We start from the raw sequence: 111,727 nt of genomic DNA, 5'->3' as shown, positions 1-111,727 counted from the left end.
CATCACGCTCATCGATCCGGCGACATCGGGCGAACTGTTCATCGACGGCAACAAGGTCGACATCGCCAGGGGCGGATTGACCAGGGAGATGCGCCGCAAGGTGCAGATCGTCTTCCAGAACCCCTACGGATCGCTCAACCCGCGCCAGAAGATCGGCGACGTGCTGGGCGAGCCGCTGCTGATCAACACCGACAAGACGGCCGCCGAGCGGCGCGACCTCGCCATGAAGATGCTGAAGAAGGTCGGCCTCGGTCACGAGCACTACAACCGCTATCCCCACATGTTCTCGGGCGGCCAGCGCCAGCGCATCGCCATCGCCCGTGCGCTGATGCTGAACCCGAGCCTTCTGGTGCTGGACGAGCCGGTCTCGGCGCTCGATCTTTCGGTGCAGGCACAGGTGCTCAACCTGCTCGCCGACCTGCAGGACGAATTCCAGCTGACCTATGTCTTCATCAGCCACGATCTCTCCGTGGTGCGCTACATCGCCGACGACGTGATGGTGATGTATTTCGGCGAGGCGGTCGAATACGGCTCGCGCGACGAGGTCTTTTCAGACCCCAAGCACAGCTACACCAGGACGCTGTTCGCCGCCACGCCGCGCGCCGATGTCGCCAGCATCAAGGCGAGGCTGGCGAAGAAGAAAGCGGCGTGACTCCAATTCGTCATCCTAGGGCGGAGCGCCGCAACGCGGTGCGGAGATCCTAGGATCCATGCCGTTATCTCAGCCGAAAAGCGCTGCGGAGCAGGTTGTGCACCGTGGTAACGCTCGCATATCACGGCATGAATCCTCGGGTCTGCGCCGCGTCGCTCCGCTCCTTGCTCCGCCCGTGGATGACGAAACGGAGGCAGTCACGCCTCCGGTTTCTCTCGCGAAAAGGGTCGAGCGCTACGACAGCTTCGCGATGACAGCCCGCAGCGCTTCACCGAAACGCCTGACTTCCTCGACCGTATTGTAGTGCACCAGCGAGGCGCGGATGGCGCCGCTGTCCATCGACAGGTTGAGGCGCTTCATCAGGCGCGGGGCGTACATGTGGCCGTCGCGAATGCCGATCTGCATCTCGGCCATTTCCTCGACGATCCGCTGCGGCGACAATTTGCCGATGTTGAAACAGAAGGTCGGCACGCGTTCGTTGATCCGGGCCTCCTCGGAAACGCCGTAGATTGTTGCCCCGCAGCTCTTCAGCACAGCCAGCATCTCGCGCGCCAGCACCAGCTCGTAGTCGCGGATGGCGCCCATGCCGGCGACGATGTTTTCGCGCCGCGAGCGGTTGTTGGACGGAGCAAGATTGCGGCCGATGAGCTCGAGATACTGCACGGCCGCATCCATGCCCGACACGTTCTCGTAAATGAAGGTGCCGGCCTCGACCTTGTAGGGCGGCTCGTCGGGGATGAAGTCCTCGCGGAAGGTCGGCAGTCGCTTCAGCGTTTCGAAGCGGCCCCACAGGAAACCCATATGCGGCGAGAAATTCTTGTAGCCGGAACAGACGAGATAGTCGCAATCCCATGCCTGGACGTCGATCAGCCCATGCGGCCCGTAATGCACGCAGTCGAGGAACACTTCGGCGCCGGCGGCGTGCGCGATCCCTGCCACCGAAGCGACGTCGACGATCGAGCCGATGGAATGCGCCGTCACCGTGCAGGCGACAAGCCGGGTACGATCGGAAACAAGCGGGCGCAGATCGTCGATATGCAGGTTGCCGTCCTCGCGCATGCGCCACCACTTGAACTTGGCGCCGGCGGATTCGAGTGCCAGCCATGTCGCGATGTTGGCGTCATGGTCCATGTCGGTGACGACGATCTCGTCGCGCTCTCCAAGCATCTGGCCGATGCCGAGGCTGACTAGGCGGATGAACGAGGTGGCGTTCATGCCGAAGCAGATCTCGGATGGGCTGTAGGCATTGATCAGCAGTGCCACGCTTGTCCGCGCATCGGCGACCGATTGGTCAACGGTGACGCTGCGCCCATAACGGCCGCCGCGCTGCACATTGTGCGAAACCAGATGGTTGGTCACCGCATCGAGCACGCTCTGCGGAATCTGCGCGCCGGCGGCGTTGTCCAGGAAGATGAAGTCGCCTGCCCGCTGCAAGGCCGGAAACATCGCCCGGATTCTTTCAACAGGGAACGCGCCGGAAGTGCCGGTCGCATTGGCGGCTTGATGCTTGTTCATGGTCGTCTCCTGCGAAGTGCTCGGTAGAGGGGAAATTGTAGGCGCGGTCAGCGCGTCTTCTCGGTCTTGAAACGGTCTTCAAGCAGGCTGACGAGGCGAACCATCGGCCACAGGAAGATGAGATAGACCAGGGCTGCGCCGATCAGCGGCGAGGGGTTGGCGTAGAGCGACTGCGCATTGGTCGCTTCCTTCAGGAGTTCCGGCAGCGCCACGGTGGAGGCGAGCGAGGTGTCCTTGAACATCGAGACGCAGTTGCTGGTCATCGGCGGGATGACGACGCGCACCGCCTGCGGCAGCACCACCTTGCGCAAGGTCAAAAGGAACGGCAGGCCGAGCGCCTGCGACGCCTCGAACTGGCCGCGCGGAATGCTTTCGATGCCGGAGCGGAACACTTCCGCCGAATAGGCCGACATGATGATGGCGAAGGCCGTCACGGCGGAAGCCCAGGACGACAGGCGGATGCCGAGGAAGGGCAGCGCATAATAGATCAGGATCAGCACCACCAGCACCGGCAGCGCGCGGAAGATATCGGTGTAGCCGACCGCCAGCCACCGGAGCGGCTTCGGCGCATAAAGCCGCAACAGGCTGATCACCAGGCCGATGGGGATGCCGATGCCGATGCTGAGCAGGCCGAGCAGCAGCGTGTTGAGAAAGCCGCGCAGCAGCGCCGGCAGACTGGACGCGATGACGTCGGCGTTGAAGAAGGTATCGAGCAGCGACATGGGAGGCTTTCCCGAACCGTTTGGCGTCCCTTGACGCCGGAGCAGAGGTCCGGAACAGCGAAAGCGGTTTTGCCGCGCCGCTAGTTCCGGGAGGGTTATGTATCAAACGGAACGTGCCGGCCTTTCGAGCCGGCACGTTCTCCTTGGCGGCCGCCGCTCAGGCCTTCGGCACCGGCATTTCCTTGGCGGTCGAGGAATCGGCGGGCGCGTCGCTGCCGAACCACTTCTTGTGGATCGCGGCCAGCGTGCCGTCCTTCTTCATTGCCGTCAGCGCGTCGTTGAGCTTGCCGAGCAGCGGGTGGTCCTTGGTCATCATCAGCCCGTACTGTTCGCCGGTCTTGATGCGTTCCTTGACGGTGAGATCCTTCATCTTGGTGAAGGAGTACTGCATGCCCGGAATGTCGCTGACAGCCGCGTCGATGCGCCCGGCGCTGAGGTCGAGCAAAAGGTTCTGCTGTGTGTCATAGCCCTTAACATCGCTGAGGCCATCGGCCTCCTGATGCGCCTTGACCCAGGTCTCGCCGGTCGAGCCGGACAGCACGCCGACGATCTTGCCCTTGAGGTCGGCCTCGGCCTTGATCGGGCTGTCGGTCTTGGTGGCGATGCCCATGTCGGAATCATAGTAAGGCTGCGTGAACGACTGCGACTTCAGCCGCTCCGGCGTGATGGTGATCGACGAGATGGCGACATCGATGCGCTTCGAGGTGGTGGCGGCGAACAGCGCCTGGAAGCCGAGATCGGCGATGTCGGTGGTCATGCCGACGCGCTTTGCCGCTTCGTTGACGATGTCGACTTCAAAGCCCTCGAAAGTGCCGCTCTCGTTCTTGTACTCGAACGGAGGGTTGGTCGGGTAGGCGCCGACATTGAGCACATCGGCGGCATAGGCGGTTGCCGGTCCGGCGGCGATGCCGATGGCGGCCGCGAGAAGGATGAGATTGCGACGGGTCAGGCTCATTGTTGGTCCCTCTGGGGTGTTCCCTCTGGTTGTTGATCGGGCGGGCTGATGCCCGCACGGTTTCTTGCCGCCCCACCTCCCAGCGGGGCGTCAATTCATGCTCGCCGCCATACGGTCGGGCGCTGTCCGGTCGCGGCAGACGCACATGGGCGGGAAGGCAAGGTTGGCGATGCTCTCGGTATGCGGATCGCGGATCTGGCGCGCGCACGCCATCTCACGCATGGCGCGTGTCGGAGGATGACTGGGGGCAGCATGAACGACAAGGACTGAAACCCTTTGATCCCACCCGATGCACCACGATGGATATCCGGCAAGCCCGTCCGGAACGGCAGTCGCCATCGATCGAGGAATGCTTATCCAAACCGCGGCAGTTTTCAAGGCAAAAGTTTTAAGCTTAAAAAGTTGGCGGCGGCGGCGCCTGGCATACCTTTCGATAGCGCTAGCTGCGGCCGCTCCTGCCCAGTTCGGCATCCGCGCCGGCTTTGCCGGCAGCAGCGCCAGCCCCCAGAAGCATCGTGTCGCTGGCCAGGATGAAGAAACTGGCGCCGAGTGCTGCCCATCGGGCGACATCCTGCGGCTTCGCGCAGAAGATCCCGGATGTCCTGCCATGCGCGATTGTCGCATCGATGATCCTGCGGATCGCTTGCGCGAGCTTGTCGGCGCCTTTGGGGCCGATCGCATCGATCGATACGGAGAGATCGCCGGGCCCGACGAAAATCACGTCGACGCCCTCGACGGCGGCGATCGCCTCGATATTGGCCAGCCCTTCCGATGTCTCGACCTGAACCGCCACGACGATGCTGTCATTGGCCTGAGCGAGATATTCGGAGATGCGGTAGCCATAGCCGGCGGCCCGCCCGGGCCCGACGCCGCGCTCGCCGGTCGGCGGATAACGCGAGGCCTTCACCGCCGCCTGCGCCTGGGCGGCGGTCGAGACGCGCGGGACGAGCACGCCTTGCGCGCCGCTGTCCAATGCCGCGGCGATCGCTTCCGGTGCATGGCCGGGCACGCGCACCATGGCCGGCACGCGATGGATGTCGGCCGCGCGCACCATCGCCTCGATCATGTCGCGCGAAATCTGGGCATGTTCCCAATCGATGCAGAGAAAATCGAGACCGGACTGCGCCATCACCTCAACCGCAACGGGATGCGGAATGGCGGCAAAGGAACCGACGAGGCTTTCCCTGCCGATGCATTTGTGGCGAAACCCGCTCATCGTTCCATCCCCTTGTTGTCGTGCCGGAATTCATATCCGCAAACAGCGGCGAGGCGAAGCTATTTCAGGCTTGAAATATTTTCGCGCGAGCCTAGCGTGTCGATCTCCCGCCGCGAGTTCCGGACATGATCAAAGCGCATCCCCTGCACGGCCCAAACAGACTGAAGCTCGGCGTCTTCTCGACCAATGCCGATGGCGGCCTTGCCATATCGGATGTGCCTGAACGCTGGACGGCAAGCTGGCAGGATAATCTGACGGCGGCGCAGATCGCCGACCGGGCGGGGCTGGAATTCCTGCTGCCGATCGCGCGCTGGCGCGGCTTTGGCGGCCGCAACAGGGTGCGCGAATGGTCGTTCGAGACCTTCACCTGGGCGGCGGCGCTCAGTGTGGCCACCGAGCAGATCGGGCTGTTCATGACCGTGCATGTGCCGCTCGTGCATCCGCTCTACGCCGCCAAGGCGCTGGCGACGGTCGATCATATCAGCCAGGGCCGTGCCGGCCTCAACATCGTCTGCGGCTGGAACCCGAAGGAATTCGGCATGTTCGGCACGCCGCTGGTCGAGAAGGGGTATGATCAGGCCGCCGAATGGATCGAAATTTTGGAAAGGCTTTATGCGTCGGCTGAACCTCTCGACTATGAGGGCACTTATTATCGTCTCAAGGAAGCCGTGAGCCGGCCGGCCAGCCTGCAAGTTCCGCGACCGGTGACGATGAACGCGGCTTTCGGCGGTCCGGGCCGCGATTTCGCTGCCGCCAGATGTGACTATCTGTTCACGACCTTTTCCGAGATGGCCGATGCCGGCAAACATGTCGCCGATATCAGTGAGCGGGCCGACAAGGCTGGCCGCGAGGTCGGCGTCTACACCGTGGCGCATGTCGTCTGCCGGCCGACGATGGAGGAGGCGCAGGCCTATTACACACGCTATGCCGTCGATCTGGCCGACCGTGAGGCGGTCGATGCCCATATGGCCGGCAAAAAGGAATTCTCGCGGTCGCACGACCCGTATGCCTATGACCGCTATCGCCAGCGTTTCGCCGGCGGCGCCGGCACCTATCCCTTGGTCGGAACGCCCGAAACGATCGCCGCCGATATGGTCGCCATTGCCGGGCATGGCTACCAGGGCATTGCGCTGTCCTTCGTCAACTACACGCAGGAACTCCCCTATTTCTGCGATCACGTGCTGCCGCTGCTGGAGCAGGCCGGCCTTCGCGGAAAATAGTCTGGCCGACGCCTTCCTGATTTCTCATCCTGGGGTCTGCGCCGTATCGCTACGCTCCTTGCTGCACCCAGGATGACGAAGCGACGGCCGATTATTCCGGAATAACCGCGGTGGCCTGGATCTCCACCTTGGCTCGGTCCTCGACCAGTGCCATCACCTGCATCGCGGCCATCGCCGGGAAATGCCGGCCGATCACCTTGCGATAGGCCTCGCCTATACCCCTGAGATTGGCCAGATATTCGCTCTTATCGGTGAAATACCACGTCATTGACGTGATGTGCCGCGGCTCAGCTCCGGCCTCCGCCAGCACCGCGACGATATTTTGAAGCGTCTGCCGCACCTGGCTGACGAAATCGTCGGTCTCGAACTGGCACTGCCCATTCCAGCCGACCTGTCCGCCGACGAAGACAAGCCGCCCGCGAGCCGCTACGCCATTGGAGTAACCGACCGGCTTGGCCCAGCCATCCGGCTGCAGAATCTCGTGCATTTCAAACTCTCCGCAATATCCGCGTTCGAAACCGTCCAAACCTTGACGTGACCGGAGTCAGGCCGCCCCCATCACCTGTCGCGCGATCACCACCTTCTGCACGTCGGAAGCACCCTCATAGATGCGCAGCGCGCGGATCTCGCGATACAGGCTTTCGACGATGTGACCCTTGCGGACGCCGTCGCCGCCATGCAGTTGCACCGCTTTGTCGATCACCTCCTGCGCCTTGTCGGTGGCGAACAGTTTGGCCATCGCCGCCTCGCGCGTTACCCGCGCCGCGCCCATGTCCTTGGTCCAGGCGGCACGGTAGACCAAAAGCGCCGCGGCATCGACGTCGAGCGCCATGTCGGCGATATGGCCCTGCACCATCTGCAGCTCGGTCATCGGCGCGCCGAACAGCTTGCGTTCGGCCACCCGCTTGATGCTTTCATCGAGCGCGCGGCGCGCAAAGCCGAGTGCCGCCGCGCCGACGGTCGAGCGGAACACGTCGAGCACCGACATGGCGATGCGAAAGCCGTCGCCCGGTTTGCCGATCAGCGCCGAGGCGGGCAGGCGGACCTGATCGAAAGACAGTCGTGCCAGCGGATGCGGCGCTATGACTTCCAGGCGCTCCGCGATGCCGAGGCCCTTGCTGTCCCCGGGCACGATGAAGGCTGATAGCCCCTTGGCGGCGGGTGCCTCGCCTGTGCGGGCAAAGACGACATAGAGATCGGCGATGCCGCCATTGGAGATCCAGGTCTTTTCGCCCGACAGGACATAGCCGTAACCATCGCGGGTCGCTGTCATCTCCATATTGGCGACATCCGATCCCGAGCGCGGCTCCGACAGCGCAAAGGCGGAAATGACCTTGCCGGCGCGCGTCTTCAAAAGCCATTGCTGCTGTTGCGGCGTGCCGAACAGGCTGAGCGCTCCGGTGCCAAGCCCCTGCATAGCGAAGGCGAAATCGGCGAGCCCGTCATGCCGCGCCAGCGTCTCGCGCGTGATGCACAAGGTCCGCACGTCAAGCGGCCCGGGATTGCCGGTGTCGAGCGCCGTCGGCTTCAGCCAGCCGTCCCGGCCGAGTTTTTGCACCAGCTCGCGGCAGGCGGCGTCGACGTCATGGTGATCGACGGGTAGGTTCTTCGCGCACCATGCCTCGAGGTGCTCGGCCAGTTCGCGATGACGGTCTTCGAAGAAGGGCCAGTCGAGGAAGGAGCGGTCAGGCATTTCTGCCTCCGCTATTCTCCAGAGTCCGTGCTCTACGGCGCCCCCCTCTGTCCTGCCGGACATCTCCCCCTCTAAGGGGGAGATCGATCCTCACCTCGGCTTTCGCGAATCGCCTGCGCCGCAGGATGGCTGCCGCCGCCGAAGCTGCCAATCTCCCCCCTAGAGGGGGAGATGGCCGGCAGGCCAGAGGGGGGCGCTGTCCCGCCAACGTCTCCATCCACCCGCTCATCCTCAATTCCCCTCGAACACCGGCTTTTCCTTGGCAACGAACGCCTTGTACGCCCGCTCGAAATCGCGCGTCTGCATGCAGATCGCTTGCGCCTGAGCTTCCGCCTCGATCGCCTGGTCAAGGCCCATCGACCATTCCTGGTTCAACTGCGTCTTGGTAATGCCGTGGGCGAAGGTCGGGCCGGAGACGATGCGCGCCGCCATGTCGAGCGCGTCGGCCTCGAGCGATGCCGCCTCTACAAGCCTGTTGTAAAACCCCCAGCGCTCGCCTTCGGCAGCCGTCATGGTGCGGCCGGTGTAGAGCAGTTCGGCGGCGCGGCCCTGGCCGATGATGCGCGGCAGGATCGCGCAGGCTCCCATGTCGCAGCCGGCAAGACCGACGCGGGTGAACAGGAATGCCGTCTTGGCGTCCGGCGTGGCGATGCGGATGTCGGAGCTCATGGCGATGATGGCGCCGGCGCCGACCGCCACGCCGTCGACCGCCGCGATGATCGGCTTGCCGCAACTCAGCATCGCCTTCACGAAATCGCCGGTCATGCGGGTGAAGGCCAGGAGTTGCTTCATGTCCATCTTGACCAGCGGGCCGATAATGTCGTGGACATCGCCGCCGGAGCAGAAATTGCCGCCATTGGACAGGAACACCACGGCATCGACATCGTCGGCATAGACGAGGTCGCGGAATGTATCGCGCAGTTCCGCATAGCTGTCGAAGGTCAGCGGGTTCTTGCGCTCCGGCCGGTCGAGCCGGACCTTGGCGATCCGGCCTTCGACCTGCCAGAGGAAATGCTTCGGCTTGAAGCCGGCCATCTTGCTCATTCGCGTCCCTCCCAGTTGCTGCGGAACGAGGTCAGCATGCCGGTCAGCCGGCGTGCGTCGTCCTCGCTCACCTTGCCCAGCAATTCGCCGACCCAGCCCTCGTGAGCGGCAGCGATGACGGCGAAGGATTTGGAGCCTTCATCCGTCAGCCGCACCATCGAGGTGCGGCGGTCGCCATTGCGGCGGGCGCGGGCGACCAGCCCCTCGGATACGAGCCGATCGACGATGCCCGTGACATTGCCGTTGGACACCAGCAGGAAGCGCGACAGATCGCTCATCAGCATGCCTTCGGGCGCACGGTAGAGCGCGGCCATCACGTCGAAGCGCGGCAACGTCGTGTTGAATTCCTTCTTCAGGCGCTCGCGCAGTTCGGCCTCGATCGTGCGCGAGGCGCGCAGCAGCCTGATCCACAGCCGCAAGCGGTCCTTGCCGGGTCCCGACGGCGCGGGCAGGGGGCCGGCTACCATGTTTCGCCTCCTGAGATCGAAATTGCCTGTCCGGTGATCGACGCTGCCGCATCGCCGCACAGCCACAGCACGGCCGCGGCAATTTCCTGCGGCTGGATAAAGCGGCCTTGCGGATTGGTCGCGGCAAGGCTCGCCCGCGCCTGTTCAGTCGAGCGGCCGGTTTTTTCCACGATCCGCTCGATGGACTCGTCCAACATGTCCGTCTCGACAAACCCCGGGCACACCGCATTGACGGTCACGCCGGATTTCGCCGTCTCGGCAGCCAGCGCCCGCATCAGGCCGACGACGCCATGCTTGGCCGCCACGTAAGGCGCGACATAGGCGTAGCCTTTCAGTCCGGCGGTAGACGCGATGAAGACGATGCGGCCCGCCTTGCGCGCGGCCATGCCGGCGAGCGCCGGCTTCACCGTCAGGAAAGCGCCGGTCAGGTTGACGTCCAGCGTCCGCTGCCAGTCGGCCAGCGTGGTCTTGTGCGCCGGCGTGCTGCCCGCCATGCCGGCATTGGCGACGACGATGTCGAACGGCCCGCGCGCGGCCTCCGCCGTCTCGTAAAGCGATGCCATCGCCGCCTCATTGGTGACATCGGCAGTGATGGCGAAAACGCCTTTGCTTTCGCCAGCCACCTTGGCCAGCTCCGCCTCGCGGCGGCCGCATATGGTGACGTCGATGCCGGCACCAGCCAGCGCCAGAGCGATCGCTCGGCCGACACCAGACCCGCCGCCGGTGACAAGGGCATGGCTGCCGGCGATCATCGCGGCGGCCGTCATACTTTCAGCCCCGCTGCGGCGTCGCGTTCGGCCAGTCGGTAGATCTGGTCGCGCCCCGGCAGATAAGGATCCGGCCATTTCACGCCACGGTCGCCGAGCGCCACCGCCGCATGCAGCGTCCAGTAGGGATCGGCAAGATGCGGCCGTGCCAGCGCCACCAGGTCGGCGCGGCCGGCCATCAGGATCGAATTGACATGGTCCGGCTCATAGATGTTGCCGACCGCCATCGTCGCCATGCCGACCTCGTTGCGGATGCGGTCGGAAAACGGCGTCTGGAACATGCGGCCATAGACCGGCTTTGCCAGCACCGAAGTTTGTCCTGCCGAGACGTCGCAAATGTCGACGCCGGCCTCATGCAACAGCCGCGCGATCTCGACGGCGTCGGCGGGTGTTACGCCTTCGATGCCGACCCAGTCATTGGCCGAAATGCGCATTGAGATCGGCTTCTGCGCCGGCCAGGCGGCGCGTACGGCGCGAAAGATTTCAAGGGGATATCGCATGCGGTTTTCCAGCGAACCGCCATACGCATCCGTGCGCCGGTTGGTGACCGGCGTGATGAAGGACGACAGGAGATAGCCGTGCGCGGCGTGGATCTCGAGCATGTCGAAGCCGCAGCGGTCGGCCATCTCAGCCGAAGCCACGAACCCGTCGCGCACTCTGTCCATGTCGGCGCGGTCCATCGCCTTCGGCACCTGATTCTCAGGTGACCACGCCACCGCCGATGCCGCCATGACGGGCCAGTTGCCCGCCGCCAGCGGCACGTCGGTGCCTTCCCAACCAACCCGTGTCGAGCCCTTGGCGCCGGAATGGCCGATCTGCGCGCAGATCTTCGCTTCGGTCTCGGCATGGACGAAGCCGACCAGCCGTTTCCACGCCATCTCATGTTCGGGCGCATAGAAGCCCGGGCAGCCGGGCGTGATCCGCCCTTCCGGACTGACGCAGGTCATCTCGATATAGATGAGCCCGGCGCCGCCCTTGGCACGCTCGGCATAGTGCGTGAAATGCCAGTCCGTCGGGCAGCCGTCGACAGCCTTGTATTGTGCCATCGGCGACACGACCACGCGGTTGTTGAGCCGCATGTCGCGCAGCTGGAAGGGCGCGAACATCGGGGCGCGACGGAGTCTGTTGGCGCCGGCGCCCGCCTGGCGCTGGAACCACTCCTCCGCGCTTTCAAGCCACTCCGCGTCGCGCAGCCGCAGGTTTTCGTGGCTGATGCGCTGCGAGCGGGTCAGCAGCGAATAGTTGAACTGCACCGGATCGAGGCCGAGATAACGCTCGACCTCCTCGAACCATTCGAGCGAGTTGCGCGCCGCCGACTGCAGCTTCAGCACCTCGGTGCGGCGCGCGTCCTCATATTTGCGGAAGGCGGCCTTTAGGTCCGGTTCGGTTTCGACATACTCGGCCAGCGCGACAGCGCTTTCCAGCGCCAGCTTGGTGCCGGAGCCGATCGAGAAATGGGCTGAGGCCGCCGCGTCGCCCATCAGCGCCAGATTCTCAAACGACCAGCGCTCGCACAGCACGCGCGGGAAATTGATCCAGGCCGAACCCCTGATGTGGTTGGCATTGGTCATCAGCTTGTGGCCGCCAAGATGCTTTTCGAAGATGCGCTCGCAGACGGCGATGGATTCCTGCTGCGTCATGGCGCCGAAGCCGAAGGCGGCCCAGGTCTGTTCGCTGCACTCGACGATGAAGGTCGCGGTGTCGCTGTCGAACTGGTAGGCGTGCGCCCACACCCAGCCATGCTCGGTCTTTTCGAAGATGAAGGTGAAGGCGTCGTCGAATTTCTGGTGGGTGCCGAGCCACACGAACTTGCATTTGCGCGTGTCGATGTCGGGCTTGAAGATGTCGACGAAGCTGTTGCGCGCCCTGGAATTCAGCCCGTCTGCGGCGACGACCAGGTCATGCGTCTCCATATAGGGCCGGGGATCGGCGATGTCGGTCTCGAACACCAGCTTGACACCGAGCTCGCGTGCGCGCCGCTGCAACAGGATCAAGAGCCGCTTGCGGCCGATGCCGCAGAAGCCGTGGCCTGAGGATACAGTGCGCACGCCGTCATGGACCACGGCGATGTCGTCCCAATACGCAAAATGCTTCTTGATCCAGACGGCGCTGACCGGATCGTTCCTGGCCAGATTCTCAAGCGTTTCGGCTGACAGAACGACGCCCCAGCCGAACGTGTCGTCGGCGCGATTACGCTCGAAAACCGTCACATCGTGCGCGGCGTCCCTCAGCTTCATCGAAATGGCGAAGTAAAGGCCGGCTGGTCCGCCGCCGAGAACCGCAACCTTCATCTGTGCGATCTCCTCTTCGCTTGCTTGATTTCAGTATCGCGCCGGGGCCAAGATATTTCAAGCTTAAAGTTTTATGCCGAAACGATTATGCGAAATAGCGGACCGCGCGCTCGCGCATCGCCGCACGCGCGGTCCGTGGGGTCACTTTTCCGGGTTCTTCGGGCTCCACAGCACCGTCTCGGCACTCTTCTCGTAAGCCATGCCGTCGGGATAGCTGATCGCTTCCAGTTGCAAGCCCCAAGGCGCCTGGAAGTAAAGGATGGTCTGGCCGGCGGCGGGTCCTTCCTTGACCGGCAGCGGCCCCAACCTGGTCTTTACGCCCTTGGCCTCGAGATAGGCTTTCGCCGCCGCGACGTCGTCGACATAGAAGGCGATGTGAAAACCGCCAATGTCGTTGTTCTTCGGTGTCAGGTCCTTCTGGTCCGGCGCGGTGTATTTGAACAGCTCTATATTCGACCCCGTGCCGCAGCGAACCATGGTGACCTGCTCGATGACAGCCTTCGGATCGACGCCGAGAAGATCCTGCATGAAGGTGCCCTTGTCGTCGGCGAACGGGCCGAACGACATCGCCTTCTTGCAGCCGACCACGTCGGTGAAGAAATCGACCGCCTGCTTCATGTCGGGAACCGTGATGCCGGTGTGGTCGTGCCCGCGCATACCGGGGATCGAGCTTGCTGCCGCCATACCGGTGCTGCCGAGGATGGCGGCAGCGAGTGCTGCATTTCGAATTGTTGTCTTCATGTCAGTTTCTCCTCCATTTGGCGGGGCTTTGTCATTGGCCGGTCGCACATCCGAGCCCGCTTTTCGGCGTGCGTATGCATTCATGTCGGAGCCTTGGCAGCGGAAGGAATATCCAGCCAGCCGTCGTCGATTTCGGGCAGTGGGATGGCCGCGATCAGGTCGCGCGTGTAGGTCTGTCGGGGATTTTCGAAGAGAGCGTCCGTCGCGCTCGCTTCGACGATCCTGCCTTCGCGCATGACGATGACCTGCCGGCACAGCCGCCGGATGACCGACAGATCGTGGCTGATGAAGGCGACCGTCAGCCCCATCTCCTCCGCCAGTTTCTCCAGAAGGGTGAGGATCTGCGCCTGCGTCGAGACGTCGAGGCCGGAGACGATCTCGTCGGCCAGCACGAATTTCGGCGCCAGCGCCAGCGCGCGCGCTATGCCGACGCGCTGGCGCTGGCCGCCCGACAGTTCGTGGCGGTAGCGGCCGGCGAAGCTCTGCGGCAGGCCGACGCGCTGCAAGGCCTCGGCCACGCGGTCCCTGAGATTGTCGCCAAGCCCGTTCTGCTTCAGCGGCGCGGCAATGATGCTGGCAATGGTGCGGCGCGGGTTGAGCGACGACATAGGATCCTGGAAGATCATCTGCAGATCGCGGCGCAGCGGCCGCAACTCCGCCTCCGGCAGATGCGTGATGTCGAGGCGCTCGAAGCTGATGCTGCCGGCGCTGGGCTCCAGCAGTCGTACCAGGGCACGGCCGAGCGTCGACTTGCCGGATCCGGACTCGCCGACGATGCCGGTCACCGATCCCTTGGGCAGGTCAAAGTCCAGGCCTTTTAGGATTTCCGCCAGCGGCGCGCGGCCGATCAGCGGCTTGCGGGTCATGTCGGGCAGCGCGACTTTCAGGCCGCGCACGGAAAACAGCGGCTCAGCCATGCGGTCGCCTCCACGCCTGGTCCGCGGCCGCAATCTCCGCGGCAAGCCCGGCCAGCACTGCCTCGTCGACCGGCTTTAGCGAGGCGAGGGGATCGGTGTAGCGCGGCGTTGCCGCCATCAGTGCCCGTGTGTAGGGGTGCTGCGGTGCCGCGAAGAGGGCAGCTGTTGCGGCCTCTTCCACGACCTTGCCGGCATAGAGCACCGAGACCTTCTGGCTGATCTTGGAGACGACGCCGAGGTCGTGGGTGACGAACAGGATCGCCGTGCCGTGCTCGCGCTGCAACGCAGCGATGAGCCGCAGGATCTGCTTCTGCACGGTGACGTCGAGCGCCGTGGTCGGCTCGTCGGCGACGATCAGCCGGGGCTCGGCGGCGAAGGCTGCGGCGATCAGCACGCGCTGGCGCATGCCGCCGGAAAGCTCGTGCGGGTAGCTTTTCAGTACCCGGTCGGGGTCACGGATCTGCACCTCGTCCAGCAATTGCCGGATGCGGGTTTCGGCCCTCTCGCCGCTCCAGCCGAGGATGCGCACCAGCCGGTCGATCGTTTGCGGGCCGATGCGGCGCGACGGGTTGAGCGCGGTCAGCGGATCCTGCGGGATCAGTGCGGTGCGCGCGCCGATCAGCGTGCGCCGTGCCTTCGGGTTGAGCTTGCCGAGGTCTTCGCCCTCGAGCCGCATATCGCCCTCGACGATGCGCACGCTCGACGGCAAGACGCCAAGTACCGCCTTGCCGATCATCGTCTTGCCGGCGCCGCTTTCACCGACCAGTGCTCGCACTTCGCCGGGCTGCACGGCAAGCGACACCGAGCGCAGCACGCGCTGGCCGTTCGGCAGCACGGCGCTCAACTCCTTGATATCAAGACAGGCGCTCATCGCAGCACCGGATCGAAACGTGTCTTCAGCGCCTCGCCGAACTGGCTGAACGACAGCACGGTCAGGATCAGCGTGATCAGCGGGAATACCAGCACCCACCAGGCCTGGTGGATCGACAGCCGGCCCTCGGCGATGATGCCGCCCCAGGTCGGGTCGTCGGTCGAGATCGACAGGTTGACGAAGGACAGGATCGCCTCGACGATGACGGCGATGCCCATTTCCAGCGACAGCAGCGCCACGATCGATGGCACCACATTGGGCAGCACTTCGCGCAGCATGATGCCGATGCGGCCATAGCCGGCGATGCGGGCGTTCTCGACATAGTCCATGCGCGACTGGCCCATCGCCTCGGCGCGGATGACCCGGCAGAAACGCGTCCAGTCGATGATCGCGATCGCCAGGATGACAGAGCTCAAACCCGTGCCGAGCACGGCAACCAAAAGGATGGCGAACAGCACCGGCGGGAATGCCATCCAGACATCGACGATGCGCGAGATGATGCGGTCGGCCCAGCCGCCGAAATAGCCAGCGATCAAGCCCAGGGTCGAGCCGACAAGGCAGGCGGCGCTGGCGGCGGCGAACGCAACGATGAAGGCGATGCGCCCGCCGAAGATCAGGCGTGACAAGAGATCCCGGCCGAGGCTGTCGGTGCCCAGCCAATAGCCGGGCTCCGCGCCATCGAGCCAGAACGGCGGCAAACGCTCGAGCATAAGATCCTGCGCGAGCGGGTCCCGCGGCGCGACCAGCGGCGCCAGGATCGCCGCCAGCAGCACCAGCAGCAGCCAGCCGCCGGCCAGCCAAAGCCTGGCGCTTGAGCCGTGTCTCGAGATGCGGCTCTCATCCATGGCGCAGCCTCGGATTGAGCAGGGCGTACATCATATCCACCGCGAGATTGATCAGCACGAACAACAGCGCGAAGACCAGCACGATGCCCTGGATCAGCGGCAGGTCGCGGTTGATGACCGCGTCGATCGCCATGTTGCCGAGACCCTCATAGGAAAACAGCCGCTCGACGATGACCGTGCCCCCGATCAGGAAGGTGAACTGCACGCCGACCAGCGTCAGCGTGGGCAGGGCGGCATTCTTCAGCGCCTCGCGCAGGATGACCTGCGTTTCCGAAAAACCCTTCACCCGCGCCAGCACGACATAGTCGAGGTCGAGCACTTCCTTCAGCGATTGTTTCAGTAGCTGCGAGATGATCGCCGCCAGCGGCAATGCCAACGCCACTGCCGGCATAAGCATGTGCTTCAGGAGATCCCATGTGAGATCGAGGCGGAGCCGAAGCAAGCTTTCGAACAGATAGAACTGGCTGACGAAGGGCAGGTCGAGTTGCGGCGAGACCCGGCCGGAAATGTCGAAGATCGGCACCAGCACCCCGAACAGCAGGATCAGCACCAGGCCCCAGAGGAAGTCGGGAATGGAAAGTGCCGCCCCGCTGGCGATGTCGATGCCGGCTTCCACCGCCGTGCCTCGTTCGCGGGCGCCGAGGATGGCCGTCGTCCCCCCGATCGCCACCGCCATGATAAGCGCGACGATGGCGAGTTCCAGCGTTGCCGGCAGCCGGTTGAAGACAAGCCCGAGCACGTCTTGCCGCAGCGAGATCGAGGTGCCGAAATCGCCTTTGACGACGCCGGACAGCCAGATGAAGAACTGCTCGACAATCGTCTTGTCGAGGCCGTAGAGCGCCCGCAGCCGGGCGATGTCGACATCGGTCGCGCCGGGCGGCAGCATCATGGCGATCGGATCGCCGGGAGCGATGCGGATCACGACGAAGACGACGACGGCCACGCCGAACAGCGTGATCAGCATCGTCAAAAGACGGATCAGGAATCGTTGCAGGAGCATGTAAATCTTTGCTGGAGCCCGGAGGCTCGTATGCCGAAAGAAGATGCGCGCCGTCGCTATGGACGGCGCGCGGCAAACCCGGGCCGATATTAGGCCGGGGTCATCAGGGCCGGTAGCAGCGCGCCGGACACATGCTGGACGACGTTGACACCCTTGGCATGAACGATTGGCTGCGCGTACTGCATCAGCGGCAGCACATAGGCCTGCTCGGCGATATATTTGTCCACCGCCTTCCAGCCGGCGATGCGCTTGGCCTCGTCCTTCTCACCCCACAGCGGGTTGATCATGTCGATCAGATCCTGGCTGTCCCACACCGAGTGCGGGCTCGGACCATACATGGCAAAACCGGTCGAGGTGGTCGGGTCGCCGATGGCATTGCCCCAGTTGTAGAAGGCCGCCGGCGCCAGCTTGTCGGCGGCGCGCAGTTCGTAGTGCTTGGCGATCTCGTAGACCTCGATCGTCGCCTCGATGCCGACCTTGCGCCACATGCCGACGATCGCCTGGATCATCTCGTAGTCCTTGGGCTTGAAGCCCTTGGTCGTCTGGATGGTGAACTTGACCGGCTTTTCCGGCGAATAGCCGGAAGCGGCCAGCAATTGCTTGGCCTTTTCCGGATTGTGCTCGACCTTGATCGACGCGTCGTAGGCCGCGTATTCCGGCGTTTCCAGCGTGGCGAGCGGCTGGCCGTAGCCGCGCAGCAGCCGCTTGACCAGAAGCTCCTTGTCGACCGCCATGACGGCTGCCTGGCGCACGTTCTTGTCCAGCATCGCCTCGACGTCGTTGAAGAAGATCATGCCGATGTCGGAAACATTCTTGATCGAGCCGGCAAGACCGTCCTTGGCGATCAGGCGGTCATACTCCTCATAGGGAATCTCGAGCGTCACCTGCGAGGAGCCGGACTCGATTTCGGCGACACGGCTCGCCGCGTCTGTGACGAATTTGATCGTCACGTTCTCGAATGCCGGCTTGCCGCCCCAGTACTTCGGATTGGCCTTCAGCCGCAGGAAGGCGTTGCGTTCGAACTTCTCGACCATGTACGGGCCGGTGCCGATCGGAGCCTTTTCGAAACCTTCGGCGCCCACCTTCTCGTAATAGGCCTTCGGCATGATGTAGCCCGTGAGGAACGACATCCACTTGAAGTAGACCGGGTCGAACTGCACGACATCGCCCGTGATCTTGTTGCCCTCGATCTTGAAGTTGTTGACGTTCTTCCACACGAACTGGATCGGGTTGCCGGTCTTTTCATCGCCGGCCCGCTGCAACGACCAGACCACGTCCTCGGGCGTGAACGGCGAGCCGTCATGCCAGGTTACGCCCTCGCGCACCGTCATCATGATCTTGGTGCGGTCGTCATTCCAGCCCCACTCGGTGAGCAGCCCCGGCGCGAAGGACAGGTCCGGCTTCTGCGGGATGAACTGATCGAACACCGACTGGTAGAGGCCCTGGATGGTCGGGTTGACCGCCGAAGGTCCGGTGGTCGGATCCCAGGACGGCAGGTTGACATTGTAGGCGATGGTCAGTTCGCCGGCCGCCGCCCCGGCGATCTTCGGCAGGCCGATGGCCGTCGCCCCGAGTGCGGCGGCACCGTATCCGAGCAATTTGCGTCTGTTGATTGTCATGGTCGTTCCCCTTGTTGGTTTTTCTGTTTTCCGTGCACGGCTTCGTTGTTTGATCAGTGGGTTCCCTGGGCAACCGTACCTTGCCTTGCTCCACCCCAATGCCTTTCGGCTGCTACCTCCCGCCAAGCTGTTGCGCCAGCATGAAGCCCGAGGCGGCACCCGTGCCGGCGCCCGGCCATGTGGCGGCACCGGTGAGATGCAGATTGGCCACAGGCGTGTTCCAACCGGCGTAGCCGCGTGCCGGGCGAAACAGGAAATTCTGTGCCAGGTGGTGGCTACCACAAACCTGGTCGCCGCCGACGAGGTTCGGGTTCTCGCGCTCGAGGTCGATGGGCGAGAATACGGCCTGGCCAAGGATCTTGGCTCGCAGGCCGGGCGCGTAGGTTTCGACGATGTCGAGCACGCGCTCGGCATAGCGATCCTTGACCTGATCCCAATGCGCGGGCGTGATCTTGCCGGCGGCGTCGCCAAGGATTTCTGCCGGCAGCATGCGCACCTGCACCCACAGCACATGCTTGCCTTGAGGCGCGCGCGACGGATCGACCGCGGTTGGTTGGCCGAGGACCAGCACCGGCTCGTCCGGCAGCACGCCCGCCATCGCCTGCTGATAGGTGCGCGACATGGCGTCGAGCGACGGTGACAGATGCACATAGGCGAACTGCCGCAACTCGGCGCCGGCGCGCCAGTCCGGCAGATCGTCCAGCGCCAGATGGATCATCATGGTGCCCGGCGCGTGGCGGAATTTTTGCATCGCCGTGTCGAAGCCGGCGTCGCCGGAACCGTTGGGCAAAAGCGTGCCGGCCAACGCCTTGGGTGCAACGCCGGCAATGACCGCCCTGGTGGCCGTGTGCGTCTCACCGGACTTGAGCCGCACACCCGTCGCCTTGCCGGCCGAAACCGTGATTTCGGCCACCTCGGCGTTGGTGAAGATCTTGCCGCCGGCGCCCGTGACCATCCCCGATAAGGCACGAATGATGGTGTGGGCGCCGCCCTTGCCCAGCACCATGCCGAAACTCTGGTTGGCCATGGATTCCAGATAAGGGAACACGGCACCGCCTGCGATGTCGGGCGCAAAGTCGAGATGCATGCCCCAGGTGGCGAGCGTCGCCCGCACATGGGGCGACTCGAAAGTCTCCTCCAGCCACGCGCGGGGCGAGGAAAGCAGCAGGCGCCCGGTATCGAGCGCGCCGGTAAGGCCCTTCTTGCGCCAAAGGTTCCACACCGTGCCGGCAAGGGCGCGGGCGCTCATCGGTGACCCCAAGAGGCGAAACAGATGCTCTGCTTCCGCCGGGAAGGCGGCGACCAGCTTGCGCCACGTGGCGGCATCGGCGGCGGAGAAGGCAGCCATGCGCGCGGCCGTCTTTTCCAGATCGTTGCTGACGCCGAACCAGCGTCCGTCCGGGAAGGCGCTGGCGAAACAGTCGGCGACCGGCGCGAATTCCAGCCCGTGGGCGTTCAATTCATTTGCATATTTCCGGTGGAAGGCCGAGCCGGCGAACAGGCTCAGATTCATCGCACCGAAATCGTGCCGAAAACCCGGCAGCGTGAACTCGCGGGTCTGGACGGCGCCGCCGATCGTTGCACTGCGCTCAAAAACCCCGGTTTTCCAGCCTTTGAGTGCCAGATGCGCGGCGCAAGCCAGACTGTTGTGGCCCGCCCCGACAAAGATGGCGTCGAACTCGCTCACGCCCCGCACCCATTTCCTTTATGCTTAAAGATAATTGCAGATGCATATGTTTTCGTCTAGTAGGATATTAAGGGCCGAAACGAGCCTTCAGCACATCAGACAAGAGGGAACAGAGACCATGGACACGCAACAACTCCTCGGCGAATTCGCCGGCCAGCTTCTTTCAGGCGCCATCAAGGTGGTCGACCTGTCGGCGCCGCTCGGTCCTGACACGCCGCTGATCAAGCTGCCGCCGGAACTTGCCGTCGACACGCCGAAGGTCGAGATCCATAACATCTCCCGTTACGACAAGAATGGTCCCTGGTGGGCCTGGAACTGGCTGAAGCTCGGCGAACACTCGGGCACGCATTTCGACGCGCCGCAGCACTGGATCAGCGGCAAGGATTATCCGGATGGCGCCACCGACACCATTCCGGCGCAGAACTTTATTGGTCCGGTCAATGTCATCGACTGCTCCAAGGAAGCCGCCGCAGACCATGATTTCCTGCTCACCGTCGATCACATCAAGGCGTGGGAAGCCAAGCATGGCGCCATCAAATCAGGCGAATGGGTGGTGATGCGCACCGACTGGTACAAGCGCAACGGCTCGGAAGCCGAATTCCTCAACGCCAACGAGACCGGCCCACACACGCCCGGCCCGACGGCGGAAGCAATCCAGTTCCTGATCAGCAAGGACATCAAGGGCTGGGGCTCGGAGACGATCGGCACCGATGCCGGCAAGGCCGGCGGCATGGAGCCGCCATTCCCGGCCCACACGCTGATGCACAAGGCCAACCGCTACGGCCTGGCCAGCCTGTGCAACCTCGACCAGTTGCCGCCGAAGGGGGCCATCCTGATCGCCGCGCCGCTCAAGATCGAGCACGGCACCGGCAGCCCGATCCGCGCCCTGGCGCTGGTGCCGGGCAAATAGGGCGAAGTGGATCTTCGGGAGAAGATCATGCGCGCGGGCGATGCGATAGGGAGGCAGGTTGGCGGCACTCGCGCCCTACGGCGCCCCCCTCTGTCCTGCCGGGCATCTCCCCCACTTGGGGGGAGATTGGCGGCTCGGGCGCCGCATACCATCCTGCGACGTTGGAAATTGGCGAAAGCCGAGATGACGGCCAATCTCCCCCCTTGTGGGGGAGATGCCCGGCAGGGCAGAGGGGGGCGCCGTAGAGCGCTGTCCCACGCAATTGAATCCCACCCGCCGACGAAAAGCCACCGCCAATGAACGCCCCCGACCACATCATCGTCGGCAGCGGCATCAACGCGCTGGTCTGCGCGGCGATGCTGGGCGGCAAGGGCGCAAAGGTACTCGTGCTGGAGCGCAACGACCGCATTGGCGGCTGCATGCGCACCGAGGAAATCACCGCGCCCGGTTTCATCCATGATGTGATGGCGACGACATTCGTGCTGTTCATTACCTCGCCGGCTTACGCGGCGCTGGGCAAGGACTTGGCCCGGCATGGCCTGGAGTTCTGTCACGCGGCCACCCCGACGGGGGTGCTGCGGCCCGACGGCAGCCATGCCGTGCTCAGCACCGACCGCGCCGCCAACATCGCCGCCTTCAATGCGATCGCCGCAGGCGACGGCGACCGGCACGCCGAGGATGTCGGCGGCATCGAGCGCAATGCCGGGCTGCTGTTCGGCCTGCTCGGCGGCAGCCTTTGGTCTTATCCGACAATGAAGCTGCTCGCCGGTGATGCCTGGCGGCGGAGCCCGCGCGGGCTGGCCGCCTTTCTCGGCGATGCGCTGGTGCCGGCGCGCGGATGGCTGGAAAGCACCTATCGGTCCGAAACCATACGCGCGCTGTGGGCACCGTGGGTGCTGCATGCCGGACTTGGGCCGGAAGATGCTTTCTCCGGCCAGATCGCCAAGGTCATCGCCTTCGCGCTGGAGGCTGCGGGCGCGCCGATCGTCAAGGGCGGGGCGAAGAACCTGCTGTCGGCGTTCGAGGCGCTTGTCAAAGAGCGCGGCGGGGTCATCTCCACCGAGGCCGACGTTGCCTCGATCATCCTGACCGAAGGTCGCGCCACCGGAGTGCGATTGGCCTCGGGCGAGACCGTCAATGCGAAGAAGAGCGTCATCTGCTCGGTCACGCCAACGCAGCTTTACGGTCGGCTGCTCGGCAGCGACAGCCCCAGGAATGACATCGAGGCGACGCAAAAATACCGCTACGGCAAAGGCAATTTCCAGATCCACTATGCCCTCGACAAGCCGCCTTCATGGCGGGGCCAGGGGTTGGACAAGGTGGCGCTGCTGCATCTGACGCCTGGGTTGGACGGTGTGTCGAAGGCCTGCAACGAGGCGACGCGCGGCATGCTGCCCGAAGTGCCGACCATCTGCGTCGGCCAGCCGCACGCGCTCGATCCCTCGCGCTGCCCGCAAGGCAAGGCGATCCTGTGGCTGCAACTGCCCGAGGCTCCCCGTCACATCAAGGGTGATGCCGCCGGCAAGCTGCAGGCGCCGGCGGACGGGCAATGGACCGACGCGCTGCGCGAGGCCTATGCCGATCGCGCCGAAGCGATCCTTGCCAGTCATATCGATGGCTTCAAGGACAGCGTCATCGCGCGCCGCGCCTATTCGCCTGCCGATCTCCAAGCGATGAACATCAATCTGGTCGGCGGCGACCCCTATGGCGGGTCCTCGACCGTCGACCAGTCCTTCCTGTGGCGACCGTTCAAGACCAGCCGCAATCACCAGACCGGCATCAAGAACCTCTACCATATCGGCGCCTCGACCCATCCGGGCGCGGGCCTCGGCGGCGGCTCCGGCTTTCTCCTGGCGGGGAGACTATGATGGAGCAGAAAATCGCGGAAAAGCGCCAGCGCATATCGACCTTGGGTCAGATCGGCCTGCAGCAATTCGCGCCCTATCTGATGAACCGCATCATGGGCCGCTACAACGCCACCTTGCGCGACGATTTCCGCAAGCAGGGCCTGACCATTTCGCAGGTGCGGGCGCTTGCGGTGCTGTCGGTCACCGACGGCGTCACCGTCAACGACCTCTCGGTCTATACGGTGATCGAGCAGTCGACCTTGAGCCGCACGCTCGACACGCTTGAGGGGCAGGGGCTTGTGCGGCGCGAGCAGGGGGTTAGCGACAGCCGCATCCGCCATGTGTTCCTGACCGACGAGGGCCGCACCGAGTTCACCCGTGCCTGGCCGGCCATGCATGACGCTTTCGAGGCCATGTTCGACGATGTCGACGATGCCGAATATGCAGCGCTGATCGCGACATTGCAGAAGATGCTGAAGAACATTCGCAAGCACGACATCTAGAGCTACGCGCCGCCGAAGCCGGGCGGCAACGGAAGGAGGCCAAAAATGGCCGAACGGTCTTTTGCCAAGGAAGTCGAAAAGCTGAGGCTCGGCGCGGGCGAGGAATTTGCCGGCGAAGGCATCCTCGCCATCACCAAGGCGCTGCTGCAATGCGGTGTCGGCTATGTCGGCGGCTACCAGGGTGCGCCGATCAGCCATCTCATGGACGTGCTGGCCGACGCACAGGACATTCTGGGCGAACTCGGCGTGCATTTCGAGGCGAGCGCCTCGGAAGCCACCGCCACCGCCATGCTGGCGGCCTCGGTGCATTATCCGATCCGCGGCGCGGCGACCTTCAAGTCGACGGTCGGCACCAACGTCGCCTCCGACGCGCTCGCCAACCTCGCCTCCGGCGGCGTCACCGGCGGTGCGTTGATCATCGTCGGCGAGGACTATGGCGAGGGCTCCTCGATCATGCAGGAGCGCAGCCATGCCTTCGCCATGAAGAGCCAGGTCTGGCTGCTCGACCCGCGCCCGAACCTGCCCTCGATCGTCAAGGCCGTGGAAGACGGCTTCGAGTTGTCCGAGGCCTCCAACACGCCTGTCATGCTGCAGGTGCGCATCCGCTGCTGCCATGTCCATGGCCATTTCACCGCCAAAGACAACAAGCGGCCGCCGATGACGGTGGCCGATGCGCTGGAGGCGCCGCGCCGCGACACCGGCCGCATCGTGCTGCCGCCCGCTTCCTTCCTGCACGAGAAGGAGAAGGTCGCGAAGCGCTGGCCGGCGGCGGTGGATTTCATCAAGAGCCGCAAGATCAACGAGATCTTCGGTTCCGATCACGGCTCCGTCGGCATCGTCATGCAGGGCGGCATGTACAATTCCGTCATCCGCGCTTTGCAGCGGCTCGGCCTTGCCGACACCTATGGCGAGACCGACGTGCCGCTCTACGTGCTCAATGCCGTGTATCCGTTGATCGACGACGAGTTTCTGTCCTTCTGCGAAGGCAAGCAGGCGGTGCTGGTCGTCGAGGAAGGCCAGCCCAACTACATCGAACAGGCCTTTGCCGCCATGCTGCACAAGGCCGGGCGTGGCACCCGCCTGGTCGGCAAGGAGCACCTGCCGATGGCCGGCGAATATACCGGCCAGGTCATGCTCGACGGCATCGGCGCCTTCCTGCGCACCGAGGCGCCGCATCTTCTGCCCGGCGAAGTGCGGGCTCCCAACAAGGTCGGCGACGGCGTCGACACGGCGGACCTGATCAATGTCGTTCCAGGTCGACCGCCCGGTTTCTGCATCGGCTGCCCGGAGCGGCCGATCTTTGCCGCGACAAAACTGGTCGAACAGGAACTCGGCAAGCACCACATCGCGTCCGACATCGGCTGCCACCTGTTCTCGATCATGCCGCCCTTCGAACTCGGCGCCACCACAATGGGCTACGGGCTCGGCCCGGCCTCGGCCTCGGCCTTCAATTCGCCCGACGCCAAGCGCCGCTCGATCTCCTTCGTCGGCGATGGCGGCTTCTGGCACAATGGCCTGACCTCCTCGATCGGCAATGCGGTGTTCAACAAGAACGACGGCGTCATCGTCATCGTCGACAATTTCTACTCGGCCGCGACGGGGGGACAGGATATCCTGTCGTCTCGCGCCGGCAACAAGACCAAGTCGACGAAGCATCCCATCACCGAGGCCGTGAAAGGCATGGGCGTCAAGTGGCTGCGCCATGTCGACCGCACCTATGACGTCGGCAAGATGCAGGACACGCTGCGCGAGGCGCTGACCACGGACGAGAAAGGCCCGAAAGTCATCGTCGCCTCGTCGGAATGTATGCTCAACCGCCAGCGCCGCGAAAAGCCCCTGGTCGACAAGGCGATCAAGGGTGGGACGCGCATCGTTAAGCCGAAGTTCGGTGTCGACGAGGATATCTGCACCGGCGACCACGCCTGCATGCGGCTGTCCGGCTGCCCGTCGCTGTCGGTGAAGTCGCTCGACGATCCGCTGCGCGACGATCCTGTCGCAAGCATCGACCAGAACTGCGTCGGCTGCGGCAATTGCGGCGAGGTCGCCGATGCGGCGGTGCTGTGCCCGTCCTTCTATCGCGCCGATGTCGTGCACAATCCGAGCCGCTGGGACCGTTTCCTCGAGAGCGCCCGGCGCGCCGTCATCGGTCTTTTGCAGCGTCGCCGCGAAGGCCGCCGTCTGGTGTTCGCCGATGCTTGATCACAACGCCTCATTACGCCCGAAGACAGGCGCCGCCGACGACGAACGCGTTATCAAGCTTGCGGTGCTTGCCGTCGGCGGCCAGGGCGGCGGCGTGCTTGCCGACTGGATCACCGACGTCGCCGAGCGCAACGGGTACGTGGCGCAATCGACCTCGGTGGCCGGCGTCGCCCAGCGCACCGGCGCCACCATCTACTATGTCGAGATGGCCCGTGACACCGGCCGCCTGCCGGTCTTCGCGCTGTCGCCCTCGCAAGGCGACGTCGACATATTGATTGCCGCCGAGCTGATGGAAGCCGGCCGCGCCATTATCCGCGGCTTTGTCACTCCCGACCGCACGACGCTGATCACTTCCTCGCACCGCATCGCCGCCGTATCGGAAAAGATCGAGCCCGGCGACGGCAGGGCGTCGTCGTCGAAGGTGCACGCGACGGCTGAAGCCGCATCGAAGCGCTTCATCGCTTTCGATATGGAAAAGATCGCCGCCGACAGTGGCTCGATGATCTCGGCCAGTCTGCTTGGCGCGCTGGCCGGCTCCGACGCTCTGCCGTTCACGCGCGAAAGCTACCAGGAGGCGATCGGCGCCGGTGGCCGCGGCGTCAAGGCCAGCCTCGCCGCCTTCGCCGCCGCCTATGATCGCGCGCGCGGCACGGCATCATCCGCTGCGCCAAAACCGGCGGAAGCAGCTGTCGTCGGCTCCGCCCTGGCCGCTGGACAGGTGAGTGGCCCGCAAGACCTCCTGCGAGGCTGGCAGGCCCTGGCCGCCCGCATCGACGTGATGCCCGTGGCGGTGCGCGACATGGCGCTGCGCGGTCTGCGAAAGGTCGTGGACTATCAGGACATTGCCTACGGACGCGAATATCTCGACCGCCTGGACAAAGCCGTCGTGCTGGACGGGCCTGATCGAGCCTATGCCCTCTCGATCGCCGCCGCCAAGCATTTGGCGAACGCCCTATGCTACGACGACATGATCCGCGTCGCCGACCTGAAGACGCGCTCGACCCGCGACAGGCGCGTGCGCAAGGAGGTCGGCGTCAGGGATGGCTCGGTCCTGCAGGTGACCGAGTATTTCCATCCGCGCATCGAGGAGTTCTGCGGCACGCTGCCGGCGGGGCTGGGCAGCTACATCGAGAACCGGCCGAAGCTCGCCGCCTTCCTTGACCGTCGCATCAATCGCGGCCGGCGCATCCGTACCGATAGTTTTGCCGGTTTCACCGCTCTGTGGTTCATCGGCGGCCTGCGCCGCTGGCGCCGCCGCCTGCTGCGCCACAAGGTAGAAGCCGCGCATCTGGAGAGCTGGTACGCGCTGGCGCTGGGCCATGCGCGTGAGGACTATGCGTTGGCCGTCGAGATCCTGAACTGCCGCCGGCTGATCAAGGGCTACAGCGACACCCATGTCCGTGCCCAGTCGAAGTTCGACCGCGTGCTGTCGGCGCTCGACCTGCTCAAGGGGCGCGCCGACGCCGCTGACTGGATCAGGCGGTTGCGCGAGGCGGCGCTGAAGGACGAGAAGGGCGACATGCTCGACGGCGCCCTCAAGACGGTGGCGACGCTGGGAGCCGGGCCGACACACTGAGGCCGCGTCGCGCCGTCACCGTGTTTCGACTTGTGAATGAAGCGGCGCAGCTTGCGGGAAAAGATGCAGCAGTCCTGAATCGGCGCGGCGGCGCAGATGTGCATCCACCTCGGCCCGGTCAGCACAGCCATGGAACCTGCCGCCGCAATGGTCACGCAACCGCACCAGATCGGACATGACGGGTGACATCGGCAGGCCGGCGGCATCGAGCAGGCTTGCGCTGAGAAAGGCAATATCGAGCGACGCCATATCGGGCATCGGGTGACGCAGTGGATGATGGAACGTCGTGAGGGTGTAGAAGGTGCGATAGGCGAGCGAGTCAAGCTTGGCCAGCGCGTCACTGCCTGCGGTCGCATCGACAAACGGTTTGGTTGCCGAGGACTGGTGGTCGCCGAATTCGAGCACCACGGCGCCGCGCGTGCCGGCCTCCGCTTCCCGTTGCTTAAGAAAATCCTGAAGGTCGCCGCGCGCGATCGCCATGCGGCGCAGATATTCGCCGACCTGGAAATCGTCCGCGAAAGGCTCGCCTTCCATCTTCAATCCCGGCTCCATCCGCCCCTCATAGGGCGAGTGCGGAAACATGGTCTGGATTTCGAGGAACAGTGGCCGGCCGTCTTCCCGGCGGTGCCTGGCGATGAATGCCTCCGCCGCGTGATAATAGAAACGGTCGCGCAGGTGGTAGAAGGGCGCGGCGATATCCTTGATGTCGAGGACGTTCTCGAACCCGATCGACTTCAAGAAAGGCCCCTCGTTGACGAAGGTAAAGTCCATCGGCGTCATGACGGCCGTTCGATAGCCGCAGCGCGCCAGCAACTCCGGCAACGCGCCGGCGACCTTATCCTGTAGCGTGATCGTCAGATAGGGACTTCGCCAGCCGAAATCGGTGGCCGAAACCCCGGTCATCAAGGACAAATTGCTGATCCAGGTGCCGCCGCCGAACGTCTCGACCTGCATCGGGCGGGGCTCGCCGGCGGCAGGTGCAAATCGCTGCAGGAATCCCGCGCCGCTGGCGATCTGCGGAAAATAGCTTGGATCGGACTGGCTTTCGCTCAACACGAAGAAAATATCGGGAAGCGCTGCCCGGTCGCCGCAGTCGACCGTGTCGGCGAAGGGTGGCTGTGGCGCGACGGCCTGCAGCCGCTGCTCGAACGCCGGCTCGACGACCAGGTTGCGCAGATCCATCAGTGAGATGAAGAAGGCCGACATGTGCCGGCCCTGCATATAGTAGAAGTACCGGTCCTTCGAAGCCTCGGCGGGAAAGGTCAGCGGCACCAGCGTGACGAGGACGGCCAGAAGCAGGGCGCGCGCCCATGCGGGCCAGCCAAGCTTCCGGTCGGCGCGAAAGATCAGGATCGCTGCGGCGATGCCAACCACCAACGCCGCGGCGACAGGCAGGATGAGGTGGAGATAGGAGCCGAGCAGGAAGCGATACACTCCCGGATCCGAGGACACGAAGATCGTGTCGTAGAAGTGCAGCGAGAACCCCTTCATCCGGAACTTGACCGCCGAGATCAGCGTCACCAGGGCAACGGCCATCCAGGCGAGATAGACGGAAAAGGCGAGGCGCCCCGATGTCAGGAACACCGCTCCCGCGAGCGCCGCCACCAATGTCAGCGAGAACGGCACCGACAGCCATTCATGCTCGGCCCGGCCGGCACCAAAAACGCCCGCGAGGCTGATCAGCACCAACGCCAGCGGATGGCAGAGGGCCCGCAAAGGCCCTTGAAGTCGAGATATGGCTTTCCCCACGAACATGTCTGTGCGTTCCTTTGGGGGAGCTTTGTGTCATTTGCAGCTTTCGAACAATTCCATAGTAAATTTAACCTTAATCGCCATGTGCGATGGGAATTCAGACGACCAGATCGCGCATCGGCTTCACCGTCGCGGACTCCGGGAACACCTTGTCGACGAGCACCGCCGCCGAAAGCCCGAACTGGTCGGCGAGCAGGCCTTTCAGCACCGCCCTGACATCGCTGGTCGGCGCCAGGTCGCGCTGCTCGTAGAGCTGGGCCGGCTTCAGGCCCGGCCAGTCGGCTATGACGCGGCCGCCCTTGATCGCGCCGCCGGCGAGCAGCACCACCGACCAGGGCGGCGTCCGGCGGCATGGAGCCTTTGGCCGGGATAGCCACGTCAGCTCCTTGTTCAGGCCCAGCGCGGCGCATGAACCCGTTTTCGGCGCGATGCGCTCAGGTCGGATCGGTTGCTGCGGTCGAGGGGGCCAGGCCGGTGAAGCGGCTGGCCGCCGCGCACGCTTACCAATGACGCCAGCGGTGCCAGACCCGATGTGGGTGCCAGACAGGATGGGGGTGCCAGACGTGGAAGACCGGGCCGGGCCGGTAATAACGCGGATACACAACCCCCCGATTGGGCACGCAGCGCCCCCAGTGGTTGGGATGCCAGCCGGGGCCGCAACCCCATGCCACATGCTCGATCAGCGCCGGGGCGCTTGGCTGGGCCAGCATCGGCGTGGCGGATGCCGCCGCAACGGTCGCGGCCGTTCCGGTCAAGGCAAGCGCGGCGGCCGCCGCGTATTGTGTCAGACGGTTCATGACGATACTCCAAATGGTCTCGAAGTTGAAAACCTGTTCGCACCAGGCGGTCCGGCAGGTGTGCCCTTCTTGCCTTAAACGGCGGCTTCGGCGCATTCCGTCGGTGCTTATGGCGATTTTTTTGGCGCCGGCGGCAGCCCGGCGCGTCTTGTCAGCCCCTCAGCCAGAACGCCGCGATCCTCTGCCGAACTTGCCGCGGCAAACTCGACGATGCGCTGCTCCAGCCGCATGCGCATGGTGACGTCGGCGTTGCGGGCCCGCTCGAGCGCGGCTGTCAGGGCTGCAGTGTCGAGGGTGGGCTGCCGCAGCAGGTCGGCGGCCTCGCGCCTGGCCTGCTGGCCGTCGAGAATGACCTGGCGGGATTCGCGCCGGACCTCACGCAACGCCTTGCGGAAGATCCTGCGTTCCTGGTCCGGAAGCCGGCCTCCGGCCGCTTCCAGCGAATAGCCCTGGCCCGCCTTGCCACTTCTCAGCCAGACGGCCCCGCCGGCAAGGGCGCCGGCCAGGAAGACGTTCAGCGCCACGGACGCGATGAGGAGCTTGCGGCCCGTGCTCATAGGTTTTCCTCGATCGTGTCATCGGGACCGGCATCGCCGAACGCCGTCGCATTGGCGTCCAGCACATACTGATCGGGCTGAACCTCAGGCGTGGCGACGATCACCAAAGCCGATCCGGCAACCGCGCCGGCCAGGCCGATGCCGGCAAGTCCCAGTCCCAGCCACCACAAACGCTGGCGCGAGCGTTGGGCAAGATGCCGGTCGGCAGCCCTCACTATGCCGCCGTGCAGCGCCTTGCCGGGCGCCTCGACGCGATAGCTGTCGAGCAGGGCGTCGAGCTTGCCGGCATTCCTCAGAATAGCCGCGCCCGCGTCGCTTGCGGCAAGGATGCTGCCCGCCGCGCGTTCGGCCTGTGGCCATCGCCGCAAGTCGCCGCCATAGGCTGCCGCCAGCACGGCAAAGCGTTCGGCATCCATCGTCGGTGCGTCCCTGGATCGGTCAGACATCGGTCTTTCCCTTGCCTGTTGGCCCCTTGCCCGCTGGCATCGCATGCCCGCACGGCGCGGCGATCATCGGAGCCGGCCGCCAGGCGGTGTCGGCAAGGCGCGAACGCTGCGCCTTCATGGCGGCGCGGTTTTCATTCATGGACACCGTCCCTGGCCAGGATCGCCTGCAACGCCCTGCGGCCGCGCGAAAGCAGGCTCTCCAGGGCATCGACGCTGATCTCCAGGGTCGTGGCCGCCTCGATGTTCGACATGTCCTGATAGTAGACCAGGATGATGGCTTCGCGCTGGCGCGGGGCGATGGCTTGCAGGGCCTGTTCGACGCGCTGCGCGTCTTCCCGCGGCTGGGCATCCGGAAGCGGCGCCGGGTCCATCACCTCCGGCAGATCGTCTGTCACCCATTCGCGGCGGCGGCGCAGCCGGTCGTAGCAGAGGTTCAGCGTCACCCGGTGGATCCAGGTGTCGAAGCGTGCATTGCCGCGCCGCCAGCCCGAGGCATGGCGCCAGATTCGGACGAAGGTCTCCTGCGCGACATCCTCGGCTTCTGCCGTGTCGCCCAGCATGCGCACGGCAAGCGCCAGGATACGCGGCAGTTTGCGCGCGACGAGCGTTTGCACGGCCGCCGGATCGCCGGCGCCGACACGGCGAACCAGCTCCTCGTCCGGATCCGCGCTCATCGGCTGGCGCACCCCTGATGGTCATCGCGTGCCATTACCCCCGTTCATTGCTCCGCCTTGGGAGCGGTTTTATGGCCCGGCATTTCGTCGATGCTCAGAACGCCGTCGCCATTCTTGTCCAGCCTGGCGAAGCGCTGGGCGAAGAACGCATCGAGCTCGGCGCGGTCGATGAAGCCGTCATGGTTCGAGTCCGCGCGCGCGAAGGACTGTGTCGGGTCGCCCTTGGTGCCGCGCTTTGCCTGGAGGGCCTCCCATTCCAGCAGGCTGATCTTGCCGTCGCCATCCGTGTCGGCGGCCATGATCGCCTTCTCACGCCGCTTCTGGAACTTGGCCAGCGTGATGTCGGGCCTGGTCTTCGACGTGGCTGGCGCGGCAGCGGGGGGCGGTGCAGAAGGGGACGTCGCGGCCGGAGGCTGTGTCGCCGTCTGGGCGAACGCCGTGGCGGTCAGCAGGCTCAAGGCAGCGGCAAGGATCGAACGGCGTATCATGCTGGCGTCTCCGGTTGGCGCGCTGCCATGGCATTGTGCCGTGGCGACGCTTCTCCCGTTAAACGCAGCGGCGGTAGAAATCCGTCGGTGACTTTTGGGCCGGCAGGCGCATGCCGCAACAACGCGCCCGATCGGGCGCTGCTTGCGCCCTGTTCGAACCCTTCAGCTGAAGGGCAGGAACTTGAGCAATTCCAAGAAAAATGTGTACGGTTTTCCCGGGAAAAGCGCGTAGCGCTTTTCGTTGGGAATTGCGCAAAAACAAAGAGATAGAGCGTTTCGCCGTTTCCGCGAAACGGTGAACCGCTCTATGTCGATTGGTCCGCCACCACCAACTGGTCCGGCTTGAAGCCGGCATGCTGCGGGGTCCATACATCGCCCTCGCGGTTGAACCAATGACACATATATGTGCCGGAGGCGGCACCGTCGCTTATCGTCATCTTCGGGCCTCCGGACTTCAGCTTGACGACGTCTCCGGTCTTGAAACTGGTGGGCATTTTGACCTCCCATGCTGACGCCGGGAGTTTCACATCAAACCTCGGTCTCGACAATGGCGGATGCATTCGGCCAGCATCGCGATCCACAGTGCCAGGCGGCGTTTTGAGGTCGGGTCTCGGTCCCAGTTGTAGATTCGGTCGCAGTTGCAGCAATGTGTCTTGCCGTTTGTTGTCGAAATTGGATGTTGAAATTCCTGTTCGGCTGGTGGAGATTGATCCTCTGCTGAGTATTGAGCGCGGCTATCGCTTCGGCGATGCTGCCGATCTGGCACCATGAGTTTCGGACGGAGTTCTATCGAACCGTGATCAGAAGCAACAAACAACAGCAACCCGCATGCAGTCTCGTGCCGAATACAGTAGAGTTGCGACATTGAGCGAGAGAGGCTTGAAGCGCTTGGGGAAAAGCGAAGGGTTCCCATCAGAGCGCCGGAGGAAATGATTCGTCACGTTATGGTTGCTGCCTGCCCCAACGATCAAGCCGCTGATCAACGCCGGCTGGCAGGGGGGAGTACATGCCCGGGAAAGCATTGAGAGGAGGCCGGTTTGGCGAAGGCCAAGGGGATCGCTCTGGAGATTGCAGAGCATAGCGCAGCGAATCCCGATGCACAGAAGCCGCTGCGCAAGCGCTTGTTCGATCACCCGCTTCTCGTGGTTAAGCGGAAACTGTTATATCGCCTGCTGCACCCCCAGGCGCCACGGCACCCTGTGCCGCTTACAAAGCCGGTCCTCGTCGTGGGCTCCGCGCCGGTCTCGAACCCGCCGGTGGGTTTTCAGCGCGATGCTTTCACACTCTTTACCGTGAATGGCTCGCAGACCGTGACTGCCCGCTGGGGGATGGGTACTCCTGACGCGACATTTCTTTACGTCAACCAACTTGACGCGACCAAGCCCAACGCTGTGGCCGTGCGCGCCGTCTTGACCGGCCAGGAGACCGATCTGCTCTGGATTGTGCGTGCACACCGCACGATGGAGGAATTGCGCTGCAACATCGCGGCCTTCAACTACCGCTGTCGCGACCTGCGCACGATGACCCGTCACCAGCGCATGGCGCTCTACGAAGCAGTGATGGGTGTGCCCAATTTCGAGATGCATCTGGAGGAGAAGTTCTCGACCGGGATCACGGCGGTCCTTTACGCCTTGCATAACGGCGCGCCGGCCGTGATCATCACGGGTATTGACCCAGGTTCGCACGGCCATGTGTACAACAAACTGAACATCGACCGGATGCACGTCGGTTCCGATCGTGCCACCCTGCTGGCGCTGTTGGCGCTCGGTTTCCCCCTTTATACGAGCGATCCGCACGTGGCGGACTCGCTCGGTCTGCCACTCTGGACGGGCCAGGCCAGGAGATGTGAGGTCCAATAACAACGGTCGATGTGGCTCGCTGGTGAGCTGTCTCAAATGTGAGCGCGACGATCCGCTCGACAGCTCCGTCGTGAAGAGGTGCGATGCCGGTTGCTTGGCACTTGTCGCGCAAAAACACCATCGACACCTTCAGAGATGAAACGCTCGTGGCAACCCGGACACACGGCATTGCGAATGTGCTTCTGGTCTTCCGCGTGCAGTGCTGCCATGCTAGATTCGTCTAAATTCACATCAGATTATAGAACTGCCACATGATACCAATCTACATTGGCTATGATCCGCGCGAATCCCGAGTTCTGGACGTGGCGCGATGGAGCGCCTATCGGCGGACAAGCACCCCGTTGCAGATACAGCCGCTCGTGCTCAAGGACCTTGTAGCCCAAGGAATCATGACGCGACCGATGGAAGTACGTGACGGTAAGCTCTGGTGCCCGATTTCCGAGGCGCCGATGGCGACCGAGTTTGCCATATCGCGCTTTGCCGTTCCGTTCATGGGGCAAAGCGGCTGGGCCATGTTCTGCGATTGCGACGTCCTGTTTCTGAAGGATCCGGTCAAACTGCTCGATCTGCTCGATCCTTCCTACGCGATCATGGCGGTCAAGCACCAGCAACGCGAATCCGAAGCGGTCAAGATGGACGGACAAACGCAGACGTTCTATCGCCGCAAGAACTGGTCGTCGGTCGTTTTATGGAATCTGGATCATCCCGCCAACAAGCGGCTGACCAATGAGATGCTCAATACGTGGCCCGGACGTGACCTCCACGCCTTCAAATGGCTTGAGGACCATGAGATCGGCGAATTGCCCCTGGCGTGGAACTACCTCGTCGGGGCTTCGGCTTCCGAACTCGATCCCGCCGATGTCTCGCTGGCGCATTATACGCTCGGCGGCCCTTGGTTTGCGGGTTGGTCCGGCACCACGCAATGGGACGAATTGTGGAGCCGGGAAGAGAGCATCCTGCGCGCGTTTGAGGAACAGGCGGTTCAGATTCCCGGATGAAAACTCCGCTTTCGGATCTCTTGCCAATCTTCCAAAAACCAATTCTTCGCCTGCCCAGGGCCACAGGTCCCGCCTTGGTGATGGGGTCGGCGCCGAATTTTCGCCTCCCGCAGGGATATGATGCCGATTGGGCACTTGTGACCGTCAATGCTTCCCAGCTTTTGGCGGAAACCGTCGGCCTCCCCGTTCCTGATATCGCCGTTATCCGCCGCGGCATTTTTGTCGACGCCAGCGAACAGGATTTCTACAAGCGTGATCTGTTAAATGGACGGCAGGCAAAGCACCTGATCATCCCGGTTTGGCCCGATGTCGAGGACAAGCTGAAAGCCGGTTGTCGCACCTTCAATTATCGTTATGAAACCTTGCAGGCGCTTACCAAATGGCAGCTTGCCAACGTCGTCTGGCAGCTTAGCGGCAAATATCATATGTTCCGCGGCTGGCACCGGAAGATCTCCACCGGAGCCTTCGCGATCATACTGGCGCGTTTCGCCGGCTTTGCCCCTGTCGTCGTCAGCGGGTTTTCCCTGTCCCAGGCCGGGCACGGATACGACACCCGAAACGCCTTTCGATATCACGCCAACGAAGATGCGGCCCTGCTTGGGCGGGTGGTGAGAAGAGGCGAACCGATCTACGCGGAGGACAAAGACTTCGCGGCCGAAAGTGGATTACCCTTGTGGCAGGGACAGATGCCATGACGGCGACGTCAGCAGGGGCTGGGGAAGTGGTGCCGCTTGCGTGACTCGAACACGCGACCCCATCATTACGAATGATGTGCTCTACCAACTGAGCTAAAGCGGCCCGGGAAGCGTTAGGCCTCCAAGATGGGCTGGGTGATAGACTCAACCGACGGCGAATTCAAGATGGGCGATCGCGAATTCAGGATGCGGCCCGGCAATTCGTGTTGCGCGTCGTTCCGCCCCGACGCATCGCCGACAAAGCCGGCTGCCACGCCCTTACCGATCGGCTGGGACATTGCGCCTGGCCCCGTGCCTCCCTGCCGGCAAAGATCAATGAAGCATGTTGATTTCGTTGCCGGAATACCGCCAAGATGGACTTTGGACACTCCAACGAGGCAGAATGCGGACGCTCGCCCGTTGATTGATTGGTCGGCTGCGGCTAACGATCATGGCGAGGTTTGGGCAACGCACAGAGGGATCTCGCTTGGACGCAATCGAAAAAGCGATCCGGAACGCCCTCGAAAGAGGCAATGCCGAGGACCGCGCATACCGCGAGAAGGTCTATCGCTCGGCTTTCGCCGCGCTCGACCGCGCGCTCCAGGCCAATCCCGGCGTGACGGTGGAAGTCGCCATCAAGCGCCGCAAGGCGATACAGGCCAAGATCACCGAAATCGAATCCGAATTCCTGCCGGCGGTGCCGGATGTCGCTTCCCAGGCTGAGTCCGATGCACCGGCGGTCGAGCTTCCGGCGAGCCCGGCTGCACCCGCCGCAACCGGCGAGAGCGCGGCGCCGCCCGCAGTTTCCGTCGACGAGCCTGCGCAGCCGGCTGCCGATGCCCCGCGCTCGCGCGTCTTGCCGGTCGTTCCAGACATCATGCCCGACGCGACCCTTTCCGGCGTGCCGTCCATCGACATGTCGGCTCCCGCTTCGTCCGAAGCCACGGCTGAAGTGGCGCCCGATCGCGACGAGAGGCGCATCAGGGGCCGGCGCCTGCCGCTGACCGCCATCTTCCTCACCGTGACGCTGCTCGCCGCGGTCGGCATCGGCCTGTTTTTCGCCATGCAGACCGGCGTCTTCAAGACCCAGGCTCAGCTCGACACCGCTCCGCCCGAAGCGCCGCCGACCGTCGAGGACGACGATTTCACACCGGCCGATGGTGAGACCGGGCCGGAAAAGCCCGGCGCTGCCGATCAGGCGCGCAACTGGATCAACGTGTTTTCGCCCACCGACCCGGCGCATGTCAGCGCTCCGTCGGACGCCAAGGCGGAAACGATGAAGGACGATTCCGGGCCATTCCTGCGCATCCAGTCCGGCGCTTCCGGTTCGGCGATCAGCTTCGATGTCGGGCAAGGCGTGCTGGAGAAGCTCGCCGGCAAGCACGCCGTGTTCGATATTGTCGCCCGCGCCGAGGACGGCAAGGACACGCAGATCTCGGTCGACTGCAATTTCGGCGAGCTTGGTGATTGCGGCCGCAAACGCTATGCGGTCGGCCAGCAGCGCAACGAATATCTCTTCGACGTGAAATTCCCCGACAAGCGGCCCGGCTCGGCCGGAACGATCGCCATCAACTCCGATTTCGACAAGCAGGGCAAGGCGGTCAACATTTACGAGATACGCGTCTCCGTCGAGCCTTGAGCGCCGGCACCGGAGAGGGTGCGATCAACGATCGAGCAGCGCCTGCAGCGTCTCGATGCGGTCGGCCTCGTTGGCGGGCTTGTCCCAGCGCAGCCGCGAGATGCGGGGAAAGCGCATGGCAACGCCGGATTTGTGACGCGTCGAACGGTTGAGCCCTTCGAAGGCGACTTCCAGCACCAGCCCGTTGTCACGGTCGGCGCGCACCGAGCGCACAGGCCCGAAACGCTCGATCGTGTTGTCGCGGACATATTTGTCGATCTGCCTCAATTCCTCGTCGGTGAAGCCGAAATAGGCCTTGCCGACCGGCACCAGTTCCTCCTCGCCTTCCGCTCCGGACCAGACGCCGAACGTGTAATCGGAGTAGAAGCTCGAGCGCTTGCCGTGGCCGCGCTGGGCGTACATGAGCACGGCGTCCACCGTGTGCGGGTCACGTTTCCATTTGAACCAGGGCCCCTTCGGCCGGCCGGCGACATAGGGCGAATCCCAGCGCTTCAGCATCACGCCTTCGATGATCGGGTGCGGCGGCGCCCGGCGCAGTTCCTCCAGCGCCTGCCAGTCCGAGAACGCGACGAATGGCGAAAGATCGAAGCGGCTCGGGTCGAGCGTTTTCACGAAGTTTTCGAGGCGGACGCGCCGCTCCCGGAAGGGCAATCCCCGCAAATCCTCCGCGCCGACCTGCAAAAGGTCGTAGCAACGCATGAAAGCCGGATATTGCTGCTGCATCTTCAGTGACACCGTCTTGCGGTTCAACCGCTGCTGGAGATCCGAGAATGTCCCTGTCGCTTCCCGGGGATCGCCGACCAGCAATTCCCCGTCGAGCGTGGCCGAGAAAATCATCGCCTCGGCGAGGTCGGGAAAGGCGCCGGAGACATCGTCGCCGGTGCGCGAATAGAGCCGGCGGCCGCCTTCCGACACCGCCTGGACGCGGATGCCGTCCCACTTCCACTCGGCCGCGTAATCGGCGGGGTCGAGCCTCTCGAGATCGCCGTCGCCGACCGGGTTGGACAGCATCACCGGCCGGAACAGTGCCCGCGCGGCCCTCTCGGGCTTTGCGGCCTTGCCTTCCAGCCATGCGAACAAGGCTGTGTACGGCGGCGACAGCCCGTGCCAGAGTTCCTCGATCTCGGCGACGTCGACCTTGCCGAAATCCGCCAGTGCCTGCTTGGCCAGCCGCGCCGACACGCCGATGCGCAACCCGCCGGTGACCAGCTTGATGATGGCGAAGCGGGCCGAGATGCCGGCACTGTCGAGCAGGTTTGACAGCACTTTCGGGCCGTCGGAGCGGCTCGCCGCCTGCAGCTTCGCGACCACCTCACCGAGCGTCGGCTCACGGTTCGGTATGGTTCCGGGCGTCTGCGGCCAGACCAGCGACACGGTCTCGGCGAGATCGCCGACATAGTCGTAGGAATAGCCGAACAGCACCGGGTCCATGCGTTCGGTCACCAGCATGCGCAGCATCGCCGGCTTGATCGCGGCGATGTTGAGATCGCCGGTGATGGCAGCCAGCGCCAGCCCGCGATCGGGATCCTCGACGCTGCGGAAATAATCGGTCAGCAGCGTCAGCTTGCCGTTGCGCGACGGCGTCAGCACAAGGCGGTCGAGCAGTTCGGCGAAGCGATTCATGCCATCAATCGCCCTCGTCCTCATACCCCACCAGATGCAGTGGCCGCGCCGCGATGCCTTCGAGTTCGCACCAGCGCACCAGCGCCTCCTCGCGGCCGTGTGTCACCCAGATTTCCTCTGCGCCGGTCTCCTTGATCGTGGCGGTCAGTTCGTCCCAGTCGGCATGATCCGAAATGATCAGCGGCAGCTCGACGCCGCCCTGCTTGGCGCGCTGGCGGATGCGCATCCAGCCCGAGGCGAAGCAGGAGATCGGATCGGGAAAGCGCCTCGCCCAGCGATCGGCGAAGGCGGCCGGCGGACCGACGACGATGGCGCCGGTGAAATCATCCTTGCTGGCGCTCTCCACTGTCGCCGGCTCCAGCGTACCGAGATCGATGCCCTGGCTCTGGTAGTAGTCGCTGAGCTTGGCCAGCGCGCCGTGGATATAGATCGGCCTGTCGTAGCCGGCGTCGCGCAACAGACGCATCACCCGTTGCGCCTTGCCCAGCGCGTAGGCTCCGATGAGATGCGAGCGTTCGGGGAACTGCGCCGCCGATTTCAGGAGCCGCGCGATCTCCTCCTCGTCCGGCGGGTGGCGAAACACCGGCAGGCCGAAGGTTGCCTCGGTGATGAACACATCGCACGCGATTGGCTCGAACGGCAGGCATGTCGCGTCCTGCTGCCGCTTGTAGTCGCCGGAGGCGACGATGCGCATGCCTTGATGCACGACCGCGATCTGCGCCGAGCCCAGCACATGGCCGGCCGGATGAAAGCTGATGTCGACGCCGTTGAGGGCAATTCGCTCGCCCAGTCCTGCCGTCTGTGTCGTGCCTGCAAAACCCTCGCCATAGCGAAGCTCCATGATGTCCAGCGTCTGCTGCGTCGCCAGCACCGACCCGTGGCCGGAGCGTGCGTGGTCGGAATGGCCGTGCGTGATCAGCGCCCGGTTGACCGGCCGCACCGGGTCGATGAAGAAGTCGCCCGGCGGGCAGTAAAGGCCCTCGGGCCGGGGATGGAGCAGGTCGCTGGCGCGCATTGTTCCAAGATAGTGGCTAATTCGGGCGCGGGAAGCCTGTTGCAAGAGACTGCTGACTCGGCCTACAGCCAAGCGCCGGGCAGCAGTCAGGCGACGCGGTCTGAGGCCTGTGGGGTGCCTCTGCTGCGAAAAAGCCCCAATCGCATGCCGGATTATGTCGGGGCAGTGTCGTACGGAGGGATTTTCCATGCGCTGGAACATGATGGCCTTGGCCTCTTGCCTCGTTATGGCGGGCTGTGTCGGCAACTCCATGTCCGAGCGCCAGGACGAAAACGTCCAGTCTTCACTGCAGTATGACAGCGTGCCTTGCGGCCAGTTGCTGGCGCAACGCAACGCCCTGGCTCGGCAATACAATCTGTCCCAGCAGGCCAAGCCGACATTCTCCAACCCGGCGATGGGCTTCGGCCCGTTCATTCCGGATATCCGCTCCAAGACCAAGCGCGATGCCGACAAGGCAAGCGGCGAGATCGACGCCATGAACCGGTCTATCGAGCGCCGCGATTGCGGAAAGCCGGACAAGCAGAAGAAGTTCGCTCTGCCCGGCTGACGCATGTCGCCTAAGGCGATCCCGATGACCACATGCCAGCGGCCTAATATCCCGCTTTGCGGTCCACCAGGTTCTCCAGCTTTTCGCCCCGCTCGAAGGCGTCCATCTGGCGCAGCATGATCGGCGCCAGGTGGACGGGATCGGACGTGGCCGCGGCATGCGGCGTCACGAATACTTTCGGATGGGCCCATAGCGGGCTGGTCTTCGGCAGCGGTTCGACCTCGAACACGTCGAGGCTCGCTTCCTTCAGCGTGCCGTCGTCCAGCGCGCGCACGATGTCGGCATCCTTCTGCAGGCGGCCGCGACCGGCATTGATCAGCACCGAGCCACCAAGACCGTTGCGCTTGCGCAATTCCTTCAGCACGCCGTAATTGATGATACCCTTGGTATCCGGCGTCAGCGGCAGCAGCACGACCAGTATGTCTGTGGCATTGAGGAACGGGATCAGCCCGGCCTCGCCGCAATAGGTCGCGACACCTTCCATCGGCCGGTCGGTGCGCGACCAGCCATTGACCGCGAAGCCGAGCGACAACAGCGCCGACGCCGCCGCGCGGCCGAGACTGCCGAGCCCCATGATGCCGACAGAGATATCTTCAGCGGTGCGCTGCGCCGGCTCGCGCCATATCTTCTTCGGCTGCTGCGACCGGTACAGCAGGCCCTGGCGGTGATGATCGAGCACCCGCCAGACGACATATTCGGTCATGTGCTGGGCCAGGTTGCCGGCGACGACCTTGACGATCGGCACGTCCGGCAGGCTGGGATCGGAGAAGATGTGGTCGACACCGGCGCCGATCGAGAAGATGGCGCGCAGATTGGGCAGCGACCCCAACAGGTTCGGCCGCTGTTTCCACACCACCGCATAGGTGATCGAAGGATCGCTGGCGCCGTCCGGCTCGAGCACCACCTCGCGCTCTGCGGACAGCAGTTCGCGCCAGCGCTGCGGGTGAAAGCCGGTGACGGCAAGCAGGATTTTGCCTTTTTCCATTTATGGATTTTGTCCTGTTGTTCGGTTTGGAGCAATTGCGGGAAAGGCGCAAGGCGGCTTTCCGACCGGAATTGCGAAGGAAGGAGTCACTCGCTGACGACCCCCGTCGGGGCGGTTTCTATCTTGAAGGCGGCCGAGATCAGCGCCCGAGTATAGTCGGTTTGCGGCTTTTCAAAAATCTGTTCGGAAGGACCGGCTTCGACGATCTGGCCATTGCGCATGACGATGACATCGTTGGCCAGGGCCCGGATGACCTTGAGGTCGTGGCTGATGAAGAGATAGGCGAGGTCATGCTTGGCCTGCAGGCTGCGCAGGAGGTCGACCACCTGCGCCTGCACGCTCATGTCGAGCGCCGAGGTCGGCTCGTCCAGCATGACGAAACGCGGGTTGAGCACCATGGCGCGAGCAATGGCGACGCGCTGGCGCTGGCCGCCGGAGAATTCGTGCGGATAGCGGTTGCGCGTCGCCGGATCGAGCCCGACTTCCTTCAGCACGTCGACCACCTTGTCGTCGCGCTCGTCGAGCGACAGCTTCGGCTCGTGGATCTTCAAGCCTTCTTCGATGATCTCGGCGATGGACATGCGGGGACTGAGCGAGCCGAAAGGATCCTGGAAGACGATCTGCAATTCGCGCCTGAGCGGGCGCATGGCGTTGAACGAGAGCTGGTTGATGTCGCGCCCGTTGAACTGGATGGTTCCGCTCGACGAGATCATCCGCGCCAGCGCCAGGCCGAGCGTGGTCTTGCCCGACCCGGACTCTCCAACCACGCCCAGCGTCTGGCCGGCCCGCACGGTGACATCGATGCCGTCGACCGCCTTCACATGGTCGACGGTGCGCCGGAAGAAGCCCTGCTTGATCGGAAACCAGACTTGGATGTCCTTGCCGGTCATCACGGGTGCCGCGGCGCTGTTGGCCGCGGGTGGCTTGCCCTTGGGCTCGGCCGCCAGAAGATGGCGCGTATAGGCGTGCTGCGGATTGGCGAAGATGTCCTTGGCAGGCCCCATCTCGACGATCTTGCCCTTGGTCATCACGCACACCCGGTCGGCGATCTTGCGCACGATGCCGAGATCATGGGTGATGAACAGCATCGACATGCCCTTGCGGCTTTTCAAGCCGGCCAGCAGCTCGAGGATCTGCGCCTGCACGGTGACGTCGAGCGCCGTCGTCGGCTCGTCGGCGATCAGGAGTTCCGGCTCGTTGGCCAGCGCCATGGCGATCATGACGCGCTGGCGCTGGCCGCCGGACAGCTGGTGCGGATAGGCGTCGAGGCGCTTCTGCGGCTCGCGGATGCCGACCTCGTTGAGCAGGGCCAGCGTGCGCGCCTTGGCCGCGCGGTCGGCCATGCCCTGGTGCAGCTTCAGGACCTCGACGATCTGCTGCTCGATCGTGTGCAGCGGATTGAGCGAGGTCATCGGCTCCTGGAAGATCATGGTGATCTTATTGCCGCGCACCTGCCGCAGTTGCTTCTCGTTCATGGCGAGCAGGTCGGCGCCCTGGAACAGGATCCTGCCCGAGGGGTGGCTTGCGCTGGGATAGGGCAAGAGCTTCAGCACCGACAGCGCCGAGACCGATTTGCCGGAGCCGGATTCGCCGACCAGCGCCACCGTCTCGCCCTTGGCGATGTCGAAGGAGATGTGATCGACGGCCAGCGACTGCTGTCCGCCTTGCGCAAAGGCGACGCTGAGGTCCTGGACCGAGAGCAAGGGGGCGTCGCTCATCGGAACGTCTTGCGCGGATCGAAGGCGTCGCGTGTCGCCTCGCCGACGAAGACCAGCAGCGACAGCATCAGCGAGATGACCACGAAACCGGAAATGCCGAGCCATGGCGCGTTGAGATTGCGCTGCGCCTGCTTGAGCAATTCGCCGAGCGAGGCCGAGCCCGGCGGCAGGCCGAAACCGAGATAGTCTAGCGAGGTCAGCGTCGAGATCGAGCCTGAGAGCAGGAACGGCAGGAAGGTCAGTGTCGCCACCATGGCGTTGGGCAACAGGTGCCGGAACATGATGGTGCGGTTGCGCACGCCGAGCGCGCGCGCCGCGTTGACGTACTCGAAATTGCGCGCGCGCAGGAATTCGGCCCGCACCACGCCGACCAACGCCACCCAGGAAAACAGCAGCATCAGCCCGAGCAGGATGAAGAAGCCCGGCGGCAGTATGGCGGCGACGATGAGCAGGAGATAGAGCACGGGAATCGCCGACCATATCTCGATGAAGCGCTGGAACAGCAGGTCCGTCCAGCCGCCGAAATAGCCCTGTAGGGCGCCGGCCGCGACGCCGATCAGAGCCGAGCCGGCGGTCAGGATCAGTCCGAACAGCACCGAGATACGGAAACCGTAGATGACCCGCGCCAGCACATCGCGCGCCTGGTCGTCGGTGCCCAGCCAGTTCCAGTTGCCGATGGTGCAGGCCGGATCATCAGCCCCTTGCGGGTACTGGTTGCAGCGCGTCTTGGCGTCATACTGCCAGGACGGCTTGGCCGGGGCTGCTTCGGGAATGGCGTTGTTGACGGTCTGGTATGAATAGCGGATCGGCGGCCAGATCATCCAGCCATTGGCGTTGATCTCGTCCTGGATCACCGGGTCGCGATAGTCGGTGACGGCATAGAAGCCGCCGAACTTCTCTTCGGGATAGGCGACCAGCACCGGAAACAGGATCTCGCCCTTGTAGGAGGCGATGATCGGCTTGTCGTTGGCGATGAATTCGGCGAACAGCGACAGCACGAACAGGACAAGGAAGATCCACAGCGACCAGTAGCCGCGCCGGTTGGCCTTGAAGTTCTCCAGGCGGCGCTTGTTGAGCGGCGACAGAAATGGCCGCGGCATCCGCTCCGGCACGACCCCGGCGGTAACACTTGCCTCCGACATCAAACGTCTCTCCGCTCGAAATCGATGCGCGGATCGACCCAGGTGTAGATGAGGTCGGACAGCAATCCGACGAACAGGCCGAGAAGCGAGAAGATGTAGAGGTTGGCGAACACCACGGGATAGTCGCGTTCGACCACCGACCGGAAGCCGAGCAGGCCGAGCCCATCGAGCGAGAAGATGTTTTCGATCAGCAGCGAACCCGTGAAGAAGGCCGAGATGAAGGCGCCGGGAAAACCGGCGATGACAATCAGCATGGCGTTGCGGAAGACATGGCCATAGAGCACCTGCCGTTCCGAGAGGCCCTTGGCGCGGGCGGTCACCACATACTGCTTGCGGATTTCCTCCAGGAAGGAATTCTTGGTCAGCAGCGTCGTCGTGGCGAAGGCCGACAGCACCAGCGCCGTCAGCGGCAAGGTCATGTGCCAGAGATAGTCCCCGATCTTGGCCGGCCATGACAACTGGTCCCAATTGTCCGAGACGATGCCGCGCAGCGGGAACCAGTCCCAGAACGAACCACCGGCAAACAGCACCATCAGCATGATGCCGAACAGGAAACCCGGAATGGCATAGCCGACGATGACGACGCCGCTGGTCCAGATGTCGAAGGGGCTGCCGTCCTTCACCGCCTTGCGGATGCCGAGCGGGATCGAGATCAGGTAGGACAGGAGCGTGATCCACAGCCCGATCGAGATCGACACCGGCATTTTTTCCAGGATCAGGTTGAGCACCGAAATGTCGCGGAAATAACTGTCGCCGAAATCGAACCGGATATAATTCCACAGCATCAGGCCGAAGCGCTCGAGCGGCGGCTTGTCGAAGCCGAACTGCTTCTCCAGCTTCTTGATGAATTCCGGATCGAGCCCCTGCGCGCCGCGATATTTTGAACCGACGTCGCCGGCGGCATCGAAATTACCACCGCCCGCATCGCCGCCGCCACCGCCCAGACGATCGCTGCCGCCCTGGTTCGTCAGCTTGGCGATGACCTGCTCGACCGGGCCGCCGGGGGCAAACTGAATGACGGCGAACGAGATCGCCATGATGCCGAACAGGGTCGGAATCATCAAAAGGATGCGGCGCAGGATATAGGCGCCCATCAGATGGTGCCCTCCCGACGCATGTGATTGGCGAAACCGTCGATGAACGCGCCTCTTTCCCCGTCACTATACGGGCAGAGGATGCCGGTCCACCCTCCGCAGCTGCGGCGCAGCTGCTGCGGAGGACGGGCAGGCAGGTGAGGGGCGGTGCTTACGCCCGCAAGAAATTCAGCCTTTGCCAATTTTTGCCGCCTTGCCCTTGTCGAACCACCACAGCGTCTCGACCGGAAAGCCGAAATCGGGCTTTTGCTCGACGAAGCCGAACATGTCCCAATAGGCGACGCGGTGATTCGCCAGATAGTATGTTGGAATCCAGTCCAGCCGCGCGCGCAAGACCCGATCGAGCGCTCTGAGCGCGGTGACGAGTTCGGACCGGCTTTGCGCCTTGCCGGCTGCCACGATCAACGCGTCGATGGCCTTGCTTTCTGTTCCGGGGTAGTTGCGCTGCCCCGGGATTTTCGCCATTCGAGAATTATAGAGCATCTCCAGGCTGTCGTCAGTCGGCGTCGCCCCGATCGACCAATGCAGCACGGTAAGATCGAAGTCGAAATCGCTCTGCCGCTGTTCATATTGCGCCGAATCGACCTGCCGGATCGAAGCGTCGATCCCGATCGCCTTCATATTCTCGGACCATGGGGTGTAGATGCGAACGATGCCGTCATCCTCCGTCAGCATTTCCACCCGCAGCCGCTCGCCCTTGTCGTTGACGACGAAATTGCCCGCCCGCTTCCAGCCGGCTTGCGCGAGCAATCTCGAAGCCTCGCCCAGCAGCTTGCGGTCATGGCCTGACCCGTCGGACAGAGGCTGCGTCACGGCTTCGCCAAAAACCTCCGGTGGCAACTCGGCCCGGAATGGCTCCAGCAGGACCAATTCCTCAGGCGAGGGCAAGCCTTCGGCCTTGTAATCCGACCGTTCGAAGTTCGATTGAGAGCGCTCGTAAGAGCCATAAAACAACGCCCGCTTCATCCATTCGAAATCGAAACACCGGGCGATCGCCCGTCGCACCCGCTCATCGCGGAATTGCGCACGACGCTGGTTCAGTGCGACGCCCTGCATGTCTGGCGTCTTCTCGCCGGGAAATTCCCGTTTGACGACCTTGCCGTCCTTGAGCGCCGGAAAATCGTAGCCGGTCGCCCAGACCCGCGCGGTAAACTCCTCGCGAAAATGCGTGTCACCCTTCTTGAAGGCTTCGAACGCCGCCTGCCGGTCGAGATAGAAGTCGATGCGGATACGGTCGAAATTATACTGGCCGCGATTCACCGGGAGGTCGCGGCCCCAATAGTCGGCCACGCGCTCATATTCGACTGTCTGTCCCGCGGCCACTCGCCCCATTTTGTATGGTCCCGAGCCGAGCGGCGGCGTCATCGTCGAGGCATTGAAATCATTGACCGCATAAAAGGCCTTGGACACGATCGGCATCGCCACGATCCTGAGGATGTTTTGCGCGGACTGTTCGCCGTTGAAGGTAAGGTTGAGGGTGAGCGGATCCTCGGCGACCGCGTCGGTCATATACCGCAACGCCTGGGAAAGGTTCGGATGCCCTTGCTCTTTGTAAAGCTTCAACGCGAAGACGACGTCTTCGGCGGTTAGCGGCGAGCCGTCGTGGAAACGCGCTTGCGGTCGCAGCGCGAAGCGGAAGCCGTTGCGGTCTTGCGACAAGGTGACGGACTCGGCAAGCAGGCCGTAGACCGCATCCGGCTCGTCGAGCGCGCTTGCCATCAAGGAATCGAAACAGAGTTCGGTGCGCGGCGGCGCATCTCCTTTCAATACCAGGGAATTCAACGTGTTGAAGGTCAGGAAGCTTTGGTTGAGCGTGGCGTTCGGCGGCGCGAAATTCATCTGGCCGCCCTTGGGTGCATCCGGATTGACGTAGTCGAAATGCGTGAAATCCGGTTTGTATTTGAGGTCGCCGTAGGCGGACAGGCCGTGCAGTCTGGTGCCGGTCGCAATATTGGCAAAGGCTTTTCCGGGCAACAGGGCGGCGACAGCGGCGGCACTGCCCAGGCCCAGGAAATCGCGACGGGGCAGCACCGCCATCAATTGTTGCCCTTGTATTTGGCCGCCAGCGCCTTTTCCTTCTCCGGATCGATCCACCAGGAATTCTGGTCGGCGCCGATATAGCTCGGCTGTTTGGCGGGAATGCCGAATTTGTTCCAGTAAGCCAGCCAGACCACGGCTCGATAGTACTGCGGCACGACGTAGTAGTTCCACAGCAGCACGCGGTCGAGCGCGTGGGTGGCGGCAACCAGGTCCTCGCGGTCGGTGGCGAAGATGATGCGATCGACCAGGGCATCGACGACCGGGTTCTTGATGCCGGCGTAGTTGCGCGACCCCGGCCGGTCGGCGGCCTTGGAACTCCAGAAGTCGCGCTGCTCATTGCCAGGCGATTCCGACTGGCCGAGCTGCCCGATAATGACATCGTAGTCGAAATTGTTGACGCGGTTGACGTACTGGGTCTGGTCGATGATGCGCAACGTGGCGTCGACGCCGATCTTGCGCAGATTGGCGATATAGGGGCTGGAGATGACCTGGTCGGTGTCGTTCCAGCCGAGTATCTCGAACTTGAACGGCTCGCCGGTCTTGGCATTGACCATCTTGCCGCCCTTGATCACCCATCCAGCCTTGGCGAAGAGGTCGACTGCCTGCTTCAGGTATTTCCGCTCGGCCTGCGGTGAATCGTAGACCGGCAGCTTGAATTCCTGCGTGAACAGCTCGGGCGGCAGCTTGTCGCGATAGTGTTCAAGAATTTCCAGCTCCTTGCCTTGCGGCAAGCCGCTGGAGGCCAGTTCAGTTCCCTGGAAATAGCTGCTGGTGCGGGTGTTGAAACCGTAGAACAGCGTACGGTTCATTGTCTCGAAGTCGAAAGGATAGGTCAGCGCGGCCCGTACCAGGCGGTCCTGGAACAGCGGGCGCCTCTGGTTGAGCATGAAAGCCTGCATCGGCTCTGGCGAGGTGGTCTTGAATTCCTGCTTGATGACATCGCCAGCCTTGACCGCCGGGAAATCATAGAATGTCTTCCAGCGCTTCGAACTGTTTTCCGGTTTGATGTCGTCAAGGCCGCCCTTGGTGAAGGCCTGCCAGGCGGCATTGTCATCAAGGATGTAGGTGAAACGCTGCCTGTCGAAATTCTCGCGGCCGACCTTCACCGGCAGCTTGGCACCCCAATAGTCCGGCACGCGCTGCCAGACGATTTCCGAGCCAGGCTTGAAGCTTGCGATCTTGTAGGCGGCGGAGCCGAGCGGCGGCTCCAGCGTCGGCCTGGTGACGTCGCGCTTCTTGCCGTTGGCATCCGTGCCTTCCCACCAGTGTTTCGGCAGCACGGCGAGGTCACCCAGGATTTTAGGCAGCTCGCGGTTGCCCTTCTGGCTGAAATGAAACTCGACTTCGCGATCCGAGACGGCCACGGCATCCGTGACGTTCTCGAAATAGCGGCTGTACATCGGGCTGTTGGCCTTCAGCACCTGGAATGACCAGATCACGTCGTCGACGGTGATCGGCTGGCCGTCATGCCATTTCGCGCGGGGATCGAGCCGGTAAGTCGCCGAGGAAAAGTCGGCCGGGTATTTGTAGGCGTCGGCGATCAGCGGATGGCTGACACTGCCTTCGTCGGTCGCCTGCTCCATCAGCGTGTCGTAGAGCAGGCCGCCGCCGAACCCGACCAGGCCGGCGGCCGGTGAACCCTGCACGATATAGGGATTGAAGCTGTCGAAAGTGCCCAGTACCACCGAATTCAGCGTGCCGCCTTTGGGTGCGTTGGGGTTCACGTAGTCGTAGTGCTGGAAATTGTCGCCATATTTGGATTCGCCGATCAGCGATGAGGTGGTGCGCCACTCATCGGCCAGGGCCGCCTGCAACCCCGCGGCCAGCAGGGCCGCCGCCAGCAACGATTTGAGAAGCACTCGGCCAAGCGTCATCCACTGTCCTCTTCGCGATGCGTGCCATCATCCAGAAAGGCAATCTAGATGATTTGCCGCGCGTGAAAACCGCCATGCGCGGCTTTGTCGCCGTAGAGGCGGTTTTCCTAACGAAAAAGCCGGGCTGAACCCGGCTTTTTCAAGGTCGTCGAGACTATATCCGGTTTATTGAGCAGGCGCCGGTGCCGGGGCGGCCGGAGCTGGTGCGGCGGGAGCCGCAGGCGCCGCTGGCTTGGCGGGAGCTGCGCCTTCGGCCGGCTTGGCCGGTGCGGCCCCTTCGGCGGGCTTGGCGGGGGCGGATGCATCGGCGGCAGCGCCCGGCGCGGGCAGCGGCTTGGGATTGTCCGACAGCGTGCGCAGATAGGCGATGACGTTGGCGCGGTCTTCTTCCTTCGGCAGGCCGGCAAAGCCCATCGCCGTGCCTTTCACGAATTTTTTCGGCGAGGTGATGAAGTGGTTGATGTTGTCGTAGGTCCACTTCTCTGTGCCGCCCTTGGAAAACTCCTTCATGCCGGCCGAATAGGCGAAGCCCTCATGCTCGGCGACCGGACGGTCGATGAGATCCCACAAATCCGGGCCGACCTTGTTGGGGCCGCCCTTCTCGCCGGAGTGGCAGGCCTGGCATTTCTTGAAGATGGCAGCGCCCTGTTCGGCACTTGCGTTGGCCAGAAGATCCGCGATCGGCTTTTCGGCGGCTGCCGGAGCGGCGGGACCGCCCTCGGCGGGCTCGGCGGCCTCGATGGCGAAGCCGGGCTTTTCCGGAGCGGGCGAGGCAAACAGCGCGTCCGACACGATGCCGACCGAGAACACCACGAAAACGGTTCCGAGCAATCCGGCGAGCAGCTTGTTGACTTCGTTGGAATCCATACGCCCCTTGCTCCCTTTTCCGGCGGACCGATCCGTCCACTCCGTCCGTCGGTATCGAGACCTGCCCTCCAGAGCCGGTCAAATCGCGCGGAAACTAGGTCTTTTGCTCCGGCGTTGCAACACCTATAAGGGCGCTTCCAGTGAGACCTTTTGCCACTTTCCCCTCCTCGTTTCGAACGCCCGCCAAACCGATGTCCACCTTGATCCTGATCCCCGCGCGCATGGCCTCGACCCGGCTCCCGGGCAAGCCGCTGGCCGACATTGCCGGCGCCCCGATGATCGTCCATGTCGCGCGCCGCGCCGCCGAGGCCGGGCTTGGCCGTGTGGTGGTGGCGACCGACACGCAAGGCGTGGCGGAAGCGGTGCGCGCGCATGGTTTCGAGGCGGTGATGACGCGCTCGGACCACGAATCGGGTTCGGACCGGATATTCGAGGCTCTGACGGTGCTGGATCCGGCAAACAAGGTCGAAACCATCGTCAATGTGCAGGGTGACCTGCCGACCATCGATCCCGCGATCATCGTGGCCTCGCTCAGGCCGTTCGAGGACAAGGCGGTGGACATCGCAACGCTCGGCGTCGAGATCGAGCGCGACGAGGAAAAGACCAATCCCAACGTGGTCAAGATCGTTGGCTCGCCATTGTCGGCCACCAGGCTGAGGGCGCTTTATTTCACCCGGGCCACCGCGCCCTGGGGCGAGGGCGCGCTCTATCATCATATCGGCCTCTATGCCTATCGCCGCTCGGCGCTCGAGCGCTTCGTGGCGCTCAAGCCGTCGCCGCTGGAACGACGCGAGCGGCTGGAGCAGTTGCGGGCGCTGGAAGCCGGCATGCGCATCGACGCCGAGATCGTGCGGTCGCTGCCGCTCGGCGTCGACACGCCGCAAGACCTGGAACGGGCCAGAACGATCCTTTCAAACTGAGCGCCGAACCGACACCCCTTCAACGAGAATTGGCCATGCCTGAAAAGACCAACAGAATATCCTTCCAGGGCGAGCCCGGCGCCAATTCCGACACCGCCTGCCGTAACGTCTATCCCTCGATGCAGCCGCTGCCGTGCCCGACCTTCGAGGATGCGTTCAACGCGGTCGAAACCGGCAAGGCCGATCTCGCCATGATCCCGATCGAGAACACCATCGCCGGGCGCGTCGCCGACATTCACCATCTGCTGCCGGAATCGAGGCTGCACATCGTCGGCGAATATTTCCTGCCCATCCATTTCCAGCTGATGGTGCTGCCAGGTGTGAAGCGTGACGAGATCAAAACCGTCCACAGCCACATCCATGCGCTCGGCCAGTGCCGCAAATACGTCCGCAAAAATGGCTGGAAGGCGGTTGTCGCCGGCGACACGGCGGGCGCGGCCAAGATGGTCTCCGAGGTCAAGGACCGCACCATGGCCGCCCTGTCCCCGGCATTGGCCGCAACGCTCTACGGCCTAGACATCATCGAGGAGAATGTCGAGGACACCGATTCCAACGTCACGCGCTTCGTCGTCCTGACCAAGAACAAGCAGTGGGCCGAACGCCCGTCGCCTGACGCCAAGATGATGACGACCTTCATCTTCCGGGTCCGCAACGTGCCGGCCGCCCTCTACAAGGCAATGGGCGGTTTCGCCACCAACGGCATCAACATGACCAAGCTCGAGAGCTACCAGCTCGGCGCCTTCACGGCGACACTGTTCTATGCCGACATCGAGGGCCACCCCGACGATCCGCTGGTCAAGCTGGCGCTGGACGAGCTTCGCTTCTTCTCGCGCGAAGTGCGGATCCTCGGCGTCTATCCGGCGAGTGAGTCACGCGAGCAGTGGAAGGTAGCGGATTGAGCTACCAGCCAAGGGGCACATAGTCGATCTCCATGAAGGTCTCGACTTCGGGGATCCAGCGGTCGCGCACGAAGGCGACGTGGTCGGGATGGTCGTTGTACCTGGTATAGGCGGCCTGGTCGGCGAATTCCATGGAGAAGCCGAACTGGTAGTCGTTCTTGGGGCTGACCTGGCGCAATTGTTCGAAATGGGTGACGCCCCTGATCGCCGAGAGGATTTTCCTGGCGTCGACCAGGAACCTTTTTTCCTCCAGCGAGTGCGGCGGATGCTTCAGCGTGAACACGACGGTATGGCGGATCATTTCCCTCTCCTGATTTCCATTATTCGCTGTCGACCCAGGCGCGGATCAGGTGATGCGCGATGGCTCCCTTCGGCGGCGTGATCAGATTGCCCGGATGCTCCCTGGCCAGCATCAGGCGCACCTCGTCGCGCAAGAACCAGCGGCAGTCTTCCAGCTCGTTGAGGTCGGCCTGGATGTCTTCATTGAGCGGCTCGCCGAAGCAGCCGATCATCAGCGAATAGGGGAATGGCCAGGGCTGGCTGGCGTGGTAGACGACGCGGCCGAGCCGGATTCCCGCCTCCTCCAGCGTCTCGCGGCGCACCGCCGCCTCGATCGTTTCGCCCGGCTCGATGAAGCCGGCAAGGGCGGAGTACATGCCCGGCGCGAAATGCCGGCCGCGCCCGAGCAGGCATTTCTCGCGCGTCGCCGTCAGCATGATCGCCACCGGATCGGTGCGTGGAAAATGCTCGGTGCCGCAATTCGGGCAATGGCGCTTGTAGCCGCCGGCCCGCATTTGTGACTCGGTCCCGCATTTGCTGCAGAAACGATGGCTGGCGTGCCAGGCGAGCAGCGCGGCGCCCTGCGCCATCGCCCCGGCGGCCGCTTCGTCGATCAGGCCTTGCATATAGACCGAGCGGTAGTCGATGGCCTTGACCGTTTCCGGAAGCTGTTCCGGCTCGAGGCCGGCGGTCACCGCCAGCACCGGGCCCTGGTCGGAGAATCCGAGCAGCACGCCGCTGCCGGGCAAGGTCTGGAAGGGCAGGCTTTCGGCGACGCCGAACCAGGGGTCGAAGCTGCCGTCACGAACCTTCAGGTAGAGCCGGCCGCCCTGCATCAAAAGCAGCCTGGTTCCAGGATCGGCGAGCGCTTTGTCGACCGAATCGTCGGCGCGGTTCTCGGATTGTCGGTCGATACTGTTGCCGGCGAAGCCGACGAATTGGCTCGGCTCGCGCAAGGGCGCGTCAAACAGGCTAAAGCTCATGCGGACTCTGGGCGTTCGGGATGGACACGTTCGGGATGGACACGGGAAGGCTTATAGCGCCGCCCTTATCGTTTCGGCAAACCGGCGCAGCTCGGAGCGCTGATAGGGCTCGCGCAGGCCGTGCCCCCACACCGGGCCTGGCCAGCCGGGATCGCCTTCCGAACGGGCGATGACGTGGATGTGCAGCTGGCGCACGATGTTGCCGAGCGCGCCGGTGTTGATCTTGGTGCAGCCGGTCACCTTCTTCAGCGCCTGAGCCACCATATTGGTCTCGAAGGTCAGCATTGTCTGGTCGAGCGGCGTCATGTCGTGGATTTCCTCCACGCCCGGCCGCTGCGGCACCAGAAGCAGCCATGGCCAGCGGCGGTCGTTCATCACGCGCAGTTCACACAGCCCAAGCCACATCAACTGCTCGCTGTCCGCCTCCAGCCGGGTATCCAGCGTGAATCCGGCCTTCAGGCCCGGCAGCATCGGCGTTTCCCTTGCTTTGGTGTTTTCCTCAGAGTCATGAACGCTAGAGCGGCTGCATCGAGGCTGCAAGCGAATCTCGTGGCTGATGCAGCCGATTTGCCTGCGCCCTTGCATTTCGTCGCCGAATTGCCGATATGGACGGAGGGAGGTTGGTGGTGGACGATCCACTCGCCAACCGGGTCAGGTCCGGAAGGAAGCAGCCCTAACGAGCCCGGAACGGGTCATTGTTCCAGCCTCCCACCTCATCGGCCCTTCTCGCGACGTTGACGACGCATTGCAGCGCGGGCGAAACTATGCGCAGGAATCGGCCGCCTTTTGGCGCGGCCATTTGGAGTTTTGCGGGCGAATGAGCGAAGCCGGAAATTCGGGACCAAAAAGCCTGGAGATAGGCAAGGCTGGCGCCTATCGCGTGCTGGCGCGCAAGTACCGTCCGGCGAATTTCTCCGAACTGGTCGGCCAGGAGCCGATGGTGCGCACGCTCACCAACGCTTTCGCCACCGGCCGCATCGCCCAGGCCTGGATGTTGACCGGCGTGCGCGGCGTCGGCAAGACCACGACCGCGCGCATTCTCGCGCGGGCCCTGAATTATAAAACGGCAACAATCGACCAGCCTTCCGTCGACCTTGCCGTGCTCGGCGAGCACTGCCAGGCGATCATGGAAGGCCGCCATGTCGACGTCATCGAGATGGATGCCGCCTCGCACACCGGCATCGACGACATCAGGGACATCATCGAACGGGTGCGCTACGCGCCGGTCTCGGCCCGCTACAAGGTCTACATCATCGACGAAGTGCACATGCTGTCGACGCAGGCCTTCAACGGCCTGTTGAAGACGCTGGAAGAGCCGCCGCCGCACGTCAAGTTCATCTTCGCCACCACCGAAATCCGCAAGGTGCCGATCACCGTGCTGTCGCGCTGCCAGCGCTTTGACCTGAGGCGCATCGATGCGGCTGTGGTGAAGGCTGATCTCGCCCGGATAGCGGGCCTGGAAGGCATCGAGGCGGAAGACGACGCGCTGGCGATGATCGCGCGCGCGGCCGAGGGGTCGATGCGCGATGCTCAATCGATTTTCGACCAGGCCATCGCGCATGGCGGTGGTGCGGTCAGCGCCGAAGCCGTGCGCGCGATGCTGGGTCTCGCCGATCGCGCCCGCGTCGTCGATTTGTTCGAACATGTCATGAAGGGTGACGTTGCCGCGGCACTGGCGGAATTGCGCGCGCAATACGACACCGGCGCCGATCCGGCCGCCGTGCTGACCGACCTTGCCGAATTCAACCATCTCGTCACCCGGCTGCGTTTCGTGCCGGCCGCCGCCGACGACGCGGCGCTGTCGCAGGACGAGCGCGAGCGCGGCGCAGATTTCGCGCGGACGCTCTCGATCAAGGTGCTGTCGCGGACGTGGCAGATGCTGCTCAAGGGCATCCCGGAGGTGCAGTCCTCCAACCGGCCGGTAAGTGCAGCCGAGATGGTGCTGATCCGGCTGGCACACGCGGCCGACCTGCCTACGCTGGACGAGGCATTGAGGTCGCTGGAGAACGGCCTGCCGGCGCCGGGCGCCGCGCCGCGTTCGAACGGCGCGCCGGCGAGCCCCGGTAATGGCGGCGCTCCTGGTGGCAACGGCGCCAGCGCAGTGGCGCAGGCGCGCATGCCCGGCGGGTCGGGCGGCGCGCAGACCATGCGGCTGGTGGAAGCCGCGCCCGCTCCGGCCGCCTTCATTGCGCCTGTGCAGCCGGCGCCGGAGGCGCAGCCAATACCGCTGAAATCGCTGGCCGATATTGTCGCCCTTGCCGACGCGCAGCGCGACATCGCCTTCAAGGTGCTGGTCAAGCGCTGCATCCGCCTCGTGCGCATCGAGCCCGGCCGCATCGACGTCAGCCTGACCGACGATGCGCCCAAAATGCTGCTCAACGATTTGACGACCAAGCTGCGCGCTTGGACCGGTCGCAACTGGCTGGTGTCGCTGTCGAAGGAAGAGGGCGGCCAGACGCTGGCCGAAATGGAATCGACCAGGCGCGAGAACGCTTTGCTCGACGCCAAGAGCGATCCGACGGTCGCCGCCATCCTGGCGCGTTTTCCCGGCGCCAGGATCATCGACGTGCGCATCCCCGACGCGCCGGAAGCCGACGCGGTCGAAGCCGAAGTGCCGGTCGAGCCGCCGGCGGACGACGACGAACCCTGACGAAACCACGACTCTGCAAAGGATCGGACCATGAAAGATCTTCTCGGCCTCATGGGCAAGGCGAAGGAAATGCAAGCCAAGTTCCAGGCTATGCAGGACGAGATCGCCACGGTCGAAGCCGTCGGCCAGGCCGGCGGCGGCCTGGTCATTGTCACGTTGACCGGCAAGTTTGAGATGAAGTCGCTGAAGATCGACCCGTCTCTGTTCAAGGAGGATGAGGTCGAGATCCTCGAAGACCTGCTTCTGGCCGCTCACAATGACGCCAAGGCCAAGGTCGAGCAGATCATGCAGGAAAAGACCCAGGCGCTGACCGCCGGCCTGCCGATTCCGCCGGGAATGAAACTGCCGTTCTAGATGCATGTCGCCCAAGAGTGTGCGACGGTTTTGGGGATAACGACATGCATAAAGCCAAAGACTAGTTGGCCATGGCCGAAGAGCCGTCCGAAAGGCTGATCGAGCAGCGTATCCGCAACAGGATCTACGAGATCCTGGAAATCCTGGCCGATTCTGATGCCGGCGTCGATCTCGTCGGCATCAAGGGCTATTTCAACCTGTTCGAGGATTTCGTGCATCGCCCCTCGATCGAAGCGGGCACTTCGGCGCTCTCGAAGGAAGAACGCGCCATCGTGCTGGAGATCGCGGATTTCCTGGAGGCTGCCGGAGAGGCCAACCCCGATTTCACCAGGTCCGAGTTCATCGACAGCGACTGGCCGGGAAAGATCGCGCCGGTCGCCCGCAATGCGCGAGCATTGTTCCTGAAGCGCGGGCTGTTCTCGGAGAAATTCGAAGAAATTGAGCCAGGACGGCCGGCAGCGATTTCAGCCGGGCGATAATGCATGTCGTCCAAAAGCGGTCTCGGCCTGGACAAGGGCGTGCATAAAACAAAGGCTTGAAGTCCGGATCTTGCCACGTAACTGTGCCAGTTTGGCAACAGCATCTCACCAATAACGTTTTAGCCATCATTTTGCCCGAAAGTGTCTCATTCTTGCCGCAGCCTGGGGGCGGGCATCGAAGTGAGAGGGTTACCTGTTGATTGCCACGCGATGGAAGACGCCGCTGTTGCTCGGCGTCGTCACGTCTCCCCTGTTCCTGGCCGCTTGCAGCCAGACCGCGTCACACGGCATGTCCAGCCTGACCGACGCCATCACGCCGAGTTTCCTGAGCTCTCGCGGCTACCACACGCCGAAGGACAGGGAATGCCTGGAAAGGGCGATGTTCTTCGAATCCAACCGGTCGAGCCGCGATGGCATGATCGCCGTCGGCACTGTCGTGATGAACCGGCTGCGCTCCGGCAAACATGGTGACACCATCTGCGCGGTGGTGGGCGAGCGCGGCCAGTTCGCGCCCGGCGTCATGACCAGGCCGATGAATTCGCGTGCCATGCCCGATGTCGAGGAAGCCGCCGACGCCGTGCTCAAGGGCGAGCGCAAGGCCAAGCTCAAGAACACGATGTATTTCCACACCGCGGGCCTGCGCTTCCCCTACAAGAATATGCATTACACCATGGTCGCCGGCGGCAATGCGTTCTACGAGAAGCGCGGCCGCAACTGGCAGCCGCTGCCGGACGAGCCGACGGTCGCGGTCGCCTCGGCCGAGCAGCCAGCAGCCTTGCCCGGAGTAGCCGCGACTCGTGTCGCTTCCGCCGAGCCGACGGCCAAGACATCCGATCGCACCGCTGCGGCGTACGTGACTGCCGCGGCGGAGCCGGTGCGCTCCGGCAAGGCGGCCCAGCAGACCTACGTGACGGCATCGGCTGCGCCGGCCGCAAAATCCGCGCGCGTCCAGGAGAAGCCGACGATGGTGGCGATGCAGGAGCCGATGGAGGAACCGGACGCCGCTCGTTTTGGCGGGACCTTGAACACGAAGGTCATTTCCTCGGTGCAGGGCGCGCCGCAGGAAGCGGCGATGGGGTTCCAGTCGACGCCTGAGAACACGGATGCCATCGGCGCAATGATCGTCAGCCAGAGCCGTCCGCTCGAAACCAACTGAGGCGGGCCGCACTTGACGGCCTGCCGGTGCTGGTTGGAGACGCGGTCCGGACGCAAAACCGCTTCGCACTTTTCGCGGAATTGCTCTAGATCAGGGCAATGTCCAAGCGAATCGCGGGTCCCGAGATCGAACGCCTGATCCAACTCCTGGCCAAAGTGCCGGGGCTTGGTCCTCGTTCGGCCAGGCGCGCCGCGCTGCATTTGATCAAGAAGAAGGAACAGCTGCTGTCGCCGCTCGCCGCCGCCATGGGCGAGGCGGCCGACAAGGTGCGCATTTGCTCCACCTGCGGCAATGTCGACACGTCCGACCCCTGCATGATCTGCACCGATCCGCGCCGTGACGCCGGCACGCTGATCGTCGTCGAGGACGTCTCTGATCTGTGGGCGCTGGAGCGGGCGGCGGCGATGAACGTGCGCTACCACGTGCTGGGCGGCACGCTGTCGCCGCTCGACGGCATCGGCCCCGATCAGCTCAACATCCGCTCATTGGTCGACCGCGTCGCCGGCGGCGAGGTCAAGGAGATCATCCTGGCCGTCAATGCCACGGTGGAGGGCCAGACCACGGCCCACTACCTGACCGATCAATTGTCCGGTTTCGAGGTGAAGATAACGCGGCTGGCGCATGGCGTGCCGGTCGGGGGCGAACTCGACTATCTCGACGAAGGCACGCTGGCGGCAGCGCTGCGCTCCAGGACGGCGTTTTGACGCGATTGCGGGGAAGGATGCTTGTCACGGTGATCCCGCATCCTCAAAAGTTGGCGTTCCGTGGCGCCCCCCTCTGTCCTGCCGGACATCTCCCCCTCAAGGGGGGAGATTGGCAATTTCGCAGCCGGCATCTCCTTTTCAACGGCGGTGTTTGGCGAAGGCAGAGACAACGGTCGATCTCCCCCCTTGTGGGGGAGATGGCCGGCAGGCCAGAGGGGGGCGCCAAGGAACGCGGCCTCCGCAAGTTCTGCTTTGCGTTTTTCCTGGCGATACTGGCTGCACTGTTCCTCTCCACCTCCGCCTCGGCCGCCAAGATCGACGACCAGTTCCGCGCCTGGCTCCGGAGCGATCTGTGGCCTGACGCCAAGGCCAAGCGCATTTCCAAGCAGACCTTCGATGCCGCTTTCGACGGTGTCAAACCCAATCTCAAGCTGCCCGATCTTGTCATGCCCGGCGAGAAGCCGAAGACGCCGCAGAAGCAGCATCAGGCCGAGTTCGGCTCGCCCGGCGCCTATTTCGCCGAGAAGACCATCCGCGCCGTCACATCGGGCGGGCGGACGCGCGCGGCGGCCAACGCCAGGACGCTCGCCGCGATCGAAAAGCGCTATGGCGTGCCGGGCGAGGTCCTTTTGGCGATCTGGGGTCGCGAAACAGGATTCGGCGCGGCGAAGATGCCTTACGACGCCTTCGAGGTGCTGGGCACCAAGGCGTTCATGTCGACGAGGAAGGACTTCTTCCGCACCGAGCTGCTGGCGGCGCTCGAGATCGTCGAGCGTGGGCTGGCCCCGGTGGATGCGATGAAATCGTCCTGGGCCGGCGCGCTCGGCCAGCCGCAATTCATGCCGACGTCGTTCCTCAAGCATGCCGTCGATTTCGATGGCGACGGGCGCGTCGACATCTGGAGCTCGACGCCTGACGTGCTCGCCTCCATCGCCAACTATCTCGTCCATTATGGCTGGGTGAGGGGACGTGGCTGGGGATTCGAAGTGACCGTTCCCGAGAGCGTCTCCTGTTCGCTCGAAGGCCCCGACCAGGGCAAGACAATCTCGCAATGGGCCGCAATGGGCATCAAGCGTGTCGGCGGCAAGGCATTCCCGGCGAGCGAGCTGAAGGCCGAGGGCTTCCTGCTGATGCCGGCCGGCCGCAGCGGCCCGGGCTTCATCGCCACGCCCAATTTCTACGTGCTGAAGCAATACAACACCAGCGACCTCTATGCCCTGTTCATAGGCCATGGCGCCGATCGCATCGCCCATGGCGATGCGAATTTTTCCGGCAACTGGGGCGCGGTCGGTGACCTCCACCGCTCCGATATCGCCGCCCTGCAGCGGGCGCTGGAGGCCAAGGGCTATGATGTCGGCAGCGCCGACGGGCTGCCCGGCTTCAAGACCCGCCGCTCGATCGGCGCCTGGCAGGAAAAGAACGGCAAGCCCGCCACCTGCTTTCCCGATGCCGGCCTGGTCGCTGCTCTGAAGTAACTCTCAAGTCAGGGTTTTTTCTCGACTGCCGGCCTCTGTTGGCCTTCGCATGCTCCCGCTCGCCCGCCTGCCACTATGATCCAGTGAGCCGACGCATAAATGCTCGTTGCCCGCCGCGAGGCCGCCGGATATGCTGTTGACCAACTGGACAAAAACCACGACGGTAAGTGGTCAAAGGGGGCCCTTGTCGGCCTGGAAAAACACCGCAACCCTGAGCCGGGAACTCAGGTCAACAAAACAGGGAACAATCACCATGATGATGGAAAAGCTTGCTCTACGATCCCGCATTCTGCTTGCGGGTGCCGCAATGTCGGCGCTGCTTCTCGCGGGAGCGCCGGCTGGCGCGGTCACGCCAGCCGACACGCTGGTCGAAGGCTTTGCCATCGACGACATCATCTCCATGGATCCGGGCGAGGCGTTCGAGCTGTCGACCGCCGAGGTCACCGGCAACACCTATGACCTGCTGGTCCGGCTCGACCTCAGCGACACCTCCAAGGTCAAGGGCGACCTCGCCGAAAGCTGGACCGTCTCGGACGATGGCCTGACCTACACGTTCAAGCTCAAGCCCGGCCTGAAATTCGCCTCGGGCAACCCGATCACCGCGGCCGACGTCGCCTATTCGTTCGAACGCGCCGTCAAGCTGGACAAGAGCCCGGCCTTCATCATCGACCAGTTCGGGATCAGCGGCGACAATGTCGCCGAAAAGGCCAAGGCGGTCGATGACACCACCTTCCAGTTCATCGTCGACAAGGCCTATGCGCCGAGCTTCGTGTTGAACTGCCTGTCGGCCACCGTCGCCTCGGTCGTCGACGCCAAGCTGGTCAAGGAACATGTCGCGGCGGTCACGCCGAGCGCCGACTACAAATGGGACAATGATTTCGGCAATGCCTGGCTGAAGACCGGCTATGCCGGCTCGGGCGTCTACAAGCTGCGTGAGTGGCGCGCCAACGAGGCCGTCGTGCTCGAACGGAACGACAATTACTACGGCGAAAAGGCAAAGCTTGCCCGCGTCATCTACCGCAACATGAAGGAAAGCTCAGCACAGCGCCTGGCGCTTGATGCCGGCGACATCGACGTCGCCCGCAATCTCGAGCCGAACGACCTCGACGCCATTGCCAAGAACGCCGACCTCACCACAACCAGTGCGCCGAAGGGAACTGTCTACTACATCAGCCTCAACCAGAAGAACCAGAACCTCGCCAAGCCCGAAGTCCGCCAGGCCTTCAAATATCTGGTCGACTATGACGCGCTGAGCTCGACCATCCTCAAGGGCATCGGTGAAATCCACCAGACTTTCCTGCCCAAGGGCGTGCTCGGAGAACTGGACAAGAACCCGTTCAAGCTCGACGTCGCCAAGGCCAAGGAACTGCTGGCCAAGGCAGGCCTGCCCGACGGCTTCAGCGTGACCATGGATGTGCGCACCGGCCAGCCGACAACCGGCATGGCGGAATCGATCCAGCAGACGCTCGGCCAGGCCGGCATCAAGCTTGAGATCATTCCCGGCGACGGCAAGCAGACGTTGACCAAGTACCGCGCCCGCAACCACGACATCTATATCGGTCAGTGGGGCCAGGACTATTTCGATCCGAACTCCAATGCCCAGACCTTTGCCTCGAACCCGGACAATTCGGATGAGGGCAAGTCCAAGACGCTGGCCTGGCGCAACGCCTGGGATATTCCGGACCTGACCAAGCAAACCGAAGCCGCTTTGCTGGAGAAGGATTCGGGCAAGCGCGCCGACATGTACAAGGATCTGCAGCAGAAGATCCTGGACACCAGTCCCTTCGTCATCATCCATCAGCAGCTGGAAGTCGCCGGGTTGCGCAAGAACCTCAAGGGTTTCGCGCTCGGCCCGAGCTTCGACACCAATTTCGTTGGGCCGGTTTCCAAGGAATAGCGCCGGCGGATGAGCGTAGCTGAAAATCAGGCGGCGGCAGGGCGCGGCAGCGCCCGCGCCGTCACCATTTTCTCATCGATCGGCCGCTTCCTGGTGATCGCGATCACGACCTATCTCGGTCTGCTCGCGGTGACCTTTTTCATCGGCCGCGTCATCCCCATCGACCCGGTATTGGCCGTGCTCGGCGACCGGGCGCCGGCCAATGTCGTGGAGCGCACGCGCCGCGAGATGGGTCTCGACCTGCCGCTGATCGAGCAGTTCTACATTTACGTCAAAAATGCTCTCAACGGTGATTTCGGCACCTCGGTGCTGACCACCAATCCGGTCATGACCGACATCCGCCGCGCCCTTCCGGCAACGACGGAACTGGCGACGTTGGGGACACTGATCGGCGCGCTGTTCGGCGTGCCGCTGGGTGTGCTGGCTGCCGTCAGGCGCGGCAGCCTCATCGACCAGGTCGTCCGCGTCATCGGCTTGATCGGCTATTCCGTGCCGATCTTCTGGCTTGGCCTGCTCGGGCTCGTCCTGTTCTACGCCAAGCTGCAATGGGTGGCTTTCCCGGCGCGGCTCGAAGTCGTCTACGAATATACCTTCACGCCGATCACTGGCTTCTACCTTCTCGATTCGGCGATGCAGGGGCAGTGGGATGTCTTCTGGGACGCGTTCCGCCACATCATCCTGCCGGCCTCGCTGCTCGGCTATTTCTCGCTCGCCTATATCAGCCGCATGACGCGCTCCTTCATGCTCAACGAACTCACCCAGGAATACATCGTCGCCGCGCGCGCCAAGGGCCTGTCGGAAACCCGCATCATCTGGGCTCATGCATTGCGCAATGCCGCCGTGCCGATGGTGACAGTGATCGCGCTCTCCTATGCCGGGCTGCTCGAAGGTTCGGTGTTGACCGAGACGGTCTTCTCCTGGCCCGGCATCGGCCTCTACATCACCAATTCGCTGCAGAATGCCGACATGAACGCGGTGCTCGGCGGCACCATCGTCATCGGTTCGGTGTTCATAGCCATCAATCTTCTGTCCGACCTGCTTTACCGCGTGCTCGACCCGAGGACCAAGGTTCGATGAGCAGACGAATCCCGCTTTCGGCCTCGGCTGCCGCCAATCACCCCCACTCCGGCCCTTCGGGCCACATCTCCTCTTGCCCGGGGGAGAGGAAGAGCCGGTCGCACGCCTGGCGCCTTTCCTCTCCCCCGTCGAACGGGGCAGAGTTGGTCTGCGGAGCAGACCGGAGTGGGGGCCGACAGCGCCAAGAGGCATCGTCATGACCGCCTCCGACGCCGCCCCCCTCTCCCGCCGCGACTGGCTGCTCAGCGAGCGGCCGGCCTCGCGCATGCAGGCGAGGCTCGGCCGTGCCTATGTCGCGTGGCGGCGTTTTTCCGCCAATCGGCTGGCCTTTCTCGGCCTGCTCATCATCATCGCGCTGCTGGTCATTGCCGCCCTTGCAGGGGTACTGGCGCCTTATTCGCCGACCTTCGGCGATCTGAAGAATGCGCGCCTGCTGGCGCCAAGTGCTGAGCACTGGTTCGGCACCGACGATCTCGGCCGCGATATCCTCTCGCGCATTCTCTACGGCTCGCGCTGGACGCTGTACGTCGTCATCCTGGTCGCCATCATCGCCGCCCCCATCGGCCTCGTGGTCGGCACCGTCGCCGGCTATGCCGGCGGCTGGACCGATGCCATACTGATGCGCATCACCGACATCTTCCTCGCTTTCCCCAAGCTGATCCTGGCGCTGGCCTTTGTCGCGGCCCTCGGCCCCGGCATCGAGAACGCGGTGCTCGCCATCGCCATCACCTCCTGGCCGCCCTATGCCCGCATCGCGCGTGCCGAAACGCTGACTGTGCGCAATTCCGATTACATCAAGGCGGTGGAACTGATGGGCGCCTCGCCCTTCCGCATCGTGCTGCGCCACATCATGCCGCTCTGCATCTCCTCGCTGATCATCCGCGTGACGCTCGACATGGCCGGCATCATCCTCACCGCCGCCGGCCTCGGGTTCCTCGGCCTCGGCGCGCAGCCGCCGCTGCCCGAATGGGGCACGATGATCGCTTCGGGCCGCCGCTTCGTGCTCGACCAATGGTGGGTGGCCGGCGCGCCGGGCTTCGCCATCCTGATCGTCAGCCTCGGCTTCAACCTGCTTGGTGACGGCCTGCGCGACGCGCTCGACCCGCGGAGCGGCGACCAATGAACGGCGAAACGAGGACACGGCCGGAACGCGCATTGCTCGAAGTCGACGATCTGCGCGTCACCTTCCCGACGCGCACCGGGCTGATCGAGGCCGTGCGCGGCGTCTCTTTCTCGCTCGGCCGCGAAAGGCTGGGCATTGTCGGCGAGAGCGGCTCGGGCAAGTCGCAGACCGGCCGTGCCATCATGGGGCTGACGCCGCCACAGGCGCGGATATCAGCCAATAAATTGGCCTTCGACGGCATCGACCTGCTCGGCGTCTCGGCGCGCGAGCGCCGCGCGCTGCGGGGCAATCGCATCGCCATGATCCTGCAGGATCCGAAATATTCGCTCGATCCGGTGATGAGCATCGGCCGCCAGATCGTCGAGACGCTGCGCACGCATGAGAAGGTCTCCAAGGCCGAGGCGCGGGAGCGCGCGCTGGCCATGCTGGAGGCGGTGCAGATCCGCGACCCCCGGCGTGTCTTCGACCTGCATCCGCACGAGGTCTCCGGCGGCATGGGCCAGCGCGCCATGATCGCCATGATGCTGATCGCCGGGCCGGAAATGATGATCGCCGACGAGCCGACCTCGGCGCTCGATGTCACCGTGCAACTCGACGTGCTCGGCATTCTCGACCGGCTGGTCGGCGAGCGCGGCATGGGGCTGATCTTCATCTCGCACGATCTGCGCCTGGTCTCGTCCTTTTGCGACCGCGTCATTGTCATGTATGCCGGCAAGGTGGTGGAGCAGCTCAAGGCCTCCGAACTCGGTCGCGCCCAGCATCCCTACACGCGCGGCCTGCTCAACTGCATGCCCAAGATCGGCGCCGATCGTCACCCGCTGCCGGTGCTCGACCGCAAGCCGGAGTGGGCGGCATGACGTCAGCAATTGCCGTCGACGGGCTGGAGGTCATCTTCGACCGCTTTCGCGCACTGAAGGGCGTCAGCCTGGACGTGCAGCCGGGCGAATCCTTCGGCCTGGTCGGTGAATCCGGCTCCGGCAAATCGACGCTGCTCAGGGCGATCGCCGGCCTCGCGCCGGTCGCTTCGGGCAGCATCACGGTCAACGGCAAGAAGCTCGGCGCGCGCCGCGACAAGGCCTTTTACCGCGAAGTGCAGATGGTGTTCCAGGATCCGTACGGTTCGCTGCACCCGCGCCAGACCATCGACCGCCTGCTGCAGGAACCGCTCGCCATCCATGGTTTTGGCGACGGCGAAAAGCGCATCCAGCGGGCGCTCGACGAGGTCGGCCTGGGCAGCGGCTTCCGCTTCCGCTACTCGCATCAATTGTCGGGCGGCCAGCGCCAGCGCGTCGCCATTGCCCGCGCGCTGATCCTCGAACCGTCGATCCTGCTGCTCGACGAGCCGACCTCGGCGCTTGATGCCTCGGTGCAGGCCGAGGTGCTCAACCTGCTCGAGGAGGTACGCCGGCGGCGCAAGCTGACCTTCCTGATGGTCAGCCACGACCTCGCCATCATCACCCATATGTGCGAGCGGCTGATGGTGATGCAAAGCGGCGAGGCGGTGGAGAATTTGACGGCGCATGACCTGGTCGAGCGGCGCGTGACGAAGGATTACACGCGCAATCTCTTGCGGGCCAGTGACGGGTTTGTGAGAGCTATTTGAATTCGCTTGTCTTGCGAACCGATCGTCTTAGGGGACCTCATGAGGGAATGGCAGTTTGCAGATCCTCCTAACGTCGCGGTGTTTTTGGACAGGGGCATAGTAACCCGGGGCGACTGGATCGCATATGTCTCGCATGACGATGACGACGGCAGTTGGCAATTCCACAACAGCGAAACCGGACCTGTTGAAGAAGGCGACATAATGATCGTGAACCTGCAAAGCGTTTTGCAGCGGGATGAAAGCATCCAGATCTTGGCCGACTTGCCGGAAGGCTGGCATGCCTGGCGCAGCTCAAAATCGTCACCTTGGCAGCGGGCCAAATCGCGTCCCACACCCACCAACGACAACGAATGACTCGGCAATGTCTCAGGTCTGAGCTTGCACCGGTTCGCCGGTCTCCAGAGCGGGCGGCTCATCCCGACGCTTCGGCTCCTTGATCCTGAACCACGTCACGTAAAGCGCCGGCAGGAACAGCAGCGTGATCGCAGTACCCGCGATGATGCCGCCCATCATCGCGTAGGCCATCGGTCCCCAGAACACTTCGCGCGCGATCGGGATCAGCGCCAGGCTGGCGGCGGCGGCCGTCAGCGCGATCGGCCGCATCCGGTGTTCGGTCGCCTCGATAACGGCGGCCCAACGGTCCTTGCCCTCCGCGACAAGGTCCTCGATCTGCACGATCAGGATGACCGAGTTGCGGATCAGGATGCCGATCAGGGCAAGCACGCCGAGGATGGCGACGAAGCCGAGCGGCGCGCCGCTCGGCACCAGGGCCGCCACCACGCCGATCAGCCCGAGCGGCGCCACCGCAACGACCAGAAACAGGCGCTGGAAGCTCTGCAGCTGGACCATCAGGATGGTTGCCATCACAAACAGCATCAGCGGCACGACGGCCGCGATCGGCCCCTGGCTCTTGGCGCTTTCCTCAACGGAGCCGGCGGTCTCGATCGAATAGCCCGGCGGCAGCTTGGCGATGAAGGCATCGACCGAAGGCTTCAATTCGTTGACCACCGTTGCCGGTAGAACGTCGCCGACCAGGCCGGCCCGCACCGTGATGGTCGGGATGCGGTCGCGTCGCCACACCGTCGGCTGTTCGAGCTCGTAGCGGAAGTTGGCCACCGCCGCGAGCGGGATGGCCTCGCCGGTGCTGGTCGGCAGTTGCATGTTCTGCAACGTCTCGATCGAACCGCGTTCGGCCTCGCGCGAGCGCGCCACCACATTGATCAGATAGGTGGCATCGCGCACTTGCGTGATGGTGGCGCCGCCGACGGTGCTGTTGAGCGCGCTGGCGATGTCGGAGGAGGTGATGCCGAGCTGCCGCGCCTTGTCCTGCAGCACGTCGACCCTGAGCACGCGCTGCGGCTCGTTCCAGTCGAAGGTCGGCGCGGCGAGCTTGGGATTGGCCGAGATGACGCCGGCGAATTGCTGCGCCAGCGCGCGCACCGTCTGGATGTCGGGCCCGCCGACGCGGTACTGCACGGGGCGGCCGACAGGCGGCCCGAGTTCGAGCAGCTTGACGAAGGCGTCGGTGCCGACGAATTCCTCGCGCAGCAGCTTTTCCAGCGCCGGCTTCACCCGGTTGCGAGCCTCGATGCTTTTGGTGACGATGACCGTCTGGCCGAAATAGGGGTTGGCCGGTTGCACGTCATAGGCGAGCACGAAACGCACCGCGCCCTGGCCGATATAGGACGAGAAATGATCGATATCGGGATTGCCGACCAGGGCTCGCTGCTCGAACCGCTCCATCTGCTCGCGCGTGTCGGCGATCGAGGAATTCTGCGGCAGGTTCCAGTCGACGATCAGCTCCGGCCGGTCCGATGGCGGGAAGAACTGCTGCTGCACCAGGCCGAAGCCGGCGATCGAGGCGGCAAACAACAGCACCGTGGCGATGATGGTCAGCCAGTGATGGCGCACCGAGCCGACAAGGGCACGCCGGAACAGCGAGGTGAAGCGGCCCGGCTGGTCGTGATGCTTCGTCTTCATCGCCGCCGGCAGGATGGTGACGCCGAGCAGCGGCGCGAACAGCACCGCCACGATCCACGACACCAGCAGCGACACGGCGATGACCACGAACAGGGTGAAGGTGTATTCGCCGGCGGCGCTGTTGTTGAGGCCGATCGGAATGAAGCCCGCGACGGTCACCAGCGTGCCGGTCAGCATCGGAAAGGCGGTCGATGTGTAGACATAGGTCGCCGCCTTGCGCAGGCTATCACCGACCTCCAGCCGCGCCACCATCATCTCGACCGCGATCATCGCGTCGTCGACCAGAAGCCCGAGCGCGATGATCAGCGCACCGAGCGAGATGCGCTGCAGCGAGATGCCGAGATAGGACATGACCGTGAAGGTGATGGCCAGCACCAGCGGGATCGACAGCGCCACGACGAAGCCGGCGCGCATGCCGAGACTGATGAAGGACACGGCCAGCACGATGGCCACCGCCTCGAACAAGGCGCGCGTGAAGCCCGAGACCGCTTCCTCGACGATGACCGGCTGGTCGGCGACCAGATGCACGCCGACGCCGACCGGCAGGTCTGCCAGCACCTTGTTCATCGCCTCATGCAGCGCCTCGCCGAATTTGAGCAGATTGGCGTTGGGCTTCATGCCGATGGCAAGCCCGATCGCGTCCTGGCCGTTGAAGCGGAACAGTGCCGTTGGCGGATCGGCATAGCCGCGCGTGATCGTCGCCACGTCGCTCAGCCGGAAGAAGCGGTCGTTGACGCGAAGATTGATTGCGCGAAGGCTCTCTTCGGAGGTGAACTGGCCGCCGACCCGCACGCTGATGCGTTCCGGGCCGGATTGGATGACGCCGGACGGGGTGATCGCGTTCTGCGCCTGCAGGCTTGCCACGATCGCCTGTTGGTTGAGGCCGAGGGCCGCGATCTGGCGGGTCGAGAATTCGAGATAGATCGCCTCGTCCTGGGCACCGACCAGGTCCACCTTGCCGGCATTCGGCACGGTCAGGATTTTTGTCCTGACATCCTCGACATAGTCGCGCAGCTGGCGCGGCGTCAGCCCGTCCGACGTAAAGGCGTAGATGTTGCCGTAGACGTCGCCGAAACGGTCGTTGAAGAACGGTCCCTGGACGCCTTGCGGGAACTGCGCCTTGATATCGTTGACCATGTTGCGCACCTGAATCCAGTTCGGCACGACGTCGCGCGCCTTGGTGGTGTCCTTCAGGTTGACGAAGATGACGGTCTGGCCGGCTGTGGTGACGGATTTGGTGTAGTCGAGGCTGTCGAGTTCCTCGAGCTTCTTCTCGATGCGGTCGGTCACCTGCTGCACCGTCTCCTTGACCGAAGCGCCGGGCCAATTGGCCTGGATGATCATGGTCTTGATGGTGAAGGCGGGGTCTTCCTCGCGGCCGAGGTTGAGGTAGGAGAAGATGCCGGCCGCAACGAAGACCAGCATGAAATACCAGACCATCGAGCGGTGGTTGAGCGCCCAGTCGGAAAGGTTGAAGCCCTTCATGAGGCCCCTCCCGCGGGCAGTTTGACCTTCTGGCCTTCGGTCAGGCTGTGGACGCCGGCGGTGACGACGCGCATTCCCGCTTCCAGCCCCTGAGCCACCGTGAAGGTTCCGCCGTTCCTGGAGGCAACCTTGATCTCGCGCGTGCTCACGCTCGATGTCTGCGCATCGACGACCCACACCCTGTCGGAGCCGTTCCTTTGGAAGAGCGCCGACAGCGGCAGTTCGATCGTCGGCTCCACCGTGGTCATGCGCGTTGCGGTCACGGTCGAGCCGAGCCGGAAGGCCTGCGGCGGATCGGTAAGCGTCAGCCGCACGCGCCGCGTGCGCGTCGAGCCCTCGGCCTGCGGCGCGATCTCGCGCAGCTTGGCCTCGGTCCGGATCGTCGGCAGCGATTGCAGGATGACCTGGAACGGCGTGCCGGCCGTGAGATCGCCGGTCAACTGGTCGGGAATATCGACCACCGCTTCGCGCGGGTCCGAGCGCGCCACGGTGACGACCGTCTGGCCGGGGGAGACCGTCTGGCCGACCTCGGCGCCGACAGCGGTGACGACGCCGTCGAAATCCGAGAACAGCCTGGCATAGCCGAGCTGCTCCTGCGATTTGGCCAGCGAGGCCTTGGCCCGCTCGACACTGGCCTCGGCCGCCTTCCTCGCCTGCTGCGCGGCATCGAACACGGCTTGCGTGGTGTTGGCGGTGGCAAGCAATTGGCGCTGGCGCTCCTCGCTGGCGGCGGCGTTGGCAAACTGTGCCTCGGCATTGGAGAGCTCGGCCTTGGCCGCCTGGACGGACAGCTCCAAGGCGGTCGGGTCCAGTGCCGCGATCGTCGTGCCCTTGCTGACGATGTCGCCGACATTGACGTCGCGGGACACGACCCGGCCGAGCAGGCGAAAGGCGAGATCGGCGCTGACCTGCGGCTCGACCGATCCGGCGAAGCCGAAGACCTGCGTGGTGCGCGGCTCGACCACCACCGACAGCACCGGCCGGATGATCTCCGGCGGCTTCTCCTCCGATTTCGAGCAGGCGGCGAGCGCGCCAAGCGCGATCACGCCAAGCAGGAGGCGCGGCAGCCGGCTCATTGGCCCGCTCCCGATATCTCGATTTTCTGACCCGCACTGAGCAGCTGTCCGCCCGCGGTGACGACGCTTTGGCCCTCCTCCAATCCCCTGGCGATGACGACGGTGCCGGAATTGAAAGCCAGCACCTCGACCGGTGCCATCGTCACCGTACCGGTCGAGGGATCGACGATCCAGACCGCCGGCTTGCCGGCGCTGGACGTCAATGCCTGCCAGGGCAGCAGGATCGCCTTGGCCGGTTTGGCGCCGACCGAGCCGATGACGGCCGCGCCCAGCGGCATGCCGGCGGGCGTATCGGCAATGCCGACCTTGACCCGGATCGAGCCCGACGCCGGATCGACCGCCGGGGAGATTTCGCGCACCTTGCCCGTTGCCCTGATCTGCGGGTCGGACAGGAGCGTGATCGTCACCGCCGGCGAGGTCGGCGTCCTGGCGATCAACGTCTCCTGGACGTTGAACACCGCGTCGCGGTCGCCGTCCTCGGCGACGGTGAAGACGGTCTGCGCAGCCTGCACCACCTGGCCGGTTTCGACCTGGCGGGCGGTGATGACGCCCGCGGCGCCAGCCTTGAGTTCGGTGAAGGACAGGTTCTGCTTGGCATTGGCGAGCGCGCTCTGCGCCGCGTCGAGGCTGCCTTGCGCCACCTTCAATGCCTGATCGGCGGCGTCATAGTCGCGCCTGGTGGTGTAACCCTGGGCAAGCAGCGTCTTTTGCCGCTCGAAGGCGGCGGCGGACTGGGTCAACTGCGCTTGCGCCGCGTCGAGATCGGCCTGCGCCGAGCGCAAATCGGATTCCTGCTCCTGCGGGTCGATGCGGGCAAGCACCGCGCCCTTGTCGACATGCTGGCCGACATCGGCAAGCCGTTCGGCGACGCGGCCGCCGACCCGGAACGACAGATTGTTCAGCGTGCGCGCCGCGATCACCCCGGTCAGCGCGGTTCTCGGCGCATAGTCGGCCATCGCCACGGTCTCGGTGCGCACCATGATCGGCAGCTTTTTTTCCGCCGCTTCCTGTTTCTGGCAGCCGGCCAAAAGCAGGACGGCCGTGCAAGTGAAAAGCGCTACGCCGATGGAAAAAGTCGAAAAATTGGAAGGTTTGACCGATGGCGGCGAGACGGACGATGTCGCGTTCCTGCTCATGGGTTCCCTCAGCCGCAGGCCGCTCGCCGATCGCGATGCCTCGCGGATCCCGGCACGATAGTCGATCTCCCGAAAAAGGAAACCGGACTCGTACCCGTGTCAGGCATCCGACTCGGGTTTGCAAAGGCCTGACGACGGCCAGTCCCGGCCGGGCAGCTTTTCGTGATAGGAATTTTTTCCTTGACGAGGTGAAGGCAACTATGATAGATATTTGGATATGGTGCTGAGTTGCGCCAGGGACCCGCCGCACAGGCGGGTTTTTCCGTTCAATGATCCTCAACAGCGCGCCGCGAAGGCTCCGAACCCGTTAACGCAGTCCGTTGCCCTGGTACGGATATCGCCGGCTGGTCAGGCGCGATACCTCAGGCCCAATCGCCTGCCGGCGGTGCCGACTTGAGGAAAGCATGAAATAAGCCCAGAAGACATCTGATCAAGCAGAACGGGCGCCGGCCCTATGAGGGACATCATGAAGAACTCAGCCATTTCCGAACGCAAGAGCCAGTCGATCTCGCGCGGTGTCGGTATGACCACGCAGATTTACGCCGACCGGGCCGAGAACTCGGAAATCTGGGATGTCGAGGGCCGCCGCTACATCGATTTCTCCTCCGGCATCGCCGTCGTCAACACCGGCCATCGCCACCCCAAGGTCATCGAGGCGGTCAAGGCGCAACTCGACCGCTTCACCCACACCTGCCACCAGGTGGTGCCCTATGAGAGCTATGTAAGGCTGGCCGAACGGCTGAACGGCATTCTTCCGGGCAAGTTCGAGAAGAAGACAATCTTCGTCACCACCGGCGCCGAGGCGGTCGAGAACGTCATCAAGATCGCCCGCAATGCCACCGGCCGCCAGGCCGTCATCGCCTTTGCCGGCGGCTTCCATGGCCGCACCTTCATGGGCATGGCGCTGACCGGCAAGGTCGTGCCCTACAAGGTCGGCTTCGGCGCCATGCCGGCCGACGTCTTCCACGCCCCGTTCCCGGTGCCGCTGCACGGCGTGTCGGTGGCCGATTCGCTTGCCGCGCTCGATCGCCTGTTCAAGGCCGACGTCGATCCGGCCAGGGTCGCGGCCATCATCGTCGAGCCGGTGCAGGGCGAGGGCGGCTTCTACGAAGTGCCGCGCGATTTCATGACCGCGCTGCGCAAGATCTGCGATCAGCACGGCATCCTGCTCATTGCCGACGAGGTGCAGACCGGCTTCGCCCGTACCGGCAAGATGTTCGCCATGGAGCATCATGAAGTGACCGCCGACATCACCACCATGGCCAAGGGCCTGGCCGGCGGCTTTCCGCTGGCTGCGGTCACCGGCCGCGCCGAGATCATGGATGCGCCTGGCCCCGGCGGGCTGGGCGGCACCTATGGCGGCAGCCCGATCGGCGTTGCCGCCGCGCATGCGGTGCTTGACGTGATCGAGGAAGAGAAACTGTGCGACCGCGCCAACTCGCTCGGCGCCAGGCTGAAGCAGCGCCTGGGATCGATCCGCGACGACGTCCCGGAAATCGTCGACATCCGTGGCCCCGGTTTCATGAACGCGGTCGAGTTCAACGACGTCAGGAAGGGCTTGCCATCGGCGGAGATGGCCAATGCGGTCAGGCTGAAGGCACTCGACAAGGGGCTGATCCTGCTCACCTGCGGCGTTCACGGCAACGTCATCCGCTTCCTGGCGCCGCTCACCATCCAGGACGGCATCATGACCGAGGCGCTCGACATTCTGGAAAGCTCGATCCGCGAGGTTCGCGCTGCCTGAAGGGCCGGCGCCCATTTCTCCTGACGGCTTACACTGAGCCCGGTGAACGTGCCGTCAGGAGCTCGGATTCTGTAACCAGGCTGGAATGTCCATCTTGGCGTGCAGCACCCGCCAAACATCGATATGTTCGGTCTGTTCAAGATAAAAAATCAGGTATGGATAGCGCCTGACTTGCACGCTACGCAGACCAGGCAATCCAATTTCGTAGCCATATCTCAGAGAGCCCGATGCGGGATGGCTGGCTAGCAGTTTGTAGGCGTTTTGAAGCTCCTCGATGTAGCCCAATGCCGCGCGCGAACCAGCTTCTCGCGTATAGTAATCGACAGCATCCTCGACATCCCGCAGGGCTAGTTTTCGAGGAATGATCGCCTTTATGGGCACTTACTCTATTGGCCCTGCGCCCGTTTCCGCAGCGCGGCGAAATAGTCGTCGTCAACCGGAGCGCCCGGGGCGGACGATGCGCCCTCAAGGAGCAAGCCGCGCAGAAGCTGACGATCTTGATCGCGGCGGATCAATTCACGCACATACTCGCTGCTCGTGCCATAGCCGCGATCGGTCACTTGCTGATCGACAAAATGCTTCAAGCTTTCCGGCAGGGAGATGTTCATGGTGCTCATTCAGGCATTTTATAGCCTATGGCAAAAATTGGCAATCTTAGGCACTGGCCTCGGCTGACTCTTTGTTCTGGAACGCGACCAGCGCCGCTTTCAATCCGTCCGGCCCCGCTGCCACCGTCTGTGGCGCCGGCGAGAAGCCGGCGCTCAGCATCTTGCGGCCGAGCATGTGGTCGCCGGGGCGGTTGACCGATTCGATGCCGAGCAGCCTGTCTGCGGCATAGTGGTAGATCGAGAACTTGTTGTCGGCGAGATCGCCCAGCACGACATGGCTGTCGCCGCCGGATGTCAGGCCGACCATCTGCAGCTTCATGTCGCCGATGTCGGACCAGAACCAGGGCACGGCCGAATAGGCGTCGGCATGGCCCGTTATGGTGCGCGCGGCAAGCCGCGCCTGGTCGGTGGCGTTCTGTACCGATTCCAGCCGCACGTCGCCGCCGGTGAACCAATGCCGATAGGAGGCGGCGTCGCCGATGGCGAGGATTTCCGGCACCGAGCTACGCATCTGGTTGTCGACGCGAATGCCGTTGGCGATGGTGAGGCCGGCTTCCCCGGCCAGTTCGACATTGGGCACGGCGCCAATGCCGACGACGACCATGCGCGCCGGCAGCCTTTCGCCAGACGAGGTGATCGCTGCCGTGACATGGCCGTTTTCGCCCTCGAGCCTTGCGATCGTGGTGCCGGTGAGAATGTGCACGCCGGTCGCTTCCAGCCGTTGGCGGACATGGCTCGCCACGATCGGCGCCACGGTGCGGCCAAGCAGCCGGTCAACCGCTTCCACGACCGTTACGGTGCGGCCGGCCGCGCGCAGCGTCGCCGCGATCTCCAGCCCGATGAAGCCGCCGCCGAGGATAACGACGTCTTCGCTCCGTGCGCTCAAGTCCCGGATCAGCCGCGCATCGGAAAGCGAGCGCAGCGACACCACACCGGACAGATCCGCGCCCGGCAGCGGCAGCAGGCGCGGGCGCGAGCCGGTGGCGAGGATCAGATGATCGAAGGCAAGTTCGCCGCCGCCTGATATCTCCAAACGGCGACGTCCGGCATCGATGCGGTCGATCCGAACGCCCGGCCGGTAGTCGACGGCGCTGCCGGTGTAAAATGCCTCGCCACGCAAGGGTTGCGGCTTGGCCTCGGCATCCTTGATGAAGGTCTTCGACAGCGGCGGCTTGTGATAGGGCAGTTCGTTCTCGTCGCCGACGAGGATCACCGGCCCGTCGTAACCCTCCTCGCGCAGGCTTGCCGCCGCCTGCACGCCCGCATGTCCCGCACCGACAATGACCACGCCGTTCTTCATCGCATTCCGATCCCAAGCTTGATTTTAGGATGTCTCGCCACGTGGCAATTGTCTGGCGCCGCCGCAAGAGGCCATTTGCGGGTCGCACCCGGAACGGCGGCTGTCAATCGGACAGTTCGGCGATGACGTCGGCACACGGTGCAGGCGGCTAAAGTTGACTATCGCAGTTTAGAATAATTCTAAACTGTTGTTTCGATTGAGTTTTCCTGTCGATTTTCGTTGACTTCCATCGGTCCTGAAGCTTTATGGGGCCTCGCGCATCGGCGCATCCCTTTGATGTCTGGGCCTTGAACCCTTTCGATTGGAGGCATTTTGGTGTCTTTCTTCTTCGACCCGCGCGACAGCGCGGCATGCCCCGCGAATGACGGCCTGCACATGGCCTGGCGCCGGTTGTCGCGCGCGCCGTTCACAAAATTCCCGAAAAACTGGAGAGTGATAATGACGGCACGACATGGCAGCAGGCTTGCGGCGATCAGTGCCACGGCGCTGCTGACGGCGGCGGTGTTCGTGCTGCCGGCCAAGGCCGAGAGCGATCCCAAGGCGGTCATCAAGACCTATGCCGACATCGCGCTTGCCAAATACGAGGATTCGCTGACCACCGCGCAGGCGCTCGACAAGGCGGTCGATACCTTGTTGGCCAAGCCTTCGGCCGAGACGCTCAATGCCGCCCGCGAGGCCTGGAAGGCATCGCGCGTTCCCTACCAGCAGACCGAGGTCTACCGCTTCGGCAACAAGATCGTCGACGACTGGGAAGGCAAGGTGAATTCCTGGCCGCTGGACGAAGGCCTGATCGATTATGTCGCCAAGAGCTACGGCACAGAATCCGACGCGAATTCGCTCTACACGGCCAATGTGATCGCCAACAAGGAGATCGAGATCAACGGCAAGAAGGTGGACGCCTCGAAGCTTTCGCCGGAATTCCTCTCCGGCACGCTGCAGGAGGCCGGCGGCGTGGAGGCCAATGTCGCCACCGGCTACCATGCCATCGAGTTCCTGCTCTGGGGTCAGGACCTGCACGGCACCGGACCGGGCGCCGGCGAGCGCCCCTACACCGACTATGATCTCAAGAACTGCACCGGCGGCAATTGCGACCGCCGCGCGGAATATCTGAAGTCAGCCAGCACGCTTTTGGTGTCCGACCTCCAGGAGATGGTCGGCGACTGGAAGGAAGGCGGCGCTGCGCGCAAGAACCTGGTCGACGGCGAGCCGAACGCCGCTATTTCGGCCATCTTCACCGGCATGGGCTCGCTCTCCTACGGAGAACTCGCCGGCGAGCGCATGAAGCTCGGCCTGCTGCTGCACGATCCGGAAGAGGAGCATGACTGCTTCTCCGACAACACCTACAATTCCCATCTTTATGACGCCGTCGGTATCCGCGCCGCCTATCACGCCAGCTACACCAGGCTGGACGGCACCGTCGTTTCAGGGCCGTCGGTGGCGGACATGGTCAAGGCGGCCGATCCGGCCATCGACAAGGAACTGTCTGACAAGCTCGATGCCACCGTCGCCAAGATGGAGGCAATCAAGGCCCGCGCCGAAGGCGGCGAGGCTTACGACCAGCAGATCGCCGAAGGCAACACCGAGGGCAACGCCACGGTGCAGGCGGCAATCGACGCACTGGTCGACCAGACCAAATCGGTCGAACGCGCCGTCGGCGCGCTGAAGCTCAACGCCATCGCCTTTGAGGGTTCAGACAGCCTCGATGCGCCGGACAAGGTGTTCCAGTAAGCGTCGAAGCCTGGAAGCCCGGGCCGAAGTCACAAAGGCTTCGGCGCGGGGAAGATAGAGTCAAGCCACACGGCGCGGAAGGCGCCGTCAGCCATCCGAGCAAGTTTATGCTAATCTGCCATTGCAACATCATCACCGAGAAGGAGATTGAGCAGACGATCGTCGGGCTGCTGGACCAGGATCCCTGGCAGCTCATCGTGCCGGCAAAAGTCTATCACGCCATGCACAAGCGCGGTCGCTGTTGCGGCTGCTTCCCAAATGTGGTCGAAACGATCATTCGGGTCACCGAGAACTACCACGCCCGCTCGCAGGCGAGCGGCGTTGACATCGTTTCACATCTGGATCGCGTCAGAGGCCTGCGCGTCCAATACGGGAGCAGAACCCATGAAAGGCGAACCACAGATCATCGAGCGGCTTAACGAGGCTCTGTTCCTGGAGCTTGGTGCCGTCAATCAGTATTGGGTCCATTTCCGTCTGCTGGAGGACTGGGGATACGCCAAGCTCGCCAAGAAGGAACGCGCCGAATCGATCGAGGAGATGCACCATGCCGACAAGCTCGTGGCCCGGATCATCTTCCTGGAAGGGCACCCCAATCTGCAGTCCGTGGCGCCGCTGCGTATCGGACAGAACGTGAAGGAAGTGCTCGAATCCGACCTTGCCGGCGAGTATGACGCTCGCACCGCCTACAAGCGCTCGCGCGAGGTCTGCAACGAAGCCGGCGACTATGTCAGCATGAAACTGTTCGAGGAACTCTTGGCCGACGAGGAGGGGCACATCGACTTCCTCGAGACGCAGCTCGATCTGCTTGCCTCGATCGGCGAGGAAAAATACGGCCAGCTCAATGCCGCATCGGCGGACGAGGCGGAGTAAGGGCATGCGGGAATGCGGCGCACCCTAGCATTGCTGCGCCGCTGGCGGCGGGCCAAAGGGCTGTCGTCAAACAGAAAACCGGGAAGCGTCGTGCTTTCCGGTTCGGCCGCCATCATCCTTTTGGCCTTCGCCACGGGCGGGTCCGGCTCGCAGCAGCCCGCCAATTTCGCCGCCACGCGCACCGACCTCAGCCCGAAGGATCAGGCGCGCGTCACAGCCGTTACCAGGCCGACCAAGGACTTCTCGAAACCCGAGCAGTTCGAATTGATGCAAGGCGGCGCCGGCACATCCAGGAAGGACGTCAACCGCGATTCCTTCTCGCAATCGTCGGCCAACATCACCTTCGAGGAAGAAGGCACCTTCAAGCTGGGCAACGCCCTGTTCCGCAAGAATTGGGTCTCGTCGCCGTCCTCGACGCAGGCTTCCGACGGGCTCGGACCGCTGTTCAACGAACGCGCCTGCCAGAACTGTCATCTGAAGGACGGCCGCGGCCGTCCGCCGCAAGGCACCGGCAGCACGTCGATGTTCCTGCGGCTGGCGCGCGAGCCGAGCACCGAGGAGGAGAAGGCTGGGCTTGCCGACCACAGGCTGCTCAACATCCCCGATCCGGTCTACGGTTCGCAGCTGCAGGATCTTGCCGTCCCCGGCCTGCGCGGCGAGGGCCGGATGCGCGTCGATTACAGCGAGGAAAAAGTCGGGCTCGGCGACGGCACCGTGGTTTCGCTGCGCAAGCCCACTTACGCGGTCGATGATCTGGCCTACGGCCCGCTCGATCCGCGCACCACGCTGTCGCCGCGCCTGACGCCGCCGATGATCGGGCTTGGCCTCATCGAGCAGATCGCGCCCGCTGATATATTCGCCCATGCCGATCCGAACGACCGGGACGGCGACGGCATTTCCGGCAGGCCGAACATCGTGCGCGACGGCATGAGCGGCGAGCTCACCCTTGGTCGTTTCGGCTGGAAGGCGCAGACCGCGTCGATCCGCCAGCAGGCCGCGGATGCCTTTGCCGGCGACATCGGCATCTCGACGCCGGAGGAGCCCAAACATTGGGGCGACTGCACCGCCGCCGAGAAGGATTGCTTTGCCATGCCGGATGGCGTGCAGGAGCGGCTCGGTCAGGCCGAGGCGCCGGCGCCGGTCATGGACCTCGTCACCTTCTATTCGCAGAACCTGGCCGTGCCGGCACGCCGCGACCTCGGCGCCCCTGATGTGCTCGCCGGCAAGAAATTGTTCTACGAGATCGGCTGCGTTTCCTGCCACGCGCCGAAATTCGTAACCCGCCGCGACGCGCCCAACAAGGCGCAGGCCTTCCAGCTTATCTGGCCCTATTCCGACTTCCTGCTGCACGACATGGGCCCCGGCCTTGCCGACGGCCAGGCGGTGGGCGAGGCGACGGGCAACGAATGGCGCACGCCGCCGCTATGGGGCATAGGCCTCACCGAAACGGTCAACGGCAACAATTTTTATCTGCACGATGGCCGCGCCCGCAGCCTGGTCGAGGCGATTCTTTGGCATGGCGGCGAGGGCCAGAAATCGCGCGACCGCTTCGCCGCCGCCGATGCGGCCGACCGCGATGCCTTGGTCAAATTCCTGGAGTCCCTGTGATGTTGAAGCGTTCCGCGCTGGTAATCCTTCTTCCTCTGGCCCTGCTGGGCGTCAGCCCCACATCGGCGGCGGTGAAGGCCACCGACGTCATCCAGCGGGCAATCGACGGCTTTGTCCGGCCAGCCTATGCCAGTCTGCACGATCGCGCGGCGGGCTTGAACAAGGCGATGCACGCGCTTTGCGAAAAACCCTCAAAGGGCGATCTCGATGCGGCACGCGCCGAATTCTCGCGCACGGTGGATGCCTGGTCGTCGGCCGAGATCATCGGGTTCGGCCCGATCAAGGAAAACAACCGGCTGGAGCGAATGCTGTTTTGGCCGGATCGCAAAAGCATCGGCCTGAAACAGGTGCAGGCCGCGCTGGCGGCCCAAGACCCGAGCGCCACCGATCCGGCACAGCTTTCCGGCAAGAGCGTCGCCATGCAGGGGCTCGGCGCCTTGGAGTTCGTGCTCCACGGTGACGGCGCCGATGCGCTTGCCGGCAAGAACGATCCCTATCGCTGCGCCTATGGCGCCGCGGTTGCCGGCAACATCGAAACCATGGCCGGCGATGTCGCCGACGCCTGGAACAAGCCGGACGGCTTTGCGGCGCTCTGGGCCAATCCGGGGCCGCAGAATCCGCTCTATCGCGACGGCACGGAAGCGGTGACGGAACTGGTCGGCATCTTCATCAACGAGCTGGAAATGGTTCGCGACGTGCGCCTGAAAGGCTTCCTGGGCGGCAAGCCGGAGGCGGACAAGCCGAAACAGGCGATCTACTGGCGTTCGCAAAACACCACCAATTCGCTGGCCGGAAACCTTGCCGGCATCGACGGGCTGTTCGAGGCATCGAAGCTCGGCGATGCGCTGCCGGCCGATGCGCGCTGGATGGCGGAATCGATCCGTATCCAGCTGGTCAACGGCGTCGCCACCGCGAAGTCGGTCCAGGGCCCGATCGACATGGCGCTCGCCGACCCGGCGCTGCGCGCAAAGCTCGAGCATCTCGCGCTGATCACCTCCAGCCTGTCGACCCTGTTCGGCACCAGGCTGACCGCCGAATTCGGCCTGACCGCCGGTTTTTCCTCGCTGGATGGGGACTGAGCGTGAAAACCTCCCTCATTGACCGTCGCGATTTCCTGAGAGCCGCGGGCATCGGTTTTGCCGCCGCGATGGCGCCGCCGGCCTGGGCAAATACGCTTGCCGCCGATGCCGTCTTCGCCACCGCCTTCGTCAAGCGCGACGGCAGCTATGGCGCCGCAATCCTGTCCGAGGCCGGCAAGCTCCTGCACGCGATCGACTTGCCCGACCGCGGCCACGACGTCACCTTCGATCCCATATCGAAGCGCTCAGTGGTGTTCGCCCGCCAGCCCGGCACCTTCGCCGTGGTCTTCGATCACGCCGGGCGCGATGAACCGCTGACCATCGCCAGCATCACCGGCCGGCATTTCTTCGGCCATGGCGTGTTCTCCCCGGACGGCGCCTTGCTTTATGCCGCCGAGAACGATTTCGACAACGCGGCCGGCGTCGTCGGCGTCTACGACGCGCGGGCGAAATTCAAGCGCCTTGGTGAATTCCCGACCTATGGCATGGGACCCCACGAGCTTCTGCTCCTGGGCGACGGCAGGACGATCGCCGTTGCCAATGGCGGCATCGAGACTCATCCCGATTATGGCCGCGCCGAACTCAACATCGCCACCATGAAGCCGTCCTATGTGCTCATCGACCGTGTCACCGGCGATCTGGTCGAGAAGCACGAATTGCCGGCGGCGCTGCACCAGCTGTCGATCCGCCACATGGACACCGACCAGACCGGCACCGTCTGGTTCGGCTGCCAGTACAGGGGGCCCGGCACCGACCGTCCGCTGCTGGTCGGCCGCGCCGCGCGCGGCAAGGATTTGCAGCTCCTCGACATGCCGCAGGATGTCCTGTCCGGCTTCCGCAACTATATCGGTTCCGTCGCCGCCAATCCGGTTGCCGGCACCATTGCCGTCTCTTCGCCGGAAGGCAATTCGCTTGTGGTGATCGATGCGGCGAGCGGGCGGCTCGTCTCGTCAAGCGCACTGGTCGAGGTCTGCGGCGTGGCGCCAGACGGGACGGGTTTTATGGCCACCACCGGAGCCGGCGAAATCGTCGAATGCAATGGCGCGACACGGTCCGAACCGGACTACGTCTGGGACAACCATATGCTGCGCATAGAGCCGGCCGCATAGACACCTTCCCGCTGCGTCGGAGCGAAGCCGCTTAAGAAATTATGCGCTTTCCCCTTGCGGTGGCGCGCTGTGGCAGGCACAGGGAATTGTTTTTCGAACCGGTCGTTTCATGAAAATGCTCGCCATCGACTGTGCCGCCAACCTCTGCGCCGCCTGCGTCTATGATGCCGGGGCGAGGCAGGAACTCGGCCGCGCGGTGCTCGATCTAGGCAAGGGCCATGCCGAGCATCTGATGGGCGTCATCGCCGAGGCGCTGAAGGCCGGTGCAACCGCCTATGCCGGCCTTGGCGCCATCGCCGTCTCCGTCGGCCCCGGTTCCTTCACCGGCCTGCGCGTCGGGGTTTCCACTGCGCGTGGCCTGGCGCTGGCGCTCAAGCTGCCTGCAATCGGCGTGACGACGCTCGAGGCGCTGGCGGCCGAGGCGGCAGGGGCATTTCCCGGCCGTGCCGTGCTGGCCGCGCTCGATGCCGGCCGCGAGGAGATCCATGCCGCTCTCTATGATGAAATGTCGGTTTTGACTTACGGTCCGGCCGTGGTCACGCTGGCGGATGCCGTGGCCATGGCGAGCGAGCGGTCTTCGGTGCTCGCCGGAACCGCCGCGACGCGGATCGCGGCATCCGCCGGACGCTCCTTCGACATCGGACCCGAGACGGCGACCGCGGACATTCTCACCTACGCCCGCCTGGCGGCCGCCAAGGGCGAGGGCGAGAGGCCGAAACCTCTTTATCTGCGCGGCGCCGACGCCAAGCCGCAGGCCGGGTTCATACTTTCCAGGCAAGGGAAATAATGCGCATACCTTTTCTCCAGCCGCGCCGCCGCGATTACGCGCTCGAACCGCTCAGGACCACCGACAGTCCGGCGGTCTCGCTCCTGCACCGCGAGGACTTCGTCCGCCCATGGACCGATGGCGAGTTCGCGGCCTTGCTCGAACAGGACACCGTGTTCGGCTATGCCGCGCGCGAAACCGGGCAGGGCGCCAAGCCGCCGGTCGGCTTCGTGCTGGCCCGGCTGGCGGCCGGCGAGGGCGAGATCCTGACCGTCGCGGTGGCGCGGTCGCATCGCCGCCAGGGGCTGGGCTGGCAGTTGATGGACGCGGTGCTGCGCGAACTGCACGCGCAACGCGCCGAAGCGCTCTTCCTCGAGGTCGACGAGACCAATGTCGCCGCGATCGCCCTCTACAGGCGTCTCGGATTCCGCGAGGTCGGCAAGCGCCCCAACTATTACAGGTCGCCCGAGCATGGACCGACCGGCGCGCTTGTCATGCGCCGCGATCTTCGCTAGCCAGGGTTTCGGGGTGGAGCGATGATCGGAAAAATCAGGATTTTCCTGGCGATAGGGCTGGTCGTCGCCGGTTCGCTGATCCTGGTGCCTTTGCAGGTCCTGTCGATGAAGACCGGCTGGTGGCCGGAAACCTTCATCCTCAAGATCTGGCACAGGCTGATCGTCAGGGCGCTCGGCATGCGCATCCATGTAAACGGCACGATGTCCGACCGCCGCCCCTTGTTGATTGCCTCAAATCACATCTCCTGGACCGACATCATGGTGCTGGGCTCGTTTGCCGATGTGAAGTTCATCGCCAGGGCCGACATGGAAGGCTGGCCGCTGATCGGCATGCTGTCGAAGCTCCAGCGCACCGTCTTCATCGAGCGTGAGCGCAAGCGCTCGTCCGGCGACCAGGCGAGCGAGATCGCCAACCGCATGGCCAAGGGCGATGCCATGGTGCTGTTTGCCGAAGGCTCGACGGGCGACGGCAACATCGTCCTGCCCTTCAAGAGCACGCTGTTCGGTGCCGCCTCGATGGCGATTTCGGAGGGCGCGGCGGAGCAGGTCTTCATCCAGCCGGTAGCGATCGCCTATACCCGGCTGCATGGCGTGCCGCTCGGCCGCCGGCACCGGCCGATCGCGGCGTGGATCGGCGACGAGGATCTGATGCCGCACCTCAAGGTGCTGATGGCGGAAGGCGCGCTCGATGTCGAGGTGCATTTCGGCGAGCCGATCGCCTTCGCCAAGGGGTCGAACCGGAAGGAAACGGCGAAGCTGATGGAAAGCCGCGTGCGCGAAATGATGCAGGCGGCACTGGCCGCGCCGCGCCCGAGCCGCTGAATCCCGAAGGCCCCCAGGCAGAATCGTCTGTTTTTTGTCGCGGAAAGGCGTTAGAAGCCGCCGGATGGACTTGAACACGGTTGAAAGCGACGACATCGGCACTGCGGCTGGACAGCAGGCAGTGATTTCCGCGGCAGCGAAAAAGGTCTTCGTCAAGACTTATGGCTGCCAGATGAACGTCTATGATTCGCAGCGCATGACAGATGCGCTGGCCGCCGACGGCTACACGGCGACGCAGACCATCGGCGAAGCCGACCTGGTGCTGCTAAACACCTGCCACATCAGGGAAAAAGCGGCTGAAAAGGTCTATTCCGAGCTCGGTCGCATTCGCGAAATGAAGGCCGAACGCGCCGCCGCCGGACGCGAATTGCTGATCGGCGTCGCCGGTTGCGTGGCGCAGGCCGAAGGGGCCGAGATCATCCGCCGCTCGCCCGCCGTCGACCTGGTCATCGGCCCGCAGACCTATCACCGGCTGCCGGACGTACTGGCCAGGGTGCGCGGCGGCGAGAAGATCGTCGAAACCGACTACGCCATTGAGGACAAGTTCGAGCACTTGCCGCAGCCGAAGCGCGCCGAGGTGATCAAGCGCGGCGTCACCGCCTTCCTCACCGTCCAGGAGGGCTGCGACAAGTTCTGCACCTTCTGCGTCGTGCCCTACACCAGGGGGTCCGAAGTGTCGCGGCCGGTGGCACAGATCGTCGCCGAAGCCGAGCGCCTGGCGGAAGCCGGGGTGCGCGAGGTGACGCTGCTTGGCCAGAACGTCAATGCCTGGCATGGGCAAGGCGAAAACGGCGAGGAATGGGGCCTTGGCCGCCTTCTGTTCAGGCTGGCCGAAATTCCCGGGCTGGCGCGCCTGCGCTACACCACGAGCCACCCGCGCGACATGGACGACGAGCTGATAGCGGCCCATCGCGACCTGCCGGCACTGATGCCGTATCTGCATCTGCCGGTGCAATCCGGGTCCGACCGCATCCTGCAGGCGATGAACCGCAGGCACACGGCGGATGATTATCTGGCGCTGCTCGACCGCATCCGCGCCGTGCGGCCCGATATCGCGCTGTCGGGCGATTTCATCGTCGGTTTCCCCGGCGAGACCGAGGCGGATTTCGAGGCGACGATGGAGCTGGTGCGCCAGGTGAACTACGCCTCGGCCTTCTCGTTCAAATATTCGCCGCGCCCCGGCACGCCGGGCGCCGAGATGGCCGGCCATGTGCCGGAAGCGGTCAAGGACGAGCGTTTGCAGCGGCTCCAGGCGCTGCTTTTGAAGCAGCAGCAGGATTTCGGCTTGAGTCTCGTCGGCCGCACCATAGATACGCTGATCGAGAAGCCAGGTCGCCAGGCCGGCCAGAAGGTCGGACGCTCACCTTGGCTTCAGCCCGTTATTGTTGATGAAAAGGCCGGCGAAATCGGTGACATTATCCAGGTGCGAATCACGAAGACGGGTTACAATAGCCTGTTCGCCGAATTGGTCTGATGACCTCGGCAGATGAGGAGAGACGGTTGAGCGCAGCGGAGCTGAAGAACCTGCCCCCGGTACCGGCATCTGGGGCTTCTGACATGGCGCACATCGTACTGACTTTCGACAACAACAAGCTTGCCAGCGCCCTCTACGGCCAGTTCGACGAGAACCTCGCCCGGCTCGAGCAGAAACTGGGCGTCGACATCCGCTCGCGCGGCAACCAGCTCACCATCAAGGGATCGGCTTCCGCCGCCGAGCAGGCCCGCCGGGCGCTCGACAATCTCTACGGCATTCTCCAGAAGGGGGTGGATATCGGCCAGTCCGATGTCGACGGCGCCGTGCGCATGGCGGTCGCCGCCGATGACCAGCTCACGCTGCCGACGCTGGAGCGCAAGGGCAAGGTTTCGGCCGCCCAGATATCGACGCGCAAGAAGACGATCTACGCCCGCTCGCTCACGCAGGACGCGTATATGCGGGCGCTGGAGCGCTCGGAACTGGTGTTCGGCATCGGCCCGGCCGGTACCGGCAAAACCTACCTGGCGGTGGCGCATGCGGCGATGCTGCTCGAACGCGGCATGGTCGAGCGCATCGTGCTGTCGCGGCCTGCCGTCGAGGCCGGCGAGCGGCTGGGCTTCCTGCCGGGCGACATGAAGGAGAAGGTCGATCCCTACCTGCGGCCGCTCTACGACGCGCTCTATGACATGATGCCGGCCGACAAGGTCGAACGCGCCATCGCCGCCGAGGTGATCGAGATCGCACCGCTCGCCTTCATGCGCGGCCGCACGCTGGCGCATGCCGCCGTCATTCTCGACGAGGCGCAGAACACCACGCCGATGCAGATGAAGATGTTCCTGACCCGTCTGGGCGAGAATTCGCGCATGATCGTCACCGGCGACCCGACGCAGATCGACCTACCGCAGAACACCAAGTCCGGCCTTGTCGAGGCGCTCCGGATCCTCGATGGTGTGACCGGCATGGTGACGGTCCGCTTCAATGAAGGCGACGTCGTCAGGCATCCGCTGGTCGCCGAGATCGTCAAGGCCTACGACCGTGACGGCAAGCTCGCCCGCGGTCTGGGGACCGAAGGCTGATTTGATCGAGCGACCTCATGGTTGAGCCCGAAACGCCGAACGGGCCGGCTCCGCCGCTGCCCGTCGACATTGATCTGACGGTCGAGGCTGGGCATTGGCCGGACGAAGCCGAGCTTGTCCGGCTGGTCGCCGCCGCCGCCGCCGCTGCATTCGCCGAGACGGGTGCGGCTGGCCGTTCCGAACTCAGCGTCGTTTTTTCCGACGATGCCCATGTCCAGGCGCTCAACGCCGGCTGGCGCGGCAAGGACAAGCCGACCAACGTCTTGTCTTTTCCGGCATTTCCTTTCCCCAAGGGCGGTCCCCTGCCGCCGATGCTCGGCGATATCGTGCTGGCCGCGGAGACGGTGGCGCGCGAGGCGGGACTGGAAGACAAGCCGCTGGAGAACCATATTTCCCATCTCGTCATCCACGGCCTGCTGCATCTCATGGGCCATGATCACGAGACCGATGCCGAGGCCGAGGAGATGGAGGCCGTCGAGCGCGCCGCGCTCGCCAGACTTGCCATTCCCGATCCCTACGCGTAACTACTTCTAACCAATTGACGGACGAAGATGAACGACAAACCTGAAACTGCCGTCCGCCCCGACGCCGGCAGTGCGACCAAGGCTTCCGACACGTCGGAAGAGGGATCAAGTCCGAGTACCGTTACCCCTGGTGTTGCCAACACCGGCAGCGTCGCCGGTGAGCCGTCGCCTGCCGGGCCTTCCCTGTTCAACCGCGTTCTGGGCCTGTTCAGGCAACGCAACGGAACCAGCCTGCGCGAGGAGATCGCCGGCGCGCTCGCCGAGACGACGAGCGATGTCGAATCCTTTTCGCCGGGCGAACGCGCCATGCTCAACAACATCCTGCGGCTGCGCGAGGTGCGCGTCGAGGACGTCATGGTGCCGCGCGCCGACATCGAGGCGGTCGAGATCACGACCACGCTTGGCGATCTGCTTGGCATGTTCGAGCAGTCCGGCCATTCCCGCATGCCGGTCTATGCCGAGACGCTCGACGACCCGCGCGGCATGGTCCATATCCGCGACGTGCTGGCCCATATCACCAAGATTGCGCGCGTCAGGAAAGGCCGGGCGACCAGGAAGACACCCGCCGCCACGGTTCTCGACCTCACCCAGGTCGATCTCTCGCGCACCATAGGCGAACTGAACCTGATCCGGCCGGTGCTGTTCGTGCCGCCGTCCATGCTGGCCTCCGATCTGATGGGCCGCATGCAGACGACCCGCACGCAGATGGCGCTGGTCATCGACGAGTATGGCGGCACCGACGGGCTCGTCTCGCTCGAGGATATCGTCGAGATGGTGGTCGGCGACATCGAGGACGAGCACGACGACGACGAGCCGATGATCACCCAGACCGGTGAAGGCGTGTTCGTCGTCGACGGCAAGGCCGAGATCGACGAGGTCGCCAAGATGATCGGCGGGGATTTCGCCGCCGGCGAACATGGCGAGTATGTCGACACCATCGGCGGCATGATCTTCAACACGCTTGGCCGGGTGCCGGCGCGCGGCGAGGTGGTGCAGGCCATCCCTGGCTTCGAGTTCCATGTGCTCGACGCCGATCCGCGCCGCGTCAAGCGCGTGCGCATCGTGCAGAACCAGAAGGGCGAACGTCGCCGCCGCGCCGCGGCGCGCACCGAGCAGGCTTAAGCGCCTGCGGATGACCGAAGACCCCTTCAAGCACGCCGCCTTGGGATCCGGCGTGTTCTACAGGGATCCGCAGGCCGCGCTGGATTGGCTGGAGGCAGCTTTCGGCTTCGAGCGCAGCATGGTGGTCAGCGATGCCGACGGCAAGCTCGTCCATTCCGAGATGCGGTTCGGCGACTGCTACATCATTGTCGATTCCGAATGGAGCGACTACGTCGCCAGCCCGGCCTCGGTCTCGGGCAAGAACACGCAGTCGGTCTATGTCAGGCTGAAAGACGGCATTGATGCACATTGTGAGCAGGCGCGGACGGCGGGTGCCGGTATAATCCAGGAGCCGGCGGACCAGTTCTACGGCGAGCGCCAGTATCGGGCGCGCGATCCCGAGGGCCATGTCTGGACCTTCACCCAGACCATCCGCTCCGTTCCGCTGGAAGAGGCCGAACGGCTCGGCGACGTGCGCATAGAAGGGTGGCACCGCTGATCCATGTCGCCCTAAATAACTTCGGTTTTGGGAGGAGGACATGCACAAAAACAAAGACCTAAGGCGCGTCGTCTGATCAGTTCAAACGCGATGCGCTCCAGCAGTGGTGAGTGGGTTTCACGGCAGACCACCCGAAGTTTGGAGCGCAGGCCGCGGCCTGATAAATCTGCTGCCGTGATTCGCACGACTCGGAACAATGCATGAACCGCCTGGCCGGCCGGATAATTCTGTTTTGGGGTTGGCGGCGTGCGCTCGTGGCGTTCCTCGCGGGCGCCCTGGCGGTGCTCGGCCAGGCGCCGTACGATTTCTTTGCCGCTTGTTTCATTTCGTTTCCGCTGCTGGTCTGGCTGCTCGACGGGGCGACCGGTGAGGCCTCGGGCAGCCTGTTTGCGCGGCTGCGGCCGGCCTTTGCCGTCGGCTGGTGGTTCGGCTTCGGCTATTTCCTCGCCGGCCTGTGGTGGATCGGATCGGCGCTGCTTGTAGAGGCCGACAGTTTCGCCTGGGCGCTGCCCTTCGCGGTGGTCGGCATCCCCTTTGCATTGGCCTTCTTCTACGGCTTTGCGGCCATGGTCGCCCGGCTCCTGTGGAGCAACGACATCGGCCGCATCGCGGCCCTGGCCGCCGCCTTCGGGCTGGCCGAGTGGCTGCGCGGCTTCCTGTTCACCGGCTTTCCCTGGAACGCGATCGGCTACGCGGCGATGCCGGTGCCCCTGCTGATGCAGAGCGTCTCGGTCACCGGGATGGTCGGCATGAACGTGCTCGCCGTGTTCGTCTTCTCGCTGCCGGCGCTGCTGGCGGCGCGCACGCATCTTCGTCTTGGCGTCGCGCTGCTTGTCGTGCTCGTGGCCGCTCATGCCGGCTTCGGCTATCTCAGGCTCAACGCTCCGGCCGCGCCTGAGGCCCGCACGATCGATGTGCGCATCGTCCAGCCGGCCGTCGACCTTTCGGAAAAGTGGGACGCCTCGGTGCGCGACCGTATCTTCGCCACCTTGATAGGCCTGTCGGCCAAGGCGCCGGACCCCGGCCATGAAAAGCCGCAACTGATCCTGTGGCCCGAAACCTCGGTCCCGTTCCTCCTCACCGAGCGGCCGGACGCTTTGACCGCACTGGGCGACATGCTGGACGCCGGCCAGATGCTGATCGCCGGCGTCGTGCGCGAGGAAGGCGGTGCGGCGGCCGGTGCCGGCAGCCGCTACTACAACTCCGTGGTGGCGATCAACGACAAGGGCGAAATCGCTGACGCCGTCGACAAGGTCCATCTGGTGCCGTTCGGCGAATACCTGCCTTTCGCCGACCTGCTCGATCGTTTCGGCATCGAACAACTGGTCGCTGGCCCGGTGACCTTCACGGCAGGCAATGAGCGGCATGCGATCACGCTGCCGGATGGCGTCCGCGCCTTGCCCTTCATCTGTTACGAAGTGATCTTTCCCGAACTGGTGGCGGTTGACGCAACGTCAGCGCAGCTTATTGTCAACGTTACCAACGATGCGTGGTTCGGCGATACGCCGGGTCCCTATCAGCATTTCAGGCAGGCTCAGATTCGCGCGGTGGAGAACGGGTTGCCCTTGTTGCGTGCGGCCAACAACGGCATCTCGGCGGTTGTCGACCCACGGGGGCGCATCGTCGATGCGCTGGCGATCGACGCGCGCGGGGCCATCGACGTCCGTGTGCCAATCTCGCGGCAAGCGGTCGTGTCCGCCGGCCAGCTGCGCATTAACGGAATGCTGATCATGTTGCTGTTTGCCCTGGCTGCCGTCCTGTTCAATGTAAGGCAAAGGCTACGGGTGAATTGACAGTCGACACATTAGAAACTCATACTGTAACGCCTGAAAATTTCTCGAAGCCGGTGGATCGTTCTGTTGGGGCAGTCGCCTCCGGCTTTGTTTGGGTAGGAAAAAAATCACAAAGCCGAAAAAATTCGGCGAGGAAAAAATGACAGAAGATAACAAGAAGAAACCGAATCCGATCGACATCCATGTTGGAAGTCGCATCCGGCTTCGCCGCAATATGTTGGGAATGAGCCAGGAAAAACTAGGCGAGAACCTCGGCATCACATTTCAGCAGATACAGAAATATGAAAAGGGCACCAACCGGGTCGGCGCAAGCCGCCTGCAGGCGATAGCATCCATACTCGGCGTGCCTGTCGCCTTCTTTTTCGAGGATGCGCCGGGCCAGGAGAGCCCGGCCGGCCGCGGTTTCGCGGAGGATGCTTCGATGGCTTTCGCCGTGGAATTCTGCGGCAGCCCGGAGGGCCTTCAACTCAACCGGGCCTTCGTTAAGATCGCCGACGTCAAGGTGCGTCGCAGGATCATAGACCTGGTGAAGTCGCTGGCGTCCGAAGATTCCGACTGATCCGCAACAGGACTCGACCGGCGGCATTTCGGCCGCTGGTGGTACAAAATATCGACATCGACATTCATGCCAGAAGGGCGGCACCGCTTGACGAGCGGCGCTTCGCCCCGCTAACACGTGGCGCGCCAAATCGGCAGCCTGCCGATCGTTTTTTCAAGAGGGGACACCCGTGACGCGGCAGAACTACTTCTTTACCTCGGAATCCGTTGCCGAGGGCCATCCCGACAAAGTCTGTGACCGGATATCCGACGAGATCGTCGACCTGGTCTACCGTGAGGCCAAGAAGACGGGCATGGATCCGTGGAAAGTCCGCGTCGCCTGCGAGACGCTGGCGACCACCAACCGCGTCGTCATCGCCGGCGAGGTGCGCGTTCCCGAGACGCTGCTGAAGAAGGACAAGGAAGGCAACATCCTGAGGGATGCCGCCGGCCATCCGGTCGTCAACCCGGCGAAGTTCAAGTCGGTCGCCCGCAAGGCGATCCGCGAGATCGGCTATGAGCAGGCCGGCTTCCACTGGAAAAAGGCCAAGATCGACGTTCTGTTGCATGGCCAGTCGCCCGACATCGGCCAAGGCGTCGACAATGCCTCCGACCGCCAGGGCGAGGAGGGTGCCGGCGACCAGGGCATCATGTTTGGCTATGCCTGCCGCGAGACGCCGGACCTGATGCCGGCGCCGATCTACTACAGCCACAAGATCCTCGAACTTCTGGCCGCCGCCCGCCACCAGAACAACGGCGATGCAGGCAAGCTCGGGCCGGACGCCAAGAGCCAGGTCACCGTCCGCTATATCGACGGCAAGGCCGCCGAAGCGACGCAGATCGTGCTGTCGACCCAGCACCTCGATGCGAGCTGGGATTCCAAGAAGGTGCGCAAGGTCGTCGAGCCCTATATCCGCGAGGCATTGGGTGACCTCAAGATCGCCGACGATTGCATGTGGTACATCAATCCGACCGGCAAGTTCGTTATCGGCGGGCCTGATGGCGACGCCGGGCTGACCGGCCGCAAGATCATCGTCGACACCTATGGCGGCGCCGCACCCCATGGCGGCGGCGCTTTCTCGGGCAAGGACACCACCAAGGTCGACCGTTCGGCCGCTTATGCGGCGCGCTACCTGGCCAAGAACGTTGTGGCGGCGAAACTTGCCGACCGCTGCACCATCCAGCTTTCCTACGCCATCGGCGTCGCCCAGCCCTTGTCGGTCTATGTCGACCTGCACGGCACCGGCAAGGTCGACGAGGCAAGGCTCGAGGAGGCGCTGCGCACTGTGATGGACCTGTCGCCGTCCGGCATCCGCCGCCACCTCGACCTCAACAAGCCGATCTACGCCAAGACCTCGTCCTACGGTCATTTCGGCCGCAAGGCCGGCCGCGACGGATCTTTTTCCTGGGAAAAGACCGATCTCGCCAAGGCGCTCAAGGATGCTGTCGCTGCCTGAGGGCGGCGACAGGACCTTGATCAGCCGATGAGTTCCGGGGACAGGCCAAGCCGCGCGACAGAAGCCTTCTTCGGCCGTCGGCGCGGCAAGCCGGTTCGCCCGCAGCAGGCGGCGGCGCTGGAAAGCGGCCTCGACGCCTATCGGCTCGATCTGACGACCGAGGCGCCGTCGGATCTGCGGGCTCTGTTCGAAGCCGATGTTTCCGCCGTTCGCCTCGAAATCGGCTTTGGCGGCGGCGAGCATCTCCTGCATCGCGCGACCGAAGCGCCGATGACCGGCTTTATCGGTGTCGAGCCCTTCGTCAACGGCATGGCCAAGATGATGATGGCGGTGCGGGAAAAGCCGCTGGCCAACCTCAGGGTCTACGACGACGACGCCACGCGGCTGCTCGACTGGCTGCCGCAGGCCTCGCTCGATGGCATCGACCTGCTCTATCCCGATCCGTGGCCGAAGAAGAAGCACTGGAAGCGCCGTTTCGTCAGCCCGGTCAATCTCGAGCGTTTCGCACGCGTTGTGAAGCGTGGCGGCGAATTCCGTTTCGCTTCCGACATCGACACCTATGTGAACTGGACCCTGCTGCATTGCCGCGCGCATGGCGGTTTCGTCTGGCAGGCTGCAGAGGCCGTCGACTGGCATCGCCCCTACGATGGCTGGCCAGGCACCCGCTACGAGGCGAAAGCCGTCCGCGAGGGCAGGCGGCCGGCCTATCTTACCTTCATCAGGACCTAGGCATCAGGTCCCAGGCATCGGGATTGGGCATCAGGATCCAGGCGCCCTTCGTGAGGGGGGCGATCTTCAATTGTTGCGGGGACACAGAAATCGAATGTCGCCCGTTGGCCGGAGTTCAGAAACGGCCGATCTTGTCGAAAGCCGTCGGATCCATGCCGAGCCTGCGCAGATCCTGGGCGTGCGGCTTGCGGCTGGCTTCCACCGCCCGCGACGCGGCTACGGCGCTGCCGAATGTGGTGAAGAGATCGCCTATGGCGGAAAAAACCTTGCGGCTGTTCATTGTCATGTCCTTTCGCGTGCGGTGACGCGCTATCGCTATCGTTTTGTGCAATGCAACATAGATAGGAGCGCGGCTTGAGGACCAACAAGGGCCGTTGCCGCATGGATGGCATGCACCTGGCGCAAGCCCAATGCACCGGACATGCGCTCAGTTGGGACGGCGGGCTTGAAACACCGGGGCGGATCGTTTATATCAGCCTCAAATTCTTGGTCGGTATGACGAAGAGTGGGTCCACCCGGTCCCGCTCTTTTTTATTACCTGCCGACGGCTAGAGAATGATCGACAGGAATCGAATGACGTCAACGGCAAGCGAGAGCGACGATCGCATCATCCGCGAAAGCGGCATCGATGCGCGCATCGCGCTGATCGTCCAGCCGGTGCTGCGCGGCATCGGCTTTCGCCTTGTACGCGTGCATCTGTCCGGCCAGAACGGGCTGACGCTGCAGATCATGGCTGAGCGCGAGGACGGCACCATGACCGTCGAGGATTGCGAAGAGGTGAGCCGTGCGGTGTCGCCGGCGCTCGACGTCGACGATCCCATCGAGAAGGCGTATCATCTCGAAGTCTCATCGCCCGGCATCGACCGGCCGTTGGTGCGCAAATCGGATTTCGTGACCTGGACCGGTCATCTGGTGAAGATGGAAACATCGGTCGTTGTCGCGGATCGCAAGCGCTTCAAGGGCAAGATCGCCGAAGCCGGTGAGAACGATGTGCTGATCGAGCGCGACAAGGCGGCCTACGGTGAGGAGCCGACAGTGCGCGTGCCCTACGACGCCATTGCCGAAGCCCGGCTGATCCTGACCGACGACCTCATCCGTGATGCGTTGTCGAAGGACAACAGGGCGCGCAAGGAAGCCAAGAAACGCCGCGGCGAACCGGACGACGACGTACCGGAGGGTACGGAACCGGGCGCTACGGAAGAACACGAACAGGAAAGTTGATTGAGCTGCCAGGCCCCAGGGGCCGGCAAACAGGCTCGGGAGAAAAAACATGGTTGTAAGCGCCAACAGACTTGAACTGCTGCAGATTGCCGATGCGGTCGCGCGTGAAAAGTCGATCGACAAGTCGATCGTCATCGCCGCCATGGCTGATGCGATCCAGAAGGCGGCACGCTCGCGTTATGGCCAGGAGACCAACATCCGCGCCGACATCAACCCCAACACCGGTGAGATGAAGCTGCAGCGGCTGATGGAAGTGGTCGAGAAGGTCGACGACTATGCCACGCAGATCGCCATTTCCTCGGCGCGCGAGCGCAATCCCGACGCCCAGCTCGGCGACTTCATCGCCGAACAGCTGCCGCCGATGGATTTCGGCCGCATCGCCGCCCAGTCGGCCAAGCAGGTCATCGTGCAGAAGGTGCGCGAGGCCGAGCGCGACCGCCAGTATGACGAATACAAGGACCGCATCGGCGAGATCGTCAACGGAACCGTCAAGCGCGTCGAATACGGCAATGTCATCGTCGATCTCGGCCGTGGCGAAGCGATCATCCGCCGCGACGAGCTGATCCCGCGCGAAAACTACAAATATGGCGATCGCGTCCGCGCCTATGTCTACGACGTGCGCCGTGAGCAGCGCGGCCCGCAGATCTTCCTGTCGCGCACCCATCCGCAGTTCATGGCCAAGCTCTTCACCATGGAAGTGCCGGAGATCTATGACGGCATTATCGAGATCAAGTCGGTCGCCCGCGATCCCGGTTCGCGCGCCAAGATCGCCGTCATCTCGCGCGACAGCTCGATCGATCCGGTCGGCGCCTGCGTCGGCATGCGCGGCAGCCGCGTCCAGGCGGTCGTCGCCGAATTGCAGGGCGAGAAGATCGACATCATTCCGTGGTCGCCCTCGGCCGCATCCTTCATCGTCAATGCGTTGCAGCCGGCGGAAGTCGCCAAGGTCGTGCTCGACGAAGACGCCGAGCGCATCGAAGTGGTGGTGCCGGACGACCAGCTGTCGCTGGCCATCGGCCGCCGCGGCCAGAATGTGCGCCTCGCTTCGCAGCTCACCGGCTGGGATATCGACATCCTGACCGAGGCCGAGGAATCCGAGCGCCGCCAGAAGGAATTCGTCGAGCGCTCGGCGCTGTTCATGGAAGCTCTCGACGTCGACGAGATGGTCGGCCAGGTGCTCGCCTCCGAAGGCTTCACCAGCGTCGAGGAAGTCGCCTATGTCGATGCCGGCGAAATCGCCTCGATCGACGGCTTCGATGAGGATACCGCCTCGGAGATCCAGACCCGGGCCCGCGAATATCTGGAGAAGATCGAAGCCGAGCACGACGAAAAGCGCAAGGCGCTGGGCGTCAAGGACGAGCTGCGCGAAATCCCCGGCATCACCACCGCCATGATGGTGACGCTCGGCGAGGACGGCGTGAAGACGATCGAGGATTTCGCCGGCTATGCCGCCGACGACCTCACCGGCTGGAAGGAACGCAAGGACGGCGAGACCAAGGTGTATCCGGGCGTGCTGGCCGATCATGGCGTTTCGCGCGCCGATGCCGAGCAGATGGTGCTCGCGGCCCGTCTCAAGGCCGGCTGGATTTCCGAAGACGAGCTTGCAGCCGAAGAAGCGCCGGCTGACGAAGCCGTTGGTGCGTGAGGTGAAACCGCATCGCACAGAAACCGCCCTTGGACGAGATGAACGATCGCACCTGCATCGTCACCCGCAAGCAGGCCGAACCGGATGAACTGATCCGGTTCGTCGTCGGCCCGGATTCGGCCGTCGTTCCGGATCTCAAGAGAAATCTGCCCGGCCGTGGTTGCTGGGTGAGCGCCGACCGCCTACATATCGACAAGGCGGCGGCCAAGAACCTTTTTAGCCGCGCCTTTAAGGCACAGGTGGTCGTGCCGCCCGATCTCGGCGGCATGGTCGATGGGCTGCTTTCCAGATCCGCCCTTGGCATGCTGGGTCTCGCTCGCAAGGCAGGGGCGATCGCGCTGGGCGCCACCAAGGTGGAGAGCGCGGTGCGCGGTGGATTGGCGCTTTTCGTGCTCCACGCGACCGAAGCCTCAGACGATGGCGTGCGCAAGATCAGCCAGGCGCGGCGGGCGACCGTCCATATTGGCGGCCCCTCCATCCTTGCCTACAAACTTTTCTCCGAGGCCGAGTTGAGCTTGGCATTGGGGGGTACAAATGTGATACATGCTGCCGTCCTCGCGGGAGACGCGGGTAAGGCGGTCCAGAAGCGCATGGTTGCGCTCGACCGATATCGGGGCGGTACCCCGGACGATCTGGCAATGCTTGCGGCCGTTGCTGACGAAGATGAGGCCGCAGAGGATATGGAATGAGCGATACGAAATCGGGCGACGACAAGACGTTGAGTGTTACGCCGAAGAAGACCTTGACGCTGAAGCGCCCCGGCATGGAACAGGGCACCGTGCGCCAGAACTTCTCGCACGGCCGCACCAAGTCGGTCGTGGTCGAGACCAAGAAGCGCAAATTCTCGCTGCCCGGCGACAAGCCGGAGCCGGCGGTGGCGGCACCCGTGTTCACCCCGAAGCCGGCGGTCGCGGCGGCTCCCGTCGTGCAGGAGGCACCCAAGGCGCCGCCTCCACCTCCGCCGGCACCGGTCGAGCGCAGCGGCATGGTGTTGAACGAACTGTCGCGCAGCGAAATGGAAGCGCGCCGCAGGGCGCTCGAAGGCTCCAAGGCGCGCGAGGTCGAGGACCGCCAGCGCGCCGTCGAGGAAGCCAAGCGCCGCGCCGAGGATGAGGAGCGCCGCAAGCGCGAGCGCGAGGAATCCGCACGCCGCCAGGCCGAGGAAGAAGCGCGGTTGCAGGCCGAGGCCGAATCCCGCCGCCGCGCCGAGGAAGAGGCGCGTCGCCGCGCGCCGCAGGCCGCCGAACTGGCGACCGCCGACGAGGAAGAAGAGGTCAAGCCGAAGCGGACTGGCGCCGGTGCGCCGGTGCGCCGTCTGGTGACGCCCGAAGTGGCGCGTCCGGCCAAGCCGACCAAGGGCGAGGAAGACCGCCGTCGCGGCAAGCTGACTTTGAACTCCGCGCTTTCCGACGAGGATGCGCGGGCCCGTTCGCTGTCGTCGATGCGCCGCCGCCAGGAAAAGTTCAAGCGCGCGATGCACAATGAGCCGCGCGAGAAGGTTATGCGCGAAGTGATCCTGCCCGAAACCATCACTATCCAGGAACTGGCGCAGCGCATGTCCGAGCGCGCCGTCGATGTGGTCAAGTTCTTCATGAAGCAGGGCCAGATCCTGAAGCCGGGCGACGTCATCGACGCCGACACGGCGGAACTGGTCGCCACCGAATTCGGCCACACGGTCCGCCGCGTCGCCGAGTCCGACATCGAGGAAGGCCTGTTCAACATCGCCGACCGTCCGGAAGACCTGGTGTCGCGGCCGCCTGTCGTGACCATCATGGGGCATGTCGACCACGGCAAGACCTCGCTGCTCGACGCGATCCGCAACGCCAATGTCGTCTCCGGCGAGGCCGGCGGCATCACCCAGCATATCGGCGCCTATCAGGTCGAGAAGAACGGTCAGAAGATCACCTTCATCGACACGCCCGGCCACGCCGCCTTCACGGCCATGCGCGCCCGCGGCGCCCAGGCCACCGACATTGCCATCCTGGTGGTGGCGGCCGACGACAGCGTGATGCCGCAGACGATCGAATCGATCAGCCATGCCAAGGCGGCCGGCGTTCCGATCATCGTGGCGATCAACAAGATCGACAAGCATGACGCCGATCCGCAGAAAGTGCGCTCCGAGCTGTTGCGCCACGAAGTGTTCGTGGAATCGATGGGCGGCGAGGTGCTGGACGTCGAAGTGTCGGCGACCAAGGGCACCAATCTCGACAAGCTGCTCGAAGCGATCCTGCTGCAGGCCGAAATCCTCGACCTCAAGGCCAATCCGGACCGCACCGCCGAGGGCGTCGTCATCGAGGCGCAGCTCGACAAGGGCCGTGGCCCCGTCGCCACCGTGCTGGTGCAGACCGGCACGCTGATGCCGGGCGACATCCTTGTCGCCGGCAATGAATGGGGCCGGGTGCGCGCGCTGGTCGACGATCGTGGCGAACACGTCAAGGAAGCGCCGCCGGCGATGCCGGTCGAGGTGCTCGGCCTCCAGGGCACGCCGCAGGCCGGCGACCGCTTCGCCGTGGTCAACAACGAGGCCCGCGCCCGCGAGATCACCGAGTACCGCCAGCGTCTGGCCCGCGAGAAGGCGGTTGCCCGTCATGCCGGCCAGCGCGGTTCGCTCGAACAGATGATGTCGCAGCTGCAGACGAGCGGACTGAAGGAGTTCCCGCTGGTCATCAAGGGTGACGTGCAGGGTTCGATCGAGGCGATCAACGCAGCGCTCGACAAGCTCGGCACCGACGAGGTGCGTGCGCGCATCGTCCATGCCGGCGCCGGCGCCATCACCGAAAGCGACGTGTCACTGGCGGAGACGTCGGGCGCGGCGATCATCGGCTTCAACGTCCGCGCCAATGTGCAGGCACGCGCCGCTGCCGCGGCCGCTGGCATCGAGATCCGCTACTACTCGATCATCTACAACCTCGTGGATGACGTGAAGGCGGCTCTGTCGGGTATGCTCTCGCCGGAGCGTCGCGAGACCTTCATCGGCAATGCGCAGATACTCGAGATATTCGACATCACCAAGGTCGGCAAGATCGCCGGCTGCCGTGTCACCGAAGGCAAGGTCGAGCGTGGCGCGGGCGTGCGCCTGATCCGCGACAACGTCGTCATCCACGAAGGCACGCTGAAGACGCTGAAGCGCTTCAAGGACGAGGTTTCGGAAGTCCCGGGCGGCCAGGAATGCGGCATGGCCTTCCAGAACTACGAGGACATGCGCGTCGGCGACATCATCGAGTGCTTCCGCGTCGAGATGGTAACCCGCACGCTCTGAGTTCGTGTGACGTCCGTCATGCCAGGCGGTGGCCGAGAGGCCGCCGCCTGGCAAACATTTGAGACATGAGGCACGGTCCTATCCCGCGCCCCACGCTTTCAGGATCGAGAAAAAATGCCCCGTTCGACCACATCAGGCCCATCCCAGCGCATGCTGCGCGTCGGCGAGCAGGTGCGCCATGCGCTGTCCGAAACCTTGCAGCGCGGCGAGATCATCGATCCGCTGGTCGAGAATGCCGTGGTTTCGGTGTCGGAAGTGCGCATGTCGCCCGACCTCAAGATCGCAACCGCCTTCATCTCGCCGCTCGGCGCCACGGACGCCGGCGCGGTGGTCGAGGCGCTCAACAAGCATGCCAAGTTCATCCGCGGCCGTGTCTCCGGCGCGCTGCGGCAGATGAAGTACATGCCCGAGTTTCGCTTCCGGCTCGACACCTCCTTCGACAATTTCGCCAGGATCAACGATCTCCTGAAATCGCCGGAAGTGGCGCGCGATCTGGATGCGGACGACGACGATAAGGACAGCGAATAATGGCGCGCCGCGGCAAGAAGAAGGGCCGGCCGGTCTCGGGCTGGGTGGTGCTGGACAAGCCGGTCGGCATGGGCTCGACCGAGGCCGTCTCCAAGATCAAGTGGCTGTTCCAGGCGGAGAAGGCCGGCCACGCCGGCACGCTCGATCCGCTCGCTTCCGGTATGCTGCCGATCGCGCTCGGCGAAGCCACCAAGACCGTGCCCTACGTCCAGGACGGCGCCAAGATCTACCGCTTCACCGTGGCCTGGGGGCAGGAGCGCTCGACCGACGACCTCGAAGGTCCGGTGACGAGGGACTCCGACCGGCGCCCCGTGGAGGCCGAAGTGCAGGCGCTGCTGCCGAAATACACCGGCGTCATCATGCAGACGCCGCCGCAATTCTCGGCCATCAAGATCGCGGGCGAACGCGCCTATGATCTCGCCCGCGACGGCGAGACGGTCGACATTCCCGCGCGCGAGATCGAAATCGGCCGCCTCGACATCGTCGAGCACGGGGCCGATCACACGGTTTTCGAGGTGGAATGCGGCAAGGGTACCTATGTGCGCTCGCTGGCCCGCGACATGGGCCGCGATCTCGGCTGCTTCGGCCATATTTCTGAACTGCGCCGGATCGAGGTCGAGCCGTTCACCGCCGAGGATTTCGTCACCGTCGCCGAACTGGAGGCGGCGCGCTTCGGCGAGCAGGGTCATGGCACGCAGCAACCGTCCCCCGATTCGATAGAAGCGCCGATCGATTTTGGCGCGATCGACGCGCTGCTTGTCGACACCTCGGCGGCACTCGACTGCCTGCCGCAGATCGCCATCAGCGACGATGCGGCGACGAAGATCCGCCTCGGCAATCCCGTCATCATCCGGGGCCGCGACGCGCCGGTGGAGGCCGAGGAAGCCTGCGCGACCGCGCGCGGCAAGCTGGTGGCCATCGGCGCCGTCGAGCAGGGCATGTTCAAGCCCAAACGGGTCTTTGCCGGGTGAGGGCCCTCGTCTAATCTCTATGCGACATCTATCCGAGGGACCGCATGGCAAAGGTTGAGGCGATCAAGACGCGGGCGCCGCTCAGGGCCAGGCGGCCGCCGGTCGGTGCATCGCCCGGAACGCTGATCGCCGATCCCGCGGCGCGACGCTCGGAACTGCGGCTCACCCTGATCTCGCCGCAAAAGTCCAAAACGATCGACAATTGCAGCATCGACGACGTCAATGCCAATTGCGAAAAGTGGCCGGTCATCTGGCTGGACTGCACCGGCCTGGCCAATATCGAGCTGATCAAGGAGATCGGCCGCATCTTCAGCCTGCATCCGCTGGCGCTGGAGGACGTCGTCAACACGGGCCAGCGGCCGAAGGTGGATTTCTACGAAGACCATGCTTTCGTGGTCGTGCGGATGATCGACGACGTCGCCTCGCACCGCTACGAGCAAATCGCCGTTTTCCTTGGCAAGAATTTCGTCGTCACCTTCCAGGAGCGCGAAGGCGATCCGTTCGATCCGGTGCGCAAGCGCATCGAAAGCTCGGCGCCGAACCGGCTGCGCGCCCGTGGCGCCGACTATCTCGCCTATGCGCTGATCGACGCCATCGTCGATAGCTACTTTCCGCCGATCGAGGCGGCCGGCGAACTCGTCGACAGCATCGAGGACCAGATGCTGCACGCACCGCACAAGCATCAGATGCAGCAGCTTCATGGATTGCGGCACGACGCCAATGTGCTGAAGGGGGTGCTGTGGCCGGTGCGCGATGCGCTAGCGACGCTGATCCGCAACGACGTGTCCTATGTGAAGGCCGAAACCAAGGTCTTCCTCAACGATACGCTCGACCACGCGCTGCGGCTGATCGAGCTGGTCGAGAACCAGCGCGACATGCTGACCGGCCTGATCGAGATGCATCTGTCGCTGAGCCAGGCACGCACCAACGACGTCATTTCCTATCTGACGATCGTCTCGGTCATCTTCATGCCGCTCACGTTTCTGGTCGGCGTCTGGGGCATGAATTTCGATCCGGAGACGTCGCCCTGGAACATGCCTGAGCTGAAGGCCTATTACGGCTATCCCTTGTCGCTGCTGTTCATGGCCGTGGTCGCGGTTGGGCTGATTGCCTTCTTCAAATGGAAAAAATGGCTTTGACAGGGATAACTTGCCGTTTTGGCGTGAAAAGCCGGCTTCGTGAATTGGGCTGGTGTTTTCTTGGGAATTGCACTATATGCGCCGCAGCTTAGCGCTATGACGCTCTGCTTGCACCGGCCCCTGCTGGACGACATCCCGGCTGAGGGCGACCCGTTTCCTCGAACAGATAAGGAAAAACACGATGTCGATTACTGCCGAGCGCAAACAGGAATTGATGACTGAATTCGCAACCGCCAAGGGCGACACCGGGTCTCCGGAAGTTCAGGTAGCCATCCTTTCCGAGCGCATCAAGAACCTGACCGACCATTTCAAGGACCACAAGAAGGATAACCATTCCCGCCGTGGTCTGCTCGCTCTCGTCTCCCAGCGCCGAAGCCTGCTTGATTATCTCAAGCGCAAGGACGACACGCGCTACCAGACGCTGATCGAGAAGCTCGGCCTGCGCCGTTGACGAATTGACCGGCGGGCCTCACAAGGGCCCGCCGGTCGCGCATTTGAGCACCGGACCAATCCGATCTCGAATGCAGGTATTGGAGCGCCGCGCACCCATCCGGATGCCGGACGGACGCTCCAACAAGTTGAGTTTGCGCGTGACGCATTCCACAAGCCGCTGCTTGTGGGGTCATGCGCAGGGCCAGTCGGATCGATTGGCCAAATCCGGTTTCGAGCGTGCAGAGGGCCCCCTCGAAGCCACCCCATGGACGGTCATGGGGCAGGATTGCAGGACGCTCGCGCGGCCATCCGGCCGACATGGATCGAGCTTCCCGTTGTCTTGCCCGTGGCTGCCCGAGAAAGGAAGCCAGGGGAAAGGGCACCCGCGCACGCTGAAACGGCGCGGCCCTTTCCTCATATGAAGGACAAGACATGTTCAATCACCACAAAGTGGAAATCGAATGGGGCGGTCGCCCGCTCATCCTCGAAACCGGCAAGATCGCGCGCCAGGCCGACGGCGCCGTGCTCGCCACCTACGGCGAGACCAAGGTTCTCGCCACGGTCGTTTCGATGAAGGAGCCCAAGCCGGGCCTCGACTTCTTTCCGCTGACCGTCAACTACCAGGAAAAGACCTACGCAGCCGGCAAGATCCCGGGCGGCTATTTCAAGCGTGAAGGCCGTCCGAGCGAAAAGGAAACGCTGGTTTCGCGCCTCATCGACCGCCCGATCCGCCCACTCTTTGCCGACGGCTACAAGAACGACACGCAGATCGTCGTCACCGTCGTCCAGCATGATCTCGAGAATGATCCGGACATCCTGTCGATCGTCGCCACCTCGGCGGCCCTGACCCTGTCGGGCGTGCCCTTCATGGGCCCGATCGGCGGCGCCCGCGTCGGCTACATCAACGGCGAATACGTGCTCAACCCGCATGTCGACGAGATGCAGGAATCCAAGCTCGACCTGATCGTCGCCGGCACCGCCGACGCCGTACTGATGGTCGAGTCCGAAGCCAAGGAGCTCGGCGAAGACCTGATGCTCGGCGCGGTCATGTTCGGCCATCGCGGTTTCCAGCCGGTGATCGACGCGATCATCAAGCTGGCCGAGGTCGCCGCCAAGGACCCGCGCGACTTCACCGCGCCGGACTATTCCGCTCTCGAAGCCGAGATGCTGAAGATCGTCGGCGACGAGCTTCGCGACGCCTACAAGATCACCGACAAGCAGAAGCGCTATGCCGCCGTCGACGCCGTCAAGGCCAAGGTCAAGGCGGCCTTCGCTCCGGCCGAAGGCGAAGAGCCGAAATATTCCTCCGAGCAGATCGGCAGCGTGTTCAAGGAGCTCCAGGCCAAGGTCGTGCGCTGGAACATTCTCGACACCGGTTCGCGCATTGACGGCCGTGACCTGAAGACCGTGCGCAAGATCGTGTCCGAGGTCGGCGTCCTGCCGCGCACCCACGGTTCGGCGCTGTTCACCCGCGGCGAGACCCAGGCGCTGGTCGTCGCCACGCTGGGCACCGGCGAGGACGAGCAGTATGTCGATTCGCTGACCGGCATGTACAAGGAGAAGTTCCTCCTCCACTACAACTTCCCTCCCTATTCCGTCGGCGAGACCGGCCGCATGGGCTCGCCCGGCCGCCGCGAGATCGGCCACGGCAAGCTCGCCTGGCGCGCCATCCGCCCGATGCTGCCGACATCAGACCAGTTCCCCTACACGCTGCGCGTGGTCTCGGAGATCACCGAGTCCAACGGCTCGTCGTCGATGGCAACCGTCTGCGGCACCTCGCTGGCGCTGATGGATGCCGGCGTGCCGCTGGCCAAGCCGGTCGCCGGTATCGCCATGGGCCTGATCAAGGAAGGTGAGCGCTTCGCCGTGCTCTCCGACATCCTGGGCGACGAGGATCACCTCGGCGACATGGATTTCAAGGTCGCCGGCACCGCCAACGGCATCACCTCCTTGCAGATGGACATCAAGATCGAGGGCATCACCGAGGAGATCATGAAGATCGCTCTCGACCAGGCCAAGGACGGTCGTCAGCATATTCTCGGCGAAATGGGCCACGCGCTGTCCGGCGCGCGCGCCGAGCTCGGCGAGTTCGCGCCGCGCATCGAGGTCATGCACATCCCGACCGACAAGATCCGCGACGTGATCGGTTCCGGTGGCAAGGTCATCCGCGAGATCGTCGAGAAGACCGGCGCCAAGATCAACATCGAGGATGACGGCACGGTCAAGATCGCTTCGGCGAACGCCAAGGAGATCGAGGCGGCGAAGAAGTGGATCCACACCATCGTCGCCGAGCCGGAAGTCGGCGAAATCTACGAAGGCACGGTCGTCAAGACCGCCGACTTCGGCGCTTTCGTCAACTTCTTCGGCCCGCGTGACGGCCTCGTCCACATCTCGCAGCTTGCCAACGACCGGGTCGCCAAGACTTCGGACGTCGTCAAGGAAGGCGACAAGGTTTGGGTCAAGCTGATGGGCTTCGATGAGCGCGGCAAGGTCCGCCTGTCGATGAAGGTCGTCGACCAGACCACCGGCAAGGAAATCGTTCGCGACAGGAAGGCTGAGAGCGAAGAAAACGCCGCCTGAACGGCCTGACCGAAAAATCAAAGCGGGCGCGGCTCATGTCGCGCCCGCTTTCGTTTATGGAGCAAAGGCATGTCTGCCGAACCGCTGAAGACACTTTTCCATCCATTCGAGGCCGAGGCGGTCGCTTTGCCAGGCAAGGGCGAACGGGTGCTTTTTCTAGGGGCCGAATCCGGCTTGCGGACACCGCAGGACTTCGACGCCGAGCTGCACGTGGTGCAAGGCTTTCGGCCGCATTTTCGCGCGCTGCAAGCCGCGGGCTTCACTGTCACCCCGCAAACGCAAGGCGATGGCTTTGACGCCGCGCTGGTGCTCGCGGGCCGCCATCGCGGCCAGAACGAGCTGCGCATCGCGGATGCGCTGGAGCGCGTCGCCGAGGGCGGATTGATCGTCATTGCCGGCGGCAAGGATGATGGCATCGCCAGCCTGCGCAAGCGCATGGACGAGCTTGTGCCGCTCGAAGGCCATCTGCCCAAATATCACGGCATCGCCTTCTGGCTTCGCCGGCCGGCCGGGACGGAGACGGCAGCAGCGCTGCGTGCCGCCAATCCCGCCGGGCTGGTCGACGGCCGTTTCAGCACGGCGCCCGGCATGTTTTCCTTCGATCGTGTCGATGCCGGTTCGAAGTTGCTGGCGGACCATCTTCCGGCCGACCTGCGCGGCCATGTCGCCGATTTCTGCGCCGGCTGGGGCTATCTGGCGGCGGAGATGGAAGCGCGTTCGCCCGACATCTCGGCACTTGATCTCTATGAGGCGGATTTCGCTTCGCTCGAAGCCGCCAAAGCCAATCTTGCCACGGCCAGCCAGTCGGTTGCGAAAGATTTCTTCTGGACGGACCTGCAGGGCGAGCCGGTCGAGCGTCGCTACGACGCGGTCGTCATGAACCCGCCTTTTCATCGCAGCCGCGCGGCCGAACCGGAGATCGGCGCCGGCCTGATCCGGGCAGCGGCAAAGGCGCTGAAGCCGGGAGCGCGGCTGTACATGGTGGCGAACCGCCAGCTGCCCTACGAGCCGGTACTGGCCGCCGCCTTCTCCAGCCATGCCGAGCTCGCCCGTGACGGCATGTTCAAGGTTCTTTCCGCGCGTCGCTGACACGCAACGGCGTGACACTCAGTGCAGATTGGCGACGCGCCTCGAATCCTCGATGACATGTCCCTCGCCGGCCATGACCGCAAGCGGCGCCGGCCGGCCGAACAGATAACCTTGCACCACCTCGCAACCGGCTGCCCTGAGCAGTGTCGCCTGGTCCTCTGTCTCGACACCCTCGGCAATAATACTGACGCCGAGTGCTCGCGAGAGGCCGACAATGGTCGATACGACGGCGCCGGAGCTCGAATCCGTATCGATGCGGCTGACGAAGGAGCGGTCGATCTTCAGCTTGCCGAATGAAAAATCGATCAGGTAGCTGAGATTGGAATAGCCGGTGCCGAAATCGTCGACGGCAACCGAGATGCCCATATCGGCAAGCTCTTTCAGGATGGCGGCGGCGCGGTCGCGGTCCTGCATCATGGCCGTCTCGGTGACTTCCAGCTCCAGCCGCGAGGGCTTGATGCCGGTGGTCCGCATCGTGTCGCGCACGAGGCCGATGAAGTCCTTGGTCATGAACTGGACCGGCGAGATGTTGACGGCGACGAAGCAGTCGTCGGGTAAATGCCGGGCGTCGCTGCATGCCTTGCGCAGAACCCATTCGCCGATCGGATTGATCATGCCGGTTTCCTCGGCGATCTGGATGAACTCCAGAGGTGGGATCATGCCGCGTTCTGGATGGTTCCAGCGGATCAGCGCTTCATAGCCGACGATGCGGCCGCTCGGCAGGTCCAGCTGCGGCTGATAGTGAAGGTCGAAATCACCGCGCTCGAATGCGATGTGCAGCTCGGATTCGACCCATTGGCGATGATCGGCGACCCGCCCCATCTCGGTATCGAAGACCGACCAGTTGCCGACTCCCCTGGCGCGCGCATTTTGCAGCGCCAGGTTGGAGCGGCGCAGGATGAGGACCGGGTCGACGCCGTCCTTGGGCATCGCCACGATGCCCACCGACAGGCTCACCGATTGCTGGTGGCTGCTGAGCTCATAGGGCTCCATCATCTCGTCGATGAGCCTCTCCACCATAGCTTCCATCGTTCCCTGAATCTGATGATCGGGAAGCAGCACCGCGAACTCGCCGGCGCCGATGCGCCCGATCTGCACGCGCTCGGGCACGCAGGCCTGCAGCCGCTTGGTAAAGGCGCGGATCAATTCGTCGCCCTGGCTGTAGCCGATCGCGTCGTTGATCTGCTTGAACCGGTCGATGTCGATGTCGATGAGGAACATCGGGGCCCCGGTGCGGCTCGTCGCGCAGGCTGCCTCGGCGATCTTGCCGACCATCGCCGGACGCGCCAGCAATCCGGTCAGCTTGTCGAACTGGGTTTCGTTGAAGACGAAATCAGCCGATTCATCGACGCCGGCGAAGAAAGACATCGCGGCTCCCGCCGCCGCCAATGCGCAAAGGGCAGCCATGATCGCCACCATCACGTCCGCCGGCATGCCGGCAAAGCCGTCGCCAAGCGCGTGCTTCAGCCCCCAGATGCCGAGGATGAAACTGCCAATGCCCGAACTGGCTATGGTGATCAGCCGGAACACCGGTGTGCGGTTCGGGTTGCTGACGGCAGGCATTGAAAGTCCCCAAATTGCGGGACTCTATAGCCGATAGGCCCTTAAAATGAGTTTCCGCGAATGCATCCAATTTTATTGGAAGGGAATTATTTCTTCGCAGGAGAAAAGACTATTTCGCGAAATGGCCTATTCGCTCGCGCGATCCGTCTGCTTCAGCTCCTCGAGCGTCGGCATGGAAACGATATGATAGCCGGAATCGACATAGTGGATTTCGCCGGTGACGCCGGAAGCGAGGTCGGACAGGAGATAGAGTGCCGAGCCGCCGACCTCGTCGATGGTCACGGTGCGGCGCAGCGGAGAATTGCGCTGCTGGTAAGAGAACATGTGGCGCGCATCGGAAATCCCGGCGCCGGCAAGCGTTCGCACCGGTCCGGCCGATATGCCGTTCACCCTGATGCCGCGCGGGCCGTAATCGTTGGCGAGATAGCGCACGCTGGCCTCGAGGCCGGCCTTGGCGACGCCCATGACGTTATAGTTCGGCATGACGCGCACCGAACCGGCATAGGTCAGGGTGATCATCGATCCGCCATCCTGCATCAGGGCCGCGGCGTGGCGCGCGACCTCGGTGAAGGAATAGCAGGAGATGACCATGGTGCGGACGAAATTGTCGCGGCTGGTGTCGGCGTAGAGGCCCTTGAGCTCATTCTTGTCTGAAAAGCCGATGGCATGGACCACGAAGTCGAGCCCGCCCCAGGCCTTGCCCAAGGTCTCGAAGGTGGCGCGGACCGAGGCGCTGTCCTCGACGTCGCAGGGAACCACCAGCGCCGCGCCGAGCTTGTCGGCGAGCGGCTTGACCCGGCGGCCGAAGGCGTCACCCTGGTAGGTGAAGGCAAGTTCGGCCCCATGTTCGGACAGTTTCCGGGCGATGCCCCAGGCGATCGAATGATCGTTGGCGACGCCCATGACAAGCCCGCGCTTGCCCTTCATCAATCCGTCCATGATCGCCAATCCTCGTGGAAAAAACGTGGCCTTATGCGGAATAGCGCTGGAAAACCAGCGTTGCGTTGGTGCCACCAAAGCCGAAGGAATTGGACAAAACGGTGTCGATCCTGGCGTTGTCGATGCGCTTTCGCACCACCGGCATGCCCTCGAATTCGGGGTCGAGAGTCTCGATATGGGCGCTTTCGCCGATGAAACCGCCTTGCATCATCAGGATCGAATAGATGGATTCCTGCACGCCGGCCGCGCCCAGCGAATGGCCCGTCAGCGATTTGGTCGAGGTGATGAAGGGCATCTTCTCGCCGAACACCTCGCGGATCGCGCCCATTTCGCGGGAATCCCCCACCGGCGTCGAGGTGCCATGGGTGTTGATGTAGTCGACCGGGGTGGTGACGGTCGCCAGCGCCTGCCGCATGCAGCGGACCGCGCCTTCGCCCGAGGGCGCAACCATGTCGAAGCCGTCCGAGGTGGCGCCGTAGCCGACGATCTCTGCATAGATCTTGGCGCCGCGCGCCTTGGCATGCTCCAGTTCCTCGAGCACCAGCACGCCGGCGCCGCCGGCGATGACGAAGCCGTCGCGATCGACGTCATAGGCGCGGGAAGCGGCAGATGCCCTGTCATTGTACTTCGACGACATGGCGCCCATGGCATCGAACAGGTCCGACATCGTCCAGTCGAGATCTTCGTGGCCGCCGGCGAACACCATGTCCTGCTTGCCCCACTGGATCAGTTCGTAGCCATTGCCGATGCAATGCGCCGAGGTCGAACAGGCCGACGAGATCGAATAGTTGACGCCGTGGATCTTGAACCAGGTGGCCAGCGTCGCCGACGCGGTCGACGACATCGCCTTCGGCACCGCGAACGGGCCGATGCGCTTGGGGCTGCCGTTCTTGAGCGTGGTTTCGGCCGCCTCGACGATGGTGCGGGTGGAAGGCCCGCCCGAGCCCATGACGATGCCGGTGCGCTCATTGGTGATGTCGCTCTCGCCAAGGCCGGCATCGGCGATCGCCTGGTCCATGGCGACATGGTTCCAGGCCGCTCCCTGGCTCAGGAAGCGCATTGCGCGGCGATCGATCATGGCGCTGGGATCGAGCGTCGGCGCGCCCCAGACCTGACAGCGGAAGCCGTGCTCGGCGAAGGAGTCGGAGAAGCTGATGCCGGATTTGGCGTCATGCAGCGAGGCTTGCACCTCGTTGGCATTGTTGCCGATCGACGACACGATGCCGAGGCCTGTGACTACGACACGTCTCATTCGCAACTCCTTCCAGGAATGCTGGCCACGAGGTCGGCCAGGGCGACGGTCAAGCGACCGCCGACTGCTTGGACAGACCGACTTTCAGGTCCGTTGCCGCGTATATGGGTTCGCCGTCCGCCTTTAGCCAACCATCGGCGATGCCCAGCACCAGCCGGCCACGCATCACACGTTTGAATTCCACGCCATACTCGACCTTTTTAACCGAGGGCGTGACCATTCCCTTGAACTTGACCTCGCCGGTCGACAGCGCCATGCCTTTGCCGGGTTCCCCCAGCCAGCCGAGATAAAAACCCGTCAGCTGCCACAAGGCATCGAGGCCCAGGCATCCAGGCATGATGGGATTGCCGATGAAATGGCAGGCAAAGAACCACAGGTCCGGCTTGATGTCGAATTCGGCGCGGATGAAGCCCTTGTCGAAAGCCCCGCCCGTTTCGCTGATCTCGGTGATGCGGTCAAACATCAGCATCGGCGGGTAAGGCAACTGGGCATTGCCCGGTCCGAACAGCTCGCCGCGGGCGCAGGCCAGCAATTCTTCGTAGTCGTAGCTGGATTTCGAACCCGCCATCAATCTCGTTCCCATATGTCCCAGGCGCTGGCGCGCCCTTGTCGTTGGTGTCCTAACACAATCTGTTTCAGGCCGGAAACCGGCGTTTGCGCTTAACCCGCCAGTCTTGCCGGGTCAATGCGCGCTATTGATCGCATCCGGACGACAGAATATATGTCGAAAGGGGTCCGGTTTCGGCAGACATCCATTTTTTTGCCATTCTGGACGTGTCTTGAGGCGGAACTGTGAGCTTGGACGACCAGATGGACCGGGGCTGCCGGAAGGAAAATGTCGCTGTGGACAAGCGGGTTCGTGAAGCCGGCCTGAGGCCGACACGGCAGCGCATTGCGCTTGCCGACCTGCTTTTCGCCAAGGGCGACCGCCATCTGTCGGCCGAGGAACTGCACGAGGAGGCCGTCGCCGCCGGCGTGCCGGTGTCGCTGGCCACCGTCTACAACGCCCTTCACCAGTTCACCCAGGCGGGACTGCTGCGCATTCTCGCTGTCGAGGGCGCCAAAACCTATTTCGACACCAACACCTCCGATCATCACCATTTCTATATCGAAGGCGAAAACCGGATTTTCGACATCGCCAATGGTCCGGTCACCGTCACCAACCTACCGGAACCACCCGAGGGGATGGAGATCGCCAATGTCGACATCGTGGTGAGGCTGCGCCCCAAACGCGCCGAATGACCGGGGGCCAGGCACGTATGCACGGCCGGGCACGTATGAACGGCTGGGCACGTATGAACGGCCAGGCACGTGTGAACGGCCAGGAATGAAGCCGCTCGATCTGGCTGTCCGGCTGGAATGGGCCGCTGTCGCGGTGTCCGCTATCGTCTTTTATGCACTCGCCGGTGCGTCCTGGTGGTTGTTCGCCTTGTTGATCCTGGCGCCTGATCTGTCCATGTTCGGCTATCTCGCCGGGCCGCGCGTCGGCGCCGCGTGCTACAATGCCTTCCACATCTTGGTCCCGCCAATGCTTTTGGTGCTTGCCGGCAGCCTGTTCGGCAATGCAGCCGCTATAGCGGTTGCATTGATCTGGATCGCCCACATCGCTATCGATCGTGCGCTGGGCTACGGCTTGAAGCTGTCGAGCAGCTTTCAGGATACCCATCTCGGCCGCATCGGCCGCTAAACGGTCCGGCCTGCGGTTCAAACGAGTCGGGCAAGGCCAAAAATCAGTCCTTGACCCGTTCGCCGGGATAGGCGCCCCAGACGACGGATTGGGCGAGCCAGCCGGTGTGGCCATCGAGCGTCATTTCGCACCACTGGCCGTCGCAGGATTTGATCGTGCCCATGACGCCCGGCTCGACGATCGCCACCACGCTGGCGTCCTTTTCGGGGCTCCTGAGGAGATTGATCTGGGCGCCCTTGCCGCGCTGCCACGGCGCCACGATCGCCGTGCGCCGGCCCGAAAGCAGCGACTGGTTGATCCAACCTTCCGAACCGTCGGCGTCGCGCACGCGGCGCCATGTGTCGAATTCCTGGATGATCTCCATCGGCAGGCCTGCCTTCAGATACATCCAGTCGACCGAGTAGTTGGCGCCCGGCCCGACACGCGAATTGACGCGGCCGGATTTCAGGCTGACGAATCGTGGCAGCGGCAGGCCGCTCGGCCCGAGCGTGACGACGCTCTGGGCGGGGGCTGCTGCACCTTGCGCGCACAGTTGGGGTGAATAGAGCAGAGCGCCGAGAAATGCTGCGCTGAGGGTCAGGCGAAGCGACGCGAAACCAGACACTTTCGTTCCTTTCGGCGCTGGCCTGCCGGCCCCGGCGCCCCTTTTTCTTTGTCTTCGGCGGCACCGCTTGGTACATGGGTAAATCGGCTACCGCGACCGGCTTCCAGTTTCGCCGGTCTTGGTTAAAGAGGTCTCAACGAGGGAAACAATGGCAGGC

At 64.0% G+C, this 111,727-nt stretch carries 108 protein-coding genes, 1 tRNA gene, 1 other RNA gene and 1 pseudogene (2 of these 111 cut by a window edge); 59 read left to right on the top strand and 52 right to left on the bottom strand.

Annotated elements, in window-relative coordinates:
* On the top strand, positions 1-652 hold the 3' portion of the coding sequence (locus FJ986_RS09670; protein WP_140496998.1) for a dipeptide ABC transporter ATP-binding protein. Its footprint begins 179 nt before the window's first position; only the last 652 of its 831 coding nucleotides appear in the window; the start codon falls outside the window, past its left edge; the stop codon is at positions 650-652.
* 234 nt (positions 653-886) lie between these two features.
* Here the strand turns inward: FJ986_RS09670 and FJ986_RS09665 are convergent, their stop codons facing one another.
* The 5 genes from FJ986_RS09665 to FJ986_RS09650 form a co-directional block, all read right to left on the bottom strand.
* On the bottom strand, positions 887-2,167 hold the full coding sequence (locus FJ986_RS09665; RefSeq protein WP_140523731.1) for a cysteine desulfurase-like protein: 1,281 nt from the start codon (positions 2,165-2,167) through the stop codon (positions 887-889).
* A 47-nt stretch (positions 2,168-2,214) separates the two neighbouring features.
* A complete protein-coding gene (locus FJ986_RS09660; protein ID WP_140496993.1) occupies positions 2,215-2,889 on the bottom strand; it encodes an amino acid ABC transporter permease in 675 nt (224 codons plus the stop codon).
* Positions 2,890-3,046: 157 nt separating this feature from the next.
* Positions 3,047-3,844, bottom strand: coding sequence for an ABC transporter substrate-binding protein (locus tag FJ986_RS09655; protein WP_140496991.1), 798 nt, complete (start codon positions 3,842-3,844; stop codon positions 3,047-3,049).
* A 90-nt stretch (positions 3,845-3,934) separates the two neighbouring features.
* Positions 3,935-4,066, bottom strand: a complete 132-nt coding sequence (locus tag FJ986_RS31055; RefSeq protein ID WP_263486784.1) for a hypothetical protein — start codon at positions 4,064-4,066, stop codon at positions 3,935-3,937.
* A 217-nt stretch (positions 4,067-4,283) separates the two neighbouring features.
* Positions 4,284-5,060 carry an HpcH/HpaI aldolase/citrate lyase family protein gene (locus tag FJ986_RS09650; protein ID WP_140674113.1) on the bottom strand — a complete coding sequence of 259 codons (777 nt, stop codon included), beginning with the start codon at positions 5,058-5,060 and terminating at the stop codon, positions 4,284-4,286.
* Positions 5,061-5,185: 125 nt separating this feature from the next.
* On the opposite strand from FJ986_RS09650, the gene FJ986_RS09645 reads away from it, so the two are divergent.
* Positions 5,186-6,280, top strand: coding sequence for an LLM class flavin-dependent oxidoreductase (locus FJ986_RS09645; protein ID WP_140674111.1), 1,095 nt, complete (start codon positions 5,186-5,188; stop codon positions 6,278-6,280).
* A 91-nt stretch (positions 6,281-6,371) separates the two neighbouring features.
* Here FJ986_RS09645 and FJ986_RS09640 read toward each other — a convergent pair whose 3' ends face one another.
* The 13 genes from FJ986_RS09640 to FJ986_RS09575 all read right to left on the bottom strand — a co-directional run bounded on the left by FJ986_RS09640 (position 6,372) and on the right by FJ986_RS09575 (position 20,222).
* The gene (locus FJ986_RS09640; RefSeq protein WP_140674109.1) at positions 6,372-6,767 is read right to left on the bottom strand and encodes a RidA family protein; all 396 of its coding nucleotides are present in this window, start codon (positions 6,765-6,767) and stop codon (positions 6,372-6,374) included.
* Between the two features lie 57 nt (positions 6,768-6,824).
* The gene (locus FJ986_RS09635; RefSeq protein WP_140674107.1) at positions 6,825-7,973 is read right to left on the bottom strand and encodes an acyl-CoA dehydrogenase family protein; all 1,149 of its coding nucleotides are present in this window, start codon (positions 7,971-7,973) and stop codon (positions 6,825-6,827) included.
* 231 nt (positions 7,974-8,204) lie between these two features.
* On the bottom strand, positions 8,205-9,017 hold the full coding sequence (locus tag FJ986_RS09625; protein WP_140649414.1) for an enoyl-CoA hydratase family protein: 813 nt from the start codon (positions 9,015-9,017) through the stop codon (positions 8,205-8,207).
* Positions 9,014-9,484 carry a MarR family transcriptional regulator gene (locus tag FJ986_RS09620; RefSeq protein ID WP_140513060.1) on the bottom strand — a complete coding sequence of 157 codons (471 nt, stop codon included), beginning with the start codon at positions 9,482-9,484 and terminating at the stop codon, positions 9,014-9,016. The genes FJ986_RS09625 and FJ986_RS09620 overlap by 4 nt, the downstream gene beginning before the upstream one ends.
* Positions 9,478-10,251 (bottom strand): SDR family NAD(P)-dependent oxidoreductase, encoded by a 774-nt coding sequence (locus FJ986_RS09615; RefSeq protein WP_140523750.1) that lies wholly within the window; start codon positions 10,249-10,251, stop codon positions 9,478-9,480. Before FJ986_RS09615 ends, FJ986_RS09620 begins: the two co-directional genes overlap by 7 nt.
* Complete coding sequence (locus tag FJ986_RS09610; protein WP_140629988.1) at positions 10,248-12,542, bottom strand: bifunctional salicylyl-CoA 5-hydroxylase/oxidoreductase; 2,295 nt, start codon at positions 12,540-12,542, stop codon at positions 10,248-10,250. Before FJ986_RS09610 ends, FJ986_RS09615 begins: the two co-directional genes overlap by 4 nt.
* Positions 12,543-12,683: 141 nt before the next feature.
* A complete protein-coding gene (locus FJ986_RS09605; RefSeq protein WP_140674105.1) occupies positions 12,684-13,283 on the bottom strand; it encodes a VOC family protein in 600 nt (199 codons plus the stop codon).
* Positions 13,284-13,363: 80 nt separating this feature from the next.
* Positions 13,364-14,200, bottom strand: a complete 837-nt coding sequence (locus FJ986_RS09600; protein ID WP_140556782.1) for an ATP-binding cassette domain-containing protein — start codon at positions 14,198-14,200, stop codon at positions 13,364-13,366.
* Positions 14,193-15,071, bottom strand: coding sequence for an ABC transporter ATP-binding protein (locus FJ986_RS09595; protein ID WP_140674103.1), 879 nt, complete (start codon positions 15,069-15,071; stop codon positions 14,193-14,195). The genes FJ986_RS09600 and FJ986_RS09595 overlap by 8 nt, the downstream gene beginning before the upstream one ends.
* Positions 15,068-15,916 (bottom strand): ABC transporter permease, encoded by an 849-nt coding sequence (locus FJ986_RS09590; RefSeq protein WP_140496967.1) that lies wholly within the window; start codon positions 15,914-15,916, stop codon positions 15,068-15,070. The genes FJ986_RS09595 and FJ986_RS09590 overlap by 4 nt, the downstream gene beginning before the upstream one ends.
* On the bottom strand, positions 15,909-16,916 hold the full coding sequence (locus FJ986_RS09585) for an ABC transporter permease (protein ID WP_140564904.1): 1,008 nt from the start codon (positions 16,914-16,916) through the stop codon (positions 15,909-15,911). Before FJ986_RS09585 ends, FJ986_RS09590 begins: the two co-directional genes overlap by 8 nt.
* Positions 16,917-17,005: 89 nt before the next feature.
* On the bottom strand, positions 17,006-18,535 hold the full coding sequence (locus FJ986_RS09580; protein ID WP_140674101.1) for an ABC transporter substrate-binding protein: 1,530 nt from the start codon (positions 18,533-18,535) through the stop codon (positions 17,006-17,008).
* Positions 18,536-18,647: 112 nt separating this feature from the next.
* Positions 18,648-20,222: an NAD(P)/FAD-dependent oxidoreductase gene (locus FJ986_RS09575; RefSeq protein WP_140556777.1), complete on the bottom strand. Its 1,575-nt coding sequence runs from the start codon at positions 20,220-20,222 to the stop codon at positions 18,648-18,650.
* Positions 20,223-20,340: 118 nt separating this feature from the next.
* Between FJ986_RS09575 and FJ986_RS09570 the strand changes: the two genes are divergently transcribed.
* The 5 genes from FJ986_RS09570 to FJ986_RS09545 all read left to right on the top strand — a co-directional run bounded on the left by FJ986_RS09570 (position 20,341) and on the right by FJ986_RS09545 (position 27,257).
* Positions 20,341-21,132, top strand: coding sequence for a cyclase family protein (locus FJ986_RS09570; protein WP_140674099.1), 792 nt, complete (start codon positions 20,341-20,343; stop codon positions 21,130-21,132).
* Positions 21,133-21,428: 296 nt separating this feature from the next.
* Positions 21,429-23,000, top strand: a complete 1,572-nt coding sequence (locus tag FJ986_RS09560) for an NAD(P)/FAD-dependent oxidoreductase (protein ID WP_140674097.1) — start codon at positions 21,429-21,431, stop codon at positions 22,998-23,000.
* Positions 23,000-23,482 (top strand): MarR family transcriptional regulator, encoded by a 483-nt coding sequence (locus FJ986_RS09555; protein WP_140496955.1) that lies wholly within the window; start codon positions 23,000-23,002, stop codon positions 23,480-23,482. Before FJ986_RS09560 ends, FJ986_RS09555 begins: the two co-directional genes overlap by 1 nt.
* Before the next feature lie 45 nt (positions 23,483-23,527).
* Positions 23,528-25,681 carry an indolepyruvate ferredoxin oxidoreductase subunit alpha gene (locus FJ986_RS09550; RefSeq protein ID WP_140674095.1) on the top strand — a complete coding sequence of 718 codons (2,154 nt, stop codon included), beginning with the start codon at positions 23,528-23,530 and terminating at the stop codon, positions 25,679-25,681.
* On the top strand, positions 25,674-27,257 hold the full coding sequence (locus tag FJ986_RS09545) for an indolepyruvate oxidoreductase subunit beta family protein (protein WP_140564895.1): 1,584 nt from the start codon (positions 25,674-25,676) through the stop codon (positions 27,255-27,257). The genes FJ986_RS09550 and FJ986_RS09545 overlap by 8 nt, the downstream gene beginning before the upstream one ends.
* A gap of 15 nt (positions 27,258-27,272) precedes the next feature.
* Here FJ986_RS09545 and FJ986_RS09540 read toward each other — a convergent pair whose 3' ends face one another.
* The 9 genes and pseudogenes from FJ986_RS09540 to FJ986_RS09505 all read right to left on the bottom strand — a co-directional run bounded on the left by FJ986_RS09540 (position 27,273) and on the right by FJ986_RS09505 (position 32,465).
* Positions 27,273-29,012: a sulfatase-like hydrolase/transferase gene (locus FJ986_RS09540; protein WP_246681786.1), complete on the bottom strand. Its 1,740-nt coding sequence runs from the start codon at positions 29,010-29,012 to the stop codon at positions 27,273-27,275.
* Positions 29,013-29,106: 94 nt separating this feature from the next.
* Positions 29,107-29,340: pseudogene (locus FJ986_RS09535) on the bottom strand (hypothetical protein); the annotation flags it as partial.
* A 169-nt stretch (positions 29,341-29,509) separates the two neighbouring features.
* Complete coding sequence (locus tag FJ986_RS09530; RefSeq protein WP_140496949.1) at positions 29,510-29,806, bottom strand: hypothetical protein; 297 nt, start codon at positions 29,804-29,806, stop codon at positions 29,510-29,512.
* A gap of 107 nt (positions 29,807-29,913) precedes the next feature.
* Positions 29,914-30,363, bottom strand: coding sequence for a periplasmic heavy metal sensor (locus tag FJ986_RS09525; RefSeq protein WP_140580463.1), 450 nt, complete (start codon positions 30,361-30,363; stop codon positions 29,914-29,916).
* The gene (locus FJ986_RS09520; RefSeq protein ID WP_140629966.1) at positions 30,360-30,809 is read right to left on the bottom strand and encodes a hypothetical protein; all 450 of its coding nucleotides are present in this window, start codon (positions 30,807-30,809) and stop codon (positions 30,360-30,362) included. The genes FJ986_RS09525 and FJ986_RS09520 overlap by 4 nt, the downstream gene beginning before the upstream one ends.
* On the bottom strand, positions 30,802-30,948 hold the full coding sequence (locus tag FJ986_RS30440) for a hypothetical protein (RefSeq protein ID WP_181165287.1): 147 nt from the start codon (positions 30,946-30,948) through the stop codon (positions 30,802-30,804). Before FJ986_RS30440 ends, FJ986_RS09520 begins: the two co-directional genes overlap by 8 nt.
* The gene (locus FJ986_RS09515; protein ID WP_140496943.1) at positions 30,941-31,483 is read right to left on the bottom strand and encodes an RNA polymerase sigma factor; all 543 of its coding nucleotides are present in this window, start codon (positions 31,481-31,483) and stop codon (positions 30,941-30,943) included. The genes FJ986_RS30440 and FJ986_RS09515 overlap by 8 nt, the downstream gene beginning before the upstream one ends.
* A 44-nt stretch (positions 31,484-31,527) precedes the next feature.
* Complete coding sequence (locus FJ986_RS09510) at positions 31,528-31,971, bottom strand: EF-hand domain-containing protein (RefSeq protein ID WP_140674093.1); 444 nt, start codon at positions 31,969-31,971, stop codon at positions 31,528-31,530.
* A 305-nt stretch (positions 31,972-32,276) separates the two neighbouring features.
* Positions 32,277-32,465, bottom strand: a complete 189-nt coding sequence (locus FJ986_RS09505) for a DUF2158 domain-containing protein (RefSeq protein ID WP_140580459.1) — start codon at positions 32,463-32,465, stop codon at positions 32,277-32,279.
* A 543-nt stretch (positions 32,466-33,008) separates the two neighbouring features.
* Here FJ986_RS09505 and FJ986_RS09500 point away from each other — a divergent pair.
* The 3 genes from FJ986_RS09500 (at position 33,009) to FJ986_RS09490 (ending at position 35,523) form a co-directional block, all read left to right on the top strand.
* Entirely contained in the window at positions 33,009-33,830 is an 822-nt protein-coding gene (locus tag FJ986_RS09500) for a membrane-anchored protein (protein ID WP_224671420.1), read from the top strand.
* Positions 33,831-34,231: 401 nt separating this feature from the next.
* A complete protein-coding gene (locus tag FJ986_RS09495) occupies positions 34,232-34,828 on the top strand; it encodes a hypothetical protein (protein ID WP_224680244.1) in 597 nt (198 codons plus the stop codon).
* Positions 34,825-35,523 (top strand): hypothetical protein, encoded by a 699-nt coding sequence (locus FJ986_RS09490; protein WP_140559695.1) that lies wholly within the window; start codon positions 34,825-34,827, stop codon positions 35,521-35,523. Before FJ986_RS09495 ends, FJ986_RS09490 begins: the two co-directional genes overlap by 4 nt.
* A gap of 27 nt (positions 35,524-35,550) precedes the next feature.
* Here the strand turns inward: FJ986_RS09490 and FJ986_RS09485 are convergent.
* Positions 35,551-35,626: transfer RNA gene (locus FJ986_RS09485), tRNA-Thr, on the bottom strand.
* 363 nt (positions 35,627-35,989) lie between these two features.
* On the opposite strand from FJ986_RS09485, the gene FJ986_RS09480 reads away from it, so the two are divergent.
* Positions 35,990-37,141 (top strand): hypothetical protein, encoded by a 1,152-nt coding sequence (locus FJ986_RS09480; protein WP_140674091.1) that lies wholly within the window; start codon positions 35,990-35,992, stop codon positions 37,139-37,141.
* A 24-nt stretch (positions 37,142-37,165) separates the two neighbouring features.
* Here the strand turns inward: FJ986_RS09480 and FJ986_RS09475 are convergent, their stop codons facing one another.
* Positions 37,166-38,764 (bottom strand): cisplatin damage response ATP-dependent DNA ligase, encoded by a 1,599-nt coding sequence (locus tag FJ986_RS09475; RefSeq protein ID WP_140674090.1) that lies wholly within the window; start codon positions 38,762-38,764, stop codon positions 37,166-37,168.
* Between the two features lie 4 nt (positions 38,765-38,768).
* Positions 38,769-39,779 carry a ligase-associated DNA damage response exonuclease gene (locus FJ986_RS09470; RefSeq protein WP_140523790.1) on the bottom strand — a complete coding sequence of 337 codons (1,011 nt, stop codon included), beginning with the start codon at positions 39,777-39,779 and terminating at the stop codon, positions 38,769-38,771.
* Positions 39,780-39,966: 187 nt separating this feature from the next.
* On the opposite strand from FJ986_RS09470, the gene FJ986_RS09465 reads away from it, so the two are divergent.
* Positions 39,967-40,326 (top strand): hypothetical protein, encoded by a 360-nt coding sequence (locus FJ986_RS09465; RefSeq protein WP_140513098.1) that lies wholly within the window; start codon positions 39,967-39,969, stop codon positions 40,324-40,326.
* A gap of 43 nt (positions 40,327-40,369) precedes the next feature.
* Here FJ986_RS09465 and FJ986_RS09460 read toward each other — a convergent pair whose 3' ends face one another.
* The 7 genes from FJ986_RS09460 to FJ986_RS09430 form a co-directional block, all read right to left on the bottom strand.
* On the bottom strand, positions 40,370-41,311 hold the full coding sequence (locus tag FJ986_RS09460) for a glyoxylate/hydroxypyruvate reductase A (RefSeq protein ID WP_140496893.1): 942 nt from the start codon (positions 41,309-41,311) through the stop codon (positions 40,370-40,372).
* A gap of 86 nt (positions 41,312-41,397) precedes the next feature.
* A complete protein-coding gene (locus FJ986_RS09455; protein ID WP_140674088.1) occupies positions 41,398-43,029 on the bottom strand; it encodes an ABC transporter ATP-binding protein in 1,632 nt (543 codons plus the stop codon).
* On the bottom strand, positions 43,026-44,171 hold the full coding sequence (locus FJ986_RS09450; RefSeq protein WP_140674086.1) for an ABC transporter permease: 1,146 nt from the start codon (positions 44,169-44,171) through the stop codon (positions 43,026-43,028). The genes FJ986_RS09455 and FJ986_RS09450 overlap by 4 nt, the downstream gene beginning before the upstream one ends.
* Complete coding sequence (locus tag FJ986_RS09445; RefSeq protein WP_140496886.1) at positions 44,171-45,265, bottom strand: microcin C ABC transporter permease YejB; 1,095 nt, start codon at positions 45,263-45,265, stop codon at positions 44,171-44,173. The genes FJ986_RS09450 and FJ986_RS09445 overlap by 1 nt, the downstream gene beginning before the upstream one ends.
* A 168-nt stretch (positions 45,266-45,433) precedes the next feature.
* Positions 45,434-47,302, bottom strand: a complete 1,869-nt coding sequence (locus FJ986_RS09440) for an extracellular solute-binding protein (protein WP_140674084.1) — start codon at positions 47,300-47,302, stop codon at positions 45,434-45,436.
* A complete protein-coding gene (locus FJ986_RS09435) occupies positions 47,302-49,179 on the bottom strand; it encodes an extracellular solute-binding protein (RefSeq protein ID WP_140674082.1) in 1,878 nt (625 codons plus the stop codon). Before FJ986_RS09435 ends, FJ986_RS09440 begins: the two co-directional genes overlap by 1 nt.
* A gap of 165 nt (positions 49,180-49,344) precedes the next feature.
* Positions 49,345-50,046, bottom strand: coding sequence for a cytochrome c family protein (locus FJ986_RS09430; protein ID WP_140496880.1), 702 nt, complete (start codon positions 50,044-50,046; stop codon positions 49,345-49,347).
* A 191-nt stretch (positions 50,047-50,237) separates the two neighbouring features.
* On the opposite strand from FJ986_RS09430, the gene FJ986_RS09425 reads away from it, so the two are divergent.
* Positions 50,238-50,966, top strand: a complete 729-nt coding sequence (locus tag FJ986_RS09425; protein WP_140496878.1) for a 3-deoxy-manno-octulosonate cytidylyltransferase — start codon at positions 50,238-50,240, stop codon at positions 50,964-50,966.
* A 35-nt stretch (positions 50,967-51,001) separates the two neighbouring features.
* Positions 51,002-51,865, top strand: a complete 864-nt coding sequence (locus FJ986_RS09420) for a prephenate dehydratase (RefSeq protein ID WP_140629826.1) — start codon at positions 51,002-51,004, stop codon at positions 51,863-51,865.
* 1 nt (position 51,866) lies between these two features.
* Here FJ986_RS09420 and FJ986_RS09415 read toward each other — a convergent pair whose 3' ends face one another.
* Genes FJ986_RS09415 through FJ986_RS09405 form a run of 3 tightly spaced genes read right to left on the bottom strand, consistent with a single transcriptional unit; the run spans position 51,867 to position 53,598 of the window.
* Positions 51,867-52,166, bottom strand: a complete 300-nt coding sequence (locus tag FJ986_RS09415) for a Dabb family protein (RefSeq protein WP_140496873.1) — start codon at positions 52,164-52,166, stop codon at positions 51,867-51,869.
* Positions 52,167-52,185: 19 nt separating this feature from the next.
* Positions 52,186-53,127, bottom strand: a complete 942-nt coding sequence (gene nudC / locus FJ986_RS09410) for an NAD(+) diphosphatase (RefSeq protein ID WP_140496871.1) — start codon at positions 53,125-53,127, stop codon at positions 52,186-52,188.
* Positions 53,128-53,178: 51 nt separating this feature from the next.
* Positions 53,179-53,598, bottom strand: coding sequence for an HIT family protein (locus FJ986_RS09405; protein WP_140556749.1), 420 nt, complete (start codon positions 53,596-53,598; stop codon positions 53,179-53,181).
* A gap of 144 nt (positions 53,599-53,742) precedes the next feature.
* On the opposite strand from FJ986_RS09405, the gene ffs reads away from it, so the two are divergent.
* From ffs to FJ986_RS09335, 13 genes are all read left to right on the top strand, one after another.
* An RNA gene (ffs, locus tag FJ986_RS09400) (signal recognition particle sRNA small type) lies at positions 53,743-53,839 on the top strand.
* Positions 53,840-53,944: 105 nt separating this feature from the next.
* Positions 53,945-55,777, top strand: coding sequence for a DNA polymerase III subunit gamma/tau (locus FJ986_RS09395; protein WP_140559691.1), 1,833 nt, complete (start codon positions 53,945-53,947; stop codon positions 55,775-55,777).
* 30 nt (positions 55,778-55,807) lie between these two features.
* Positions 55,808-56,131, top strand: a complete 324-nt coding sequence (locus FJ986_RS09390; protein ID WP_140674080.1) for a YbaB/EbfC family nucleoid-associated protein — start codon at positions 55,808-55,810, stop codon at positions 56,129-56,131.
* 71 nt (positions 56,132-56,202) lie between these two features.
* A complete protein-coding gene (locus FJ986_RS09385) occupies positions 56,203-56,610 on the top strand; it encodes a hypothetical protein (protein ID WP_140496863.1) in 408 nt (135 codons plus the stop codon).
* 196 nt (positions 56,611-56,806) lie between these two features.
* Entirely contained in the window at positions 56,807-57,766 is a 960-nt protein-coding gene (locus FJ986_RS09380; RefSeq protein ID WP_140496861.1) for a cell wall hydrolase, read from the top strand.
* Positions 57,767-57,864: 98 nt separating this feature from the next.
* Positions 57,865-58,470, top strand: a complete 606-nt coding sequence (gene recR / locus FJ986_RS09375; RefSeq protein WP_140513120.1) for a recombination mediator RecR — start codon at positions 57,865-57,867, stop codon at positions 58,468-58,470.
* A 197-nt stretch (positions 58,471-58,667) separates the two neighbouring features.
* Complete coding sequence (locus FJ986_RS09365; RefSeq protein ID WP_140674078.1) at positions 58,668-59,945, top strand: lytic murein transglycosylase; 1,278 nt, start codon at positions 58,668-58,670, stop codon at positions 59,943-59,945.
* Between the two features lie 253 nt (positions 59,946-60,198).
* Complete coding sequence (locus FJ986_RS09360) at positions 60,199-61,842, top strand: ABC transporter substrate-binding protein (RefSeq protein ID WP_140674076.1); 1,644 nt, start codon at positions 60,199-60,201, stop codon at positions 61,840-61,842.
* Between the two features lie 9 nt (positions 61,843-61,851).
* A complete protein-coding gene (locus tag FJ986_RS09355) occupies positions 61,852-62,919 on the top strand; it encodes an ABC transporter permease (RefSeq protein WP_140674074.1) in 1,068 nt (355 codons plus the stop codon).
* Between the two features lie 196 nt (positions 62,920-63,115).
* Positions 63,116-64,042 (top strand): nickel transporter permease, encoded by a 927-nt coding sequence (gene nikC / locus FJ986_RS09350; protein WP_140496850.1) that lies wholly within the window; start codon positions 63,116-63,118, stop codon positions 64,040-64,042.
* A complete protein-coding gene (locus tag FJ986_RS09345; RefSeq protein ID WP_140674072.1) occupies positions 64,039-64,899 on the top strand; it encodes an ABC transporter ATP-binding protein in 861 nt (286 codons plus the stop codon). Before nikC ends, FJ986_RS09345 begins: the two co-directional genes overlap by 4 nt.
* A complete protein-coding gene (locus FJ986_RS09340; RefSeq protein WP_140674071.1) occupies positions 64,896-65,645 on the top strand; it encodes an ABC transporter ATP-binding protein in 750 nt (249 codons plus the stop codon). Before FJ986_RS09345 ends, FJ986_RS09340 begins: the two co-directional genes overlap by 4 nt.
* A gap of 39 nt (positions 65,646-65,684) precedes the next feature.
* A complete protein-coding gene (locus tag FJ986_RS09335; RefSeq protein ID WP_140674069.1) occupies positions 65,685-65,999 on the top strand; it encodes a hypothetical protein in 315 nt (104 codons plus the stop codon).
* A gap of 12 nt (positions 66,000-66,011) precedes the next feature.
* Here FJ986_RS09335 and FJ986_RS09330 read toward each other — a convergent pair whose 3' ends face one another.
* Genes FJ986_RS09330 through FJ986_RS09320 form a run of 3 tightly spaced genes read right to left on the bottom strand, consistent with a single transcriptional unit; the run spans position 66,012 to position 71,322 of the window.
* Entirely contained in the window at positions 66,012-69,110 is a 3,099-nt protein-coding gene (locus FJ986_RS09330; RefSeq protein WP_140674067.1) for an efflux RND transporter permease subunit, read from the bottom strand.
* On the bottom strand, positions 69,107-70,186 hold the full coding sequence (locus FJ986_RS09325; RefSeq protein WP_140674065.1) for an efflux RND transporter periplasmic adaptor subunit: 1,080 nt from the start codon (positions 70,184-70,186) through the stop codon (positions 69,107-69,109). Before FJ986_RS09325 ends, FJ986_RS09330 begins: the two co-directional genes overlap by 4 nt.
* The gene (locus FJ986_RS09320) at positions 70,183-71,322 is read right to left on the bottom strand and encodes an efflux RND transporter periplasmic adaptor subunit (RefSeq protein WP_140674063.1); all 1,140 of its coding nucleotides are present in this window, start codon (positions 71,320-71,322) and stop codon (positions 70,183-70,185) included. The genes FJ986_RS09325 and FJ986_RS09320 overlap by 4 nt, the downstream gene beginning before the upstream one ends.
* A gap of 466 nt (positions 71,323-71,788) precedes the next feature.
* Here FJ986_RS09320 and FJ986_RS09315 point away from each other — a divergent pair, with 466 nt between their 5' ends.
* Positions 71,789-73,066: a 4-aminobutyrate--2-oxoglutarate transaminase gene (locus tag FJ986_RS09315; protein ID WP_140670860.1), complete on the top strand. Its 1,278-nt coding sequence runs from the start codon at positions 71,789-71,791 to the stop codon at positions 73,064-73,066.
* Positions 73,067-73,120: 54 nt separating this feature from the next.
* On the opposite strand, the gene FJ986_RS09310 is transcribed toward FJ986_RS09315, so the two are convergent.
* The 3 genes from FJ986_RS09310 to FJ986_RS09300 are packed head-to-tail and all read right to left on the bottom strand — an operon-like array spanning position 73,121 to position 74,974.
* The gene (locus FJ986_RS09310) at positions 73,121-73,441 is read right to left on the bottom strand and encodes a type II toxin-antitoxin system RelE/ParE family toxin (protein ID WP_181175321.1); all 321 of its coding nucleotides are present in this window, start codon (positions 73,439-73,441) and stop codon (positions 73,121-73,123) included.
* Between the two features lie 11 nt (positions 73,442-73,452).
* Positions 73,453-73,683 (bottom strand): type II toxin-antitoxin system ParD family antitoxin, encoded by a 231-nt coding sequence (locus FJ986_RS09305; RefSeq protein ID WP_140496834.1) that lies wholly within the window; start codon positions 73,681-73,683, stop codon positions 73,453-73,455.
* A gap of 37 nt (positions 73,684-73,720) precedes the next feature.
* Complete coding sequence (locus FJ986_RS09300; RefSeq protein ID WP_140670864.1) at positions 73,721-74,974, bottom strand: FAD-dependent oxidoreductase; 1,254 nt, start codon at positions 74,972-74,974, stop codon at positions 73,721-73,723.
* 438 nt (positions 74,975-75,412) lie between these two features.
* On the opposite strand from FJ986_RS09300, the gene FJ986_RS09295 reads away from it, so the two are divergent.
* The 18 genes from FJ986_RS09295 to FJ986_RS09210 all read left to right on the top strand — a co-directional run bounded on the left by FJ986_RS09295 (position 75,413) and on the right by FJ986_RS09210 (position 92,661).
* Positions 75,413-76,702 (top strand): imelysin family protein, encoded by a 1,290-nt coding sequence (locus FJ986_RS09295; RefSeq protein WP_140674061.1) that lies wholly within the window; start codon positions 75,413-75,415, stop codon positions 76,700-76,702.
* 107 nt (positions 76,703-76,809) lie between these two features.
* Entirely contained in the window at positions 76,810-77,121 is a 312-nt protein-coding gene (locus FJ986_RS09290) for a (2Fe-2S)-binding protein (RefSeq protein WP_140523850.1), read from the top strand.
* Positions 77,087-77,572, top strand: coding sequence for a bacterioferritin (gene bfr, locus FJ986_RS09285; protein ID WP_140496826.1), 486 nt, complete (start codon positions 77,087-77,089; stop codon positions 77,570-77,572). The genes FJ986_RS09290 and bfr overlap by 35 nt, the downstream gene beginning before the upstream one ends.
* A 12-nt stretch (positions 77,573-77,584) precedes the next feature.
* The gene (locus FJ986_RS09280; protein WP_140513148.1) at positions 77,585-79,180 is read left to right on the top strand and encodes a di-heme oxidoredictase family protein; all 1,596 of its coding nucleotides are present in this window, start codon (positions 77,585-77,587) and stop codon (positions 79,178-79,180) included.
* Entirely contained in the window at positions 79,180-80,259 is a 1,080-nt protein-coding gene (locus tag FJ986_RS09275) for an imelysin family protein (RefSeq protein ID WP_140513150.1), read from the top strand. Before FJ986_RS09280 ends, FJ986_RS09275 begins: the two co-directional genes overlap by 1 nt.
* 2 nt (positions 80,260-80,261) lie before the next feature.
* On the top strand, positions 80,262-81,368 hold the full coding sequence (locus tag FJ986_RS09270; RefSeq protein WP_140674059.1) for a DUF1513 domain-containing protein: 1,107 nt from the start codon (positions 80,262-80,264) through the stop codon (positions 81,366-81,368).
* Positions 81,369-81,477: 109 nt separating this feature from the next.
* The gene (tsaB, locus tag FJ986_RS09265; RefSeq protein WP_140674057.1) at positions 81,478-82,155 is read left to right on the top strand and encodes a tRNA (adenosine(37)-N6)-threonylcarbamoyltransferase complex dimerization subunit type 1 TsaB; all 678 of its coding nucleotides are present in this window, start codon (positions 81,478-81,480) and stop codon (positions 82,153-82,155) included.
* Positions 82,155-82,649, top strand: coding sequence for a ribosomal protein S18-alanine N-acetyltransferase (gene rimI / locus FJ986_RS09260; protein WP_140496816.1), 495 nt, complete (start codon positions 82,155-82,157; stop codon positions 82,647-82,649). Before tsaB ends, rimI begins: the two co-directional genes overlap by 1 nt.
* Positions 82,650-82,670: 21 nt before the next feature.
* Positions 82,671-83,471 (top strand): lysophospholipid acyltransferase family protein, encoded by an 801-nt coding sequence (locus FJ986_RS09255; protein ID WP_140513156.1) that lies wholly within the window; start codon positions 82,671-82,673, stop codon positions 83,469-83,471.
* A 64-nt stretch (positions 83,472-83,535) separates the two neighbouring features.
* Positions 83,536-84,945, top strand: coding sequence for a tRNA (N6-isopentenyl adenosine(37)-C2)-methylthiotransferase MiaB (gene miaB / locus FJ986_RS09250; RefSeq protein ID WP_140513158.1), 1,410 nt, complete (start codon positions 83,536-83,538; stop codon positions 84,943-84,945).
* A gap of 83 nt (positions 84,946-85,028) precedes the next feature.
* Positions 85,029-86,021, top strand: a complete 993-nt coding sequence (locus tag FJ986_RS09245; protein WP_224518987.1) for a PhoH family protein — start codon at positions 85,029-85,031, stop codon at positions 86,019-86,021.
* Positions 86,022-86,038: 17 nt separating this feature from the next.
* On the top strand, positions 86,039-86,545 hold the full coding sequence (ybeY, locus tag FJ986_RS09240; RefSeq protein ID WP_140513162.1) for an rRNA maturation RNase YbeY: 507 nt from the start codon (positions 86,039-86,041) through the stop codon (positions 86,543-86,545).
* A 27-nt stretch (positions 86,546-86,572) separates the two neighbouring features.
* A complete protein-coding gene (locus FJ986_RS09235) occupies positions 86,573-87,667 on the top strand; it encodes a hemolysin family protein (RefSeq protein WP_140513164.1) in 1,095 nt (364 codons plus the stop codon).
* Between the two features lie 10 nt (positions 87,668-87,677).
* Positions 87,678-88,145, top strand: a complete 468-nt coding sequence (locus FJ986_RS09230; RefSeq protein ID WP_140523867.1) for a VOC family protein — start codon at positions 87,678-87,680, stop codon at positions 88,143-88,145.
* Between the two features lie 200 nt (positions 88,146-88,345).
* Entirely contained in the window at positions 88,346-89,938 is a 1,593-nt protein-coding gene (gene lnt, locus FJ986_RS09225; RefSeq protein ID WP_140496802.1) for an apolipoprotein N-acyltransferase, read from the top strand.
* 139 nt (positions 89,939-90,077) lie between these two features.
* A complete protein-coding gene (locus tag FJ986_RS09220; RefSeq protein ID WP_140496800.1) occupies positions 90,078-90,497 on the top strand; it encodes a helix-turn-helix transcriptional regulator in 420 nt (139 codons plus the stop codon).
* Positions 90,498-90,666: 169 nt separating this feature from the next.
* The gene (metK, locus tag FJ986_RS09215; protein ID WP_140496798.1) at positions 90,667-91,932 is read left to right on the top strand and encodes a methionine adenosyltransferase; all 1,266 of its coding nucleotides are present in this window, start codon (positions 90,667-90,669) and stop codon (positions 91,930-91,932) included.
* Between the two features lie 27 nt (positions 91,933-91,959).
* Positions 91,960-92,661: a tRNA (guanosine(46)-N(7))-methyltransferase TrmB gene (locus FJ986_RS09210; RefSeq protein ID WP_140674056.1), complete on the top strand. Its 702-nt coding sequence runs from the start codon at positions 91,960-91,962 to the stop codon at positions 92,659-92,661.
* A 115-nt stretch (positions 92,662-92,776) separates the two neighbouring features.
* Here FJ986_RS09210 and FJ986_RS30435 read toward each other — a convergent pair whose 3' ends face one another.
* On the bottom strand, positions 92,777-92,941 hold the full coding sequence (locus FJ986_RS30435; RefSeq protein ID WP_181165285.1) for a hypothetical protein: 165 nt from the start codon (positions 92,939-92,941) through the stop codon (positions 92,777-92,779).
* A 293-nt stretch (positions 92,942-93,234) separates the two neighbouring features.
* Here FJ986_RS30435 and rimP point away from each other — a divergent pair, with 293 nt between their 5' ends.
* The 10 genes from rimP (at position 93,235) to FJ986_RS09160 (ending at position 105,525) form a co-directional block, all read left to right on the top strand.
* Positions 93,235-93,882, top strand: a complete 648-nt coding sequence (rimP, locus tag FJ986_RS09205) for a ribosome maturation factor RimP (protein ID WP_140496792.1) — start codon at positions 93,235-93,237, stop codon at positions 93,880-93,882.
* 49 nt (positions 93,883-93,931) lie between these two features.
* Complete coding sequence (nusA, locus tag FJ986_RS09200; RefSeq protein WP_140496790.1) at positions 93,932-95,527, top strand: transcription termination factor NusA; 1,596 nt, start codon at positions 93,932-93,934, stop codon at positions 95,525-95,527.
* Between the two features lie 38 nt (positions 95,528-95,565).
* Positions 95,566-96,216 (top strand): RNA-binding protein, encoded by a 651-nt coding sequence (locus FJ986_RS09195; protein WP_140497289.1) that lies wholly within the window; start codon positions 95,566-95,568, stop codon positions 96,214-96,216.
* The gene (gene infB, locus FJ986_RS09190) at positions 96,213-98,786 is read left to right on the top strand and encodes a translation initiation factor IF-2 (protein WP_140513170.1); all 2,574 of its coding nucleotides are present in this window, start codon (positions 96,213-96,215) and stop codon (positions 98,784-98,786) included. The genes FJ986_RS09195 and infB overlap by 4 nt, the downstream gene beginning before the upstream one ends.
* Before the next feature lie 114 nt (positions 98,787-98,900).
* Positions 98,901-99,314 carry a 30S ribosome-binding factor RbfA gene (rbfA, locus tag FJ986_RS09185; RefSeq protein ID WP_140496786.1) on the top strand — a complete coding sequence of 138 codons (414 nt, stop codon included), beginning with the start codon at positions 98,901-98,903 and terminating at the stop codon, positions 99,312-99,314.
* A complete protein-coding gene (gene truB, locus FJ986_RS09180) occupies positions 99,314-100,285 on the top strand; it encodes a tRNA pseudouridine(55) synthase TruB (RefSeq protein WP_140560893.1) in 972 nt (323 codons plus the stop codon). Before rbfA ends, truB begins: the two co-directional genes overlap by 1 nt.
* 44 nt (positions 100,286-100,329) lie before the next feature.
* A complete protein-coding gene (gene corA, locus FJ986_RS09175; protein ID WP_140674054.1) occupies positions 100,330-101,424 on the top strand; it encodes a magnesium/cobalt transporter CorA in 1,095 nt (364 codons plus the stop codon).
* 139 nt (positions 101,425-101,563) lie between these two features.
* The gene (rpsO, locus tag FJ986_RS09170) at positions 101,564-101,875 is read left to right on the top strand and encodes a 30S ribosomal protein S15 (RefSeq protein ID WP_281405124.1); all 312 of its coding nucleotides are present in this window, start codon (positions 101,564-101,566) and stop codon (positions 101,873-101,875) included.
* A gap of 413 nt (positions 101,876-102,288) precedes the next feature.
* Positions 102,289-104,436, top strand: a complete 2,148-nt coding sequence (gene pnp / locus FJ986_RS09165) for a polyribonucleotide nucleotidyltransferase (RefSeq protein ID WP_140674052.1) — start codon at positions 102,289-102,291, stop codon at positions 104,434-104,436.
* 69 nt (positions 104,437-104,505) lie between these two features.
* Positions 104,506-105,525 carry a class I SAM-dependent methyltransferase gene (locus FJ986_RS09160; protein WP_140674050.1) on the top strand — a complete coding sequence of 340 codons (1,020 nt, stop codon included), beginning with the start codon at positions 104,506-104,508 and terminating at the stop codon, positions 105,523-105,525.
* 18 nt (positions 105,526-105,543) lie between these two features.
* Here the strand turns inward: FJ986_RS09160 and FJ986_RS09155 are convergent, their stop codons facing one another.
* The 4 genes from FJ986_RS09155 to fabA all read right to left on the bottom strand — a co-directional run bounded on the left by FJ986_RS09155 (position 105,544) and on the right by fabA (position 109,847).
* Positions 105,544-107,088, bottom strand: coding sequence for a bifunctional diguanylate cyclase/phosphodiesterase (locus FJ986_RS09155; protein ID WP_140513180.1), 1,545 nt, complete (start codon positions 107,086-107,088; stop codon positions 105,544-105,546).
* A gap of 126 nt (positions 107,089-107,214) precedes the next feature.
* On the bottom strand, positions 107,215-108,027 hold the full coding sequence (gene fabI, locus FJ986_RS09150) for an enoyl-ACP reductase FabI (protein WP_140624823.1): 813 nt from the start codon (positions 108,025-108,027) through the stop codon (positions 107,215-107,217).
* A 31-nt stretch (positions 108,028-108,058) separates the two neighbouring features.
* Entirely contained in the window at positions 108,059-109,279 is a 1,221-nt protein-coding gene (gene fabB / locus FJ986_RS09145) for a beta-ketoacyl-ACP synthase I (protein ID WP_140496770.1), read from the bottom strand.
* A 49-nt stretch (positions 109,280-109,328) separates the two neighbouring features.
* The gene (fabA, locus tag FJ986_RS09140; protein ID WP_140496768.1) at positions 109,329-109,847 is read right to left on the bottom strand and encodes a 3-hydroxyacyl-[acyl-carrier-protein] dehydratase FabA; all 519 of its coding nucleotides are present in this window, start codon (positions 109,845-109,847) and stop codon (positions 109,329-109,331) included.
* A gap of 242 nt (positions 109,848-110,089) precedes the next feature.
* Between fabA and irrA the strand changes: the two genes are divergently transcribed.
* Together irrA and FJ986_RS09130 are read left to right on the top strand one after the other, a co-directional pair.
* Positions 110,090-110,521 carry an iron response transcriptional regulator IrrA gene (gene irrA, locus FJ986_RS09135; RefSeq protein ID WP_181165297.1) on the top strand — a complete coding sequence of 144 codons (432 nt, stop codon included), beginning with the start codon at positions 110,090-110,092 and terminating at the stop codon, positions 110,519-110,521.
* An 85-nt stretch (positions 110,522-110,606) separates the two neighbouring features.
* Positions 110,607-110,966, top strand: a complete 360-nt coding sequence (locus tag FJ986_RS09130) for a DUF4260 domain-containing protein (protein ID WP_140674048.1) — start codon at positions 110,607-110,609, stop codon at positions 110,964-110,966.
* A gap of 43 nt (positions 110,967-111,009) precedes the next feature.
* On the opposite strand, the gene FJ986_RS09125 is transcribed toward FJ986_RS09130, so the two are convergent.
* Positions 111,010-111,570, bottom strand: a complete 561-nt coding sequence (locus FJ986_RS09125) for an SH3 domain-containing protein (protein ID WP_140496762.1) — start codon at positions 111,568-111,570, stop codon at positions 111,010-111,012.
* A 148-nt stretch (positions 111,571-111,718) separates the two neighbouring features.
* On the opposite strand from FJ986_RS09125, the gene FJ986_RS09120 reads away from it, so the two are divergent.
* Positions 111,719-111,727, top strand: the beginning of a protein-coding gene (locus FJ986_RS09120; RefSeq protein WP_140496760.1) for a D-glycerate dehydrogenase. It continues 993 nt past the right edge of the window; 9 of the gene's 1,002 nt are visible here — the first part of the coding sequence; the start codon lies at positions 111,719-111,721; its stop codon lies beyond the right edge, outside the window.

It is taken from the genome of Mesorhizobium sp. B1-1-1 (assembly GCF_006442955.1).
GTDB lineage: Bacteria > Pseudomonadota > Alphaproteobacteria > Rhizobiales > Rhizobiaceae > Mesorhizobium.
Note: the sequence above shows the minus strand (reverse complement) of the source record. Positions and strands in the feature narration are given on the sequence as shown.

What these genes read in the sequence shown, in the direction of transcription:
- FJ986_RS09665 (WP_140523731.1), bottom strand. Translation starts at nt 2,167, where the DNA reads ATGAACAAGCATCAAGCCGCCAATGCGACCGGCACTTCCGGCGCGTTC.
- FJ986_RS09660 (WP_140496993.1), bottom strand. Translation starts at nt 2,889, where the DNA reads ATGTCGCTGCTCGATACCTTCTTCAACGCCGACGTCATCGCGTCCAGT.
- FJ986_RS09655 (WP_140496991.1), bottom strand. Translation starts at nt 3,844, where the DNA reads ATGAGCCTGACCCGTCGCAATCTCATCCTTCTCGCGGCCGCCATCGGC.
- FJ986_RS31055 (WP_263486784.1), bottom strand. Translation starts at nt 4,066, where the DNA reads ATGCGTGAGATGGCGTGCGCGCGCCAGATCCGCGATCCGCATACCGAG.
- FJ986_RS09650 (WP_140674113.1), bottom strand. Translation starts at nt 5,060, where the DNA reads ATGAGCGGGTTTCGCCACAAATGCATCGGCAGGGAAAGCCTCGTCGGT.
- FJ986_RS09645 (WP_140674111.1), top strand. Translation starts at nt 5,186, where the DNA reads ATGATCAAAGCGCATCCCCTGCACGGCCCAAACAGACTGAAGCTCGGC.
- FJ986_RS09640 (WP_140674109.1), bottom strand. Translation starts at nt 6,767, where the DNA reads ATGCACGAGATTCTGCAGCCGGATGGCTGGGCCAAGCCGGTCGGTTAC.
- FJ986_RS09635 (WP_140674107.1), bottom strand. Translation starts at nt 7,973, where the DNA reads ATGCCTGACCGCTCCTTCCTCGACTGGCCCTTCTTCGAAGACCGTCAT.
- FJ986_RS09625 (WP_140649414.1), bottom strand. Translation starts at nt 9,017, where the DNA reads ATGAGCAAGATGGCCGGCTTCAAGCCGAAGCATTTCCTCTGGCAGGTC.
- FJ986_RS09620 (WP_140513060.1), bottom strand. Translation starts at nt 9,484, where the DNA reads ATGGTAGCCGGCCCCCTGCCCGCGCCGTCGGGACCCGGCAAGGACCGC.
- FJ986_RS09615 (WP_140523750.1), bottom strand. Translation starts at nt 10,251, where the DNA reads ATGACGGCCGCCGCGATGATCGCCGGCAGCCATGCCCTTGTCACCGGC.
- FJ986_RS09610 (WP_140629988.1), bottom strand. Translation starts at nt 12,542, where the DNA reads ATGAAGGTTGCGGTTCTCGGCGGCGGACCAGCCGGCCTTTACTTCGCC.
- FJ986_RS09605 (WP_140674105.1), bottom strand. Translation starts at nt 13,283, where the DNA reads ATGAAGACAACAATTCGAAATGCAGCACTCGCTGCCGCCATCCTCGGC.
- FJ986_RS09600 (WP_140556782.1), bottom strand. Translation starts at nt 14,200, where the DNA reads ATGGCTGAGCCGCTGTTTTCCGTGCGCGGCCTGAAAGTCGCGCTGCCC.
- FJ986_RS09595 (WP_140674103.1), bottom strand. Translation starts at nt 15,071, where the DNA reads ATGAGCGCCTGTCTTGATATCAAGGAGTTGAGCGCCGTGCTGCCGAAC.
- FJ986_RS09590 (WP_140496967.1), bottom strand. Translation starts at nt 15,916, where the DNA reads ATGGATGAGAGCCGCATCTCGAGACACGGCTCAAGCGCCAGGCTTTGG.
- FJ986_RS09585 (WP_140564904.1), bottom strand. Translation starts at nt 16,916, where the DNA reads ATGCTCCTGCAACGATTCCTGATCCGTCTTTTGACGATGCTGATCACG.
- FJ986_RS09580 (WP_140674101.1), bottom strand. Translation starts at nt 18,535, where the DNA reads ATGACAATCAACAGACGCAAATTGCTCGGATACGGTGCCGCCGCACTC.
- FJ986_RS09570 (WP_140674099.1), top strand. Translation starts at nt 20,341, where the DNA reads ATGGACACGCAACAACTCCTCGGCGAATTCGCCGGCCAGCTTCTTTCA.
- FJ986_RS09560 (WP_140674097.1), top strand. Translation starts at nt 21,429, where the DNA reads ATGAACGCCCCCGACCACATCATCGTCGGCAGCGGCATCAACGCGCTG.
- FJ986_RS09555 (WP_140496955.1), top strand. Translation starts at nt 23,000, where the DNA reads ATGGAGCAGAAAATCGCGGAAAAGCGCCAGCGCATATCGACCTTGGGT.
- FJ986_RS09550 (WP_140674095.1), top strand. Translation starts at nt 23,528, where the DNA reads ATGGCCGAACGGTCTTTTGCCAAGGAAGTCGAAAAGCTGAGGCTCGGC.
- FJ986_RS09545 (WP_140564895.1), top strand. Translation starts at nt 25,674, where the DNA reads ATGCTTGATCACAACGCCTCATTACGCCCGAAGACAGGCGCCGCCGAC.
- FJ986_RS09540 (WP_246681786.1), bottom strand. Translation starts at nt 29,012, where the DNA reads ATGTTCGTGGGGAAAGCCATATCTCGACTTCAAGGGCCTTTGCGGGCC.
- FJ986_RS09530 (WP_140496949.1), bottom strand. Translation starts at nt 29,806, where the DNA reads ATGAACCGTCTGACACAATACGCGGCGGCCGCCGCGCTTGCCTTGACC.
- FJ986_RS09525 (WP_140580463.1), bottom strand. Translation starts at nt 30,363, where the DNA reads ATGAGCACGGGCCGCAAGCTCCTCATCGCGTCCGTGGCGCTGAACGTC.
- FJ986_RS09520 (WP_140629966.1), bottom strand. Translation starts at nt 30,809, where the DNA reads ATGTCTGACCGATCCAGGGACGCACCGACGATGGATGCCGAACGCTTT.
- FJ986_RS30440 (WP_181165287.1), bottom strand. Translation starts at nt 30,948, where the DNA reads ATGAATGAAAACCGCGCCGCCATGAAGGCGCAGCGTTCGCGCCTTGCC.
- FJ986_RS09515 (WP_140496943.1), bottom strand. Translation starts at nt 31,483, where the DNA reads ATGAGCGCGGATCCGGACGAGGAGCTGGTTCGCCGTGTCGGCGCCGGC.
- FJ986_RS09510 (WP_140674093.1), bottom strand. Translation starts at nt 31,971, where the DNA reads ATGATACGCCGTTCGATCCTTGCCGCTGCCTTGAGCCTGCTGACCGCC.
- FJ986_RS09505 (WP_140580459.1), bottom strand. Translation starts at nt 32,465, where the DNA reads ATGCCCACCAGTTTCAAGACCGGAGACGTCGTCAAGCTGAAGTCCGGA.
- FJ986_RS09495 (WP_224680244.1), top strand. Translation starts at nt 34,232, where the DNA reads ATGGAAGTACGTGACGGTAAGCTCTGGTGCCCGATTTCCGAGGCGCCG.
- FJ986_RS09490 (WP_140559695.1), top strand. Translation starts at nt 34,825, where the DNA reads ATGAAAACTCCGCTTTCGGATCTCTTGCCAATCTTCCAAAAACCAATT.
- FJ986_RS09475 (WP_140674090.1), bottom strand. Translation starts at nt 38,764, where the DNA reads ATGAATCGCTTCGCCGAACTGCTCGACCGCCTTGTGCTGACGCCGTCG.
- FJ986_RS09470 (WP_140523790.1), bottom strand. Translation starts at nt 39,779, where the DNA reads ATGCGCGCCAGCGACCTGCTCCATCCCCGGCCCGAGGGCCTTTACTGC.
- FJ986_RS09465 (WP_140513098.1), top strand. Translation starts at nt 39,967, where the DNA reads ATGCGCTGGAACATGATGGCCTTGGCCTCTTGCCTCGTTATGGCGGGC.
- FJ986_RS09460 (WP_140496893.1), bottom strand. Translation starts at nt 41,311, where the DNA reads ATGGAAAAAGGCAAAATCCTGCTTGCCGTCACCGGCTTTCACCCGCAG.
- FJ986_RS09455 (WP_140674088.1), bottom strand. Translation starts at nt 43,029, where the DNA reads ATGAGCGACGCCCCCTTGCTCTCGGTCCAGGACCTCAGCGTCGCCTTT.
- FJ986_RS09450 (WP_140674086.1), bottom strand. Translation starts at nt 44,171, where the DNA reads ATGTCGGAGGCAAGTGTTACCGCCGGGGTCGTGCCGGAGCGGATGCCG.
- FJ986_RS09445 (WP_140496886.1), bottom strand. Translation starts at nt 45,265, where the DNA reads ATGGGCGCCTATATCCTGCGCCGCATCCTTTTGATGATTCCGACCCTG.
- FJ986_RS09440 (WP_140674084.1), bottom strand. Translation starts at nt 47,302, where the DNA reads ATGGCGGTGCTGCCCCGTCGCGATTTCCTGGGCCTGGGCAGTGCCGCC.
- FJ986_RS09435 (WP_140674082.1), bottom strand. Translation starts at nt 49,179, where the DNA reads ATGACGCTTGGCCGAGTGCTTCTCAAATCGTTGCTGGCGGCGGCCCTG.
- FJ986_RS09430 (WP_140496880.1), bottom strand. Translation starts at nt 50,046, where the DNA reads ATGGATTCCAACGAAGTCAACAAGCTGCTCGCCGGATTGCTCGGAACC.
- FJ986_RS09425 (WP_140496878.1), top strand. Translation starts at nt 50,238, where the DNA reads ATGTCCACCTTGATCCTGATCCCCGCGCGCATGGCCTCGACCCGGCTC.
- FJ986_RS09420 (WP_140629826.1), top strand. Translation starts at nt 51,002, where the DNA reads ATGCCTGAAAAGACCAACAGAATATCCTTCCAGGGCGAGCCCGGCGCC.
- FJ986_RS09415 (WP_140496873.1), bottom strand. Translation starts at nt 52,166, where the DNA reads ATGATCCGCCATACCGTCGTGTTCACGCTGAAGCATCCGCCGCACTCG.
- nudC (WP_140496871.1), bottom strand. Translation starts at nt 53,127, where the DNA reads ATGAGCTTTAGCCTGTTTGACGCGCCCTTGCGCGAGCCGAGCCAATTC.
- FJ986_RS09405 (WP_140556749.1), bottom strand. Translation starts at nt 53,598, where the DNA reads ATGCTGCCGGGCCTGAAGGCCGGATTCACGCTGGATACCCGGCTGGAG.
- FJ986_RS09395 (WP_140559691.1), top strand. Translation starts at nt 53,945, where the DNA reads ATGAGCGAAGCCGGAAATTCGGGACCAAAAAGCCTGGAGATAGGCAAG.
- FJ986_RS09390 (WP_140674080.1), top strand. Translation starts at nt 55,808, where the DNA reads ATGAAAGATCTTCTCGGCCTCATGGGCAAGGCGAAGGAAATGCAAGCC.
- FJ986_RS09385 (WP_140496863.1), top strand. Translation starts at nt 56,203, where the DNA reads ATGGCCGAAGAGCCGTCCGAAAGGCTGATCGAGCAGCGTATCCGCAAC.
- recR (WP_140513120.1), top strand. Translation starts at nt 57,865, where the DNA reads ATGTCCAAGCGAATCGCGGGTCCCGAGATCGAACGCCTGATCCAACTC.
- FJ986_RS09365 (WP_140674078.1), top strand. Translation starts at nt 58,668, where the DNA reads ATGGCCGGCAGGCCAGAGGGGGGCGCCAAGGAACGCGGCCTCCGCAAG.
- FJ986_RS09360 (WP_140674076.1), top strand. Translation starts at nt 60,199, where the DNA reads ATGATGATGGAAAAGCTTGCTCTACGATCCCGCATTCTGCTTGCGGGT.
- FJ986_RS09355 (WP_140674074.1), top strand. Translation starts at nt 61,852, where the DNA reads ATGAGCGTAGCTGAAAATCAGGCGGCGGCAGGGCGCGGCAGCGCCCGC.
- nikC (WP_140496850.1), top strand. Translation starts at nt 63,116, where the DNA reads ATGACCGCCTCCGACGCCGCCCCCCTCTCCCGCCGCGACTGGCTGCTC.
- FJ986_RS09345 (WP_140674072.1), top strand. Translation starts at nt 64,039, where the DNA reads ATGAACGGCGAAACGAGGACACGGCCGGAACGCGCATTGCTCGAAGTC.
- FJ986_RS09340 (WP_140674071.1), top strand. Translation starts at nt 64,896, where the DNA reads ATGACGTCAGCAATTGCCGTCGACGGGCTGGAGGTCATCTTCGACCGC.
- FJ986_RS09335 (WP_140674069.1), top strand. Translation starts at nt 65,685, where the DNA reads ATGAGGGAATGGCAGTTTGCAGATCCTCCTAACGTCGCGGTGTTTTTG.
- FJ986_RS09330 (WP_140674067.1), bottom strand. Translation starts at nt 69,110, where the DNA reads ATGAAGGGCTTCAACCTTTCCGACTGGGCGCTCAACCACCGCTCGATG.
- FJ986_RS09325 (WP_140674065.1), bottom strand. Translation starts at nt 70,186, where the DNA reads ATGAGCCGGCTGCCGCGCCTCCTGCTTGGCGTGATCGCGCTTGGCGCG.
- FJ986_RS09320 (WP_140674063.1), bottom strand. Translation starts at nt 71,322, where the DNA reads ATGAGCAGGAACGCGACATCGTCCGTCTCGCCGCCATCGGTCAAACCT.
- FJ986_RS09315 (WP_140670860.1), top strand. Translation starts at nt 71,789, where the DNA reads ATGAAGAACTCAGCCATTTCCGAACGCAAGAGCCAGTCGATCTCGCGC.
- FJ986_RS09305 (WP_140496834.1), bottom strand. Translation starts at nt 73,683, where the DNA reads ATGAGCACCATGAACATCTCCCTGCCGGAAAGCTTGAAGCATTTTGTC.
- FJ986_RS09300 (WP_140670864.1), bottom strand. Translation starts at nt 74,974, where the DNA reads ATGAAGAACGGCGTGGTCATTGTCGGTGCGGGACATGCGGGCGTGCAG.
- FJ986_RS09295 (WP_140674061.1), top strand. Translation starts at nt 75,413, where the DNA reads ATGACGGCACGACATGGCAGCAGGCTTGCGGCGATCAGTGCCACGGCG.
- FJ986_RS09290 (WP_140523850.1), top strand. Translation starts at nt 76,810, where the DNA reads ATGCTAATCTGCCATTGCAACATCATCACCGAGAAGGAGATTGAGCAG.
- bfr (WP_140496826.1), top strand. Translation starts at nt 77,087, where the DNA reads ATGAAAGGCGAACCACAGATCATCGAGCGGCTTAACGAGGCTCTGTTC.
- FJ986_RS09280 (WP_140513148.1), top strand. Translation starts at nt 77,585, where the DNA reads ATGCGGCGCACCCTAGCATTGCTGCGCCGCTGGCGGCGGGCCAAAGGG.
- FJ986_RS09275 (WP_140513150.1), top strand. Translation starts at nt 79,180, where the DNA reads ATGTTGAAGCGTTCCGCGCTGGTAATCCTTCTTCCTCTGGCCCTGCTG.
- tsaB (WP_140674057.1), top strand. Translation starts at nt 81,478, where the DNA reads ATGAAAATGCTCGCCATCGACTGTGCCGCCAACCTCTGCGCCGCCTGC.
- rimI (WP_140496816.1), top strand. Translation starts at nt 82,155, where the DNA reads ATGCGCATACCTTTTCTCCAGCCGCGCCGCCGCGATTACGCGCTCGAA.
- FJ986_RS09255 (WP_140513156.1), top strand. Translation starts at nt 82,671, where the DNA reads ATGATCGGAAAAATCAGGATTTTCCTGGCGATAGGGCTGGTCGTCGCC.
- miaB (WP_140513158.1), top strand. Translation starts at nt 83,536, where the DNA reads ATGGACTTGAACACGGTTGAAAGCGACGACATCGGCACTGCGGCTGGA.
- FJ986_RS09245 (WP_224518987.1), top strand. Translation starts at nt 85,029, where the DNA reads ATGGCGCACATCGTACTGACTTTCGACAACAACAAGCTTGCCAGCGCC.
- ybeY (WP_140513162.1), top strand. Translation starts at nt 86,039, where the DNA reads ATGGTTGAGCCCGAAACGCCGAACGGGCCGGCTCCGCCGCTGCCCGTC.
- FJ986_RS09235 (WP_140513164.1), top strand. Translation starts at nt 86,573, where the DNA reads ATGAACGACAAACCTGAAACTGCCGTCCGCCCCGACGCCGGCAGTGCG.
- FJ986_RS09230 (WP_140523867.1), top strand. Translation starts at nt 87,678, where the DNA reads ATGACCGAAGACCCCTTCAAGCACGCCGCCTTGGGATCCGGCGTGTTC.
- lnt (WP_140496802.1), top strand. Translation starts at nt 88,346, where the DNA reads ATGAACCGCCTGGCCGGCCGGATAATTCTGTTTTGGGGTTGGCGGCGT.
- FJ986_RS09220 (WP_140496800.1), top strand. Translation starts at nt 90,078, where the DNA reads ATGACAGAAGATAACAAGAAGAAACCGAATCCGATCGACATCCATGTT.
- FJ986_RS09210 (WP_140674056.1), top strand. Translation starts at nt 91,960, where the DNA reads ATGAGTTCCGGGGACAGGCCAAGCCGCGCGACAGAAGCCTTCTTCGGC.
- FJ986_RS30435 (WP_181165285.1), bottom strand. Translation starts at nt 92,941, where the DNA reads ATGAACAGCCGCAAGGTTTTTTCCGCCATAGGCGATCTCTTCACCACA.
- rimP (WP_140496792.1), top strand. Translation starts at nt 93,235, where the DNA reads ATGACGTCAACGGCAAGCGAGAGCGACGATCGCATCATCCGCGAAAGC.
- nusA (WP_140496790.1), top strand. Translation starts at nt 93,932, where the DNA reads ATGGTTGTAAGCGCCAACAGACTTGAACTGCTGCAGATTGCCGATGCG.
- FJ986_RS09195 (WP_140497289.1), top strand. Translation starts at nt 95,566, where the DNA reads ATGAACGATCGCACCTGCATCGTCACCCGCAAGCAGGCCGAACCGGAT.
- infB (WP_140513170.1), top strand. Translation starts at nt 96,213, where the DNA reads ATGAGCGATACGAAATCGGGCGACGACAAGACGTTGAGTGTTACGCCG.
- rbfA (WP_140496786.1), top strand. Translation starts at nt 98,901, where the DNA reads ATGCCCCGTTCGACCACATCAGGCCCATCCCAGCGCATGCTGCGCGTC.
- truB (WP_140560893.1), top strand. Translation starts at nt 99,314, where the DNA reads ATGGCGCGCCGCGGCAAGAAGAAGGGCCGGCCGGTCTCGGGCTGGGTG.
- corA (WP_140674054.1), top strand. Translation starts at nt 100,330, where the DNA reads ATGGCAAAGGTTGAGGCGATCAAGACGCGGGCGCCGCTCAGGGCCAGG.
- pnp (WP_140674052.1), top strand. Translation starts at nt 102,289, where the DNA reads ATGTTCAATCACCACAAAGTGGAAATCGAATGGGGCGGTCGCCCGCTC.
- FJ986_RS09160 (WP_140674050.1), top strand. Translation starts at nt 104,506, where the DNA reads ATGTCTGCCGAACCGCTGAAGACACTTTTCCATCCATTCGAGGCCGAG.
- FJ986_RS09155 (WP_140513180.1), bottom strand. Translation starts at nt 107,088, where the DNA reads ATGCCTGCCGTCAGCAACCCGAACCGCACACCGGTGTTCCGGCTGATC.
- fabI (WP_140624823.1), bottom strand. Translation starts at nt 108,027, where the DNA reads ATGGACGGATTGATGAAGGGCAAGCGCGGGCTTGTCATGGGCGTCGCC.
- fabB (WP_140496770.1), bottom strand. Translation starts at nt 109,279, where the DNA reads ATGAGACGTGTCGTAGTCACAGGCCTCGGCATCGTGTCGTCGATCGGC.
- fabA (WP_140496768.1), bottom strand. Translation starts at nt 109,847, where the DNA reads ATGGCGGGTTCGAAATCCAGCTACGACTACGAAGAATTGCTGGCCTGC.
- irrA (WP_181165297.1), top strand. Translation starts at nt 110,090, where the DNA reads ATGGACCGGGGCTGCCGGAAGGAAAATGTCGCTGTGGACAAGCGGGTT.
- FJ986_RS09130 (WP_140674048.1), top strand. Translation starts at nt 110,607, where the DNA reads ATGAAGCCGCTCGATCTGGCTGTCCGGCTGGAATGGGCCGCTGTCGCG.